This is a genomic window from Streptomyces cyaneus (assembly GCF_004028635.1).
Classification (GTDB): domain Bacteria; phylum Actinomycetota; class Actinomycetes; order Streptomycetales; family Streptomycetaceae; genus Streptomyces; species Streptomyces cyaneus.
In genome coordinates this window covers 113,997-225,914 of record NZ_RQJW01000010.1, presented here as the reverse complement: position 1 = coordinate 225,914, position 111,918 = coordinate 113,997, and the positions used below count along the sequence as shown (strand labels likewise).

Here is a 111,918-nt window from a genome sequence, read left to right as displayed (position 1 = left end):
GCGTCCGGGACAGTGCCGACGTAGGTGATACGGCCGGCGCCGTGCGTCATCCAGTTCGCAGTGCTGCTTCGGCCGCCGCAAGGGCCTGTTCGGCGTAACCGCGGCCGAACAGCACGGCGTGCACCAGGAGCGGGAACAGTTGGTGCACGCCGATGCGGTCGGGCCAGCCGTCGGCGAGCGGCGCGGTCTCCTGGTAGCCGTCCAGGATCCGGTCCAGGTGGGGACAGCCGAAGAGGTGGAGCATCGCCAGGTCCGTTTCGCGGTGCCCGCCGTGCGCGGCCGGGTCGATCAGCCAGGCGTGTCCGTCGGCGCCCCACAGGACGTTGCCGTTCCAGAGGTCGCCGTGCAGCCGGGCGGGCGGCTCGGTGGGGCCCGCCAGTTCGGGCAGCCGCTCGCAGACCTGCTCGATCACCGGCGCTTCGGAGCTGCGGACCGTTCCGTCGTCGACCGCGCTGCGCAGATACGGCAGCACCCGGTGCTCGGCGTACCAGCGGGGCCAGTCGGGGCCGGTGACGTTGCGCATCGGGGCGAGCCCGATGTACGCGTCCTGGGGGCCGCCGGGCGGTGGGGTGCCGAACGCGGGGGCGCCGGTGGCGTGCAGGGCGGCCAGGTCACGGCCGAGTCGCTCCGCCGCGCCGGCGCCGGGCCGGCCGGTGGCCACCCGGTCGGTGACCAGCCACTGCCCGTCGTGGCCGTGCACGGCGGGAATGCGGACCGTGCCGGCGTCGGCCAGCCAGCGCAGGCCCGCCGCCTCGGCCTGCGCGGCTCGGTCGCCGTCGCCGCGCTTGACCATCACCACCTGGCCGCCGTCGAGGGTGACTTCGGCGAGCGAGGCGGACAGCCGTCGCTCGCCGGTCACCGGAAGTCCGGTGAATCGCGCCGCCGTGACGCCGGGCCCCTCGAAGCTGCTGTGCACGGCCATCAGGGTACGGCGGTCCCTGGAAGTACTGAAGTCACCTGATCAACTACCGGCGGCGGCCTTCTTGATCGCCTCGCGGATCCGGGAGTAGGTGCCGCAACGGCAGACGTTCTCGATCCGGTCGATGTCGGCGTCCGTCGGCCGGGGTGTCTTCTTCAGGAGGGCGGCCGTGGCCATGATCTGGCCCGGCTGGCAGAAGCCGCACTGGGCGACGTCGCAGTCGAGCCAGGCCTGTTGGACGGGGTGGAGTTCGTCGCCGTCGGCCAGGCCTTCGATGGTGGTGACCTTGCGGCCGGCACAGTCGGCGACCGGGACGACGCACGGCTGGATCTCGTCGCCGTCGAGATGACTGGTGCAGGCGCGGCAGGCGCCGACGCCGCAGCCGTACTTGGGGCCGGTGACGTTCAGCAGGTCGCGCAGCACCCACAGCAGGGGCATGTCGGCGGGCGCCTCGACGGTGACGCGCTTCCCGTTGAGGGTGAAGGAGTAGGACGGCATCGGTACCTTCTCGAAAGGTGGCTCAGGAGTCGAAGTGGCTCAGGAGTCGAAGGTGGCTCAGAAGTCGAGGGGGAAGCGGCGCGGCTTGGTGCCGGTGGCGCGGGCGTAGGCGTTGGCCACGGCGCCGGCCGCGGCCGGGACGCCGAGTTCGCCGGCTCCGCCGGGGTCGCGCCGGGAGGGCATGATGTGCGCCTCGAAGTGCTGGGGGGCGTGCCGCTGGCGGGCGTAGTGGAAGTCGGCGAAGCTGCTCTCGCGGACGGCGCCCCGGTCGATGTGCAGGCCCGCCCGCAGGATGGTGGAGATCCCGTCGACGGCCGTGCCCATGAGCTGGGCCTCCAGGCCGCGTGGATTGACGGCCGTTCCTACGTCGGCCGCCATCACGACCTTGGTCACCCGGGGGTTCTTCGGATCGACGGCGTCGATCTCGACGAGGCAGGCCACGCAGGAGTCGTACTCCTCGTGGACGGCGACGCCCTGGGCGTGCCCGGGTGGCATGCTCCGGCCCCACTTCCCGGCGGCCGCGACCTTGTCCAGTACGGCCTTCACGGCCTTGCTCCGCAGTGTCGTACGGCGGAAGGCGACCGGGTCCTTGCCGAGGCTGCGGGCGACCTCGTCGACGACGATCTCCTCGGCGGTGCGCACGGTGCCGGAGTCCACCGAGCGCCAGGCGCCGAGGGGGATCGCGAGGTCGACCGAGCCCGAGTCGCCGGAGAGGCGGCCGAAGTTGTAGAGGCCGCTGTCGCTGGGGAGTGGGGCCGCCGCCGGGGCGCGCACGGCGGAGCGCACGCCGCCCTGGGCGGACAGACCCTGCTTGTCGAAGGACTCGCTGACCGACGCCGTCGCGTGGGCGAAGGCCACCACCCTGCCCTGGGCATGGCTGGCCCGGATCCGGTGGTGGGAGGCCGGGCGCATTCTGCCGTGCCGGATGTCGTCGGCCCGGCTCCACATCAGCTTCACCGGCAGGCGCGCCTTCTTGGAGATCTGGGCCGCCTCTATCGCGGCGTCGTAGTTCAGGCGGCGCCCGAACGAGCCGCCGCCGCGCAGGACATGGACGCGGACCTTCGACACCGGCAGGCCGGTCGCCGAGGCGATCTCCTCACGCGCCGACTGCGGCGTCTGGGAGGAGAACCAGATCTCGGCCCGCTGTGTGCGTACGTCCGCCACCGCTGTGAGCACCTCCATCGGCGCGTGGCTGACGAAGGCGAACTCGAACTCGGCCTCGGTCTGCGCGGATCCGCGCGGCGGGCTCTGCAGCTTGGGGACCGCGGCGCGCAGCCGGGAGCGGATCTGGGCGTCGGAGACGTTCGCCAGTGGGCCCGGCGCCCACTCGATCCGGAGGGCGTCCCTGGCCTGGAAGGCGTGGTGGAAGGTCTCCGCGATCACGGCGACACCGCCGTCGATCTGGACGACCGCGTGGACGCCGGGCATGGCGCGGGCGGCCCGGGAGTCCACCGAGACGACCTTCCCGCCGAGGGTCGGCGGGCGGGCCACGACCGTCGGCTTCGCTCCGGCCACCGTGAGGTCTCCGGTGTATTTCGCCTTGCCGGTGATGATGTCGCGGGCGTCGATGCGGGTCGTCGGCCGTCCGATCACCTGATGCTTGGACGCCGGTTTGGGTTGGGTCGACACGGCCGGCCGGGTGATCCGGGCCGCGCTCCTGGTGAGCGATCCGAAGGTGGCGGAGCGCCCGTCCGGGGCGAAGACCCTGGTGCCCCGGGTGCGCAGGGTCCGTGCGGGGACATGCCATTGCCGGGCGGCCGCGGTCACCAGCTTGGCGCGGGCGGTGGCGGCCAGTTGCCGGGCCGGGCCGTACAGCGAACTGACCGAGTTGGAGCCGCCGGTGAACTGGTTGCCCTCCTTGCGGGCGTCCGCGAGCGGGATGTCGACGTCGGCGAGCCGGGCGTCCAGCTCCTCGGCGATCATCATGGCGACGGCGGTGGTGACGCCCTGGCCGACCTCGACGCGCGGCAGCCGTACGACGACCCTGTTGGCCGTGGTGACCTCCAGGACCAGCATTTCCGCGTCGGTGCCGGTGACCAGCACGTCGGACGTGGAGCTACGGCTACCGTCCGCGGGTTCCTCGGCGCCCTCGGCGGTCGAGCCGTCGCAGCCGAGCGGTGCCGCGACGGTCAGGGTGGTCGCCGCGACCGAGTAGACGACGAACTGGCGGCGGGACAACTGACGGGCCAACAGACGCTCCTCTCCGCGAACCCGGGCTGGTTCGATCTGTATGAGGGGCCGGTGCGCTGCGGGGTTGCGCCGGTTGGTCACTGCATCGAATAACGCGTCGATCATCGCAGCGATCATCGCCTCGATTTATGGCGCGAGTTGCCGGAGGTCGGTGCCCCACTCCAGGTGCCGTATGAGCTCGTCGTCGCCCGGCCGGTTCGCGCTCGTGCCTCGGGGGCCGGGGCCCGAAGGGGTGTGGGTGCCGCGGGAGATGTTGCCGCTGACGGTGATGTTGTGTTCCACGCGGGGGCGGCGGAGTGTCTCGTAAAGGGTGAGCGCGGCGTCGATGTCGGGCGCGTCGCGCAGGGACTTGGCGAGGACGACCGCGTCCTCCAGTGCCATCGAGGCGCCCTGCCCGGTGGCCGGGGACGCGGCGTGGGCCGCGTCGCCGATGACCAGGGTCCGGGCGGAACGCCAGGGTGTCCCGGTGGGGAGTTCGGTGGCGTTGGTGACCATGAGGTGGTCGGGGGTGGCCGCGACGAGGTCCGCGGCCGGGGTGGAGTCCTTGCGGAGCAGCGGCAGCAGCAGGTCGCGCCACCGGGCGGGGGTGCCGTGCGCGATGTCGTCCGCGGCCAAGGGGGCGTCGGAGACACGCGCGAACCAGTACGTCTCCCCCTCGGGCGACACCGCGTACCCGAACGCGACGGTGCTGCCGCGCACCATGGTGATGGTCTCGCCCTCGCCTGCCCCGGGTGCGGCGCCGGTGTAGCCGTAGAAGACGTACTGGCCGGCATGACCCGGGCGTGCCTCGGGGGCGATCAGCCGGCGGACGGTGGAGTTCAGGCCGTCGGCCCCGATGAGGAGGTCGCCGGTCGCTGTGCTGCCGTCGGCGAAGTGGGCGGTGACGCCGTCCGGGCCGTCCTCGGCGGACGCGATGCGGGCGCCGTGTCGGAGGGCGATGCCCCGGCGCTCGACCTCCGCCTGCAGGGCGGCGTTGAGGTCGCCGCGTCGCAGACACCGGTACTGAAGATGCGGCGTACCGGCCTCCCCGAGCGGTACGTGGGCCACCTCGACGCCCGTGTCGTCGAGGACCCGCATCGAGGTCAGCGGGAAGCCGATCGCGGTGACCGCCGCTGACGCGTCGACCTGCGCCAAGGCGCGCATGCCGTTGCTCGCGAGCGTGAGGAACGCGCCGATGTCCTCGGCGGAGTCGGGGTGCGCCTCGTACACGGCGACGTCGAATCCGGCCTTGTGCAGGGCGAGAGCCGCTCCGGCACCGGCGATCCCGCCCCCTATGACGATCAACCGCGTCACATCGCCCCCCTGCTACGCGTGCGGCCCCCCGTGAGCAGCAGCCGTCCTTCGTGGAACGTCCCGGGTCCGGTGCTGGTTCCCGAGCGAGCCGCCGATCGTTGTACAACCCGGACCGACGAACTTCGCAACGGTGCAACCATTCCGCCAACCCGAATGTCTTGCCTAATATCAGACACACCACCCTTCCAGGGGATGAAATGGGACAACACAGAACCGCATGGGTGACGACAGTCGCACTCATGGCCGCCACTCTGGGTGTGGCGGCGGTCCCGGCCGGCGCCACGACGGCCACCACCACCCAGACCACGGCCTGCCCCACCGGCTGGGGCAGTCAGCCCGAGACCCGCTCCGCCGCCACGTCGGAGTCGGTGACGAACATCAGGACCGGCTGGCACGCCTGCTTCGACCGCATGGTCGTGGACGTCCCCGGCGCGGGCACCCGCGACCTCGGCTATTCCGTCAGGTACGTCAGCCGCCTCTACCAGGACGGCTCGGGCAACTACATTCCCGTCGGCGGCGGAGCCGTCCTCGAGGTGCGGGTGGCCGCCCCCGCCTACGACCCCGACACCGGGCAGCCCACGTATCCCGTGCGCGCCGGTCAGCGCCTGAAGGGCGTGGACCTCACGGGCTACCGCACCTTCCGGGACGCACGGTTCGCCGGCAGCTTCGAAGGAGACACACAGATCGGGCTCGGCGTCCGGGCACGGCTGCCGTTCCGGGTGTGGGTGGCGACCGACCGGGTCGTGATCGACGTCGCGCACAACTGGACGGGGGCGCGCTGAGGCCCGCAGGTGGCCCGGGCACGATGAGGCCCTCAGGTGGACCGGGACACGATGAGGCCCTCAGGGCTTCGAGAGGGCCAAGGCTGCGGGGCGATCAGGGCAGCTTCGGGGTGATCGAGGCATCCCGCCCCTGGTACCCCCGCAGCTTCCGGTAGAGGGTGGCCCGGGCGATCCCCAGCGCCGCCGCGGCGCGCGCCTTGTTGCCGCCGTGGCGGCGCAGTGCCTCCAGGATCGCGGCGCGCTCGGCGAGCTCCATCGGGCTGAGGTTGCGTCCCGCCGGTCCCTCCCGGACGGGATCCGGCAGTTCACTGCGGCGCACCGGCCCGCTGACCCGCCGCTGACTCGCCAACGCCCTTACGAGGTGGGCGAGTTCGGTGAGATTCCCGGGCCAGGGATGCTGCTCCAGAGCCCGCAGCGCGTCCAGGGTCCAGGTCAGCGGCGGGCTGCCGGGGGCCGGCCCGGGCGCGAGGGCGGGGAGCAACTCCCTGATGTCCTCGGGGCGTTCCCGCAGGGCGGGCAGGGTCACCGAGCGGGCCGCGAGGGTGTCGAGGAGACGCTGCAGGCAGGGGCCCGGCGTGGGACCGGGAGTGTAGGTGACGACCAGGTGGGCGTCGGGTCGTTCGTCGAGGAGGGAGTTGAGGGCGGCGACATCCGGCTGGGCCAGCCGTTCGGCGTGGCGCAGGAGCAGCGGGCGGTCGCCGGCCCTCCACCGGCCTTCAGTCGGGCTGACTCTCATCTCGCCACGCGCGCCGTTCTTGACGCCGAGGTCGGGTGGTGATGCGGCGGCGTCCACGACCGACGGAGCCGTTCCGTCGAGGAGTTCGAGGGCGAGCGCGGTCTTGCCCGTTCCCCGCTCGCCCACGAGGAGCAGGGGTCCCGCGGTACGGGCCAAGGCCGTCGCCTGCGCGACGGTGTGCCGCCACGGCACCGACCTGCCCACCAACGCACTCCCCGGACACGGCGGCGCCGGCGCCGGCTCCACGGGGCGTGGTGCGAGCACGGCGACCAGGCCGAGGTCGCGGCCCTCATGCCGTACCGGAGTGATCTCGACGGTGCACCCGGCGTCCTCGGGCAGCGGGATCTCGTACGACTCACCGGCCGCCCGGCCGCTTCCCGTCGCGCTTCCCCTCCCCCACGCCCGCACGCCCCGCTCCAACGCCTCCAGCACCTGCGGCGAGGCCAGGCGTGCCGCCGCCTCGCTGACCAGGCGGTTACGGCCGTCCAGCGCGACGACCGCCCGCTCGCGCCCCCGCGCGGCCCGCTCGTACGCGTCGAGCAGTGCCCGTTCCGCGGTACGCGCGCGTGCCCGCAGTTCCGCCTCCACCGCCGTGGCGGCCGCCTCGGCGAGGGCGGAGCCGGGGTGCGGGCGGCAGCCGGCGCACAGGCCGGAGGCGACCGTCACGGTGCCGAGCGCCTGTCCCGTATCCGGGGAGAGCAGCGGCACGCTGACCGCGGAGACGTCCTGCCACACGTCGAGGAAGTGTTCGGGACCGTGCACCTCGGCCCGGCGGCGTGTGCGCAGGGCGAGCGCGGCGCTGTTGTGGCCGACCTCCCGCTCGGACAGGTCGCGGCACGTGTCGTCGCCGGGCGCGCTGCCGGACGACCACAGCACCCTCAGCCGCTCGTCGGTGAGCACGAGGGCCGACCGTCCGGCGTCCAGGGCCTGGGCGATACGGGTGAGCGTGGGACGCGCCGCCTCCAGCAGGGGCGAGTCGACAGGGTCGGCCCTCAACTCCCGTACCGGACCGTCGAGATCAGGCCGTACGCCGAAGAAACGGGCGCGCCGCCAGGCGGCGACCACGTCGTCCGGTACGCCGTCCGGGAGCGGGCGTCCCGTCAGGAACCGCTGGCGGGCACGGCGGAGAGGGGCGAGGGCAGGAGCATGTTCCGCGGTGGTCATGGCGCTCCTCACCGTATCGGGAGCGTCCCGCGAGGAGCGACGGTGGGTTGTCCTGGCGGTGGCTGTCTCGTGCCGTCTCGTGCTGTCTCGTAATGAGACACCCACGAGCGGCCGCACCAATCCATGATCTTGAAAAGTCGGAGTCTGTTCTCATCTCCTGGAGCGTTCTGTCGTGCACACCGTTGTCGAGACCGACGTACTGATCGTGGGCAGCGGCCCGGCGGGCGGGGCGGCCGCGCTCGCCCTGAGCACCTACGGCGTGCGCAACATGGTCGTCACCCGGTACGCGAGCCTCGCCGACACGCCCCGCGCGCACATCACCAACCAGCGCACCATGGAGGTGCTGCGCGACCTGGACGTCGAGGACGAGGTGATCGCCAAGGCGACGCCCCAGCACCTCATGGGCAACACGACCTTCTGCACCAGCCTGGCCGGTGAGGAGCTCGGCCGGGTGCGTTCCTGGGGCAACGACCCGCTCGTGCAGGCCGCGCACGAGCTGGCCAGCCCGACCCGCATGTGCGACATGCCGCAGCACCTGATGGAGCCGGTGCTGGTGAACGCGGCGATCGCCCGCGGCACCGACTTCCGCTTCAGCACGGTCTACAGGTCCTTCGTCCAGGACGAGGCCGGCGTCACGGTCACCGTCGAGGACCGGCTGCGCGGCGACGAGTACACCATCCGTGCCAAGTACCTGATCGGTGCCGACGGCGGCCGGTCCAAGGTCGCCGAGGACGCCGGGCTGCCGATGGGCGGTCAGATGGGCGTCGCGGGCAGCATCAACATCGTCTTCGACGCGGATCTGAGCAAGTACACCGCGCACCGCCCCTCCACCCTCTACTGGGTGCTGGCGCCCGGCGCCACGGTCGGCGGCATCGGCGCGGGCCTGGTGCGCTGCGTGCGCCCCTGGAACGAGTGGCTGATCGTCTGGGGCTACGACGTGAGCGCCGGCGCCCCCGACCTCACCGAGGAGTACGCACTGTCCGTCGTACGGCAGCTGGTCGGCGACGACGAGATCCCGGTGACCATCAAGTCGTCCTCGGCGTGGACGGTCAACGAGATGCACGCCGAGACATACGCGAGCGGCCGTGTCTTCTGCGCCGGTGACGCCGTGCACCGCCACCCGCCGTCCAACGGGCTCGGCTCGAACACCTCCATCCAGGACTCCTACAACCTGGCCTGGAAGTTGAGGCTCGTCCTCGACGGCATCGCCTCGCCGAAGCTCCTCGACACCTACACCGTGGAGCGCGCGCCGGTCGGCAAGCAGATCGTGACCCGGGCCAACAAGTCCATCGCCGAGACCGCCCCGATCTTCGAGGCGCTCGACGGGCTCTCGCCGCAGACGCCCGAGCAGCTGTGGGCCAACATCGCCGCCCGCAAGGACGCCACCGAAGCGGCCGCCAAGCAGCGGGCGGCGCTGCGCGAGGCCATCGCCTTCAAGGTGTACGAGTTCAACGCGCACGGCGTCGACCTCAACCAGCGCTACGCCTCCGCCGCGGTCGTCCCCGACGGCACTCCCGACCCCGGCTCCACCCGCGACCCCGAGCTGCACCACCAGCCCACCTCCCGCCCCGGCGCCAAGCTCCCGCACGCCTGGATCACCTCCGGGCCCCGGACCCTGTCCACCCTCGACACCGTCGGCAAGGGCCGCTTCACGCTGCTCACCGGCATCGGCGGCGAGGCGTGGCTGCGGGCCGCCGCGGCCCAGCCCCTCGACATCGCCACGGTCGTCGTCGGACCTGGCCAGGAGTACGAGGACCCGTACGGCGACTGGGCGGAGCTGAGCGAGATCTCCGACGGGGGCGCCCTCCTCGTACGCCCCGACGGGTATGTGGCGTTCCGGCACGCCGACGCGGCCGAGGACGAGGACGCCGAACGGTTGCTCACGGGGGCGCTGCGGCGGATTCTCGGGCACGGTTGAGATGAGCGCCCAGGAAGGAGCCGGCATGGGCGGCGACGACACGACGGTCACGGACGAGGTGGTCGCCAGTCTGCGCGGCACGGACGATCCACGGCTGCGGGAGGTGCTGACCGGGCTGGTCCGGCATCTGCATGCCTTCGCGCGCGAGACGCGGCTGACGCAGGAGGAGTGGGAGCGGGCGATCGGCTTCCTGACGGCGACCGGACAGGCCTGCACCGACACCCGGCAGGAATTCATCCTGCTCTCGGACGTGCTCGGCCTGTCGATGCTCGTGGAGACCATCAACGAGCGACAGGGCCCCGGTGCGACCGAGTCGACCGTGCTGGGCCCGTTCCACATGACCGCCTCGCCGGTGCGCGAGCTCGGCGCGGACATCGACCTGGTGGGCGGCGGCGAGCCGTGCGTGGTGAGCGGGCGGGTGCTGTCCCGGGACGGTAACCCGCTGCCGGGCGCGGTCGTCGACGTGTGGCAGGCCGACGGGAACGGCTTCTACGACGTGCAGCAGCCTGACGTGCAGCCGCCGGGCAACGGGCGCGGCCTGTTCACCGCGGACGACGAGGGACGGTTCTGGTTCCGTACGTGTGTGCCGAGCCCGTATCCGATTCCGACGGACGGGCCGGTCGGCGGACTGTTGCGGGCCACCGGACGGCACCCCTACCGGCCCGCGCACATCCACTTCATCGCCTCGGCCGACGGGCACACCCCAGTGACCACGCACATCTTCGTGGCGGGCAGCGACTACCTGGATTCGGACGCGGTGTTCGCGGTCAAGCCTGGCCTCGTCACCGACTTCACCCCGGTCGACGACCCTTCGGCGGCACGGGAGTTCGGCGTGGCGAACCCCTTCCGGCACGCCCGCTTCGACCTCGTACTGGAGCGCGCGTGAAGGACGTCCTCGACTTCTCCTACGAGGCCCGGCCCGTGCGGGTCGTCTTCCGGCCCGGCGCGGCGGTGTCCGCGACGCCGGACGAGGCCGGGCGGCTCGGGCTGCGGCGGGTGCTCGTGGTGTGCGGGACGCGGGGCGCGGACACCGCGCGTGCGGTCGCGGACGCGCTCGGCCCGGTGTGTGTGGGGGTGCACGACCGGGCCCGGATGCACGTGCCCGTCGAGGTCGCCGACGTGGCCGTCCAGGCGGTGCGCGCGGCCGGGGCCGACGGGTGCGTGGCGGTCGGCGGCGGCTCGTCGATCGGCCTGGGCAAGGCGATCGCACTGCGCACCGGCCTGCCGCTGATCGCGGTGCCGTCCACCTACTCCGGCTCGGAGATGACTCCGGTCTGGGGCCTGACCGAGCACGGCGTCAAGCGCACCGGCCGCGACCCGAAGGTGCTGCCCCGCAGTGTCGTCTACGACCCCGAGCTCACCCTCTCGCTGCCCGTACCGCTCTCCGTGACCAGCGGCGTCAACGCCGTCGCGCACGCCGTCGAGGCCCTGTACGCCCCCGACACCTCGCCCCTGATCGCGCTGATGGCCGAGGAGGGCGTACGGGCGCTGGCGCGGGCGCTCCCGGAAGTGGCCGAGGAGCCGACGTCCCTGGAGGCCCGCGGGCGCGCCCTGTACGGGGCCTGGCTGTGCGGGTCCTGCCTGGGCGCCACCACCATGGGCCTGCACCACAAGCTCTGCCACGTCCTGGGCGGCACCTTCGGGCTGCCGCACGCCGAGACGCACACGGTGGTGCTGCCGTACGCCCTGGCCCACAACGCGCCCGCGGCCCCGGTCGCAGTCGCGGCGGTGGCCCGCGCCCTGGACGCGTCCGACGCGCCGACCGCCCTGTGGGAACTGGCCGGACGCCTCGGCGCACCCCGCTCACTCGCCGAACTGGGCCTCACCGAAGCCGACTTGGCGACCGCCGCCGCACAGACCGCGGGCCAGGCCTACGCCAATCCCCGCCCGGTCACGGCCGACGACGTACTCGCCCTGCTGCGGGCGGCGTACGAGGGCGCACCGCCGACCACGGCCGCCCACTGACATCCCCCCAACACACACACGCTCGAAGCCCCTCCACGCCGGAAGAAAGGTGATCGCCATGCCCCTCGGTCTGCTCAGGAGTCGAAGCTCCCGGGGGAGTCGACGCTCCCGAGGGGCGCCAGGTGTTCCGTTCCCCGTGCCTGCCGGTGCGGGCGTCGTGAGCCGCGAGGTCGTGGACCCGGTGGGGCTGCCGATGCGCGGCGCCGACGTGACCGTGACCGCGCTGGACTCGCACCAGGTCGTGGCGTCCGGTACGACGGACCCGTACGGCCTCTTCTTCGCCGCGCTGCCCCCGGGCCGCTACAGCCTGATGATCACGGCCGAGGGCCTGACACCGCACCGGGAGACCCTGGACGTCGCCGCCGGTCCGCCGCTGCCCGCCATACGCGTCCAGCTGACGTCGGCCCGGCAGCTGGAACTGCCGACGGCCGGCACCTGGCTCTTCGACCCGCCGCACACGGCGATCCGGTTCATCGCCAAGCACGTCGGCATGGCCCATGTCCACGGCCGCTTCGAGCGGTTCACGGGCGGCATCCGGGTGGCGCCCGACATGGCCGAGTCCCAGGTGTCGGTCCGCATCGACGCGGCCAGCATCACGACGGGCAACAACACCCGGGACAACCATCTGCGTTCGGCCGACTTCCTGAACGTCGAGCGATACCCGTACATCGACTTCGCCAGCACGCGGTTCGCCTATCGCAGCGGCGCCAAGTGGACCCTGCACGGCTCGCTCACCATGCACGGCGTGAGCCGCTCGGTGGAGCTGGACACCACCTATCTGGGGTCGGTCAACGGCGGCTACGGCGAGGAGCTGCGGTGTGCGGCACTGGCCAAGGCGGAGCTGCACCGGGAGGACTTCACCCTGAACTGGCGCAGCATGCTGGCCCGCGGGATCGCGGTCGTCGGACCCACGGTCCAGCTGGAACTGGACGTCCAGGCGATGTACCGCACGCACGACACGCCGACGCCGCCGGAGTAGACGACGCCCTCACGGCCGGCTGCGGGGCGCTGTCAGACACCTCACGCCCCGGTTACGAATTGCTCAACCTCTGGTTGCGGCGTGGTGATCGGGTGACTATGGGGTCATGACACCGGCCCAACGCGCCATGGAACGACTGGAAGTCTGGCCCGACCTCAGCTCGGGCCCGGCCAGTTGCGGCGCAGGACGGGCACTGCGCTCCGTCCACAGCGAGATCGTGCACTTCCACTCCGACCGGGACGTGGACCTGCATCTGACGGTGTCGGCCATCCGGCGGTTCCACGACGATCTCCAGGAGTCGACCGCGATCCGGATGGTCCCCGGCTCGGGCTGGGTGACCGTGCATCTCGACTGCGACACGGACGTGGATCTGCTGATGAGCCTGGTCAGCGCCGCGCTCAAGGCCCATCAGAACCGGCCCTCCCCCGCCGGGGGCCCGGCGGGGAACGAGTGCAACTTCCGTCGTGTCACGGTGCTGCCCCGCGGCTAGGGTCAGACAGACCCTAGGGCCCTGGCATCACCTTCCCGCCTGCTCGGAGTCGTCCTCGCCCGCCTCCAGCAGGCCCGCGGCGGCGCCGATGATCCGGGGGTCGGGGGTGCCGACGACCTCCTCGTCCTTGTCGGTGTAGTCGAAGCGGGCCAGCACACTGCGCATGGCCTCGACGCGGGCCCGCTTCTTGTCGTTGCTCTTCACCACCGTCCAGGGCGCGTGCTCGGTGTCCGTCTCACGGAACATGGCGACCTTGGCGGCGGTGTAGTCCTCCCAGCGGTCCAGCGACGCCAGGTCCATGGGGCTCAGCTTCCACTGCCGTACGGGGTCGACCTGGCGGATGGTGAACCGGGTGCGCTGCTCGCCCTGGGAGACCGAGAACCAGAACTTGATCAGGTCGACGCCGTCGTCCACCAGCATCCGCTCGAAGGCGGGCGCCTGCCGCATGAAGCGCCGGTACTCGTCGTCGGCGCAAAAGCCCATCACACGCTCCACACCGGCCCGGTTGTACCAGGACCGGTCGAACAGCACGATCTCGCCGGCGGTCGGCAGATGCTCGACGTAGCGCTGGAAGTACCACTGCCCGCGCTCACGTTCGGTCGGCTTCTCCAGCGCCACCACCCGGGCGCCGCGCGGGTTGAGGTGCTCCGTGAAGCGCTTGATGGTGCCGCCCTTGCCGGCCGCGTCCCGTCCTTCGAAGACGATGACGAGACGACGGCCGGTCTCCTTGATCCAGCGCTGCAGCTTCAGCAGTTCGATCTGCTGCAGCCGCTTGTGCCACTCGTACTCCGGGCGCTCCATGCGCTGCTGGTACGGGTAGTTCTCGCGCCAGGTGTCCACCGGGCTGCCGTCCGGCCGGATCAACACGGGGTCGTCCTGGTCGGTGTAGTCGACGCGCAGCCCTGACAGCAGTTCGGTGTCCATACACACCCATGGAAGCGAGCGCTTTCATACGCTCGGCGAACCCCAGGCAAAGATCACGTATAGGTGACGTCCGACGAGCTGTATCGGCAGTACGTGCCGTCCGGGCCGCTGCCGGTCTCGCTGGGCTCGGCGCCGGAGTCGTTGCCTTGGAAGCGGGCGCAGACGGTGATGTCCCGGCCGCCGTCGCCGACGATCCGCACACCGGAAAGGGTCGCCGTGTCGCCGTAGTTGGTGTTGATGCCGGCGAGGGCGTTGCCGGGGCCGGTCACCCGGACATCGCTGATGACGACGTGGCGTTCGTACTGGGTGTCGCAGTTGCCGCACGAGCGGTAGAGCTTGCCGAAGTCCGACACCTGGAAGTTCCTGATGGTGAGCGTCCCGGCGCCGTTGTGCTGGAAGACCTTGTCGTCGGCGTGCCGCGCGCCACCGCCGGTCACGAGGTACGTCGCCGACGCCGAGGTGCCCTTGAAGGTCGCCGCGTCCTCGCCCACGTCCTGCCACCAGACGTTCCGCAGGGTGCAGCTGCCCAGGCAGTGCACGCCGTCGGCGGCCGGGGCGCCCAGGATCACGTTCTGCAGGGTGGCTCCGTCGGCGAGTTCGAAGAGCGGGCCCTGGTCCTCGTCCTGGCCATCGCTGCCGAGGGCTCCGGAGCCGTGGAGGCGCTTGAGGCCGCCGTCGTAGCTGCCGGAGACCTCGATGGTGGCGGTCACCGGGCGGTCGGCGGTGGGAGTGGGCCAGGAGCCGAAGCCGGTGAAGGAAGGGGCGGGGCCGGTCGGCTTCTTGGAAGCGGTGGCGTTCTTGCGGGGAGAGGCGGACGCCTTGGCGGGGGACGGGGACGCCGACGACTTCGACGGTGATGGCGAGGCGGATCCGGCCGTGGCGGACGGTGGCGAAGAAGCTCCGCCCTCCCCCTGCAGGGTCGAACTCCCGGAATCCGCCTGGTCCGACCCCGATTCGGAGGTCGCCAGCAGGCCGCCGACGAGGACTGTGCCGGCGACCAGGGCGGTGGCCAGGGCGGCGATCAGTGCGTTGCGGCGGCGGTCGGGTCTCTTGCGGTGCCTGCGCGGGGTTGCAGCGGTGCTCATGCGACGACTCTCGTTCGGGCTCGGGGGGGGCAGCGGGAAGCCCCTGGCCGAAAGTCGCCGCCGAACGCTCAGAGGTTGCCGCTCGACTTTTCCGACGGGATCAGCGTGATTCCGCCTCGACGAGCCGAGCGAGGTTGACCAGCGCCATGCGGGTGCCCGTCTCGTTGTCCGCAGCGGGCACGACGTCGGGGATCCCCTCGTGCACGACCAGGACGTCCGTGCCGCCGTCGGTGTCGGTGAGGGTCGTGGTCATCGTCATCGTGCCGCGCAGGGCGGGGTCGTCGGTCTCGAACTCGACCTCCTCGACCACCTGCTGGTCCGGCACGAGCTTCACGAAGTGACCGTGGTAGGTGTCGGTGTGCGCGTCCGACTTCCCGGTGCCGGTCGGCACGTCATAGGTGAGCGACAGGCGGAACGCCCCGCCTTCCCGGCCCTCGAACTCGTGCACATGCGCGGTCATGCCGTCCGGTACCCGCCACTTGGCGATGGCGTCCGCGTCCAGCAGCGCCCGGTAGACGGCCGAGCGCGAGGCGTTCACATGCCAGGAGACCCGCGTCGAGTACATGGCCTCACCCTAGTGGCGGGGCTCCGCAACGGCAGCGGCACGACGACAAGGCCCGAGCACTCGTCGACGTCACTGCTCCCAGTGCGCCAAGGCGCGCATCGCGGCCGCGGTCTGCGTGAATCCGTCCTCGCCGAGCAGCGCCCGTGCCTGTGCGTTGAACCGGTCGACCTCCGGCTGTGCGGCGTCGAGCGCGGCGGCCCCCTCGCCGGTCAACTCCAGTACCACTGCGCGGTGTTCGCGTGGATGCGCCCGCTTGGCGACCAGACCGGCCGCGGTGAGCCGGCCGACCAGCCCGGTGACGGCGGACTCGCGCAGCCCGAGGGCGCGGGCCAGCTGCTGCTGGGTGACGCCCGGCTCGTCGCGGACCGCGAACAGTGCGCCGAGCTGGGCCGTGGTGATCCCGGCGGCGGCCAGCAGCCGCCGGTCGCAGGCGGTGCGCAGCTGGTGGGCCGCCCGCTGGAGCAGGAAGAACAGACGCTGATCGGGCTCGGACATGGACCGATGTTGACAGACGGGAAGGGGCGGCGCCATCCTCACTTCACTAGTGAAGTGAAAGGGGTGCGGCGTGAACGAGCCCCTCGAGCTGGACCTACGTGGTGAGTTGCTGAACCACAACGGCTCCGTCCACGGCGGCGTCCTCGGCTACGCGGCGGACGACGCGGTGGCCTTCGCCGCCGGTACCGCGCTCGGCCCGGCTCTGCTGACCGCCGGTTTCACCATCGGCTTCCTGCGCCCCGCCAGGGGCGAGACCCTGCGCGCCCACGCCCGGGTGATCCGGGCCGGCCGCACCCGTGTGGTGTGCCGCTGCGACCTGACGACGGTCGACAGCGACGGCACTCCCACCCTGTGCGCGGTGGCCCAGGGCACCGTCATGGCCGCCGAACCCGCGCGGGACAGCGAGCGCGACGCACCCTGACCCCTCCCCGACCGCAGAGAGGCGGCAGCCCGTGCCCGTCATCGACGCCTGGATGCAGCACCCGACGCTGCGCCACTCCCACCACGAGATGTTCGAGTCGCTGCGCCGGTGGACCGGCGTGGAGCGGCTCGACAAGCCGCTGCCCGTCGAGGTCACGGTGGCGGCGCTGGAGGCCGCGGACGTGGAGGTGGGCCTCGCGGCCGCCTGGTACGGGCCGCAGGGCCCGCTGATCGACAACGCCGAGGTGGCCGCCTTCGTCGAGCAGTCCGGAGGGCGGCTGCGCGCAGTGGCGGGCGCCGATCTCGCCCGGCCCATGACGGCGGTACGGGAACTGCGCCGGTCCGTCGAGGAGTTGGGATTCGTGGCGCTGCGCATCATCCCGTGGCTGTGGGGGCTGCCCCCGACCGACCGGCTGTACTACCCGCTGTACGCGGCCTGTGTGGACCTCGGCGTGCCGTTCTGCACCCAGGTCGGGCACACGGGCCCGCTGCGGCCGTCGGAGACCGGGCGGCCCATCCCGTACATCGACCAGGTCGCGCTGGACTTCCCCGAGCTCACGATCGTGTGCGGGCACATCGGCTACCCGTGGACGGCCGAGATGGTCGCGGTCGCCGACAAGCACGAGAACGTGTACATCGACACCAGTGCCTACACCGTCCGACGCTATCCGCCGGAACTGGTGGAGTATCTGCGCGGCCGGGGCCGTCACAAGGTCCTGTTCGGCTCCAACTACCCCATGATCACGCCGAGTCGGGCTCTGGAGCACCTGGACGACCTGAATCTGGACGAGGAGACGCGGGAGCTGTTCCTGTACGGCAACGCCCGCCGCGTCTTCTCGCTGTGACGGCTGCCCCGCAGCCCGGCTCAGCGCACGAGACAGGGCCGCTTCGCGTCGAAGGTCCAGCCGTCGATCAGGTACCGCATCCCGACCGCGTCGTCCCGGCCCGACAGCGCCTTCTCCTCGTACAGCTCCTGCGCCGCCAGGAGCCGGTCCCTGTCCAGCCGGACCCCCAGTCCGGGCGTGTCCGGCACGTCGACCTCGCCGCCGGTGATCCTCGGCGGCTCGACGGTGAGCCGTTCCCGGCCCTCCTGCCAGATCCAGTGCGTGTCCAGGGCGTTGTACTCCCCCGGTGCCGCCGCTCCGCAGTGCGCCATCATCGCCAGGGAGATGTCGAAGTGGTTGTTGGAGTGACATCCCCAGGTCAGCCCCATGGCATTGCACAGCTGGGCGACACGCACCGAGCCCTGCATGGTCCAGAAGTGGGGGTCGGCGAGCGGGATGGAAACCGACTGCAGGGCCAGGGCATGGGCCAGTTGGCGCCAGTCCGTGGCGATCATGTTGGTGGCCGTGGGCAGCCCGGTGGCCCGGCGGAACTCCGCGAGGATCTCGCGGCCCGAGTAGCCGCCCTCCGCTCCGCAGGGGTCCTCGGCGTAGGCGAGCGTGCCGACGAGGGGACGGCACAGCTCGACGGCCTCGCGCAGGGACCAGGCGCCGTTGGGGTCGAGGGTGATCCGTGCCTCGGGGAAGCGTTCCTTGAGCGCGGTGACGGCCTTGACCTCCTCAGCGCCCGGCAGGACACCGCCCTTGAGCTTGAAGTCACGGAAGCCGTAGTGGTCGTAGGTGGCCTCGGCCTGCCGGACGATCGCCTCGGGGGTCAGGGCCTCCTCGTGCCGGACGCGGTACCACTCGACGGTCGAGTCGGGGTCGCGGACGTAGTCCAGGTCGGTGCGGTCCGGGTCGCCGACGTAGAAGAGGTAGCCGAGCACCCGTACGGCGTCGCGCTGTTGGCCGTCGCCGAGCAGGGCGGCGACCGGGACTTCTAGGTGCTGGCCGAGCAGGTCGAGGAGGGCCGACTCGACGGCGGTCACGGCGTGCACCGTCGTACGCAGGTCGAAGGTCTGCGCGCCGCGACCGCCCGAGTCGCGGTCGGCGAAGGTCGCCTCGATCGTGCGCAGGACGCGCTTGTAGTCGCCGACGCGGGAGCCGACGACGAGCGGTTCGGCGTCGCGCAGGGTCTGGGTGATCTTCTCCCCGCCGGGCACCTCGCCCAGGCCGGTACGGCCCTGGGAGTCCTCCAGGACGACGACGTTGCGCGTGAAGTACGGGGCATGGGCCCCGGAGAGGTTGAGGAGCATGGAGTCGCGGCCGGCGACCGGATAGACGGAGAAGCGGGTGACGACGGGCTGACTCATGGCTGGGCGGGTGCCGTTCTCGTGAGGGGGTGGTGGGCGGTCGAGGCGTGGTGAGCGGTCAGATGTTGAGGGCGTCCAGGACCTGTTCCAGGACGAGTACACCGCCCAGGCCCAGGACCGCGAGAACCGTCGTGTAGGTCGTACGGGCCTTGATGGCGTCCAGGACGGACAGGTTGAAGTACTCCTTGAACATCCAGAAGCCCGGGTCGTTGACGTGGGAGAAGGCGATCGAGCCGCAGGACACGGCGAGGACCATCACCTCGGGGTGGACGCCGCTGCCCGCGAGCAGGGGCAGCGCCACGCCGGAGGCCGTGACGACGGCGACGGTCGCGGAGCCGAGAGCCACGCGGAGGATGGCGGCGATCAGCCAGGCGAGGAGGATCGGGGAGATGGACCAGCCGTCGGTCGCGTCCTTGATGTAGTCGGATATCCCGCCCTCGACCAGGACGTTCTTGAAGGCACCGCCCGCGCCGATGACGAGCAGGATCATCGCCATCGCCTGGGCGGCCTCCTTGCACGAGGCGCTGACTTCGGCCAGGCTGCGCCCGATCCGCGGGCCGAACGCCCAGATGGCCACGAGCAGGGTCAGCAGCAGGGCGATCGGCGCGGAGCCGATGAACGCGACGAAGTGCAGCAGGCCGCTGTCCCCGGAGGCGGCCAGGTCGGTCACGGCGGCCCCGGCGATGAGCACGACGGGCAGCAGGGCGACGGACAGCGACCAGCCCATGCCGGGCATCTCGTCGTCGTCGAAGACGCGCTCGCTCACCAGGCCCTTGGGGATGGCGGGGTTCATCGCCCGGACGAAGGGCAGGCGGGGCCACAGCAGGGCGATGAGCGCGCCGGCCGGGACGGCGATGAACAGGCCGTAGAACAGGGTGAGTCCGACGGAGGCGTGGAAGGTGGCGGCCACCGCGGTGGGGCCGGGGTGGGGCGGCAGAAAGCTGTGCATGGTGGACAGGGCGATCGACATGGGCAGCCCCACCCACAGCAGGTTCGACCGGGTGACCCGGACGAGGGTGAAGGCGATCGGCACGATGATCACGAAGGCCACCTCGTAGAACATCGTCACGCCGATGAGCATGGCCGTCAGCACCATGGCCACCTGCACCCAGCGCGGTCCGCACAGATCGAGGAGCCGGCCGGCTATCCGCTGGGCGGCGCCGGAGTCCCCCATCACCCTGCCGACCATGGCGCCGAGCCCGATGGTGAGCATCGTGTCGCCGATCTGGTCACCGATGCCCTCGGCGAGGACGTCGGGGATCTTCTCCAGCCCGATCCCCTGCACCAGGCCGACACCCACGGCCACCAGGAGCAGAGCGGCGAAGCCGTTCAGCCTGAGCTTGGTCATCAGCACGAGCAGGACCAGAACACTGATCCCGACCACCACGAGCGGCATAGTGCGGTTCTCCTTTGAACGTCGGCCGCTTACGTTCACCCCGACGAATGGGGTCCTCATATGAAGACGTCGTCTACATATGAGGACGGAGATTATGTTCGTGGATGGTCAAGGGTCAATGGGTCTGCAGCGGTGGTTTTTGCGGCGCGCCCACGAGCCGCCCTACGGTGCGCCGGTCTACGAAGCCCCGATCTACGAGGCCCGCCAGCCGGTCCAGCGCACAACGGTGATCACGATCGCGGGGCCTGCCGGGGGCTGTTGCCGGTACTGGGGGTACTTCTGGCGCAGCAGACCGACGGCTACGGCGTACTCGTCGCGCATCGTCTCGTCGGACGCGTCGGGCAGCAGGGTCCGGGCTTCGCCGTCGGCCCGGACCCACCACAGGCGGTCCCAGTCGTCGTCGTACACGTCCACGAGCAGGCTGACCGCCGGGTGGCCGGCGATGTTGCGCAGCCGCCCGAGCCGCTCGGAGCGCTTCGGCTTGCGGTCGACGGCGGTGACGATCCGGTCGCCGCGCCCGGCGAACACCACCGGCACCAGGTGCGGGCGTCCCACCGGGTCGACCGTCGCCAGCCGTGCCACCCGGGCAGCGGCGAACCGGCGGCGCGCCTCGTCCTCCTCCATGTCCGGCACTGTCCGCTCCTTCGGTCTCAGCGGTACGGGTGCCCCCAGGCGGGTACCCCTATCGACGTACCGCCCCTCGCGGGGAGACGGCTCCTGGGCCTGGCCGGCCGAGCGGATCAGAGGTGAGTGCACATGGTCGGCGACACCGACGACGACATCCAGACACGGCGGCGTGGCTCCAGCGGCCACCGGGCGGTGCCGCACACAGCCGACGTCCGCGTCGAGGCGTGGGGCGTGAGCCGGGAGCGCTGCCTGGTCGAGGCCGCGCTGGGCATGGTGGAGTGCTTCGCGGACGTCACGGCGGTACGGCCCACCTCGGTGGAGCGGGTGCGGCTGGAACAGGACAGCGACGAGGGTCTGCTGACGGCGCTCCTCGACGAGGTCGTCTTCCGCCTCGACGTGGACGGCCGCGTGCCCGTCGACCTGGAGGCCGACCCCACGGACGGCGACCTCGACGTGCGCCTCGCGCTCGTCGAACTGGCGGACGTGGAGGTCACCGGTGCCACCCCGAAGGGCGTCTCCTGGCACGGGCTGCACTTCGGGCCGGATCCCTACGGGTGGTCGTGCGCGGTGACTGTGGACGTGTGAGGCGTACGCGTCCAGGCGGCCCAACGGTCGTTACGGTCGTTCAACCGCCTGGCCTCTCCCTAAGCCCTTCCCCTCAACCCTTCCCCTCAGCCCTTCACCACCCCCAGCGGCACCAGCCGGGCCACCGTCCGGCACAGCCGTGCCCCCTCGCTCGCGGCCACCACCTCGCTCACGTCCTTGTACGCCTCGGGCGTCTCCTCCGCGAGGCCGCGCAGCGAGCGCGGGCGTACCGCTATGCCCGCCGACTCCAACCGGGCCCGCAGTTCACGGCCGCCCACCGTGCGGGCGGCCCGGTGCCGGCTGAGGACGCGGCCCGCGCCGTGACAGGTGGAGGAGAACGCGTCTCCGCCCGCCACGCCGACCAGGACGTAGGAGGCGGTGCCCATCGTCCCCGGGATCAGCACCGGCTGGCCGACCTCGCGCAGGTCGTCGGGCAGGTCCGGATGGCCGGGCGGGAAGGCGCGGGTCGCGCCCTTGCGGTGGACGCAGAGAGTGCGGCCCGCTCCGGCCACCTGGTGGGTCTCGATCTTGGCGAGGTTGTGGGAGACGTCGTACACCAGGGACAGCCGGATTCCCCCGGCGCGGTGGAAGACCTTGCGGGCCGCGTCGGACAGCAACTGGCGGTTGGCGCGGCCGTAGTTGGCGGCGGCGGCCATCGCGCCGAGGTACCGCTGCCCCTCCGGCGACTCGACCGGCGTGCAGGCCAGTTGCCGGTCGGGGACCTTGATGCCGTAGCGGGTCATCGCGCGGTCCATCAGCCGGACGTGATCGGTGCAGATCTGGTGGCCGAGGCCGCGGGAACCGCAGTGGATCATCACGCACACCTGGCCGACGGCGATCCCGAACGCGGCGGCGGCCCTCTCGTCGTACACCTCGTCGACGCGCTGCACCTCCAGGAAGTGATTGGCGGACCCGAGGCTCCCGACCTGCCCGAGTCCGCGCTCGCGCGCCCGGGCGCTCACCTGGTCCACGTCGGCGTCGGCGACCGCCCCGCCGTCCTCGCAGCGCGTCAGGTCGCGTCCCTCGCCGTGCCCCTCCCCCACCGCGTACCGGGAGCCGCCCCGCAGGATCCGCTCCAGTTGGCCGGGGCCGGTCAGGTGCCACACCCCGCCGGGACCGGCGCCGCGCGGGATGGCCCGGTCCAGGCCGTCCATCACCTCGGTCAGCCCGGACTCCAGCCCCTTCTGATCGGTGTCTGCGGCGAGCAACCGCACCCCGCAGGAGATGTCGAAGCCGACCCCGCCGGGCGAGACGACCCCGCCGTCGGCCACGTCGGTCGCCGCGACCCCGCCGATGGGGAAGCCGTAGCCCCAGTGGATGTCGGGCATGGCGTACGACGCGCCGACGATGCCCGGCAGCGTGGCCACGTTGACCACCTGCTCCAGTGACTTCTCGGCGTCGTTCAGCAGCTTCCGGGAGGCGAACACCACGCCCGGCACCCGCATCGGGCCGTGCCGGTCGATACGGAAGCGGTGGGGAGCTTCCTCGACCAGTTCCATGGCAGCCTCCCGCACTTCGGCCCGACGGTCTCCCGCGCCCGGCATCGCAGGTGCGGGGTACCCGCGTGGGGCGCTCCCTATCGCGGCGAGCGCCGAGGACATCCGGGGGTGCCTGCCGGGGCGGTGCGAGCTGGTGACCTGCGGGTCCACGGCTGCGGCTCCGGTCGGCGGCCTGGAGGCCCGGGAGGGCCCGGAGGCCCTGGAGGCCCAGGAGGCCCGACGAGACGCTCGCACGGGCGCCACCGACACCCTGGCAACGCCGGAGATCGAGACGCCCGAAGTCCCAGCGACCATGCCCACGCCCCCGGGCCATTGGCTGCGCCCGGGCGGCGCCCCGCCCAGCCCCTTCGCGCCCGAGGCACCCCGGACCCAGGCCGTCTCTCCGGGTCGGCGGCCCGGAGGCCCAGGAGGCCCGACGAGACGCTCGCACGGGCGCCACCGCCACCCCGGCAACGCCGGAGATCGAGACGCCCGAAGTCCCAGCGACCATGCCCACGCCGGCCCAGGCCACTGGCTGCGCCTGGGCAGCGCCCCGCCCAGCCCCTTCGCGCCCGAGGCACCCCCCCCCCCCCCGCAGGCCGACCCGGCCCTGCTGACCACCCGCGACACCATCCGCGACTCCATCCGCGACGAGACGAGACCTCCGGCCCGTACCACCGCCCCTCGCCCGGCAACGCCGAACAGCCCTGGCCGGTGACTTGATCCCGGCCCCCACCACGACCTCGTACCGTTGAGACATGAGCGGCGGCACGGTGACGCTGTTCGTCTGCGGCGACGTGATGCTCGGACGCGGCGTCGATCAGATCCTGGCCCGGCCCGGCGATCCGGTGCTGCGGGAGGGGTACGTCACGGACGCGCGGTCGTACGTGAGCATGGCGGAGGCGGTCAGCGGACCGATTCCGGCGCCGGTCGACCCGTCCTGGCCGTGGGGCGAGACGCTGCGGCTGCTGGAGGCGAGCGCCCCGGACGTGCGGATCGTCAACCTGGAGACGTCGGTGACGCGCAGTGCCGCGTTCGAGCCCGGCAAGGCGGTCCACTACCGCATGCATCCGGCCAACCTGCCCGCCCTCACGGTGGCCCGGCCCGATGTCTGCGTCCTGGCCAACAACCATGTTCAGGACTTCGGCCGCGCAGGCCTGGAGGAGACGCTCGACGTGCTGCACGAGGCGGGTCTACGGACGGCGGGCGCGGGGCGGGACGCCGAGGAGGCTTATGCGCCCGTGGCGCTCCCGCTCCCCCACGGCGGCCGCGTGCTCGTGTTCGCCCTCGGTGCCGGCAACAGCGGCATCCCCGCACAGTGGGCCGCGACGGCGGACCTGCCCGGCGTCGCCTACGCACCCGAGCTCTCGCCCGCCACGGCCGCAGCCGCGGTGCGGCACATACGGCAGGTGAAGCGGGCCGGCGACCTCGTCGTCGTGTCCGTGCACTGGGGCTCCAACTGGGGCTATCTCGTCCCCCGTGAACAGCGCCGCTTCGCGCACGCCCTGGTCGACGGGGGCGCCGACGTCGTCCACGGCCACTCCTCCCACCACCCCCGTCCCGTCGAGGTCTACCGGGACCGGCTGATCCTGCACGGCTGCGGCGACTTCATCGACGACTACGAGGGCATTCCCGGCTACGAGCAGTACCGCGACGACCTGCGCATCGCCCACCTCGTGACGGTGGCGGCGGACACGGGCGAACTCGCCGAGCTGCGCATGGTGCCCCTCATCTCCCGCCGCATGCGCCTGGAACCCGCCCCGCCCGAGGACCGCACCTGGCTGCACAGCACTCTCGACCGCATCAGCCACGGCGTCCGTCTCGCCCTTGGAACGGACGGCGCGCTCACCCTGACGAGGCCCGCGGCACCAGCTGCCCCATGAACCGCCACCCCCGGCTTGGCCTCCTCGGCATCGGGCGCGGGGCGGAAGAGCCTCACTCGCCGCGCAGCGCCTGCAGCACATCGGCGTCGGTCAGCTGGCCGAAGTCCTGGTACCACTCGCCCACCGCGCTGAACAGACTCGGCACGCGCAGGCAGACGAACTCGTCGACCTGGCGGCGCAGTTCCTCGGCCGCCTCCGGTGCGCAGACCGGTACGGCCAGCAGCAGACGCTGGGGCTGCTGGTTGCGGACCGCGCGCAGCGCGACGCGGGCGGTCGAACCGGTCGCGACCCCGTCGTCGACGACGATGGCGGTACGGCCGCGCAGCTCCGGAGCCGGCCGGCCCTCCCGATAGCGCTCCTCGCGCCGCCGCAGCTCCTTGCGCTCCCGCTCCACCACCGGCGCCAGATCGGCCTCGCTCAGCCCCAGCCGGTTCAGCGACGCCTCGTCGAAGAGCGGCGGATCGTCACCCGCGAGCGCGCCGACGCCGAACTCCTCGTGGAACGGCGCACCGATCTTGCGTACGACGAGCACGTCCAGCGGGGCATCCAGCGCCCGGGCGATCTCCCGGGCGACCGCGACTCCGCCGCGCGGCAGCGCGAGGACCACAGGCTGCGGAAGGATGCCCTTGTCCTGCCGGATGCGCAGCTGCTCCGCCAGCTCCTGCCCGGCCTCCTTGCGGTCACGGAACTGCATGGGCTTCCCCTTCCGTCCGTCGCCGCGTACCCCACCCTCCGGCACCGGACACACCACGGGCCTCGCCCGGCTCCGGCGCCGCACGGGTCTGGACCGCTCGGACGGGACTGGCCTAAGGTGCCGGATGGCAAGCGCTTTCTAGCCTGACCATGCCAATTTCTGTCGCCGGTGCACCCCTTGCCGGTGCAGCCAGTGCCACCGCAGCCATTGCCAACCGCAGCCATTGCCAGAGCAGACATGCGCGGAAAGGAAGCGTCTCGTGCCGCACCACGAATCGCCCCGCCCGTCCCAGCCGTGGTCCCATCCGTGGTCCCAGCCGTGGTCCCGCAAGGCGTTCCTGCGGGGACTGGCCGCTGCCGGAGCGGCCCCGCTGCTGACCGGCGTCCTCCCCACGGCCGCCCCCGCCGGGGCCGCGTCGCACCGGCCCGACTTCCCGCTGGTGCGGGACGGCGCCGCCGTCGAACTGTACGTAGACGCGGCGGACGACCCCGCGGTGATCCGCGCGGCCGGCGATCTCCAGGCAGACGTCGAACGGGTCAGCGGAGTCCGGCCCGAGCTGCGCCACACTCTCCCGGAGACGGCCACCAAAGGCCTGGTCCTGGTCGGCACCCTCGGCGCCAGCCCGGTCGTCGACCGGCTCGTGGCGCAGGGGCGCCTGGACGTGTCGCGGGTGAAGGGGCACTGGGAGGCGTCGGTGACCCAGGTGGTGGAGCGTCCGCTGCCCGGGGTGGAGCGGGCCCTGGTGATCGCGGGCAGCGACCGGCGCGGCACGGTCTACGGCATCTACGACACCTCGGAGCGCATCGGGGTCTCCCCGTGGTACTGGTGGGCCGACGTCCCCGTGGCCCGACGCGACACGGTGACGGTGGCCGCGGGGCCGCTCAAGCGGTACGAGCCGTCAGTGCGCTACCGGGGCATCTTCATCAACGACGAGCAGAACCTGACCACTTGGTCGCACCGCACCCAGGAGCCCGACAAGAACATCGGCCCCGAGACCTACAAGCGCATCTTCGAGCTGCTGCTCCGCCTCAAGGCCAACTACCTGTGGCCGGCGATGCATCCGTACTCCGACTTCTTCAACAAGCACCGCGAGAACCCCGAACTGGCCGACCGCTACGGCATCGTCGTCGGCTCCAGCCACCCCGAGGCACTGCTGCGCAACGGCGTCCACGAATGGGCGCCGTGGGCGGAGGAGCACCGCGGCGCCGACGGCAGCCTTCCGGTGTACGACTACACGGTGAACCCCGGCGTCATCTCCGACTACTGGAGAGCCAGGGCCAGACAGAACGCCTCGTACGAGAGCAGCTGGACGATCGGCATGCGCGGCCTGCACGACAGCGCGCTGGAGACCAAGTACGCCACGACCATTCCCGAGAAGGTCGCGGTGATGAACGACATCTTGGCCGACCAGCGCCGCATCCTGGCCGAGGAGGTCGGCGCGGCCGTCGAGCCGCAGATCTTCATCCCGTACAAGGAGGTCCTGGAGCTGTACAACGCGGGCGTCCAGGTCCCCGACGACGTCACACTGATCTGGCCGGACGACAACCACGGCAACATGCGCCAGCTGCCGAACGGCGCCGAGCGCAGCCGTGCGGGCGGCAACGGCATCTACTACCACCTGTCCTACTGGGGCCGCCCGAAGAGCTATCTGTGGCTGGACACCACCCAACTCGCCAAGGTCTGGCAGGAGTTGCGGCGGGTGTACGAGCACGGCGTCGACCGGATGTGGATCTTCAACGTCGGTGACGTGAAGTCGATCGAGACCGGTCTGTCCTTCTCCATGGACATGGCCTGGGACGTGGATCGGTGGGGTGCCGACGGCGTCGAGGACTTCCTCGCCGAGTGGGCCGGGCGGCAGTTCGGGCGGCGGTACGGCCGGGAGATCGCCGCCATCCGTACCGAGTACTACCGGCTCGCGGCGGAGCGGCGTCCGGAGTTCATCGACCGCGGGGTGTTCTCCGTGGTCCACCACGGCGACGAGGCGGGCCGGCGGACGGCCGCGTACGAGGAGTTGCTCACGCGGGTACGGGCGGTGGGGGCCGAGGTGCCCGAGCAGTACCGGGACGCCTTCTTCGAACTGGTCGAATACCCGGTGCACGGCGCGTACTTGATGAACCTGAAGTACTACTGGGCGGACCGCAACGCGCTCGCCGTCCGGCAGGGACGCGGGGCCGGGACCAACCGCTTCGCCGACCTGGCGGAGGCGGCCCATGCCGAGGAAGCGGCACTCACCAAGCGGTACAACACCGAGGTGGCGGGCGGGAAGTGGGACGGCATCGTCAACCCGTATCCCTCCCAGATCCCGAAGGCGCCCGGCCGTCCCGCCGTCACCCGGGTCGCCCGGCAGGAGACCTCCGGGCTCGGTGTGGCCCCCGAGGGCAACGAGATCGGGGCGGAGCGCCCGCTGTCCTTCTCCTCCTACACCCGGGACAGACGTTTCCTCGACGTCTTCAACACCGGCTTCCTGCCGCTGGGCTGGTCGGCCGAGGCGAGCCACCCCTGGGTGCTGCTCAGCACGGCGGGGGGCTCTCTGACCGAGCAGACCCGGGTGTGGGTGGAGCTCGACTGGGCGCGGATGCCGGAGGGGACGCACGACGCCACGGTCGCCGTCAGCGGGGCGGGACAGCGGGTCGAGGTGCCGTTGCGGGTGGTCAACGACGGTGAGCGGGCGCGTCTGCGGGCCCGGGGGTTCGTGGAGGCCCACGGGTATGTCTCGATCGACGCGGTGCACGCCGACCAGCGGGTGGCGCGTGGTGGGGCGCACTGGCGTGTGGTGCGCGGGCTGGGCCGCCGTACGGGCGCCTTGGAGGCGGTGCCGTCGACTGCGGCTGCGGTCACCGCCGACTTCGCCACCAGGGCGCCGGAGTTGAGGTACCGGGTGCGCTTCGGCGGCGCCGGCACCTTCCCGGTCACCGTCTTCCGGCTGCCGTCCCTCGACGAGCGCGGCCACCGCCGGCTGGCCGTCGCGCTCGACGACCGGCCGGCCACCGTCCTCGCGGGCCAGGCCGTCGCCACCGGCAACCGGGGCGACGCCTGGGCCCGCAACGTGGAGGACGGCGTCGAGAAGCTGACCGCCACGGTGACGGTGGACGAGCCCGGTGAGCACGTCCTGCGGATCTTCATGGTCGACCCGGGCATCGCCGTCGACCAGATCGTCATCGACACCGGCGGGCTGCCCGTCAGCTATCTGGCGCCGCCGGAGAGCTACCACCCGGTGTTCCGTCCCGACCCGGATCGGGCACCGGGCCGGTAGCCCGCCGCTAGCCGCTAACGCTTGCCGCTACTGGATGGCCCAGCCCACGCTGCCGACACCCGAGCTGTAGACGGCGCAGACGCCCGAGGACTCGCCGTACTGGCCCGGCGCCAGCGTCACCCACTGGCCGGAGACGTCCGGGGCCCAGCCGCAGACGACCTCGGCGCGGAAGGTGACGGTGTGGTCGGTGTTGTTCTGGCAGCCGGCGATGCCGTGGTCCGGGTTGTTGTTGTGCACCCAGCCGTCACAGTCGACGGTCCCCACGGCGTGGGCGGGGGCGGCCATGCCGCCGAGGGTGAGGGCCAGGGCCGAGACGGTGGTGGCCAGGCCGGCTGCGAAGATGCTCTTCCTGCGGTTCATGTGTGTCCCCGTGATGTCGTGGTTCCGTTCGGACTTGCCGCTGCCAGTCAAGGTCAGCGGCGCTTCGACGGGAACCTCGGACATCCGAGGGTGGGGTCGGGGTGGGGTCTGTGCGGTACGAGGGCGACGTCCGCGTTCACCCGTTCGCCGGATCCGGCGTGTCAGGAGTGTCAGGCACATCGGGCGTGTCAGGCGCATCGGGTGTTTCCGGGCTGTTCCAGTCGTACGGTCCGCCGCCCCGCCACTCGATCAGCTCGGGGTCGTCGACGGCCCGGTCCTCGCCGGGCAGGCCCTCGCGGTGCAGCAGGTCCAGCACGTCGAACAGGCTGTACGCGATGCCGGTCGGCTCACCGCGGATCGTCACCTGACGCCCGCCGTCCGACGCGGGCGGCTGCACCACCACTGGGGGACGCGTGCTCATGCCACCACCATGCGCTCTGCGCGGCCCATACGCAGCCCGGCGTACATCAGCGTTGGTAGAGGCCCACGAGTGTTCCGCTGGCCAGCTGCTGCCGGTCGAGCACCTGGTGTGCTTCTTGGGACGTGGCCGCCTCCGGGACGGAGACGGGGCCCGGGAGGGCGTAGAGGTGGAAGAAGTACCGGTGCGCGTCATCGCCCACCGGGGGCAGTGGACCGCCCCACCCCGATTCTCCGAAGCCGTTCCTGTGCGGGTGGCTGCCCGGAGTGGTCCCGCCCGCCGGCAGCCCGTCGGCGTGCGGATCGATGCCGGTGACCAACCAGTGGACGAAGGTTCCCGACGGGGCGTCCGGGTCCTCGCACAGCAGGGCCAGCTCCACCGCCTCGTCGGGCACTCCGGACCAGGTCAACGGCGGAGAGACGTTCTGCCCCTCCAGGGCATGACGACGCGGGATCATCGCGTGATCTTCGAACGCGGAGCTCGTGAGTTCGATGTCAGTCATGCGCGCCGCAGTACCCATCCGGGCGCAGGCCACACGCGGCGCCGGGCCCGGCGTGCGGGCACCCCGGGTCGGGGGCCCTGCCTCGTTTCGCCGTGCCCACGCCGGGAACTCGGCGGGCTGCGCCGACCTCGAGGGGAGGAGCGCCGTGGCATTCCGCGACCGTACCCACGCCGGACGGGAACTCGCTCTGCGGCTGGTCGAGTGGGCCGATTCCGGTGATCTGATCAACCTGCTCGTGCTGGCCCTGCCGAGCGGCGGCGTGCCCGTCGCGGCGGAGGTGGCCCGTGCGCTGCACGTTCCGCTGGACGTGCTGGTCGCACGTGAGATCAGCACCCCGATCCGTCCGGAGACGGCGATCGGAGCGATCGTCGCCGACGATCCGCCGCTGTACGACCGGCAGGGCCTGGCCATGATGCATCTGTCCGAGGACCGGCTCGGCGATGTCGTCGCGAGCGAGCGCAACGAGCTCCATCGCCTCGAGTACGTCTACCGCGGCCGCCGCCCGGCCCCGTCCGTGGGCGGTCGCACGGTCGTCCTCGTCGACGACGGCCTGACCACCGGCCTCACCGCCACGGCGGCGCTGCGCTTCCTGCGCCGCCACGGTCCGGCCCGACTGGTCCTGGCGGTCCCCGTCGCCAGCCCACGCACGACGGCCGCCGTCCGCGCCGAGTGCGACGACCTGGTGTGTCTGGTGCAGCCGACGTCCCTGCACGCGGTCGGTGAGTGGTACGAGGACTTCGGCCGGGTCCCCGACACGCAGGTCACGGACACGCTGCACACGTTCCACGCCACGGCGTGACGGGGCACTCGTCACGCCCGGTCGCTCGTCCCTCGGGGGCGATCAGCGCGAGGCCGAGGTCGGGGCGGTGCGCCCGGCCGCGTGACATGGTGGTGCCATGGCCATCGAGGTTCGTCCGGCTTCGGTCTTCGAGGACGTCCGTGCGGTGCTGGGCCCGAAGTCGCCCACAGCGAGCGTGTGTTGGTGCCTGAGCTACCGGATCCCGTCCAAGGTGAACAACGAGCTGCGCGGGCCCGCCCGCGGTGAGTACGTCGCCGAGCTGTGCCGTGCCGACCCCCCTCCTGGGGTGCTCGCCTACGACGGGGACGAGCCGGTCGGCTGGGCTGCCGTGGCCCCGCGCTCGGCGACGTCCTTCGCACGCAACCGCAAGATCCCGCACGTCGACGACCTGCCGGTCTGGTCGCTGTGGTGCGTCCGCGTACGGCCCGGCCATCGGAAGCAGGGGATCACCCACGCCCTCATCGCCGGCGCGGTCGACTTCGCCCGCGACCGGGGCGCCCCGGTGATCGAGGCGTACCCCCTCGACAACGGTGACGCCAAGGTCGACCTGACGATGGCGTACGCCGGGCTCCGGAAGAACTTCGAACGCGCCGGGTTCGTCCACGCGGCCGACACGACTTCGGTCCTGGCCGGTCATCCCCGCATCCTGATGCGGCTCGACCTGCGGGGCTGACGGATCCGGATCGGCCCATGCCGGGCTCAGTGACCTGGCTCAGTGACGGGCTCAATGACGGGGCTCAATGACGGGGCTCAATGACGGGGCTCAGTGCACGGAGAGCCCGCCGTCGACGAAGATCGCCTGCCCGGTGACGTACGCGGAGGCGCCGCTCGCGAGGAACACCGCCGCGCCGGCGAAGTCCTCGGCCAGGCCGTTGCGCCCGACCATCGTGCGTGCGGCGAGCGCCGCCACCTTCTCGGGGTCGGACGCCAGGCGTGCGTTGAGGGGCGTCATGACGAACCCCGGCACGAGCGTGTTGCAGGTGACGCCGTACGGCGACCATGCCTCGGCCTGGGAACGGGCCAGCGATTCCAGCGCCCCCTTGGAGACTCCGTAGGCGCCGCTCTGGACGAACGCCCGGTGCGCCTGCTGGGAGGTGATGTGGATGATCCGCCCGAAGCCCCGCTCGGCCATGCCCGGACCGAAGCGCTGCCCCAGCAGGTAGGGCGCCTCCAGGTTCACGGCCATCGTGGTGTCCCACACGTCCTCGCCCAGGTCACCCATCGGGGGCCGCAAGTTGATGCCGGCGGAGTTGACGAGGATGTCGGGCTCCCCGAACACCTCGACCGCCTTCTCGGCCGCCGCGCGCACACCGTCACGCGTGCTCAGGTCGGCGCTCACCCAGGCCGCTCGGCAGCCGTGGTCCGCCAGTTCGGCGACGGTCGCGGCCAGCTCCGCCTCCTTGCGGGCCACGACGACGACGCTCGCTCCGGCGCGCGCGAGGGCTTCGGCGATGGCCCGGCCGATGCCGGAGCTGCCGCCGGTCACCACGGCGACCCGGCCGTCCAGCGAGAAGAGTTCGGAGAGGTAGGGATGCGAGGTCATACCCGCACCCTAGGCCGCGCGCTCACCTCGACAGCGCTCGGGGCGTCACGTGTTCGGGGCCTCAAGTGCTGGGTACGTCAGCTGCGTTGCTGCGCGGATTCCCGGGGTTCGAGGCTCAAGTGGGCGCCCTGGCGCCGCAGCGCGCGCTGCACGAGGTGGTAGGGCACGTCGCGGGGACTGCGGCCGAGCCGCACCGACAGCGCGGCGCAGACCCCGGCCGCCTGGCCGGTCGCCATGGAGATGGGCATGACGCGGTAGGACGAGTGCGCCACGTGCGAGCCGGAGATACAGCGCCCGGCGACCAGCAGGCGGTCGGTGTCCTTGGGCAGTAGACAGCGCAGGGGGATGTCGTAGAAGCGTCCGCGCGGGACGCGTTTGAGGACGGTGCCGCTGCCCCGGGGATTGTGGATGTCGACGGGGTAGGCGCCGTGCGCGACGGCGTCGGGGAAGGCGCGGGCCGCGAGGATGTCATGGCCGGTCAGGTGGTAGTCGCCGAGGATGCGGCGGGTCTCCCGTACGCCGATCTGGACGCCGCTCTGCGCCACGTACGACTTCTTGAAGCCGGGCACGTGCCGGCGCAGGAAGCGGTCGATCTGCTCCATCTGGCGGCGCGCGACGTACTCGGCGCGGCTGAGGTCCCACACGTCGGTGCCGAGGGCACGGGTGACCCGGGTGCTGTTGACGCTGACCTCGCGGGGGTGCGGGGTGCCGAAGAACAGCATGTCCTCGCGGGGCAGGCGCAGTTCACCCGCCTCGGTGGCCTCCTGGACGAGGTCCCACAGCCCGTGCACACCCCGCCACTGGTCGGGATGCTCACCGACGTACTCGGAGAACTGCGGCTGCAGGAAGTCGACGACGCGGAACATCAGCGTCATCGGCTGCACCAGCCCGTCCTCCGGCCGCCCGATCTCGTACGGCGCCCCGCAGGCGGCGGCGATGTCGCCGTCCCCCGTGCCGTCGACGACGACACCGGCGTCGATCACCACCGGCCCCGACTTGGTCTCGAAGACGACCCGCCAGCCATCGTCGAGGGGCAGCGCGGTGGAGGCGAAGGAGTGGAACAGCATGTGCACGCCCGCCTCGTCGAGCAGGTCGAGGAGGACGAGTTTGTAGATCTCCGGGTCGAAGGGCACGGTGTAGCCGGTGTCGGGGGACGGCGGGACGCAGCCGCCGCGTGCGGTGAGCCGGTCCAGCAGGAGCCACAGGAAGCCGGCCACCACCGGTTCCCCCTCGCCGTGGTCGGTGGGCAGCAGTCTGCTGTTCTTCCCGCTCTCGTTGAACACGGCCTGCTTCTGCTCGTTGTGGAAGGACATCAGCGGCATGACGAGTGCCACGGTGGCGTTGCCGCCCAGGAAGCCGTAGCGCTCCACGAGCACCACGTCGGCGCCCGCGTCGGCCGCCGTATAGGCCGCGGCGGTGCCGGCCGGGCCACCGCCGACGACCAGGACGTCCGTGCGGCCGCCGTGGCGGGCCTCCCGCGGTGGCAGGGTGACGGTGCGGACCGGGCGAGAGGGTTCCAGGATCGGCATCGCTTCTCCCGTCGACTGGGTCGGTTGCGGACGGCTCGCTCCGTTACGGCCGACGGCCCGCGGCGCTTGTCGGCGTCACGCGCCGCGGTCCCTCAGGCCGGCCGTCCGCGTGCCCGGGGTCAGAATCAGGTCGGCGCCCTGCGCCCGTTCCGCGGCGCGCGTGCCGCCGTTGATGTCGACCGAGTCCAGGAGGGCTCCGCAGCGGGCACAGGTCTCCCGGGCCAAAGTCCGCAGCCCCTGGACCCGGGCTTTCATGTCCTCCTGCCGCCGCGGGAACTCGTCCCAGAGCCGGTCCACCTCGGCGAGCAGCAGTCCGGCCTGCTCCCGCGCCACACCGACGAGCGCGGGCGCCCCCGTACGGCGGGCGAAGTCGAAGACCTTGCCGGAGTACGGCAGCGGCAGCACGGGCAGCCCGGAGAGCGCTGCGAAGATCACGACGTGCAGGCGCATGCCGACGACCATGTCCAGGTGGCTCATGAAGCCGAGGACCTCGCCGGGACTGTAGGAGTTGTGCAGGATGCGGCCCAGGTCCGGAGCGCTCATCCGGGACAGCACACCGTGGGCGTGGCGGACGTCCTGCCGTTCCATCGGCACGAAGACCACGTGCGCGTCCAGGCGCCGGGCGAGGAAGTCCGCGACGTCGGCGAGCAGCGCGTGGTAGTCGTCCTCATCGAGTTTCTCCGCCGCCCGGCCGGGCTCGCGCACGGACATCCCGACCAGCCGGGCGTCGGTGGGCAGGCCCTCGTGCCGCATCATCTCCTCGGTGAAGGGCTCGGGTGTCAGCAGCAGCGCCGGGTCGGCGGTGACGGTGAGCTCGCGCTCGACGCCGACCTCCTCCAGGACGAGGCGGGACTCCTCGTCGCGTACCACGACGTCGTTCATCTCCGGCAGCACGGTGCGTACGGCCTCCCGGTCGTCCGCCTCGCGCAGCGGGCCCGCGCCGACCGCGTAGGCGAAGGTGGGTACACCGCGCTCGTGTGCCGCCTTCACCAGCCGCAGGTAGCGCCGGGCCTCACCGTCGTAGAGGATGCCGCCGCCGCCCAGCACCAGCAGATCCAGTCCGGCGAGGGCGTCGAGGACGGGCTTTTGCGGTACGCCCTCCCAGTCGACCACCTCGTCGGCAGCCCACTGATGGGTGCGCGTGTGGTCGGCGTTCCGGCTGAAGACGACGAGCCGGGCCTGCGGCCGATGGGCGCGCAGACAGCTCAGTACACACATCAGAATCGCTTCGTCGCCGATGTTGCACCCGCCGTACGAGCCGAGCAGACCGATCCGCAGGTCCGAGGAGTCGGCCGGGACAGGCGACGGGTGCTGGTTGATCGTCATCCGGAACTCCCGTTCGAAGGAGGCGGGCGGGACCCGTGCGGCGGTCCAGGACGGCTCGTCCGTCCGTGGGACCGCGAGCGTGGTCTTGGAGCGGTGGCAACACGCCGTCGTGGCGTCGGGCCCGAGTTGCCCGGGCCTTGCGGAGGAAACCTCACCTGGGACTTTCCGGTGGCCGCCGGTGCGGGACGGCGGCGGGGCACGGGCGAGGAGACGCGCTCGTATGCGCCCGTAGAGCCAGTATGGGCGCTCACGCACCGCCCGTCCTTCGGTGTCGCCGTCGGGGCGCAGGGGTACCCGTTCCTGCGCTCGACGGTGCCGGGCCCCCTCCCCGCCCCGAGGAGGGCCGACCGACCCGTCCCGTGCGAGGAGGGACGACACGATGAGCGTGAGCCACCACACCCCGTCGCAGGCCGAGGGCGAGCGCGACGACGCCGACACCCCACGGGCCGACCATCCGACTCCCGAGTACACGACGCCCTCCCAGGCGGAGGGCGAGCGTGACGACGTCACCGAAACGACCATGGACACCGACCGCCCCGGTGGTCGTGCCTGACGCGAGCAACGGCACGCGCAACGGCCACCGGCGTCGAGGTCTCCCGTGTGAGCCCGGCGCCCGCGGGCACTCGGAGCCGCGGCGGGCCGTCCGGGCCCCCGTTCGATGCTGGAGGTGGAGGACATGGGCCATGGTGGCGACGTCATCGACGAGCTGGTGACCGATCACCGCGAGGTCGAGGAGTTCTTCGGTCGGATCGAGGCGCTTCCGTCCGGTGACAAGGACCGCAAGCTGTACGCCGACCAGGCCACGATCGAGCTGGTCCGGCACTCGGTCGCCGAGGAGGCCTACCTGTACCCGGCCGTGCGGGAGCACCTGGCGAACGGGGACGCGCTGGCCGACAAGGAGACCGACGACCACTCCCGGGCCGAGCAGATGATGAAGGACCTGGAGGCGTGCGACGCCGATGATCCCGAGTTCGACCGGATCATCGGGATGCTGATGACGGAGATCCGCTCACACATCGCCGACGAGGAACAGAACCTCTTCCCCAAGCTGCGCGCGGCATGCCCCGAGAACACGCTGAACGACCTGGGCGACAAGGTGCGCCAGGCGAAGAAGCTGGCGCCGACCCGCCCGCACCCGTCCGCGCCGGACAAGCCGCCGGCCAACAAGCTGCTGGCCCCGGGGGTCGGCCTGATCGACCGGCTGCGCGACGCGCTGACGGGGCGCGGCAAGAAGGACTGACTCCGACTTCTCACGGCTCAGGCGATGAGTGCCGGGCCCGGGTCGAGGCGCTCGTGCAGGGCGGGGCGGTGCAGGGCGGCCACCGGGGCGAGGAGGTCGGGGTGGCGCAGGAGGGCCGCTGCCTCGCGGTCCCGGGTGTCGGGGGTCACCAGGCGGCGGAACTCGACCGGCACGTCGGTCGCGTGGCCGCCGTCGGCGAGCGCGGCGACCGCGAGGCGGGCCAGCTCGGCGTCGGAGAGCAGACAGGCCGCCCAGCTCGCGACGACCTCGTCCACCCAGGTGCGCCAGGCGAAGTCGTCCGCCTCGTCGTCGGCGGTCGTGTCCGCGCCGGTGATCCAGTCCAGGCCGGCCGAGCCGCCGGGGCCGGCCATCCCGACCAGCGCGGCGTCCGTCGGTGTCGGGTAGCGCAGCCACGCCGCGACGGTGACGGCCTGCCGGGCCTGAACCTCACCGAGGGCGGCGGCAAGCGCGCCACCGCACGCAGGGTAGGAACGCGTCAGCCATTGGGTGGTCGCCGCGATGAGCGGGGAGAGATCTGCGAGCACTGGCGGGCCGTCCGAGGTACGGGGGTACGGGGGTAGGGGATCAGGGGGAATCGAATCCATCGACATGGATCCACCACATGAATCATGGATCCACCACATGAACGGGGATCCATCAGACGGTAGCCCGTCCCCCCGGCCCGCGGACATGCCTGCGGCCGCGTGAGCGGCGTGGCCTCGCCCACACCGCAACACACCGCGACGGCCTGCGGTCAGCCCGTACGGCGGCCCGACGCCACGGCCGTCGTCCGCTCCGGCCCCGCAAGGTGGTAGACGTGGAACGCCCGGCCGATGACCGGCTGTGCGACGTTACGCACTTTCACGCCACCGCTGGTCATGCCGTGCTCCGTGCCCAGGTGCGCATGCCCGTGGACCGCGAGGTCGGCGCCTGCGGTGTCGATCGCCTCGGCCAGCAGATAGCTGCCGAGGAACGGGTAGATCTCGGGTGCTTCGCCGGCCAGCGTGTCCGGGACCGGGGAGAAATGGGTGAGGGCGATGCGTACGTCGCAGTCCTGCTCCCGCAGCTCCAGCAGGGAGTCCCGCAGGGTTTCGGCGCGCCGGCGCGAGTACCTGACGAACTCCTTCATGATCGGCTCACCGAACTCACCGGCGCAGCGGCCCACGAATCCGCCGCCGAACCCCTTCGTACCGGCCACGCCGATGCGCGCGTGACCGTTGCTCACCACCGTCGCCTGCCCCTCCAGGACGCGCACGCCCGCGTCCCGCAGCACGTCGGCGACCTCGTCGGGGCAGTCGGCGTGGTGATCGTGGTTGCCCAGGACCGCGACCACCGGGACCGCCAGGCCCTCGACCTCGCGTGCGACCACCCGGGCCTCCTCCGGGGTGCCGTGGCGGGTGAGGTCCCCGGCGAGCAGCAGGACGTCGGCGCTGTCGGGCAGGGTCTCGAACGAGGGACGGAGCCGGCCCTTGCTCTCGGGTCCCATGTGGATGTCCCCGACGGCCGCTATCCGGATCATTCGACCTCCTCGGCGTGGTCGGGCGCGGAGGCGTCCGCGACCACGATGTCGCAGTGGACGGGGGTTTCCGGCAGCTCGTCCCGGGCCATGCGCAGGACGTCGTCACGACACTGCACGGACGGCACGGTGCCGGTCAGCAGAACCGCCTCGCCGCGGATCTCGATCCGCACCCCCAGCTCGCCGAGGTCCCCGGCGGCCAGGTGGTCGGCGAGATGGGCCACGCGGTAGTCCAGGTTGTGCGCTCCGCCGGCGCCGGGAGCGGGCCGGGCGGCGTATTCGCTCATCGGGGCTCCTTTTGAGGGGCGATGACGTTCAGGCGTTCCAGGAGGAAGAAGAACGCGGCGGGCATCGGTCTGTCCCCACAGGAGCTTCGTACGTCCTGCCAGTCGACCTTCTCGCGCAGGGCGCGGGCCGCGGCGAGCACCGGCCCGAAGTCGCAGTGGTGCTCCGAGAACGGCTCGATCAGCGCCCGCATGAGATCCGTCGCCGCCAGGACGGGCATGTGCACCGAGTCGACCGGGAGCTCCTGGGCCCGGGCCAGCATGTCCGAGGTGACCGGGCGGTGCCCGAGCTCGAAGAGCAGGTCGACCTCCTCGCCGAAGCACGTGGTCTTCAGCAGCCAGTCCTCCGGCGGGGTACGGACCGTGAGGCCCGCTTCGGTCAGCGTTCCCGCCACCGCTTCGGCGTCGGAGCGGCGTACGCAGAAGTCGGCGTCGTGCCGCAGGTGACCGCTGCCGCCGTGGGCGTAGACGGCCACGCTTCCGGCCACGGCGAAGGTGTGCCCACCCCGTTTCAGGACCGAACCGACCTGCTTCGCGGCCTCGAGGATCGCCTGGCTGCGATCGCTGGGCGGTTCGTGGTTGTTGTACGCGTGCGGTTCCCGCGACGCCGGCTGGACCGGGTTCTCCCTGACCGTGCGCAGCCGTGGAGTCCCAGCTCGCCGAGCGGGCGTCGCGCTCTCCCGGTTCCGCGTCATGACGACTCCGTTCGCCGTCCGGCCGACCGGCGCGGGCCCCTGCAGGGCCCGGGGCGGGCTGGAAAGGCTCCGGGTACCCCGGCACGGTGGCTTCGATACGGCACACATTCGGGTACCGGACGGCACGCTTTCGTGAGCCGGCGTGCCGGGTCAGCGCAGACGCCGGCTCACGCCGCTGTGTAGCCCAGCTGGCGTCGCATGTACGGGGTCATGAGGGTCTTCGCCTTGGCCACGGTCGTGGTGCGGCTGCCGAGGACCGCCGTTTCGCCGCCCGGCACGGGCAGCATCGTCACCCCGTCGGCCGGGCCGAACGGCACGATGAGCGGGGTGCGGTGCACCGGCCGGTAGAAGCGGGGCTCCTTGCGGTGCTTGCCGCCGCTGTTGAGGTAGGCGCGGATGTTGTGGGCGGCCAGGTCCGCCTGGGCCAGCGCGGCCGGGGTGATCTTGACCTCGGTGGCGTCGTTCACGTCGCCGACCGCGAACACATCCAGCCACCCCTGGACGCGGAGCGCCCGGTCGACCTTCACGTGCCCCGTCTCGTTCAGCCAGTCCCCGTGTCCGGCCAGGCGCAGCCAGAGGGTGTTGGGCGTGGTGCCGGTCGCCCAGAAGGAGCGGTCGGCTTCGATGACGTTTCCGCGGGCGTCGCGGTAGGTGCCGAAGTCGTTGCCGGGGGACATGAAGGCGTCGAGCCACACGTTCACGTCATGGGACTCCAGCCAGCTGCGCGCCTTGCGCCCGGCGCGCGCGCTGCCCGTGGAGTGCAGCAGTTCCGGTCCGGAGTGGGCGAGCGTGACGCGGGCGTCCGGCCGGGCGAGGCGGATCTCGGCGCTGAGCTCGATCCCGGAGGGCCCGCCGCCGACGACGAGGATGTGCTCCGCCGCGGCGATGTGCTGCTGGTGCGTGGCGAAGGACTTCACCGCCTCCTCGGTGGTGGTGCCGGTGAAGCGGGCCGGTTCGGGGTAGTCGGCGCCGGTGGCGATCACCAGCACGTCGTACGGGAGCCGCTCCCCGGTGGCCAGCATGACCTGCCGTTCGGCGGTGTCGATACGGACCGCCTTGCCCACGGCCACGCGGCCGTTGCGCAGCAGCCGGTCGTACGGGATGAACGGGCTGTGCGACCACTCGGGACGCACGCCTGCGCGCAGGGAGGCGATGCGGTGGAAGAAGACCTCCTTGCGGTCCACCAGCGTGACCCGCGCCGTCGTGTCCAGTCGCTTGGCCAGACGGACGCCCGCATAGCCGCCGCCGATCACCACTACGTCGCCGTCGTGCACGCCGAATCTCCTGTGCTGGTGGGGGGAGAGAAGGAGTGAGTGGCGCGGCGGGTGGGCTGCCGTAGGCCACTCCCCTGTCGGCGAGCCTATCGTTTGAAACTTAAAGAGTTAATGGAGCTCGGTGTGCGTTCTGTGAAAGGTGCGTCGTGTGAGGCACCTGCGCGCAAACGACGACGTCCAGGCCGACCCGTGCGGGCCGGCCTGGACGTCATGCTCGGAACGGATCAGACGAGGTCGAACCGGTCCAGGTTGGAGACCTTGACCCATGCCGCGACGAAGTCGTTCACGAACTTCTCCTTCGCGTCGTCGCTCGCGTAGACCTCCGCGAGCGCGCGTAGCTCGGAGTTCGAGCCGAAGACGAGGTCGGCACGGGTGCCGGTCCACTTGACCTCGCCCGAGGCGTCACGGCCCTCGAAGACCGTCTGGTCCGCGGAGGTCGACTTCCACGTCGTGCCCAGGTCGAGCAGGTTGACGAAGAAGTCGTTGGTCAGCTTGCCCGGGGTGTCGGTGAAGACGCCGTGCGTCGAGCCGCCCTGGTTGGCGCCGAGGACGCGCAGGCCGCCGACGAGGACGGTCAGCTCGGGGGCGCTCAGGGTGAGCAGGTTGGCGCGGTCGAGCAGCAGGTACTCGGCCGGCAGGCGGTTGCCCTTGCCGAGGTAGTTGCGGAAGCCGTCCGAGGTCGGCTCCAGCGCGGCGAAGGACTCCGCGTCGGTGTGCTCCTCGGTCGCGTCCACACGGCCCGGCGTGAAGGGGACCTCCACGTCGACGCCGGCGTCCTTGGCGGCCTTCTCGACGCCGACGGCACCGCCGAGGACGATCAGGTCGGCCAGGGAGACCTTCTTCGCACCGGAGTTGAACTCGGCCTGGACGCCCTCGAGGACGCGCAGGACCTGGGCGAGCTCGTCCGGGTCGTTGACCTCCCAGCCGCGCTGCGGCTCCAGGCGGATACGGGCGCCGTTGGCACCGCCGCGCTTGTCGCTGCCGCGGAACGTCGAGGCCGACGCCCACGCGGTGGAGACCAGCTGCGAGACCGTGAGGCCCGACTCGAGGAGCTTGGCCTTCAGGGCCGCGACATCGGCGGCGTCGATGACCTCGCCCTCGGCCTGCGGCAGCGGGTCCTGCCACAGCAGGGTCTCCGCCGGGACCTCCGGGCCGAGGTACAGGGACTTCGGGCCCATGTCACGGTGGGTCAGCTTGTACCAGGCGCGGGCGAAGGCGTCCGCGAACTGGTCCGGGTTCTCGTGGAAGCGCTTCGAGATCTCACCGTAGATCGGGTCGAAGCGCAGCGAGAGGTCGGTGGTGAGCATCGTCGGACGGCGCTTCTTCGACGAGTCGTGCGCGTCCGGGATGATCTCCTCGGAGTCCTTGGCCACCCACTGGTTGGCGCCGGCGGGGCTCTGCGTGAGCTCCCACTCGTAGCCGAAGAGGATGTCGAAGAAGTCGTTGCTCCACTGGGTGGGCTTGGTGGTCCAGGTGACCTCGAGACCGGAGGTGATGGCGTCGCCGCCCTTGCCGGTGCCGTAGGTGGACTTCCAGCCCAGGCCCTGCTCCTCCATGGAGGCGGCCTCGGGGTCGTTGCCCACGTGGTCGGCCGGGCCGGCGCCGTGGGTCTTGCCGAAGGTGTGACCACCGGCGATGAGGGCGACGGTCTCCTCGTCGTTCATCGCCATGCGGCGGAACGTCTCACGGATGTCGCGGGCCGCGGCCAGCGGGTCCGGGTTGCCGTTGGGGCCCTCCGGGTTGACGTAGATCAGGCCCATCTGGACGGCGCCGAGCGGGTTCTCCAGCTCGCGGTCGCCGGTGTAGCGCTGGTCGTCGAGCCAGGTGGTCTCGGGACCCCAGTAGACGTCCTCGTCGGCCTCCCAGACGTCGGCGCGGCCGCCGCCGAAGCCGAAGGTCTCGAAGCCCATCTGCTCCAGCGCGACGTTGCCCGTGAGGATCATGAGGTCGGCCCAGGAGATGGACTGGCCGTACTTCTTCTTGACCGGCCACAGCAGACGACGGGCCTTGTCGAGGTTGCCGTTGTCCGGCCAGCTGTTCAGCGGCGCGAAGCGCTGCTGACCACGGCCGCCACCGCCGCGGCCGTCGCTGATGCGGTAGGTGCCGGCGCTGTGCCAGGCCATACGGATCATCAGCGGGCCGTAGTTGCCGAAGTCGGCGGGCCACCAGTCCTGCGAGGTGGTCAGCACCTCGGCGATGTCCTGTTTCACGGCCGCAAGGTCAAGGGCCTGGAACGCCTCGGCGTAGTCGAACTCCCCGCCGAGCGGGTTCGCGACGACAGGGTCCTTGGCGAGGATCTTCAGGTTGAGCCGCTCCGGCCACCACTGACGGTTGCCGCCGCCCTGCGTCGGGTGGGGGGCGCGATCGTGCGCGACGGGGCAGCCACCGGTGCCCTCCGTCTTCGCGTCAGTAACGATCGCATCGGGGTTCTCAGCCATGGGAAACCTTCCGAACTAGGTGGATCACAGTGCTCGGGGTGCACTGCTGGCGGTGGAACAGTCGGGGCACAGGCCCCAGTAGATGACCTCGGCCTCGTCGATGGCGAAGCCGTGGTCGTCGGACGCGGTCAGACAGGGCGCCTCGCCGACCTCGCAGTCGACGTCGGCGACGACACCGCACGACCGGCACACGATGTGGTGGTGGTTGTCGCCGATACGCCCCTCGAACCGGGCCGGGCTGCCGGCCGGCTCGATACGGCGTATGAGTCCCGCCGCGGTGAGTGCGTGGAGGCCCTCGTACACGGCCTGCAGGGAGACGTGGCCCACGCGATCACGCACCCCGGAGGCGATGGCCTCGACACCGAGGTGGTCACCGGCCCGGACGGCCTCCAGCAGCGCGACACGCGCGGCGGTCACCCGCAGGCCGGCACCGCGCAGCTCCTCGGCGGGGGTCGGGGTCTGGGATGCGGTCATGGGAGACAACCTACCGCGCTAAACACGAATGATTCAAGAAAACGAATGATGAAAGTTTGATGTGCCGCACCCGACCGGCTGTGGCAGCAGTGGTGCACATGGCACCACCGGGAGTCCCCCAAAGCGCGAAAAAACATCTCTTGCGGCATCGGTGCATGCCTTTCCGTCAAGGCCTTGAGCTGGTCGACATCCCACTCGTACTCGATGGAGGTACATCGCATGCTCGGCAGACATACCGCGGCCGGCCGCCGCGTCGCCCTCACCGCTCTGGGCGCTCTCGTCCTCGCCGGGGTCACCTCGGCCGCCGCGGCCGAGCCGCCGCCCGCGTCCAGCGCCGCACAGACGGTCGGTGCCGACCGGCCACCGGCGGCGGTGCTGCGTGCCCTGGAGCGTGACCTGAAGCTGAAGCCCGGTCAGGCGGCCGAGCGGCTGGTCAACGAGGCGGAGGCGGGCGTCCGTGCGGGTCGCCTCCGCAACGCCCTGGGCGAGCACTTCGCGGGCGCCTGGCTGCGGGGGGCGACCTCCGCCGAGCTCACCGTCGCGACCACGCACGCCGCCGACGTGTCCGCCATCAAGGCCCAGGGCGCGAAGGCCGCGGTCGTCAAGCGTCCGTTGAGCGAACTGCGGGCCGTCAAGAAGAAGCTGGACACGGCCGCCATCCGGGTCAAGACGCGCGACACACCCGTCTGGTACGTGGACGTACCGACGAACCGGGTCGTCGTCCAGGCGACCAAGCGGTCGGCCGCGGCCGCCTTCATCAAGGCCGCCGGCGTCCAGAGCAAGGACGTCGGCGTCCGCTTGTCGGCGCAACGGCCACGGCTGCTGGTGGACCTCATCGGCGGTGACGCCTACTACATCGAGGGCACCGCCCGCTGTTCTATCGGGTTCTCCGTCACCAAGGACCAGCAGCAGGGCTTCGCCTCGGCGGGCCACTGCGGAAGCAAGGGCGACACGACCGCGGGCTCCAACATGGCCGAACAGGGCACGTTCCAGGCCTCCACGTTCCCCGGCAAGGACATGTCCTGGGTCGGCGTCAACAGCGGCTGGGCCGCCACGGCCGACGTGGAGGGTGAGGACGGCCAACGGACACAGGTCACCGGCTCGGTCCAGGCGCTCGTCGGGGCGTCGATCTGCCGCTCCGGCTCCACCACCGGATGGCACTGCGGCACCATCGAGCAGCACGACACGAGCGTCAGCTACTCGCAGGGCACCGTGGACGGCGTGACCGAGACGACCGTGTGCGCCGAGCCGGGCGACTCCGGCGGCCCGTACATCTCGGGCTCTCAGGCACAGGGCGTGACCTCGGGTGGCTCGGGTGACTGCACGGACGGCGGGACCACCTTCTACCAGCCGATCAACCCGATCCTCAGCGACTTCGGCCTCGTCCTGAAGACCGCATCCGGCCAGGCCGGCACCCCCGCGCCGGAGGACAACGACGCAGCGGAGACCTGGGCCGCGGGCCGCGTCTACGAGGCCGGCACGACGGTGACCCACGCGGGCGTGCGCTACCAGTGCGTGCAGACCCACCAGGCGCAGGGCGCATGGGCGCCGAGCTCCACACCGGCCCTGTGGCAGCGGTTGTAGGAGTCGTACGTCGTAGGTTCGTAGGACTCTTCCGGTGCGGGGCTCGGCTCCGCACCGGCCGTTTTTGCGGGGACTACTCCTCCGCGAGGAGCGCGTACGCGGTGGCGATGAAGGAGTCGCGGGCGCGGAAGCGGCGGGTGCACAGGGCGACCAGGGCGGTGCCCGTGTCGGGCCGGAAGCCCAGGAAGGCCTGCTGGCCGAGGGTCGCCCCGCTGTGGAAGTACATCGGTCCGTCGTTCGTGGGGTGCCGGAACCACGCCATCGTGTGCACGTGCCGGTGTCCCGGGCCGCGTCGGAGCACGGGCGTGCGCACTGCCCGCAGGGCGTCGGCCGCCGGGGACCCGGCCGGGTCGAGGTGCGCTTCGAGGAACGTCAGCAGGTCGTGCGGGGTGGCGCGGACGGCGCCCGCCGCCTGGAAGCCGCCCGCGTCGAAGGCGAGGGTGGGGGTACGGCCGTCCTTGCCGTGCCCGACGGCGTCGGTCTTCGAATCCTGCGCCCGCTCCGCCTCATGCGCCCCCTCCGCCTCCTCCGCCCGCAGAGCGGTGCCGCTCAGGCCGAGCGGACGCAGCACGTGTGCGCCGAGCAGTTCCTCCCACGCCGTGCCGGTCGCCGCGGCGACGGCGTGGCCGAGCACGGCGACGCCGAAGTTGGAGTAGTGCCACCGGGTGCCGGGCCGGTGCCGGGGGCGGTGGCACAGGAAGGCCTCCGTCACGCGCTCGGACGGATAGCGACCGTAGGGGTTGGTACGCCAGGCGGGCAGCGCCCGCGGGTAGAAGTCGGCCGGCAGGGCGGGCAGCGCCGCGGTGTGCGTGATGAGGTGAGCCAGCGTCACCGGGTCCGCGTCCGTCCGCCGGCCCGGGTCCAGGCAGGCGGCGGCCGGCTCGCCCCCGGTCAGCAGGCCGCGCTGGATGAGCTGGGCAAGCAGCAGGCCGGTGAACGCCTTTGAGGCCGAACCGATCTCATAGCGCAGGTCCTGCCGCGGGACCGGTGGGGGCGGTGCGGTGCCACCGCAGTGCAGGATGCGGCGGCCGGACCGGGACACGGCGAAGACGACGTCGGGCGCGTCGACGGCGCCGACGGCGCTCTCCAACCGCTCCCGCCACGTGCCGTCGGTGCCGAGAAGCGCGCCCGCACGGGAGTGGTCCGTGTCGTCCTCGGCGCCCGGCCAGGGCGTGGCCGGGCCGGTCATGAGGTGGCGTGTGTCAGCTCGGTGAGGGCGCGGGAGGTGGCCAGCACCGAGGCGAAGGCGGCGACCAGCGTCGGGTGGTAGACCATGTCGAACACCTCGTCCGGTTCGCCCTCCGGCATCGTCCGCATGGCGGGCATGGCGCCGTCGGGCTGCTGCGCGGCGGCGAACCCCTCCCAGGCCCGCTCGTCCAGGGTGGGGCGCGGCAGGCAGGCGTCGACGACGAGGAGTTCGCCGAGCAGGTCCCAGCGCTCGAGGTCCAGCCAGTCGTCGATCCAGACCGGCAGCCACATGGCGAGGTAGTCGACGATGTCCGGCGGCAGGCCGTCGGGGTGCTCTCCCCAGTCGGTGAGGTGGAACACCGTGTGGGTGACGTCGTAGGCGATGTGCCCGCTGACCGTCCAGGGTTCGGGGGTGCGGGCCAGCCAGGTGGAGCCGACGATGTCCGCCTCGGGCATGCGGGGCGTGAGGCCGAAGCGGCGCTGGAACGCGGAGAGTCCGAGGCGCCGGGTCGGGTCCAGTTCCAGGGCCGCCCAGCTTTCCAGCCGGTGGTAGAGGACGGTGGCGCGCTCCACCTCGGGCTCGCTGTACCCGAGTTCCTTGTACGGGAGGTACACCTCGAACGGGATGGGCGACAGCGGTTCGATGCGCTGGCCGCGCACCAGCATGCGACCGCCGTCCAGCGTGTGCCGCCAGGTGTGGTCGAGGAGCTTGCGCGCCAGTTCGGCCTGTCTCGATCCGGCCACGCCCTCGCGGAACAACACCCGGCAGATCAGGGCCAGTTCGCCGACCGGTTTGAAGCGCTCCAGGAAGCCCACTTCCGGATCGACGTCGGGCTCCAGGCGGAAACCGTCGCGATGGGCCCACAGCCACTCCAGGGCGCGGACGCCGACGGTGTGCATCAGACGGGTGTCGGTCATCCGGGCACTCCTTGTCCCCTGTACCGGTTCTGCGTGCCACCCACGTACGCCGCTCGGTCTTCGGCACCGTCCTCGTGGCCTTCGCCGGTGAGGTACTTGACGGTCTGTGCCGCCGCGAAGGCCGCCATCAGGGTGGAGTGGTAGCACTGGAGGAAGTCCGGCTCCGGGTCCGCTCCGGCGTCGTCCCGGGAGTCTGTTGCGGCGTCGTCCCGGGAGTCTGCTCCCGCTTCTCCCCGAGAGGCCGGGTCCGGGGCCTGCTGCGGAAGCGCGCCGGAGTCGTGCTGTGCCCGTGCGATCCGGGTCCAGGCGTGCTGAAGGGTGGTGTGGTCGGGCGGGCACGGCAGGCTCGCCGCCACGACAAGCAACTCGCAGCCGAGGTCCCACATCCCGGCGTCCAGGCAGGTGTCGAGCCAGGGCGGCAACCAGTGGGCCAGGTAGGCGGCCAAGTCCGCGGGGACGCCCGCGGGGGTGCGGCCCCAGTCGGTGAGGTGGAAGACGACGTGGGTGAGCGCGTAACCCGAGGAGCGCTCGAACGTCCAGGGTTCCGGCAGCCCGCCCAGCCAGGTGCGCCGCAGCACCTCCGCGTCCAGCTCCGGGCGTCGGATGCCGCTGCGCCGCTCGGCTTTCAGGACGCCGAGCCGGCGGGTCGGGTCCTGCTCGGTGAGCCGCCAGCCCCGGGTGCGGGCCGTCGTGGCGGCGGCGGCCTCGTATCCGGGATGCCGCAGCCCGGCCGAGGCGAAGACGGAGTAGATCTCCAGGGGGTACGTCGCGAAGGGCTCCGACTGCTGGAGCCGCAGGAAGAGCTCGCCCCGGCCGGTCTGCTGCCAGGCGAACCGCAACAGGTCAGCGGCGCACGCGTGCAGCGGGTCCGACGGCGTGGTGTGCGAACGTACGCTCGCACATGTCTGGGCCAGTTCCCCGAGCGGCTTCCAGGTGGCGTCCACATGGCCGTCCGCGGTGAGCGCGTCCTCGCCCAACGCGAAGTCGCCCCGGTGCGCGGACAGCCAGGCGAACGCGGCGGCTCCCACCTCGCGGATCTCGCCGACGCGGATCTCGCCCGCTCGGATCTCCCTGGCACCCAGGGCGGTCATACGAGCGCTCCGGCCGCCCGCATGACCCGTGCCGCCTGGACCTGCAGGGCCACCCGGGGGTCGCTGCCGCCCATCAGTTCCACGAAGTCCAGCCCCGCCTCGAGGCCGAGCGTCTCCGGGACCCCGTCGAGCAGGGTCAGCCAGCGTCCCGCCCCGGCCGCCTGCTGCCAGTCCCTGCGGCGCACGGCCCGTACGAAGCCCCGGGCCACGTCGACCGGGCGGCGCTGGGCGGCGCGGGCCACCGCACAGTCCTCACCGAGCACCGCGAGCGGGGCCAGAACCGCGAGTTGGTGCGTCAGCACCTGCCACGTCGCCTCGTCGAGCCAGCCGGCGACGTCCGGTTCCGCGGTCGGGTTCCCGGCAGGTGCGCCGACCGGGGATGTGTCCACCGGGGATGTGTCGACCGGGGATGTGTCGAGCCGCATCAGGGTCCGACTCATCGCCCAGTGGCTCCACTTGACGGTGGGTGCCGCGTCGGCGCGCGGCGGGAAGGCCTCCACCGTCCTGCGGAACACGGCAAGTGCCTCCGGGGCGGGCGGAGTCGGAAAGAGTACGTGCGGCAGCAGCAGGTCTGCTCCCAACACGCGTACTGCCGCGAGGGCGAAGCTGCCCTCGAGGTCGTCCATCGCCCCCGTGCCGGACATGCGCACGTGGTCTCCACCCCGGAGGGCGGAGACCACGTCCGACGCAAGGTCCTGCACCGCACCCTGCAAGAGGGCCGAAGTGCCTGACTGCTCCATTCAGCCGCTCCCGTCGTCCGCTCAGCCCTTCTTGGGGCGAGGGGTCGGCGGGGACAGCAGCAGCTTGGTGTCTGCGGAGAGCAGTGCCAGCGCGGCGCACTCCCGGCTGTCGCGGTAGACACCGTCGGGCTCGGCGGGGTCAAGTGCCGCCTCTAGGTCGCTCCGGACGCCCGTGATGTCCTCGATCGCCTTGTCAATGGAAGGCATATCACCATCTCCTCTGGGGTCAGCCATAGCCTCCACAACCAAGGTCACCACATGGCCATAAAGCGCGCATCTTTTCCCAGAAGACACGTTGCGTCACTTCTCCGACGTCTCAGGTCTTTACTCGGGCCGGGCGGTCACCGGCAGCGCTGCTGGATCACCGGTGGCGCAAAGGCACCGGTAGGTCGTCACCGATCGGTGGATCCAGCCTCAAACCGTGAACACAAATTACACACATCCCCTCTACACGCTGGCACCCGATGGTCTAGATTGACCGTGCTTCAGCTGATCGGCCACGAGGCGACCAGTAATGATCTTTGGTTCCGGCACTACGGAAAGCCAGCAGCCGCGTCCCCGGCGCCCGACGCCGGGGTGATCAATTCTTGGAGCCCTGAGGGGCTTTGGGTGCGGGGAGCACCCGAGGTTTTTCGACGGGTTCCCGCGCACGAATTAGCGCTGAAACAGCCGGGATGTCGCTCGCGGGGGGCGGGGGCTTCCCGAGGGGAGGAGCAGCGCGGCGCGGGGGGCGGGGGGCCTCCCGAGGGGAGGAAGCGTGCGGGGGGGCGGGGGCCTCCCAGGGGGAGGGGCAGTGTTGGGCGAACACGTCGAACCACTGGGAACCGGGGGGGTTCTGTGCGGCGAGGGGGATTAGTCGGCCCATTTCCGTCGGAGCGCGGGCATCTGGCGAACGGGGCGATCAGCCGGCCCGCGGTCGACTGGGAGCAGCGGTACCGCCGTACCGTGATCATCAGCGACACGGTGACCACCGCTTTTGTGGTGGCGGCGATCGGCGACTTCTTCGGGGCCCGGGACGCGGCCAACTGGCATGAGAAGTGGGGAATTCTCGCATTCGGCACCGAGCTGCTGGTGCTGGGGGCGCTTGCGGTGGGCCGGGCGTGGGCTCCGGCTGTGCTCGGCCAGGGCGCCGAGGAATTCCGCCGGCTCGGACGCTCATTGTTCGCGGCGACCGTCGTACTCGCGCTCGGCGGGATAGCCCTGACTTCGCGCAACATCAAACTCTGGATCTTCGTCGCGATCCCCGCGATCGCGCTCGTCACCATGACCGCGCGGTATCTGCTGCGCCTCTGGCTGCACAAACAGCGCAAGGAAGGCCGGTGTCTGAGACCGGTGCTTGCTGCCGGGAGCCCGGCCACCGTGCGCGACCTGATCTCCCGAACCCGAAAGTTCCCGCACATCGGCTGGCGGGTGGAGGCGGTGTGCACGGCGGACGGTCGCGGGCTCGACGGTGACCAGCTGGACGGAGTGCCGGTCGTCGGTCAACTCACGGATGTCGCCAAGCACGTCCGCCACGACGGCTACCGCGTCGTCGCGGTCACACCGGATCCGCACTGGTCACCGGACCGGCTGCAGCGGCTGGCCTGGAACCTCGAAGGCAGCGATGCCGAGATGGTCGTGGCCCCGGTGCTGATGGAGGTGGCCGGCCCGCGGCTGCACGTCGACGCGGTGCTCGGGATACCGCTGCTGCGGGTCAGCATGCCGACCTTCACCGGGGGCCGCCGAGCGATCAAGGGGGTCGTCGACCGGGTGGGCGCGGCGGTCATGCTGGTGCTGTTCGCGCCGCTGATGGTGCTCGTCGGGCTGCTCGTGCTGATGGACAGCCGGGGTGGGGTGTTCTACCGCCAGCGCAGGGTCGGCAAGGACGGCCGCGAGTTCACCATTCTCAAGTTCCGCACCATGGTCACCGGGGCTCACGGGGCACGAGCGGAGCTGGCCGACCGCAACGAGGGTGCGGGGCTGCTGTTCAAGCTCCGCCGGGATCCGCGGGTGACCCGGGTGGGAGCGGTGCTGCGCCGATACTCGCTCGACGAACTCCCGCAGCTCTTCAACGTGCTCACCGGATCCATGTCGCTCGTCGGACCGCGGCCTCCGTTACCGGAGGAGTGCGCCGCGTACGACCCGGACATCCGGCGGCGGCTGCTCGTCAAGCCCGGGCTCACCGGCCTGTGGCAGATCAGCGGACGCAGCGATCTGCCGTGGGAGGAGGCGGTCCGCCTCGACCTGCGGTACGTGGAGGACTGGTCGCTCGCCCTGGACACAGTGATCTTGTGGAAGACGCTGCGTGCGGTGCTCCACGGACAAGGGGCGTACTGATGCGCGGGGGCCGGCGTCCGGCCGGAGCACGTACCGCAGGCCACAAGGGCCTGCTTTGGGGGACCGCAGGCCACAAGGGTCTGCCTGGGGGGAGAGACGGGTCATGAGAGTCAGTGTTTTCGGGCTCGGCTACGTGGGCTGCGTATCGGCCGCGTGCCTGGCCAGCATGGGGCACGAGGTCATCGGGGTGGACGTGAACCAGGTGAAGGTCGACCTGGTCAACGGCGGCTCGGCCCCGGTGGTCGAGGAGCGGATCGGCGAGCTCATAGCCGACGTCGTGCGAACCGGAGCATTACGAGCCACCGGCGACGTCCGCGAGGCGATCATGGACAGCGAGGTGTCGCTGGTCTGTGTGGGCACGCCTTCGGAGCCCAACGGCAGCCTGTGCACCACGTACTTGGAGCGGGTCACCGAAGAGATCGGCGCCGCGCTGGCCGAGCGGGGCGGGCGGCACACCGTCGTGTTCCGCAGCACCATGCTCCCGGGCACCTGCCTGAACCTGCTGGTGCCGATCCTTGAGAAGTACGTCGGCGGCACGGCCGGGGTGGACATCGGGGTCGCGGTCAACCCGGAGTTCCTGCGCGAGGGCACCAGCGTGCGGGACTTCTTCGACCCGCCCAAGACCGTCATCGGCGAACTCGACCAGGCAAGCGGCGACGCCGTGCTGGCGCTGTACGACGGCCTGCCCGGCGAGGTGTTCCGGGTGCCGGTCCCGACGGCCGAGGCGATCAAGTACGCGGACAACGCGTTCCACGGCCTCAAGATCGGCTTCGCCAACGAGCTGGGCGCGGTGTGCCAGGCCCTCGGGGTGGACTCGCACCAGGTGATGGACGTGTTCCTGGCCGACCGCAAGCTGAACATCAGCCCCGCCTATCTGCGGCCCGGCTTCGCCTTCGGTGGCTCCTGCCTGCCCAAGGACCTGCGCAGCCTGGTCTACGCGGCGCAGCGGGCCGACGTCTCGGTGCCCATCCTCTCTCACGTGCTGCCCTCCAACTCCGACCATCTGCAGCGCGCGGTGGACCTGGTCGAGCGCACCGGCAAACGCCGGGTGGGTCTGTTCGGGCTGTCCTTCAAACCCGGCACCGACGACCTCCGCGAGAGCCCGCTCGTCGAGCTGGCGGAGCGGCTCTTCGGCAAGGGCTACGACCTCAAGATCTACGACGCCAATGTGAGCCTCTCCCGGCTGCTCGGTGCGAACCGCGAGTACATCGAGAGCCGGCTGCCGCATCTCGCGCAGCTGCTCGCGGACTCCGTCGACGAGGTGCTCGAGCACGCCGAGGTGTGCCTGGTGGGGACCAGGGATCCGGCCGTGCTGTCGGCGCTGCCCCATGGGGACCGCCCGGTGATCGTCGACCTCATCCACCTTCCCGACGCCGATGCGCGCCGGGCCGAACCTGGGTACGTGGGCCTTGCTTGGTGACGCAATACGCGGCGACGGGACAGCCCGTCGCGCGCTGATCCTGGTGGAGAACCTGTCGGTGCCGTTCGACCGGCGGGTGTGGCAGGAGTGCACGACGCTGCGCGACGCGGGGTGGGAGGTGCACGTCATCTGCCCCCGGGGAGAGAAGCGGGACACGGAACCGGAGGCGGTGATCGACGGGGTGCGGATCCACCGCTACCCGTTGCGCGCGGCCACCGGCGGACCGGCCGGCTACCTGCGGGAGTACGGGTCGGCGTTGTGGCACACGGTCCGGCTGGCCCGCAAGGTCGGCCCGGTCGACGTGGTCCACGCCTGCAACCCGCCCGACCTGCTGTTCCTGCCTGCACTGTGGCTGAAGCGGCGCGGCGCGCGGTTCGTCTTCGACCAGCACGACCTGGTACCCGAGCTGTACCTCTCCCGGTTCGACCGCGGCAAGGACCTGCTCTACCGCGCCGTGTGCGCGCTGGAACGGCGGACCTACCGGGCCGCGGACATCGTGCTCGCCACGAACGAGAGCTACCGGGACGTCGCGGTACGCCGCGGTGGCCGGCAGCCGGAGGACGTGTTCGTGGTGCGCAGTGCGCCCCAGATCGACCGGTTCCAACCGGTGCCGCCGGAGCCGGAGTTGAAGCGCGGCAAGCCTCATCTGCTGTGCTACCTCGGCGTCATGGGCCCGCAGGACGGCGTCGACTACGCCTTGCGCGCCCTCGCGAAGCTGCGCGACGAGCTCGGACGGACCGACTGGCATGCGGTGTTCGTCGGCGCCGGCGACGCCTTCGACGCGATGGTGGAGCTGTCCCGGCGGCTCGGGCTCTCGGAGCAGGTGCAGTTCACCGGGCGCATTCCGGACGCCGACCTGGTGCGCTACCTGTCCACCGCGGACGTGTGCCTCTCCCCCGACCCGCGCAATCCGCTCAACGACGTGTCGACCATGAACAAGGTCCTGGAGTACATGGCGATGGGCCGGCCGATCGTCTCGTTCGACCTGAAGGAGGCGCGGGTCTCCGCCGGTGACGCCGCCGTGTACGCGCCCGCCAACGACGAGGCCGAATTCGCGAGGCTCATCGCGCTGCTGATGGACGATCCGGAGAAGCGGATCCGGATGGGCAAGATCGGCCAGGAGCGGATCAGCGGGCCGCTCTCCTGGCAGAACTCGCAAGCGTCGCTGCTTGCCGCCTACGCCGCCGCCTGCCGTGACCACGCTCCGGTGTCGGCGGCGACCCGTTCCGCACAGAAGAGGCGCGCAGTTGAGCGATGACGCAATACGCCTGGTCACCATCGGGCGGATCTTCCGACGGCGCTGGCGTCTTCTCGCCGTCCTCGCCGTGGTGGGCGCGCTCGTCGGCTACGGCACCTCGGTGGTGTTTCCGCCGCGGTACACGACGTCGGCATCCGTACTGCTGCCGGGGCAGTGGGAAGAGCGCGAGCTGCTGACTCAGGTGGACATCGCGACCAGTTCGACGGTGGTCGACCGCGCGGCAGCCAAGCTGGGCTGGACGGGCGTCAGCGGCGCCGAGCTGCGGGATCGAGTGACCGCCGAGGCCGCCGACGGGAACATCATCAAGATCTCGGGCACGGCCGACACCCCGGAGCGCGCGCAGCGGCTCTCCGACCAAGTGGCCCAGCAGTTCGTCAAGTTCGCCGCGCGGATCGCAGGCGGCGGCACCGACTCCGAAGCGGTCACGGGGCCCGAGGCGCTGCGGAAGAAGGTGGAGGAGACCAACCGCCGCATCACCGACCTGGCCAACGCGGCCGACCCGGGCCAGACCGTGGAGAGCGTGCAGGCCCGCACCATGCTCGAGAAGCTGCGCACCTCGCTGGAGGAGGCCATGACGAAGCTGGACGAGGCCGACCCGGCGACCGACAAGGCCGGCATGGTCGTCATGGGGCCGGCGGCCCGGCCGACCGGCGAGGCGCCGCCGACGAGGATGCAGCTCATCGTCGCCGGGGCGCTGCTGTTCTTCTTGCTCGCGGTCATCGGCCATCTCGCCGCCGCACGGATGAATCGCCGACTGCGCACCGAAGCGGAGATCGCCGCGGCCCTGGGCTCGGCGCTGCTGGGCACCGTCGACGTGCCCGAGGAGCAGCTCGGCGCGCACCGGCCGGAAGACCGTGGCCGACGGGCCTGGATCCGCCGACTCCTCGGCCTCGACACCCGGTGGGACCTACCGACGCCGCAGAGGTCCGGCGACGAGGCCGGCAGAAGGATCCGCTACCGGCGGGTTTGCGCTCGCCTCCGGGACCAACTGCCCGCCCCCCGGCGACTGTTGGCTGTCGTACCGGAGGGCGACGAGATCGCCCGCCGGGCCGCCGAGCAGCTCGTCGCCGAGGCCAAGAGCGATCCGCTGCTGCGGGTGGTGGAGATTTCGGTGGACCGGCCGACGGTGCCGGACCGCGACGCCGAGTCCGGTGCCCTGGTCGTCCTCAGCGCGGGCAGCTGGACCGCGGAGGAGCTCGCCGGCATCGCCGAGGCGTGTGCGGACGGCAGGCATGAGGTCGTCGGCATCGTCGTCGTCGGCAGGGTCCGTGCCCGTCCGACGGGGACTGCCGGCCGTCCTGCGGACGAGGCCACGTTGGCGCTCGCGGTTCGCGGCCACGCGACGGGGGGCTCAGCGTGACGACGAGCACGACTTCGGAGTCGTCGGCCGCCACTCCGCTCCTCGACCTGCAGGCGCTGGTGGTCGCGGTCCGCAGGCGCCGCCGCCTCTGGTGCGCCATGGCGCTGCTGGGACTGCTGGTCGGCGCGGCTGTGGCGGTCCTGATGCCGCCACCGCCGACCGCGGTGACCAAGGTGCTGGTCGCGCACAAGGAGGACCAGCCGAACGACACCGGAACGCTGATCCGCACCGATGTCGAGCTGCTGGGGACCACGCGGATCGCCGACAAGGCGCTGCAGTCCCTCAAGTCCCCTGAAAAACCTGAGGACTTCATGCGGGACTACCGGGGTACCGGACTGACCAACAACCTGCTGCAGATCACTGTGACAGGGGACAGCGACGCGGAGGCGGTGGCCCGGGCCAAGGCGCTGGCCGATGCGTTCGTCGCGGACCATGTGCGGCGGATGCGGGAAACCGCGACGGCCGAGTCCAAGGCCCTGCTCGACCAGCGTGACCGGATGCGGGACGAGCTCGCCCAGGTCAACGAGGAGATCGGAGACCGATCGCCGGACAGCGACCCGAAAGCGTCGGCCGCCATCGAGTCGCTCTTCGCCCGCCGGGCCGAACTCAACTCGCGGATCGCCGATTTCGACCAGCGCGCCGCAGACGCGCGCACCGGCACGCCCAAGGTCGTCGCCGGCACGCAGATCGTGGACGCCCCGCGCGCGGTGCGACACTCCCTGCCCAAGGCCGCTGTCACCAACGCCGCGATCGGGCTCGTCCTCGGGCTGGTCCTCGGACTCGCGCTGACCGCGGTCGGCACGGTGGTGAAGGACCGCCCCGTGCTGCGCCGGGACATCGCGGCGAACCTGGGCGCCTCGGTCATCGCGGAGCTGCCCCGCACGCACCGCTGGTCGGCCAGGCTGTGGCAGCGCCGACGGACTCGGGCGGCACGCGAACGTCTCACCACCACCCTTGCCCGCACCGTGCGCGGCTCCGCGGAACCGGTGTCGCTGCTGGAACTGGGCTGTGCGCGCAGCACGAGCGTGCTCGCACTGGACCTCGCCCGGGCACTGGCGGCGGACGAGCCCGTGGTCGTCGTCGACGGTCTGCCCGGCGCGCAGCTCTCGGGCCGTCGCCCGAAGCCGGGCGACCCGGCCGTGGTCAGCGGCGAGCGTGCCGCGGCCGGGGCGCCCGAGGAGCACCGGATCGGCGTCGGCTCGGTGGCGCCCGGCACGGCGTGGACCGACCTCCAGTACCTCGGCACCCAGACCGTGCTCGTCGTGCGAGCCGGGCACGGCAGCGCCGCATGGCTGCACACCGTGGCGCGGCAGCTCGCGGACCAGCGCATTGCGGTGATCGGTGTGGTGCTGATCGACCCCGATCCGCGGGACCGCACCGACGGCACATTGTGGGACGGGCTGCGCACCGCTCTGCGCGGCCGTGCCGAGCGGCTGCCCCGGCAGAACAGAACGAGCGAGCCGCGGACGGAGCGGCAGCCGATGTGGGCCGCACGCGTCCCCGGCAACGACCAGGAGGCGCGGTAGGACATGTGTGGCATCGCAGGTACTTACCGATGGCCGGACGGGAAGCTGGTGACCGACCGGCTCACCGACACCCTCGCCCACCGCGGCCCGGACGGAGCGGGCCGCTACAGCCACTCCGTCGGTGACGGCGAAGTGCACCTCGGGCACCGTCGGCTGGCCATCATCGACCTGTCCGAGACCGGTGCCCAGCCGATGGTCTCGGACGGCCTCGCCCTGACGTACAACGGCGAGCTGTACAACGCCCCCGAGCTGCGCGCGGAGTTGGCGGCCGCCGGAGTGCGATTCCGCGGTACCTCCGACACCGAGGTGCTCCTTGAGGCCTGGCGGCGCTGGGGCACGGACTGTCTGCCCCGGCTGCGCGGCATGTTCACGTTCGGCGTCTTCGACGAGCGCACCGGTGAACTGGTGCTCGCCCGCGACCAGTTGGGCATCAAGCCGCTGTTCCTGCTCCGGCGCGGCGAGGGTCTGGTGTTCGCCTCCGAACTCAAGGCGCTCGCCACCGCGACCGGCGGAAAGCTGGAGGTGGACCATGCGGCGCTGGTGGCCTCGCTGCTGTACTACTGGGTGCCGGACTCACGGTGCGCACTGCGTGAAGCGGAGAAGCTGCCGCCGGGGAGTTGGCTGCGGTGCCGGCCCGACGGCCGGGTGGAGCGCGGCCGGTTCTGGAACCTGAAGGACGTCGCCGCCGAGGGCCGGGAGCGGGCCCGGAGCGGCGAGCAGCCGGACCTGGCCGCCATCGTCGAGGAGTCCACCCGGCGCCACCTGCTCTCCGACGTCCCCGTGGCGACGTTCCTGTCCGGCGGTCTCGACTCCAGCTACCTGACCGCGCTGGCGGCCCGCCACCAACCGGGGATCTCCGCCTACACGATCGGGTTCCGCGCCGAGGACGCCAAGTTCGAGGCGATGCCCGACGACCTGCGCTACGCCCGGCAGGTGGCCCTGCGCTTCGGCGTCGACCTGCACGAGATCGAGATCGCTCCGAACGTGCTCGACCTGCTACCGCAGATGACGTACCACCTGGACGAGCCGATCGGTGACCCCGCGGCGATCAACACGTTCCTGATCTGTTCGGCCGCCCGGGAGGCCGGGGTCAAGGTGATGCTCTCGGGGATGGGCGCCGACGAGCTGTTCGCCGGGTACCGCAAGCACCTGGCCAACCTGATCGCGCTGCGCTACCAGCGCGTCCCGCGACCCCTGCGCCGCGGGGTGTCCGCGGCCGTGGACCGGCTGCCGGTCGCCACGTCCCGCCGGGGGTACCGGTCGGTGCGCTTCGCGAAGCGGTTCCTGTCCTTCGCCGATCTGCCGGAGGAGACCGCGTTCCGGCGCAGCTACACCATGTACGACCGAGGCGAGCTGCTCGCGCTGCTCGACCCGGACCTGGCCGGGACGGTCGACGACGTACTGACCGAGCATGCGGACACCTACCAGGACAACGACCTCGACGACTTCGTCAACCGCATGTGCCTGACCGACGCCCGGATGTTCCTGCCGGGCCTGAACCTCGCGTACACGGACCGCTCCAGCATGGCCGCGTCGACCGAGGTGCGGGTGCCGTACGTGGACGTCGAGGTGGTGAAGGCGGCGTTCGCCGTGCCCGGTGATCGCAAGATCGTCGGACGGCAGGGCAAGGCCGTCCTCAAGGAGGCGGCCACCTCGATCCTGCCCCGGGAGATCGTGTACCGGCCCAAGGGCCTGTTCAGCGCCCCGCTGCGGGCCTGGATGAGCCGGGATCTGGCACCGCTGGTGCGCGAGGTGATCAACGACGGCGAGCTCGTCCGTTCCGGGTTCCTGCGCCGCGACGCGCTGGCGCGCATGGTCGCCGAGGACGCCTCCGGGCAGCGGGACTTCTCCAAGCATCTGTGGCATGTGCTGACCCTCGAGTACTGGTATCGCGACGCGACCTCTGGGTCCGGCCAGAGCACTCGGTTAACGGCTTAGGAATCAGAGGAGTTCGGGTGAAGCAAGTTGTACAGAACTACAAGAGCGGCGAGCTGGCGGTGCTCGACGTGCCGGTACCGGGGTGCAAGCCGGGCGGTGTGCTGGTCCGCAGCGCCTTCTCGCTGATCTCCACGGGGACCGAGCTCATGAAGGTGTCCGAGGCCGGCATGTCGATGCTGGGCAAGGCCCGCTCACGGCCGGACCAGGTGGCCAAGGTCATGCAGAGCGTGGCCACCAACGGGGTGCCCGCCACCTACCGCAAGGTGATGGGCAAGCTGGACTCCTACACACCGCTGGGCTACTCGCTGTGCGGGGTGGTCGAGCAGGTCGGCGCCGGAATCGACGATGTGAAGGTCGGCGACCTCGTGGCCTGCGCCGGCAACGAGCACGCGCTGCACGCCGAGTTGAACTGGGTGCCGAAGAACCTCTACGTCCCGGTGCCGGACGGCCTCGCGCCGCGGCACGCGGCCTTCGGCACCGTCGGGTCGATCGCGATGCAGGGCGTCCGCCAGGGCGAGCCGCAGCTCGGCGAAGTGGCACTGGTCATCGGCCTCGGCCTGATCGGGCAGCTGGTGGTGCAGCTCCTTGCCGCCTCGGGAGTCCGCGTCGTCGGGGCCGATCCCGACCTGGTGCGCTGCGAGCTGGCCGAGCGTCTGGGCGCGGCGGCCTGCGGCGATCCCGCGTCAGCGGCCGTGGAGACCGCCGTCGCCGAACTCACCGGCGGTCACGGCGTGGACCAGGTGTACCTGGCCGCCGGCGGCGGCAGCAACCAGCCCGTCGAGCTGGCCGCCCGGCTCTGCCGGGACCGCGGCCGGGTCGTCGACATCGGCAAGTGCCGTCTGGACCTGCCGTGGAACGCGTACTACGAGAAGGAACTCGACGTCCGGTTCTCCCGGTCGTACGGCCCCGGGCGCTACGACCCGGAGTACGAACTGGAGGGGCGCGACTACCCGATCGGCTACGTCCGCTGGACCGAGCGCCGCAACCTGGCGTGCTTCCTCGACCTCGTCGCCCGCGGCAGCGTCGACGTGGAGCCCCTGGTCTCCCATATCGCCGACTTCGATGACGCGGTCGAGACGTACCAGCGCCTGAAGGACGGCGACTTGAAGGCCGTGGCCGTGCTGTTCCGTTACCCCGAGCACGCGGGGCAAGCGGAGGAAGCGGCGGCCCCGGCGGTGGCCGTGCCCGCGGTGAGCGTGAAGAGGGGTCCGGCCCGGGCCGCCAAGACGCCGGTGCGCCTTGCGTTCGTCGGCGCGGGAAACTACGCGACGTCGATGCTGCTACCGCATTTGACACAGCGCGACGGGGTCGAGTTGTCGACCGTCGTCACCACGACGGCTCTGTCCGCGGCCAACGCGCAGCGCAAGTTCGGCTTCGCCGAGGCGACCACCGATCTCGACGCCGTGCTCGGCGACAAGTCCATCGACGCGGTGTTCGTGGTCACCCGGCACAGCTCGCACGCCGAACTGACCCGAAAGGCGCTGCTGGCCGGCAAGACGGTGTTCGTGGAGAAGCCCCTGGCCCTCACCGAGGACGAGCTGGCCGGCGTGCTCGCGGCGGTGGAGGAGTCCGGCAACGACCGGCTGCAGGTCGGCTTCAACCGCCGGTTCGCTCCGCTGCTGCAGGAGGCCAAGCAGCGGTTCGGCGCCCGGACCGGCCCGGCGAACCTGCGCTACCTGGTCAACGCGGGCCGGCTGCAGCACGGCAGCTGGTACCTCCAACAGGGCACCGAGGGCTCGCGGTTCGCCGGCGAGGGCGGCCACTTCATCGACACGGCGAGCTGGCTGCTCGAGGCCGACCCGGTCTCGGTGTACGCGGTCGCCCCGTCCGGCAACGAGGACCTTCAGGTCGTACTGCGCTACCCGGACGGGTCCACCGCCACCATCAGCTATGTCACCACCGGCCCGGCCAGCCTCCCCAAGGAGACGCTGGACCTGGTCGCGGACGGCAAGGCACTGCGGCTCGACGACTTCGTCCGCGCCGCTGTTTACGACGATGGCCGCCGCAAGCGGTGGGTCAGTTCGCGGCTGCCCAAGGCCCGGGACAAGGGCCAGAACGCCGAACTGGCCGCGTTCGTCAAGGCCGTGCGGACCGGCGGACCGATGCCGGTGCCGCTTCAGTCGCTGGTCGCCACCACGGCGGCCACCCTCGCCGTGCAGGCCGGCCTGGCCGGCGGTGCGCCGGTGACGTTGGAGCAGGCACGATGACCATGAGCGCGGGCTGGTACCTGCGGCGGCTGTCCCGGATGGGACCGCAGGAGGTCGCGGGCCGGGTCAGCGACGCGGTGCGCAGGCGGCGGTGGCGGTCGGCGCGGCCCGACTGCCCGAGCGTGACCGGCGCCCGGTTCACCGCGGTACTGCCCGTCGGGACGATCGCCGCAGTGCCTCCGGACGCCGCGAAACGTCTCATCGCCGAGGCGGACCGGCTGATGGACGGGCACGCCGAGTACTTCGGGGTGGTCCGCGACGACCTCGTCGACCCGGACTGGTGGTGCGACCCGAAGACCGGGCGCCGGGCTTCGGGGGGCTACGCATTCGACGTGCCGTACCGCAGCGAGGACACGGTCGGCGACATCAAGCAGATCTGGGAGCCGTCCCGGCATCAGTACCTCACCCAGCTCGCCGCCGCCTACGCGATCACCGGGGACGAGCGGTACGCGCAGCGCGTGGCCGAGCATCTGCGGTCGTGGTGGGCGGCCAACCCGCCGCTGCGGGGCGTGCACTGGATCAGCGGCATCGAGCTGGGCATCCGGCTGCTGTCGTGGGTGTGGATCCGCCGGCTGCTCGACGGCTGGTCGGGCGCGGCCGGCCTGTTCGAGGACAACCCGGTGGCGCTGAACCAGATCTGGCACCACCAGCGCTGGCTGGCCGCCTTCCCCAGCCGGGGGTCTTCGGCGAACAACCACGTCATCGCCGAGGCCGCCGGGCAGTTCGCAGCGGCCTGCGCATTCGGCTGGTTCCCTTCCTCGCAGCGTTGGCGGGCCGACGCGCTGCGGTCGCTGGATCGGCATCTGCGCGGCAACACGTTCCTCTCCGGCCTCAACCGCGAGCTGGCCACCGAGTATCACGGACTCGTGCTGGAACTCGGCCTGGCCGCGGTGGCCGAGGCGGACGCCGCCGATGTGCCGGTCCCCGCGACCGTTCGGCTGGTGCTGCTGCGGATGACCGACGCGCTCGCGGCCGTCGTGGACAACCGGCTACGGCCGCCGCGCCAGGGGGACGCGGACGACGGGCACGGTCTGGTCCTGGACGGCGCGGGCACCGACCGCTGGGCCTCGCTGCTGGCCACCGGGGACGCCGTATTCGGCCGGCTCACCTGGTGGCCGACGGTGACCGGCACCGATGTGCGCACCCCGCTGCTGGCCGCGCTCATCCGGCCGTACTCGAAGGATGGAACCGCGCCGGCAGTGACCCGCCCGGCAAGCCGACCGGGCCACTTCGCCGACGCGGGCATGACCATCCTGCGCGGTCCGGGGAAGGCTGGGGAGACAGGGGAGATCTGGTGCCGCTGCGACGGTGGCCCGCACGGCTTCCTGTCCATCGCCGCGCACGCTCACGCCGACGCGCTGTCCGTGGAAGTCCGGCACGACGGGGTCGACGTGCTCGCCGACCCGGGGACGTACTGCTACCACGGGCAGCCCGAGTGGCGGCAGTACTTCCGGTCGACCCTCGGCCACAACACCCTGCAGCTGGACAGCGGTGACCAGTCCGTCTCCGGCGGCCCGTTCCTGTGGACCCGGCAGGCCAACAGCCGCGTCCTGGCCGTGGACACATCCGACGCCTCCGACGGGGGGACGGCCCGCTGGTGTGCCGAGCACGACGGTTACCAGGGCTCCGTGCACCGCCGCCGGGTGGAGCTGACGCCCGCGAGCCAGGAGCTGAGGGTGGTCGACGAGGTGCGTGGCCCGCGCCGGGCCGTGCAGCTGGCGTTCCACCTCGGTCCGGCGATCGCTGCGGACCTGGTCGGGAACCGGGCACAGCTCACCTGGACCCGGGACGGCGAGGACCGTTCCGCAGTGCTCGACCTGCCCGGGCAGCTGTCCTGGCAGGCGCATCGCGGCGAGACCGACCCGCCGCTGGGCTGGTACTCCGCCGGATTCGGGCGCAAGGAACCCGCCACCACGCTGGTCGGCACCGGCTTCGCCGACGGGGCGGAGGGCTTCACCACCGTGCTCAGGTTCCACGGCTAGAGAGGGAGGAGGACGCGTGGGGAACAAGTGGCGGAACTGGGCGTTGCCGGCGGCACCGCTGGCGCTGGCCCTGCTGTCGGCGACCGGCTGTACGAGCACGGCGGGCGCCCAGCCGGAGCGGACCGCTGCGCCACCCAGATCCGTGGCCGTGGCCCGCGTGTGCGCCAAGCCCTCCGCCGGGCCGGCGAAGGCGCCGGCGGGTGCGGTGACGGTCGACCCGGCGGTGGTCGGTGACCTGGCCGAGAAGACCAAGAGCAACCCCCCGAACACCACGTTCTGGCTTCGACCCGGCAAGCACAGGCTCGACCCGGACCGCTACGCCCAAGTCATCCCCAAGGAGGGGAACCGCTACCTCGGTGCGCCGGGCGCGGTGCTCGACGGCGGGAAGAAGAACCAGTACGCATTCGGCGGTACCGCCCGCGATGTCACCCTCGGCTACCTGACCGTGCAGCGGTTCGTCGCGCCGCACGACGAGGGCGTGGTCAACCATGACTCGGCCGACGGGTGGGTGATCGAGCACGCGACGATCCAGTACAACTCCGGCGCCGGGCTGATGGCCGGTGCCCGCCAGCAGGTCCGCGCCAACTGCCTGCGCGACAACGGCCAGTACGGCATGAACGCGTACAAGACCGGTGGCCGTATCAGCGGCCTGGTGGTCGAGGGCAACGAGATCGTGGGCAACAACACCGGCGACTGGGAGCGGCGGCGGGAGGGCTGCGGCTGCACGGGAGGCATCAAGTTCTGGGCCGTCAACGGCGCCGACGTACGGGGCAATTGGGTGCACGACAACCGCGGAACAGGGTTGTGGGCGGACACCAACAACAACGACTTCCGCATCGAGAACAACGTGCTGGAGGCCAACGACGGTGCCGCGCTGATCTACGAGACCAGCTACAACGCGGTCATCCGGAACAACACGATCCGACGGAACAACTGGGTCGAGGGCCGCCGGGAAGCCAAAGCGGGCGATACCTTCCCGTTCGCGACCGTCTATGTGTCCGAGTCCGGGGGCGAGCCACGGGTCCGGGCCCGCACCGACAAGATCGAGATCTACCGGAACGTGCTGGAGAACAACTGGTCCGGGATCACCCTGTGGGAGAACGCCGACCGGTTCTGCAACAGCCCGGCCAACACCTCGTCGGGCGACTGCACCTTGCTGGTGAAGGACACCGACCGCTGCGTGAAGCCGGCGATCGGCAAGCCACCGCTCTACGCCGACTGCCGGTGGAAGACCCAGCGGGTGGACATCCACGACAACCGCTTCGTGCTGGACAAGGCCGTCGTCAAGTGCACGGAGAAGTGCGACCGCATGGCGGTGCTCGCCAACTACGGCACTTATCCGGACTGGTCGCCCTACAAGGGCGAGAAGGTGGCTGAGGCGATCACTCACGAGCAGGACAACCGCTGGCACGACAACGTCTACGTCGGCCCCTGGAAGTTCGTCGCCCAGGACACGAGCCAGGTGCTCAACTCCGCGCGCTGGCAGGGCAAGTCCTACCGGCAGGACGCGGGCAGCACCTTCCGCGCACGGGCCGGTGGTTGAGATGAGCACACAGCCCGGCGCCGAGCGGCGCCCGGCCGGCACACCGAAGATCGTCGGGGTCGTCTGGGGGTTGCTGGTCCTCAACACGCTCGGCTCCGCCGGGGCGAAGACCATCGTCCCGCTGCCCCGCTCCCTCATCCAGATGGTCACCATGGGCGCCCTGGTCGCCGCGTTCACGCTGGCGCTCGCCGTCAATCTCCAGCTGCGTATTCGAGCCAGCGCCTATGTGCTCCTGCTCACCCTGCTGCTGGTGCTGAGCGTGATCTCCAGCGCGGACCTGGAGTCCGGGTTCGGAGCGCTGTTCCGGTGCGCCCGGCTGGCTCTCTTCGTCGGCACGCTGTGGCTGCTCAGCCGCTGGTGGGACGGCGGCCTGACGTTCGTCCGGCACCACATCCGGATGTACTTCGCGGTGCTCGGGTCGGTGGCCGCCGGCCTGCTGATCTCACCGGGCGCGGCCATGCCCGAGCTCTACGGCGGACGGCTGGTCGGTGCGTTGTGGCCGCTGACCCCGCCGCAGATCGGACAGTACGCCGCGGTGATCATCGGGCTCACCGTGCTGCTCGTACTGGGCCGCCGCACCGACCGGACCAGCGCGGCGGTGGTCATCGTGCCGTCACTCGTCCTGCTCGCGTTGACCCATACCCGGACGGCCACGCTCGGCCTGCTCATCGGGCTGGTGTTGGCGATCGGCTCGCTCATCCTGACCAGCGCCGCAGCCCGCCGGTTCTTCACCTGGGCGGTGCTGTGTGCCGTGGTGGCCGCGGTGGGGTTCGCCTCCGCGCTGCAGGCGTGGTTCCTGCGCGGGCAGAGCAAGGAGAACTTCTCCAACCTCACCGGTCGGGCCAAGGTCTGGGACGCCCTGCTGGCTGCGCCCCGGTCGACCTCGGAGAAGTTGTTCGGCGCGGGCCTGGGCGACAAGTCGTTCGGCGGGCTGCCGATCGACAACAGCTGGCTGGCCGTCTACAACGAGCAGGGTCTGATCGGCGTCACCGTCGTCGCGGCGTTCATCATCGTGCTGGGCGGCGTGGCGTTGCTGCGGCCACCGTCGCTGCAGCGGGCCTGCGCGATCTTCCTGATCAGCTACTGCGCGATCGCGTCGTACACCGAGGCCGGTCTTGGCGACGCCTCGCCGTATCTGCTGCATCTGGCCTTGGCCGCCTCGCTGTTGGCGGCACCTGCCGCGGCCACTCCCCTTGCGACGCGCGAAGTCTCGACGCCCGAGGTCCCTCCACGACGCATCCCGCGCTGGGCCCAGAAATCGGAGGTGACCTGAGCATGCACGTCCTCGTGGTGCACAACCGCTACGCCTCGGCGCAGCCGAGCGGGGAGAACAAGGTCGTCGACCAGGAGGTGGAGCTGCTGCGCGCGGCCGGCCACCGGGTCGAGATGTTCGAGCGGCGCAGCGACGACATCGCCTCCCGGTCCCTGCTGGGCAAGGTCGCGGTGCCGCTCCTTGTGCCGTGGAACCCGGCGGTCCGCACGGAGCTCGCTGCCAAGCTGCGCAGCGAACGGCCGGACGTGGTGCACGTCCACAACGTCTTCCCGCTCCTGTCGCCGGCGGTCCTCGCCGCCTGCGCCGACGCCGACGTGCCCGCCGTCGCCACGCTGCACAACTACACCCAGGTCTGCCCGCCCGGCACGCTGCAGCGGGACGGCCGGCCGTGCACCGAGTGCGTCGGATCGGCGGCGCCGCTGCCCGCCGTCCGGCACGGCTGCTACCGGAACTCGCGGCTTGCGACGGTGCCGCTCGCGGTCAGCCTGTCGGTCAACCGGCGGCGGTGGTGGTCCGGCGTGGAGCGGTTCTTCTGTATCTCGGCGGCGCAGCGCGACGTCCTGGTGCGGGCCGGCATGCCGGCCGAGCGGCTGGCGGTGAAGCACAACTTCGTGCCCGACCCGGACGACCGCCGGGTGGGCGACGGCGAGCATGTGCTCTACCTCGGCCGGCTCGCCGAGGCCAAGGGCGTACGGCTGCTCATGGCCGCGTGGGACGAGCTCGCGGCGAGCGGCGGTGTGGGCGTGCCGCTCGTGATCGCCGGCACGGGGCCGCTGGAGCCGGAGGTGACGGCCTGGACGGCGGGCCGGGACGACGTGCGGTACGTGGGCCTGTACGACACGGCGGAGTGCCAGAAAGCCATCGCACGGTCGGTCGCCGTGGTGGCTCCGTCCACGTGGCTGGAGGCGTTCGGCCTGGTGGTCGTGGAGGCGATGGCGGCGGGGGTCCCGGTCGTCGCCGCCGGTCACGGCGCCTTCGTCGAACTCGTCGAGGACGGCGTCACCGGGCTGCTGCACCGGCCGGGCGAGTCCGCCTCGCTCGCGTCCTGCCTACGCCGGATCGCCGCCGGGCCGGACCGCAACCGGGAGATGGGCCGGGCGGCCCGGCTCCGGTACGAACAGGGTTTCAGCCCGGCGGTCGGCCTCGACCGCCTGGTTGACGAGTACCGCACCGCGATCGCGGGGCGGTCAGCACTGGCTCGCGGCGGGGACACCCGCGCGAGCAGGGGGGATGGGGACAGTAGATGACACGATGCCGACTGTGCGGCTCGGAGGCGATGGCCAGCGTCGTCGACCTCGGGGCGACGCCACCATGTGAGAGCTTTCTCGCCGCGGACCAACTGGACCAGCCGGAGCCCGCGTACCCGCTGCACCTGCGGGTCTGCACCGACTGCTGGCTGGCGCAGATCCCGCCGCTGATCAAGCCGGAGGAGACGTTCACCGAGTACGCGTACTTCTCCTCCTACTCGACCTCCTGGGTGGAGCACGCGCGTGCGTTCGTCGCCGACGCCGTACAGCGGGTGGGACTCGACACCGAAGGCTCCGACGCTTTCGTGGTCGAGGTCGCGAGCAACGACGGGTACCTGCTGAGGCACGTGGTGGACCGGGGGATTCGCTGCCTGGGCATCGAGCCGTCGGTGAACGTCGGCGCGGCGGCGCGGGAGGCGGGTGTGCCCACGCTCACGGAGTTCCTGAGCCCGGAGACCGGCTCGGCCGTGCGCAAGGAGCACGGCCCGGCGAACCTGGTCGTGGCCAACAACGTGTACGCGCACATCCCCGACGTGATCGGGTTCACCCAGGGGCTGCGCGCCCTGGTCGCCGACGACGGCTGGGTCTCCATCGAGGTGCAGCACCTGCTGACCCTGATCGAGGAGAACCAGTACGACACGATCTACCACGAGCACTTCCAGTACTACACGGTCGCCTCCGCGATCCGAGCCCTGGCGAGCGGCGGACTCGCGCTCGTGGACGTCGAGTTGCTGCCCACGCACGGCGGCTCCATCCGGCTGTGGGCCCGCCCGGCCGAGGTCGCCGGCGAGCCGAGCCGACGGGTGGCCGACGTACTGGCCCGGGAGAAGGCCACCGGGCTGCAGGAGCTGTCCGGGTACACCGAGTTCTCCGCCCGGGTGGCCAAGGTGCGCCGGGACCTCCTCAAGTTCCTCATCGAGGCGGCCGAGCGCGGCGAGACGGTCGTCGGCTACGGCGCCCCGGGCAAGGGCAACACCCTGCTCAACCACTGCGGCATCCGCCCCGACCTGCTCCCGTACACGGTCGACCGCAACCCCTACAAGCACGGCAGGTTCACCCCGGGCACCCGCATCCCGATCCTGCCGCCCGAGCAGATTGCCGCCGACAAGCCGGACTACGTGCTCGTCCTCCCGTGGAACCTGCGGACCGAGCTGACCGAGCAGCTCTCCTTCGTGCACGACTGGGGCGGCCGGCTGGTCTTCCCCATCCCGGAACTGAGCATTGTCGAGGTCAAGCGATGAAGGTCGTACTGTTCTGCGGCGGTTACGGGATGCGGATGCGGAGCGGTGCCGCAGACGACGTGCCCAAGCCGATGGCGATGGTCGGGCCGCGACCGCTGATCTGGCACGTCATGCGCTACTACGCGCACTTCGGGCACAAGGAGTTCATCCTGTGCCTCGGGTACGGGGCTCACCACATCAAGGACTTCTTCCTCAACTACGAGGAGACGACGTCCAACGACTTCGTGCTGAGAGGCGGGCGGACCGAGCTGCTGTCCACCGACATAGCCGACTGGACGATCACGTTCGCGCAGACCGGCATCGAGTCACCGATCGGGGAGCGGCTGCGCCGGGTGCGGCACCACCTGGACGGCGACGAGATGTTCCTCGCCAACTACGCCGATGTGCTCACCGACGCTCCGCTGCCGGAGATGATCGACCGGTTCGCGCAGCGCGACGCCGGTGCGTCGATGATGGTGGTGCCGCCGCAGTCGTCGTTCCACTGCGTGGAGCTGGGCGAGGACGGCCTGGTGGGGGGCATCACCGCGGTGAGCGACATGCCGCTGTGGGAGAACGGCGGCTACTTCGTGCTCCGCCAGGAGGTCTTCGACCACATACCGGAGAACGGGGACCTGGTCGCCGACGGATGCGCCCAGTTGGCCAAGCGGGGCCGTCTGGTGGCGCACCAGCACCGCGGCTTCTGGAAGCCGACCGACACCGTGAAGGAGCGGGCCGCGCTCGACGAGGCCTACGCCCGGGGCGACCGCCCGTGGGCCGTGTGGGAGCGGGACAGCGCGGCGGTGAGCGCGTGATCCGGCTCGGGGCCGGGCGGCGCCTGGACCGGATCGTCGCGGTGGGCGCGCACTGCGACGACATCGCCATCGGCGCAGGCGGCACACTGCTGACGCTGTGTCACGCGCGGCCGGGTCTCCGTGTCGACGCGCTGGTGCTCTCCGGCGGCGGCAGCGAGCGGGAGCAGGAGGAGCAGGCCGCGCTCGCCGCCTTCTGCCCGGGCGCCGACCTGCGGCTGACCGTGCACAAGCTTCCCGACGGCCGGATGCCCGTGCACTGGGACGAGGCCAAGGCCGCGGTCGAGGAACTGCGCGCGCAGACCGACCCGGATCTGATCCTGGCCCCGCGCACCGACGACGCGCACCAGGACCACCGCGGTCTGGCGAAGCTGATACCCACCGCGTTCCGCGACCACATGGTCCTCGGCTACGAGATCGTCAAGTGGGACGGCGATCTCGGCCGTCCGGCGGCCTACCAGCCGCTGACGCCGGAGATCGCCGAACAGAAGGTACGGCTGCTGCAGGAGCACTACCCCTCGCAGCGGCACCGGCCGTGGTACGACCGGGAGGCCTTCCTCGGCCTGGCCCGGATCCGCGGCATCGAATGCCACGAGCGCTACGCCGAGGCGTTCGCCGTCACCAAACTCACGCTCAACCTGGGGGATTGAACCTTGCGCGTACTACTGACCGGACACCAGGGCTACCTGGGCACCGTGATGGCCCCGGTCCTCACGGCCGCCGGACACGAAGTCGTCGGCCTCGACTCCGGCCTGTTCGCCGACTGCGTCCTCGGCCCGACACCCGCGGACCCACAGGGGCACCGGGTGGACCTGCGCGACGTCACGGCCGACCACGTGGCCGGGGTGGACGCCGTGATCCACCTGGCCGCGCTCTCCAACGACCCGCTGGGGTCGCTGGCGCCGGAACTCACCTACGACATCAACCACCACGCGTCCGTACGGCTGGCCCGGCTGGCCCGCGACGCCGGAGTGGGGCGCTTCCTGTACGCGTCGACCTGCTCGGTCTACGGCGCCGCCGGCGGCGACGACCTGGTGACCGAGGACGCCCCGCTGCGCCCGGTGACGCCGTACGCGGAGTCCAAGGTGCGGGTGGAGGACGACCTGCACGCGCTGGCCGACGACGACTTCACCCCGGTGTTCATGCGCAACGCCACCGCCTTCGGCTACTCGCCCCGGCTGCGCGCCGACATCGTGCTGAACAACCTGGTGGGCCACGCGCTCCTGTCCGGCGAGGTCCTTGTGCTCTCCGACGGCACCCCTTGGCGCCCGCTGGTGCACGCCGCCGACATCGCACGGGCCTTCACGGCCGCGCTGACCGCGCCTCGGGAAGCGGTGCACGACCGGGCGTTCAACATCGGCAGCGAGGTCAACAACGTCACGGTCGCCGAGATCGCCGAGCAGGTCGCCGAGGCGGTGACCGACTCCAAGGTGGTGATCACCGGGGAGACCGGCGCCGATCCGCGGTCGTACCGGGTGGACTTCTCCCGGTTCCGGGCCGCGATACCCGGCTTCGACTGCGAGTGGACGGTGAAGCGGGGCGCACTCGAACTCGCCGACGCCTACGGGAAGTTCGGGCTGACCAAGGAGGACTTCGACCGACGTTTCACCCGACTCGCCGTGCTGCGCGCGGCGTCCGACGCCGGCACGGTCGACGACACCCTGCGGTGGCGCGGATGACCGCGGCCGGCGCACAGCCGACGACCTCGACCGGCGACGAGATGCATGCGCTGGTCGAGCGGCTGTACCCGCTGTGCCGCAGCATCACCGGCGACGGTGTGCGCGCCACCCTGGACATCGTCGGGGAGTACATCCCGCTGCAGGTGCACGAGGTGCCGACCGGGACGCAGGTGCTCGACTGGACGGTGCCGCAGGAGTGGAACGTCCGGGACGCGTACATCGCGGACAGCGCCGGGAACCGGGTCGTCGACTTCGCCGCGTCCAGCCTGCACGTGCTCGGCTACAGCGTGCCGGTGTCGGCGACCATGCCGCTGGCCGAGCTGCGGAAACACCTGCACACCCTGCCGGACCACCCGTCCTGGGTGCCGTACCGCACCAGCTACTACAAGCCGGAGTGGGGGTTCTGCCTGGCCCAGGAGACCCTGGACGCGATGCCGGACGGCGAGTACGAGGTGCGCGTCGACTCCACCCTCGCCGACGGCCATCTCACCTACGCCGAGCACGTGGTCCCCGGGCAGGTCCCCGACGAGGTGATCGTCTCCTGCCACGTCTGCCACCCGTCGCTGGCCAACGACAACCTGGCCGGCATCGCGGTGGCGACGTTCCTGGCCCGGGCGCTGGCACAGCAGACGCCGTACTACACCTACCGGTTCCTGTTCGCGCCCGGCACCATCGGGGCGATCACCTGGCTGGCCCGCAACGCGGAGCGGGTGGAGCGGGTCAAGCACGGCCTTGTGCTGGCCTGCGCCGGCGACCGGGGTCGACTGACGTACAAGCAGAGCAGGCGCGGTGACGCGGAGATCGACCGGGTGATGCAGCATGTGCTGGCCGCATCCGAACGCCCGCACCGCGTCGCCGAGTTCACTCCGTACGGCTACGACGAGCGGCAGTTCTGCTCGCCCGGGTTCAACCTGGGCGTGGGTTCGCTCACCCGGACCCCGTACGCGGGCTATCCCGAGTACCACACCTCGGCGGACAACCTGGACTTCGTCTCCCCGGAGGCGATGACGGACACCCTTGCCGTGTGCCGCGAGGCGTTCGCCGTGCTCGACCGCAACCGGCGGTATCTGAACCTCAGCCCTTACGGCGAACCGCAGTTGGGCCGGCGTGGGTTGTACGACGCGCTCGGCGGCCGCAGCGACACCAAGCAGGCCCAGATGGCCATGCTCTGGGTGCTCAACCTCTCCGACGGCGAGCACAGTCTGCTGGATGTCGCCGAGCGGTCGGGGCTGCCGTTCGACACCGTCGCCACCGCGGCCGGCGCCCTGCACGGCGCCGGGTTGATCAAGGCATGACGCCGATGACCACCGGGGAGCAGAAGACGGCGACACCGGCCGGGTCCGCCAAGCGGGCCCTCGCCGGCCGGCTGTCCTGGGGACTGGCCGACCAGGCGGCCTCCAGCATGTCCAACTTCGCGGTGGGCATCTACGTGGCCCGCTCGCTGGGCGTGACCGCGTTCGGCGTGTTCAGCCTGGCCTGGGTGACGTACGGCGTGGTGCTCAACGTCTCCCGCGGGCTGGCCACCGACCCGCTCATGGTGCGCTTCAGCGGCGTGTCGGACGCGTCCTGGCGCGCGGCGGTGGCCCGGTCGTCAGGGACCGCGCTCGGCGTCGGCGCCGCCCTCGGCGCGGCGTCTGTGGTGGTCGGCCTTGCTCTCGGCGGCCGCGTGGGGCCCGCGTTCGCCTGCCTCGGCGTCATGCTGCCGGGGCTGCTGCTGCAGGACGCCTGGCGGTTCGCCTTCTTCGCCGCAGGCGCCGGACGGAAGGCGTTCGTCAACGACGTCGTGTGGGGCGTCGCGCTCGTCCCGGCCATGGTGGTGGCGGCCCACATGGGCAGCGTGGCCGCATTCGTGCTCGCCTGGGGCGGTTCCGCCGCGGTGGCCTCGGTGTACGGCTGCTTCCAGTCCGGCATCCGGCCCCACATGAGCGGAGCGCGCGAGTGGCTGCGCGAGCACCGCGACCTCGGCTACCGGTACCTGGTCGAGAACGTCAGCAACAGCGGCGCGAGCCAGCTGCGGGCGTACGGGCTCGGCGCGATCGTCGGAGTCGGCGCCGTGGGTGTGGTCCGGGGCGCCGAACTCCTGCTCGGCCCGTTCCTCGCCCTGCTGATGGGCCTTTCGCTGGTCACCGTCGCGGAGGCGGCACGGGTGCTGCGGCGGGCCCCGCACCGGCTTGGCAGGTTCTGCCTTCTGCTGGGCGGCGGGCAGGCCGTCGCCGCGCTGCTCTGGGGCGGGGCGCTGCTGCTGGTGCCCGACCGGGGCGGTGAGTTCGTGCTCGGCGGCGTCTGGAGCTCGGCCTCGGAGCTCATCGTGCCGGTCACGCTCGGCGTCGCGGGCGCCGGCCTCGGCACCGGCGCGGCGGCCGGGCTGCGCGCGCTCGGCATGGCCCGGCGCAGCCTGCGCAGCCAGCTGATCGCCTCCGTCTGTTACGTCATCGGCGGGCTCGGCGGGGCGGCCGTGGCCGGCACGGTCGGCTCGGCCTGGGGCGTCGCCGCCGCGACCGTCAGCGGCTCGGCCGTGTGGTGGCTCCAACTGCGGTCCGCCCTGCGCGAGCACCACCAGAACTCCATCCCCGAATTGAGGACGCAATGACCGCCCAACCCCGGCTGAGCATCGGCCTGCCCGTGTACAACGGCGAGGAGTACCTCGCCGAGGCCCTCGACGCCCTGCTCGGCCAGACCTACGAGGACTTCGAGCTGGTCATCTCCGACAACGCCTCGACCGACGGGACGCAGGACATCTGCCGCAAGTACGCCGCGCAGGACTCGCGTATCCGGTACATCCGGCTGCGCCGGAACATCGGCGCCGCGCCGAACCACAACTATGTGTTCACCGAGTGCCGCGGCGAGCTGTTCAAGTGGGCCTCGCACGACGACCTTTACGCCCGCGACCTGCTGCGGCGCTGCGTTCAGGCGCTGGACGAGCGGCCGGACGTGATCCTCGCGCACTCCGGCCAGGCGGTCATCGACGGCGACGGCCAGGTGAAGGTCCCGTACGAGTACGGTCTCGCCACCGACTCGCCGCACGCACCGGAGCGGTTCCGCAGTCTGCTGTTCGAGCCCGGCGGCGACGACTTCTACGGGGTGATGCGGGCCGATGTGCTGCGCCGGGTGAAGCCGCACGACAGCTACCACCACGCGGACCGTACGTTCGTCGCCGAGATCACCCTGCACGGCCCGTTCCACCAGGTGCCGGAGCTGCTGTACTTCCGCCGCGACCACCCCACCCGCGCCGAGCGGGCGAACCCTTCCAAGCGCTCCCGGTGCGTCAACCTGGACCCACGCCGGGCAGGCCTGCTGCACCCGACGCCCCGGCTGCTCGCCGAGTACGTCTGGGGCTTCGCCTCGGCGATCCGGCGGGCGCCGTTGTCGCCGGCCGACCGGCGCGCGTGCTACCGCCATCTGGCCGCGTGGATGACCAGCCGGGTCCGGCCGGGCGCCGGCGAGCGGGTCGAGGACCGCGCCCCGGTCGACCCGGGCCGGCTCGCCGTCTCCGTCGACGCCCTCGTCGCCGGCCGCGAGGGGAGGCGTGCATGACGCCTGCGAACGAAACGCCGGTGCGTGTCGGGGTGTTCGGCCTGCTCGGCTCCGGCAACCTCGGCAACGACGGGTCGCTCGAGGCCGTACTCGGATATCTCCGCGCCGAGCACCCGGAGGCGGTCGTGGACGCCCTGTGCGGCGGACCCGAGGTCGTCGCGGCCCGGTACGGGATCCCCGCGGCACGGCTGCACTGGTACCGCGGGGAGTACCGGACCGCGTCGCGTGCGGGCGCGATCGCGGCGAAGGGTCTGGGCAAACTCGTCGACGCCTTCCGCACCGCTGCCTGGGTGCGCCGGCACGACGTGGTGATCGTGCCGGGCATGGGCGTCCTGGAGGCCACGCTGCCGCTGCGGCCGTGGGGCTTCCCGTACTCGCTGTTCCTGCTCTGCGCATCCGGCCGGCTGTCCGGCACCCGGGTCGCGCTGGTCGGCGTCGGCGCCGCCCCGATCGGCGACCGGCCGACCCGGGCCCTGGTGCGCTGGTCGGCGCGGCTGGCCGCGTACCGCTCGTACCGGGACTCCCAGTCCCGCGACGCGATGCGGGCGATGGGCGTCGACACCGCGCGCGACGAGGTCTACCCGGACCTCGCGTTCGCCCTGCCGACGCCGCCGGCGAGCGCGCCCTCGGGCCCCCCGGACCCGCCGGGCCCGGTCTGCGTCGGCGTCATGGATTTTCACGGCGGCAACGACGACCGCGCCCGGGCCGAGGAGATCCACCGGCGCTACCTCGACGGGACAACCCGTTTCGTCCGCACGCTCGTCGAGGACGGCAGGCCGGTCCGGCTGCTCACCGGCGACGAGTGCGATGCGCCGGTGGTCACCGCGATCCTCGACGCGGTGGACTCGCCGCTGGTCACCGCCGCCGAGGCAGTCTCGCTGGCCGACCTGATGAAGGAGACGGCGGCCGCCGACACCGTGGTGGCGACCCGGTACCACAACCTGGTCTGCGCGCTGAAGGTCGGCACGCCGACGCTCGCCCTCAGCTATGCGGCGAAGAGCGACGCGCTCATGGAACGGATGGGATTGGGCGCGTACTGCCATCCGGCTCGCGCAGTCGACGCCGACCGGCTGCTCGAGCAGTTCCGGGCGCTGGAGAAGCGCTCGGCCCAGCTGCGGCGGACCCTCGCCGAGCGGAACCTGGTCACCGCCGGTCAACTCGCGCACCAGTTCAACGCCTTGACCGCGGCCCTGTTCCCGGGGGCGGCGGCCGATCAACCTCAAGCCCACGTCCGGCAGGAGACTCCATGAAAGCGACCGAAGTCCCGGAGATCGCCGGCGCGTACCTGTTCGAGCCGACGCCGTACGCCGACGAGCGCGGCTTCTTCTGCCGCACCTTCGACGCCGACGTGGTCCGCTCGGTGGGCCTCGACCCGGACGCCTTCGTACAGGACAGCCTGTCCCGTTCGGTCCGGGGCGTGCTGCGCGGCATGCACCTGCGCTCCGGCGCCGGCGAGGCCAAACTGGTGAGGTGCTCGTACGGGCAGATCTTCGACGTAGTCGTGGACCTGCGCCCCGACTCGCCGACATACCGCAACCGGGCCTTCTTCGAGCTGTCCGGCGAGACACAGACGACCTTGTACATCCCGGCGGGGTGCGCGCACGGCTTCCAGGCGCTGACCGAAACCGCCGACACCTCGTACCGGATCGACCGTCCGCACGATCCGTCCGAGGACGTGACGATCGCCTTCGACGACCCGGAGCTCGCCATTCCCTGGCCGCTGCCGGTCACATCGATGTCCCAGCGGGACCGGGAGGCGCCGAGCCTCGCCGAGGTCCTGAAGCAAAGAGAGAGCTGAGGTCGGCGTGGACACCGAACGCACGGAAGAAGCCGAGGAGTTCGCCCTGCCCCGGTCGAGGCAGGCGAACGAGCGGCTGCACGCCCTGATCCCCGGGGGCGCGCACACCTACGCCAAGGGCGACGACCAGTACCCCGAGGACCTGGCCCCGGTCATCAGCCACGGCCGCGGCGCCCACGTGTGGGACATGGACGGCAACCGCTACATCGAGTACGGCTCCGGCCTGCGGTCGGTCAGCCTCGGCCACGCCCATCCCCGCGTGGTCGAGGCGGTGCGGCGGGAGCTCGACCGCGGCAGCAACTTCGTCCGGCCGTCCATCGTGGAGGTCGAGGCCGCGGAACGCTTCCTGGCCACGGTGCCGACCGCCGAGATGGTGAAGTTCGCGAAGAACGGCTCCGACGCCACCACCGCCGCGGTGCGCCTCGCCCGCGCCGCCACCGGGCGCACGCGGGTGGCCCTCTGCGCCGACCACCCGTTCTTCTCCACCGACGACTGGTTCATCGGCACCACGCCGATGTCCGCCGGCATTCCGGCGGCGACCACCGACCTCACCGTGTCCTTCCCCTACGGGGACCTGGCCGCCACGGAGGAGCTGCTCACCCGCTACCAGGACGAGGTCGCCTGTCTGATCCTCGAACCCGCCACCCACACCGAGCCGCCGCCCGGATACCTGAAGGGCCTGCGCGAACTGGCCGACCGGCACGGCTGCGTACTGATCTTCGACGAGATGATCACCGGCTTCCGCTGGTCCGAGGCGGGCGCCCAGGGCCTGTACGGCGTCGTCCCCGACCTCTCCACTTTCGGCAAGGCGCTGGGCAACGGGTTCGCCGTCTCCGCGCTGGCCGGGCGCCGCGAGCTGATGGAGCGAGGCGGGCTGCGTCACTCCGGCGACCGGGTCTTCCTGCTGTCCACCACGCACGGTGCGGAAACACACTCCCTGGCAGCCGCGATGGCCGTGCAGACCACCTACGTCGAGGAGGGCATCACCGCGCGGCTGCACGCCCTCGGCGAGCGGCTGGCCGCCGGTGTCCGCGACGCCGCGGCCGGCATGGGCGTCGGCGACCACATCGTCGTCCGGGGCCGGGCCAGCAACCTGGTCTTCGCCACCCTCGACGAGAGCGGGCAGCCGTCGCAGCAGTACCGCACCCTGTTCCTGCGCCGGCTCCTCGCGGGCGGGGTGCTGGCCCCGTCGTTCGTGGTGAGCAGCGCGCTCAGCGAAGCCGACATCGATCACACCGTCGACGTGGTGGCCCAGGCGTGTGCGGTGTACCGGAAGGCACTGGACGCCGGGGACCCGACCCCCTGGCTGGCCGGACGGCCGGTGAAGCCAGTGTTCCGCCGCTTGGCGTGACATGACGTGACGTGACGTGACGTGACGTCAGCGACGGTCGCGCTGACCGGCGTCGGCCATCCGATCGGCCAGCTGGTCAGCCGTCCGGTCGACCAGCCACGCGGTCACCGGTACGACCGCCAGCGCGGTGCACCAGCCGCCGAGGGCGTCGGTCGGGTAGTGCGCGCCCAGGGCGACCTGCGCCCAGCCCATGGCGGCGCCGGCAACCAGCGCCGCGACGAACACGAGTGACGTGCCGGCCGTCCTGCCGAGGCCGAGCCGGCCAGTCGCGAGCAGTGCCACCGCGAGGGCGAGCGCGGTGAGGAAGGCGGTGTGTCCGCTCGGGTAGGACAGGTTGCCGTCGCCGTGGATGGTGCGTCCCACCAGGGACTTGAGCAGCGTTGCCGTCACCACGGCCATGCCGACGCCGGCAACGATGAGCACCGCCGCGCGAGGACGCCGAAGCAGCAGGCAGCCCGTCACGGTGGCCATAACGAGCATCGCCGCTCCCACGGGCTCCCCCAGGAAGTCCGTGGCCAGAGCGACGTAGCGCCACGGCGGCCGCACACTGTCCGCCGTCGGCTCGACGATCCACCTGTCCACCCTGCCGGGCTCACTGTGGCCGGCGTACAAAACCCCGAGCACGACGACCACCAGCGTGGCGAGGGCGGCGATCAGTCCGAGCCACGGGCGCAGCGAAGGGGGCAGCACCGCGGGCGCCGCCGACCGGCCGCATCCATGAATCAACGGCCTGCTTTCGGTGACCTTCTCGTCTGCCATGATGCGAGGCTCCTCCCCCTCCCGTCGGGGCCGACGCCACGTCATCCGCCCCTACCGCGATGCCGCGCCCCGCAGCCATCAGCCTGTGCGGCCCCGAACTCGCCAGCGTTTCCATTGCCCTGGTCAAGGGCATCGGAGTCAGTCTCTGCTTGCCACCCTAGCCCGCCTCCGTGCTTGAACCGCACGACATCACCGGTCGCCGGTCGCCCCCCTCCGAATATCCGAACCTGCGGAAACATCGCGTTCACGTCAACTGGAATCAGCGGTAACAACCGCTTTCTAGCGTGATCGGCCGTGGGATCAGAGTCGTATACAGGACCGCCGGAACGACTCCTGACGGCCCGCCGGCTCCCCCGTCCTGTCGATGACGCCACGCGGGGCTCCCCACTGCATCACAGGACCCGCACCCGCACCCAGCCCCCCACCGGGAGACGTGGTATGAGTACCACCGAGTCACGACAGACGACGCAAGGAACGCCCAAGACCGCCGCCGACCAGGCGGTCAAGGAGACGCTGGAGGACTACACCCTCCGCTTCGCGCCCCGCAGTTACCGCCGCTGGACCCCGATGGTCGTCGCCACCACGGCACTTGGCGGCATCGCCTACATGGCCGACTTCTCCATCGGCGCCGGCATCGGCCTGGCCCACGGCACCGGCAACGCGCTCGTGGCCATCGCCGTCGCCGCGGTCGTCATCTTCGTGACCGGATTCCCGCTGGCGTACTACGGCGCCCGCTACAACATCGACCTCGACCTGATCACCCGCGGCTCCGGCTTCGGCTACTACGGCTCTGTCCTCACCGGCGTCATCTTCGCCAGTTTCACCTTCATCTTCTTCGCCCTCGAAGGCTCGATCATGGCCCAGGGCCTCAAGCTCGGCCTCGGACTGCCGCTGTGGCTGGGCTACTTGGTCTCCACGCTCATGGTCATCCCCCTGGTGATCTACGGCATGACGGCGCTCAGCAAGCTCCAGGTCTGGACGACCCCGATCTGGCTGCTGCTGATGGTCGGCCCGCTGGTCTATCTGATCGCCACCGACCCCGGTACCGTCGACCGCTTCCTCGCCTACGCGGGCACCGACGGCGACGGCGGCGTCAACACCGCCTCCGTGCTCCTCGGCGCGGGCGTGTGCCTGTCGCTCATCGCGCAGATCGGCGAGCAGATCGACTACTTGCGCTTCATGCCGCCCAAGACCGAGGCGAACAAGCGCGCTTGGTGGACCGCCGTGGTCATGGCCGGACCCGGCTGGGTGGTGCTCGGTGCGCTGAAGCAGGCCATCGGCGTCTTCCTCGCCGTGTACATCCTGGCCGAGGTGGGACCCTCGGTCGCGCCGGAGCCGATCCAGCAGTTCAAGGGCGCCTTCGACGCGATGATGCCGTCCTGGCTGGTGATCCCGCTGGCCGTGGCCCTCGTCGTGATCAGCCAGATCAAGATCAACGTGACGAACGCCTACTCCGGCTCGCTGGCCTGGACCAACTCCTTCACCCGGATCACCAAGCACTACCCCGGCCGCATGGTCTTCGTCCTGGTCAACCTCGGCTTCGCGCTGGCCCTGATGGAAGCCGACATGTTCAGCTTCCTCAACGACATCCTGGGCTTCTACTCGAACTGCGCGATCGCCTGGGTCGTCACCGTGGCCACCGACATCGGCATCAACAAGTACCTGCTCAAACTCTCCCCGCACGCTCCCGAGTTCCGCCGCGGCATGCTCTACGCCGTCAACCCGGTGGGGGTCGTGGCCTTCGTCGCCGCCTCCGGCCTCTCCATCGCCATGTACTTCCACGCGCTCGGCGACACCCTCCAGCCCTACTCCCCCGTCGCCGCGGCCGTCATCGCCTTCGTCCTCACCCCGCTGATGGCGATCGTCACCAAGGGCAGGTACTACCTGCGCCGCACCGACGACGGCATCGACGAGCCGATGCTGGACGCCGACGGCAACCCCAGCGCCGTCACCTACGACTGCCACGTCTGCCACCAGCCCTACGAGCGCCCCGACGTGACCGCCTGCGCGACCCACGACGCGGTGGTCTGCTCACTGTGCCTGAGCACGGACAAGGTCGGCGACCACGTCCTGCCGGCCACCGCGTAGGTCAGCCCCGAGGACGGGCTCCGCCGTCAGCCACGGAGGCCCCCGCCACGGTGGAGGCTCCCCTCCCCCACGACACGGATGCCCGTCTCCTCCCCCTGGCTGACGGGGAGCGGGCCCGCGACGCGGATGCCGACCGGGGTGTCGTGGCCCTCGACGGTCACGGTGACCATGGCGTCGTGGCCGTAGTAGCAGATGTCGGTCACCGTGCCCCTGACGGTGCCCTCGGAGTCCGTGTCGGTCAGGCGGAGTTGTTCCGGGCGGAGCAGGACCGTGCCTGCGCTCGGTCCGCCTGGCGGGGTGGCGAGGGGCACGGGGCCCAGGGCGGTCCGGGCCGTGCCGTAGCTGTCGACGGTGGCGGGGAGCAGTACGGCGTCGCCTACGAACTCGGCGATCCAGGGGTCGGCGGGGCGGCGGTAGAGGTCCTGCGGGCTCGCGCACTGTGCGACTTGGCCGTCCCGTACGACGGCGACCAGGTCAGCGGTGGACAGGGCCTCCTGCTGGTCGTGCGTGACGAGGACAGCCGTGGCGCCGGTCGCACACAGCGCGGCCCGTACGTCCGACCGCACTCCCGTCCGCAGTGCGCTGTCGAGGGCGTTGAACGGCTCGTCCAGGAGCACGAGTTGAGGCTTCGGGGCGAGTGCGCGGGCGAGGGCGACGCGCTGTTGCTGGCCGCCGGACAGTTCGTGGGGCATGCGGTCGCCGTACCCGGCGAGGCCGACCAGTTCCAGCATCTCCTCGGTGCGCCGTCGCCGTTCGGCCCGGTCGGTGCCGGTCAGCCCGAAGGCGACATTGCGGGCGACGGTGAGGTGAGGGAAGAGGGCGCCTTCCTGGGGCACGATGCCGATGCGGCGGCGCTCCGGCGGCAGGTGGACACCGGGCCCGCTCAGGAGCCGGTCGCCGAGGCGGACGGTGCCCGCGTCGGCGCGCAGGAATCCGGCGACGATCCGCAGCAGCGTGGTCTTGCCGCAGCCGGAGGGGCCGAGGACGGCGGTCAGCGCGCCCGCCGGGACGGTGAGCCCCAGCTCCCGCAGGACCGGCTCGCCGGCTCCGTAGGACTTGGTGAGCCCTTCGATGTGCAGTTCGTTCGTGTCGTTCATGTCCGGTGCCTGCCCAGGAGGTAGGAGGGGACTGCGGCCAGCAGGATCAGTGCGGCGGCGTAGGGAGCGGCGGCCGCGAAGGATCCGGCGCCGGTCTCGGTCCACAGCCGGGTGGCAAGGGTGTCCATGCCGGTGGGGCGCAGCAGGAGGGTCGCGGGGAGTTCCTTCATGCAGACCACGAAGGTGAGCGCGGCCCCGGCGGCCACGCCGGGTGCGGCCAGTGGCACGGTGACCTCGCGCAGCACCTGCCACGGTCGGCGGCCGAGCGAACGGGCCACGTCCTCCAGGACGGGCGGTGCCTGGAGCACGGCCGCGCGGGTGGCGGCCACCGCGACCGGCAGGAAGAGGACCGCGTACGCGCCGACCAGCAGCGGGAGTTGCTGGTACAGCGGGTAGGCGTAGCGCACGGCGAAGAAGACCAGCGCGAGGGCGACCGTGATGCCGGGCAGCGCGTGGCCGGCGTACGCCGCCTGCTCCAGCAGTCGCGCACCGCGGCCCCGGTGCCGGGCGGCGATCACCCCGACCGGCAGTGCCAGGGCGGTGGTGAGGGCCGCGCCCGCCGCCGCGACCCCGAAGGTGGCCCAGGCGGTCTCCGCGAGCCCGCCCAGGTCCCAGGTGGCCGAGGTGCCGACGGCCAGCCAGTAGCCGAGGGTGCCCAGCGGGAAGGCCACGGCGACGGCAGACACCGCCGCGCACCACAGCAGGGCGAGCGGACGCCACCGGCCGAGGACGGTCGGAACTGCCGGGCGGGCGGTGCCCGTTCCGGTCCTGGCGTGGCCGGCCCGGCCACGGGTGCGGGCTTCGGCGGCGACGAGCGCGATCGTCATGACCACCAGGACGACGCTGAGCGCGGCGGCCGGGGTGCGGTCGAAGGAGGCCCGGTAGGAGGTGTGGATGGCCCGGGTGAAGGTGTCGTAGCGCATCAGCGAGACCGCACCGAAGTCGGAGAGCACGTACAGCGCGACGAGCAGTGCCCCGCCCGCGGCCGCCGGTCGCAGCTGGGGAAGCGTGACGCGGACGAAGGTCCGCAGCGGGCCGTGGCCGAGGGAGCGCGCCGCCTCCTCCTGTGCCGGGTCGATGCCCCGCAGCGCGGCGGCGACCGGCAGGTGCACGTACGGGAAGCTGACCAGAGTCAGGGCGAGGGCGGCCCCGCCGAACCCGGCGAGGTCCGGCTCGGCCGACAGCCAGGCGAACGCGGCCACATAACTCGGCACCGCCAGCGGCAGCGTGGCCAGCACCGACCAGGCGCGGGCTCCGGGCAGTGCGGTGCGCACGGTCAGCCAGGCCAGTGAGACACCCAGCACCAGACACGCCCCCACGACCACCGCCGTCAATCCGAGGCTGTGGCCCAGGAGTTGGAGGGTACGTTCGTCGGCGACGACGTCCCAGGCGAAGGCCGGGCCGCGTTCCAGGGCGCGGACGGCGAGGTAGCCGAGGGGCAGCAGGGCGAACAGGGCGGCGACGCAGGCGGGGACGAGCAGGATGAGCGGGGGTCTGCTGCCGGGGCCGGCGCCGGACCCGCGGGTCATGCGGACGCGCCGGCGCCCGGCCGGAGCGGGTGCTCCGGCCGGGTGGGCCGCGGATGGAGTTGTGGTCACGTCGGGCTCACGGTTTCCGTCGGGCTCGAGGCCACTCAGACCAGCCCGACATCTTGGAGCATGGCCAGCGTCTCCTGGAGGGACTCCAGCTTGCCGAGGTCGATGTCGGGCGACTCGAGCGAGTCGAACGGCGGCAGGCCCTCGACCTTGCTGGTGACGCCTGCGGCCAGCGGATACTCCTTCGTCGTGTCCGCGAAGTAGGTCTGCGCCTCCTTCGACAGCAGGTAGTCCACGGCCTTCTGGGCGGTCGCGCTCTGCCCGCTCTCCGCGAGGATGCCGACGCCCGCGACGTTGATGAGTGCGCCTGGGTCCTTGCCGGGCAGGAACTTGAGCTTGGCGTTGACCTTGTCCTCGCCCTTCTCGGCGACCCGCTCGTACCAGTAGTAGTGGTTGACGAGGCCGAGCTCGACCTCGCCGGCCTCGACGCCGTCGAGGGTGGCGAGGTTGTGGGCGTAGGTCTTGCCGTTGGCCTTCAGGTCCTTGAGCCACTCACGGGTGGCGTCGTCGCCCTCCAGGACGCGCATGCCGGTGACGAATGCCTGGAAGGACGCGTTGGTGGGCGCGAAGCCGACCTTGCCCTTCCACTCGGGCTTCACCACGTCGTGGACGCTGTCGGGAACCTTGCCCTCGGCGACCTTGTCGGGGTTGTAGGCGATGACGCGGACCCGCCCCGACAGGCCCACCCAGTCGCCCTCGCTGCCGCGGTACGCCTCGTCCACCGCGTCGAGGCTGGACTGCGGCAGCTTCTGGAGCATGCCCTCCCTGGACAGGGCGCCGAGCGCACCCGCGTCCTGCGAGAAGAACAGCCCGGCCTTGGTGCGCTCGCCCTCCTCCAGGATCTGGGCGGCCAGTTCGGCGCTGTCGCCGTAGCGCACCTCGACCTCGGCGCCGACGGCCTTCTCCAGCTTGTCCAGGATCGGCTTGACCAGCTTCTCGTTACGGCCGGAGTAGATGACGAGGGCGGAGTCGCCGCCCTCGGTCGAGCCGCCCTTGTCGTTGTCGGCGCCGCAGGCGGCGAGGACGGGGAGGAGCACGCCGGCCGCGAGGAGCGCGGTGATCCGGCGAGCCGAGGGGCGTCGCATGTGGTGTGCCTTCCTGCCTGGCTCGCCGATACGGCGCGGGTCGCGTCGTCGGTCAGCGAGCGGCGAAGCGATGCTTTCCAGCCAACTGTGAACATGCTATGAATAAGGTAAAGCTTGCCTAACCGTCAAGGGACCTGTGCTATTTGCGGACGCTGCCGCAGAAAGGTCGCGCGCCCGTGCCAGACCTGTCCAGACCTCTCTCGGCCCCGTTCACAGCGCCGATACCGCGCTTCGCCCCCATCGCGTTCCCGCAACCGCCGTTGCGGCGGCACGGGGTGCCGTTCGCCCATCGCCTCGCGTCGTACGGCGACCGCACCGCGTTGATCACGCCATCGGGCGAGGTCAGCTACCGCTCACTGGCCGAACGGGTCGCCGCCACCGCCGAACGCCTGGGCCCCGCACGCCGGCTGGTCCTGCTGGCCGGGGCCAATCGCGTCGATGCCCTGGTCGTCCACCTCGCGGCCCTCGCCTGCGGCCACCCCGTCCTGCTCGTCCCCGGCGACAGTGCCGACGCCATCGATGCCCTGACCGCCGCATACGACCCGGACGTGGTCGCGCGGCCGGACGGCCACGGCACCTGGGCGCTCGACGAACGGCGGCGCGCAAGCGCCCACACCCTCCACCCGGACCTCGCGCTGCTGCTGAGCACCTCCGGCTCGACCGGCTCCCCCAAACTGGTCCGCCTCTCGCACGACAATCTCCAGGCCAACGCCGAGTCCATCGCCACCTACCTGGGCATCTCGGACACCGACCGGGCCGCCACCACCCTGCCCATGCACTACTGCTACGGCCTGTCCGTCATCCACAGCCACCTGCTGCGCGGCGCCGGACTGATCCTCACCGAACGGTCGGTGTCCGACGCCGCCTTCTGGGCGGAGTTCCGCGCCGCCCGCGGCACCTCGCTCGCCGGGGTGCCGTACACCTTCGACCTGCTCGACCGGGTCGGCTTCGAGCACATGCGGCTGCCCCACCTGCGCTACGTCACCCAGGCCGGAGGCCGCCTGGCACCCGAACGGGTCGAGCGGTACGCCGAGTTGGGCCGCCGCTCCGGCTGGGAGCTGTTCGTGATGTACGGGCAGACCGAGGCGACGGCCCGGATGGCGTATCTGCCACCGGAGCTCGCGGCCGAGCGCCCGCAGGCGGTAGGAGTGCCGATCCCCGGCGGCTCCTTCCGACTCCAACCGGTGCAGGGCAGCGACGAGCCGGACACGGGCGAGCTGGTCTACTCGGGCCCCAACGTCATGCTCGGGTACGCCGAGAGCCCGTCGGATCTCTCCCTCGGCCGCACCGTGGAGGAGCTGCACACCGGCGACATCGCCCGGCGCGCCGCCGACGGGCTGTACGAGATCGTGGGGCGCCGCAGCCGCTTCACCAAAATCCTCGGTCTGCGGATCGACCCCCAGCGCGTCGAGGCGATCCTGGAGGAGCACGGCATACGTGCCTTCTGTACGGGTGATGACGGCGCGTTGGCGGTGCTGGCGGTCGGCGCGGAGGCTTCCGAGGCGGCGAGGATCCGACGTCTGGTGGCGGACGGCTGCGGTCTGCCGCCGCACGCGATACGCGTGCGGATGGTGTCCGAGCTGCCGCGGCTCGCCTCGGGCAAGCCCGACCTCCGGGAAGTACGACGGCTGGCGCGCGAGCCGGAGACCCCGCCACCCGGCCCCGGCGGCAACGACCTCTGTGCCCTCTACGCCGAGATCCTCGACCGGACCGACGTCACCGAGGACAGCAGCTTCGTGAGCCTGGGCGGCGACTCACTGTCGTACGTCGAGATGTCGCTGCGGCTGGAGCAGGCACTCGGCGTGCTGCCCGCCGAGTGGCACACCACACCGATCCGGGAGCTGCGCGGCGACGGCTCAGCGCGGAGCATCACCGGGACAACGCACGCGCGGCGGGGGCTGCGGCGCACCCTGGAGACCGGAATCGCCCTGCGGGCGGTCGGCATCGTCCTCATCGTGAGCTCACACATCCCTGTCTTCCTCGTCCAGGGCGGCGCCCACGTGCTACTGGGCGTCGCCGGGTTCAACTTCGCCCGCTTCCAACTCTCCGCCGGCGAACGCCGGGAGCGCCTGCGACGGATGGGGCGGAGCATCGCGCGCATCGCAGTGCCGAGCATGGTGTGGCTCGCCTTCGCTCTGCTGCTGACCCGCGAATACGACCTGGCCAACGTCGTGCTCGCCAACAGCCTCTTCGAGCAGGACAACTCCGACCCGGAATGGCGGTACTGGTTCGTCGAGGCGCTTGTGTACTTCCTGACAGGGCTGGCCGTCCTGCTCGCCGTCCCGCTGCTGCACCGCGCGGAGCGACGCAGCCCGTTCGGCTTCGCCCTGGCACTGGTCGCCGTGGGCCTGGTGGGGCGGTACGACCCCTGGGGGCTCGCTCACTCCCGCTATCACCTGAGCCCCACCGTGGTCTTCTTCCTGTTCGCGGTGGGCTGGGCGGCAGCGCGGGCGCGCACGGCGGTGCAGCGCCTGCTGTTGACCGCCGTGGTGCTGGTCGCCGTGCAGGGTCTGTTCCCCGGAGGGCAGCCACTGCGGACATCGATCGTCGTGGGCGGCCTCGTGCTGCTGCTGTGGTTCCCGGCCCTGCCCAGCATCGACCCGGTCAACCGGCTGGCGGGCATCCTCGCGGGCAGCTCGCTGTACATCTACCTGACGCACTTCCACGTCTACCCCTACCTACGGGACCACTCCACGCTGCTGGCTCTGCTGGTCTCCCTGGTGTTGGGCGTGGCGTACGGCGCAGTGGCCACGCGCCTGACAAGCCGGCTCTTCGCCCGACGCGGTGGGGCAGTGGTCGCCTGATCTCCCAATCGGTCCGGCAACAGCGACTCAGATCGTTCGGCACAGGCGGGCGGCGTCCAGCATCGCGGCGTGGACATTCCTGCTTGCCACCGCATCTCCGATCCGGAACAGCTGGAACGAACTTGAAGCCGTCCATGCCGAGTTCGACCTCCAGGCCCGCCGGGGTCCTGGCGACTCCGCCAGGGAGTGGAGGAAGGCCTTCTTCACTTGAACACGACACCTATCCCCAACCCCGTCGGATCGCAACTCAGCGAAGAACTTCTTGCATTCAGACCTCCGCACCTCCTTACAGGGCGGGCCCCCAAACGTGGCATGACATATGCGCGCAGCCGGTACCCGTGCCCCTCGGGCACGGCCTTCTTCAACCGCCGATCGCTGGCTGCGTTGATAGGCCTGTGCGACTGAAGCGCCTGGTCAGTTAATCGGTTGCAGGCCACCGAGACGGGGTGTCTGATCCCGGCTATGACGATTGTGCTGAGGACGCCGACGGCCGACGGAGTGCGAGAGGCCATTGCGGCGCTGCGGGAGTGGCAGCACGACGAAACACCGATGCAGCTGCATCCCGGGGACATCGGCTGGAACTACCGGTTCGGAACGGCCGAGACGGCCGCGGCGGTACGGACCTGGAGCCGGAACGGACGGATCCTCGCCGTCGGGATGCTGGATACGCCGACGCTCGTGCGGATGACGGTCGCTTCCGACGCTTTCCATGACGAGGACTTGGCGCGGCGACTCGTCGAGGACTTCTCGCTGCCCGAGCGCGGCGTGCTGCCGGAAGGAGCGGTGTCCATCGAGGCGCCGCAGGGCCTGCTGCTCCACGACCTGTTGACCAAGGAGGGCTGGGGCGTCGACGAGTCGTGGACACCGCTCTTCCGCGACCTCGCCGAAGCGGTGGAGGACCCCGGCGTGCGGATCAAGGAGATCGGCCTGGAGCAGGCACAGGACTTCGCCGACGTCCTGCGGTCCGCGTTCAACACCACGAAGCCCACGCGCGAGTACCGGCACAAGATGTCCGCGGCACCGTTCTACGCCGACGCCCGCTGCCTGGGTGCTTACGACGACCACGGCAACCCCGCGGCGGTGGTGACGGTTTGGTCGGCAGGCCCGGGGAAACCAGGACTGGTCGAGCCGATGGGCGTCCACACGGACCACCGCGGCCGCGGCTATGGCCGGGCGATCACCGTCGCCGGGGCGGCCGCACTGCGCGAGATGGGCTCGTCAAGCGTGCGCGTGTGCACGCCTAGCTCCAACGTCGGCGGCGTCGCCACGTACAAGGCGGCCGGGTTCGCGGCGAGGCCGGAGATCGCCGACCGGATCCGGAAGGTCTGACATCGGGTCCACGGACCTTCTCACCATGCCGCAGCACCTCGTACGGCGGCCATCCGCGCCAGAGCCTCGTGCGGCAGCCGCACGAGGCTCTGCTCTCGGCTAGGCCTCAGGGACGAGAGCCAGCTCTTCGAGTGCGGCTGGGCCTGGCACTGCGATCATTACGCACCCCCGGGGCCCCTCCCAGTACGCTCTCGCGCCGTAGAGAGGGCGGCCCGTCGGCGGCGACGCCAACTTCACGGCCCGGCTTGGCCAACTATCACTGAACAAAGCGGCCAACTGCGATTGGGGGGGACGCTTGTGACCTTCCGCGTTGTGACACCGTTCGCGACAGGTGGCTGATGTTCACGCTGGTTGACGAAGGCCCATGAGGGACGGCGGCGTCCCGCCGTCGCGCGAACCTGCCACCACTCTCCGCCCCGACCTTGTTCCACCTATCGAATTTCGATAGATTCCCATCGTCATTCGATGGAAGGATGGGCAGTGGGAAAGCTGACCGTGCGTGCGCTGCGCGCCGTGCTCGTGGTGGTGCTCGCCGGCACCGTGTTCGTACAGGCAGGGATGGTGTGGGCGTTGGTCGGTGGGAGCGACCCGGAGGACGGGTCGCTCCCACTGACCCCGCTGCGCGTGATCACGATCCTGGGCATGGTGTCGGTCCAGGTCGCCCTGGTCTGTGTATGGCGGCTGGTGACGATGGTGCGACGCGGAACCGTGTTCTCCCACGCCGCATTCCGGTACGTGGACGGCGTGATCGGCGCGATCGTGGCGGCTGCCCTCGTGTGGTTCGCGGTCACGGCCATCAATGCGCCGGGCCAGCGGGACGACCCGGGCGTCACCGTCATCATGGGCGGGGTCGGCATGGCCATCCTGGGAGTCGCGCTCATCGTGCTCGTGCTGCGGATGCTGCTCGCCCAGGCTGTCGCGCGCGACGTCGAAGCGACGCAGATGCAGGCCGAGTTGGACGAGGTCATCTGATGCCGATCGCCGTCGACATCGACGTGATGTTGGCCAAACGGAAGATGTCCGTGGGCGAGCTCGCGGACCGCGTAGGCATCACGCCCGCCAACCTGGCGGTACTCAAGAACGGCCGCGCCAAGGCGGTGCGCTTCGCGACGCTCGCCGCGCTCTGCGAGGTGCTCCAGTGCCAGCCGGGCGACCTGTTGCGCTGGGAGGCCGAGGACGCAACGGGCGAATGACGTACTCTTCCCATCCAAGATCATGGATCTCTCGACGCCCCGGGATCCAAGTTGAAGACCATGCCTGCCGACGCGTCATCGCCGATCCCGCCTGCCTTTTGACCGACTGCTGGGTCAGACCAGCAACATCGGTCCCGCCAGCGCCATGTCGACCGGTGCGCGGCATGGAGCCGGCGCAGTTCACGGTCAGTGCGTAACCGGCTCAGTCGACGGGTAGTCGGCGGCCTTGGGAGAGGGGCCGTACCGATTGGCACCTGGAGCGCTGTCCACCGTCATGCCCACGAGGTAGACGATCGGGCCGACAACCGGGATCAGGGCGATGAGCATCCTCCAGCCGGACTTGCCGGTGTCGTGCAACCGGCGGACGGAGACGGACAGCATGGGCACGATGAACGGCACCAGGAGGACGCTCAGTCGCGGGACCTCGATGGCCCAGCTGATCCCGACAAGCACGATGGCGGCGATCACGTACACCACCGAGAACCACCAGTACTCCGCGCGTCGAGCGCGACCGGAGAACGTGGCGTACTTGGAGGTGAGGCACGTGCGTGCCGCGTCGGCGAAGGACATGGTGGTCATGGCGATCCCTTTCATGGAAGCGCTGTGAGGGCACGGTGGATCGGCGGCGAGGGCGCGGCCGTGCCGACGGTGCCGGCGCCACGTCTGCGACCTGGCCGTAAGGCCAGGGCAAGATTCGGATAGGTCTATCCATTTTTCGGGCCGAACTGCGCCTTCCGATCCACCGCACCCACCGTACCACAAAATGGATAGGGCAATCCGGTTCCTCGGGCTGTGATGCGGTTCCTGGCACCCAGCACCCCGACAGGTCTGCCGCAGGGACGGTCAGCCGCGTGAGAATGGCTGCGCGGCGGAACCGGTGTCGTGCGAGGCGCCCCATGAGGTGAGCAGACGCAGGCTGTCTTCGGAGGGTGAGCCGGGTTCGGCGGTGTAGATGGTGAGGGTGAGGCCGGGCTCGGCGGCCAGGGCCAGGGACTCCTAGGCGAGGGTGAGGTCGCCGACGACCGGGGGGTGGAAGCGTTTGGTGCGCCCCAGCGGGTGCGGAAGGCGTCGCATCGGGTGGACAGCTCACCGACGAGGTCATGCAGGTCCTTGTCGTGGGGGTTGCGGCCGGCTTCTGTGCGCAGCACGTCCGCGGTCATGTGTCGGACGGGAGTGGCATCCCTCCTCCGCCACGGACGAGCGCCGCGACGTCCTCACGTTCACGATCCGGCAGACCGGCGACTACACCCGCAAGATCGGCACCCTGGTCCCGGCCACACCCGTGCGCTTGGAAGGCCCGTTCGGCCAACTCGACTCCATAGTGAGCAAGCGCACCGATGACACACCCCTCGTACTCGTGGGGATGGGCGCGGGCATCGCACCTCTCCTGAGCCTGGCAGCGGAATACCTCACGGACCGCCGCATCCACCTGCTGTGGTCGGTACGTCGAGCCGACGACGCCTACTACAGCGCCCTGCTCGACGAGTACGAACGCCGCAGCGGGGGCCACCTCACGGTCACGACTCGGGTCGGCCGATTCCACCGGGATCAGCTGTCGACCCTTCTGCCGGAGGAAGAGGTCACGCGCGGGGAGTTCATCGTGGTGGGACCCAACCCGGCGGTGCTGGCCACCCAACGGATGCTGCGCCGGATCGGGGTATCACGAGGACGCATCCATCACGAACGACTCACGATGTAGCCCCACCGGAGGCGAATCGCCCGGCCGGCCTTCCCCGGAAGTGCGTGTTTCTCACCCAGCGGACCACGATGTCGGCCGGCGGGGGGAATCGGGATCTGGGGCCCGACCGTCGCCGAGCGGGACCGGCGTCCTAGCCTGCGGCCGCTTCGGCGAACTGGTTGGTGTCGAAGAGTTCGTTGATGTGTCCGCCGAGTTCGGACCAGTGCCGTCCGGAGAGTTCGGCGGCGGCGCGGGCGTCGCCGCCGGCGCAGACGTCGATGAGCTCGTCGTGGTGTTCGATGGTGTTGCGGCCGCCGAGCAGGGTGGAGAACTTGCGGTAGAGGATGCGGTGGATCTGCGGGTGGAGCTGCTCGACGATCCGGCTGAGTACGGGGTTGTCGGCGGCCGCGATGGGGACGGCGTGGAAGCGGTCGTCGGCGGCGAGTGCGGCGGTGGTGTCGTTGGCGGCGACGGCCCGTTCGAAGTCCCGGTTGGCCTCGCGCATGCGCTCCAGATCCTGCTCGGTCATGACCGGAACCGCTGTCTCGATGGCCAGTTGGTCGAGGGAGCGCAGCACCGCGAGGGTCTTCTCGACGTCGCGGCGGTTGAGGGTGGTGATGCGGGTGTAGACGCCGGGCTTGGCCTCGACCAGGCCGATGTCGGCGAGCCGGGCGAGCGCCTCGCGCACCGGGGTGCGGCTGAGTCCGAGGCGCTCGGCGAGCTCACCGTCCTTGACCTTCTCACCGGGGACGAGTTCCCCGCGCACGATGGAGTCGCGCAGACGGTGGAACACCTCGTCACTGAGGAGCCGGCGAGAGACAGGGTGGTCAAGCGACATATTGCGTACAGTACATCGCCCTTCCCGTCCTATACGACTGTGGCCGTGGCCCGGCGGACCAATGCCCGGGCCAGGACCAGCGCCGGGTCGACGAGGGGTACGTCCACGGCGTCGGCGCGCAGACCGAGAGGGATTTCGGTGCAACCCGCGATCACTGCCTGCGCACCCTGCTCCGTCAGGCGTTGAGCCGCGCGGATCAGGAGCTCGGTCGTCCCGTCGCCGTATGTACCCGCCTTCACCGTGCGAATGGCGGCCATGACCTGGTGCTCCTGACTGTCGGCGTCGGGCAGGACGAGCCGGATGCCGAAGCGGTCCAGCCACTCCTGGTACAGGCCCGCGCGCACGGTGCCGGTGGTGGCGAGCAGTCCGGCTGTGTGGATGCGGGGGCTCAGGGTGGTGAGGTGCCCGGCGACCTCACCGATCATGTGGACGATGGGCAGGCCGACATGGTCGGCGATGCGCGGGACGAAGGCGTGCGCGGTGTTGCAGGGGATGGCGATGACGGTGGCGCCGGCCTCGCGCAGGACGCGACTGCCGTCCAGGAGCCAGGGCGTGGGGTCGGGGCCGTCGCCCAGCAGGGCCTCGGTGCGGTCGGGGATGGTCGGGTCGGACCAGATGACCGTACGGAGGTGGTCCTGGTCGCTGGAGCCGGGGGTGGTCGCGACCAGCTTGGCGTAGAAGTCGGCGGTGGCGGCCGGGCCCATGCCTCCCAGGATGCCGATGATCTCCGTACTGGTGGTGGTGCTCACTGTGCGGGTTCCTTCTGGGGGGCCACGGCCTCGGGTTCGGCCGACGTGTGGGGGGTTGCGTGCGTGCCGCGTTTGACTTCGCGCCGGTTCTCGGAGCTGTCGACGACCGCGGCTGCGAGAGAGTTGCCGATGACGTTCACGCCGGTGCGGGCCATGTCGACGATGAAGTCCACGCCGAGGAGCAGGGCGATGCCCTCGGCGGGCAGACCGATGGAGTTACCTGCCGCGATGAGCACGACGATCGAGGCGGAGGCGACGCCGGCCATGCCCTTGGAGAGGATCACCAGTACGCCGACCATCAGGAGGAGGGCGGGCAGGGACGTGTCGGCGCCGTAGGCGTTGGCGAGGAAGACCAGGGCGGCGGCCTGGTAGAGGACGGAGCCGTCGGTGTTGAAGGAGTAGCCGAGCGGGACGACGAAGGAGGTCGTCGAGCGACTGAGTCCGAAGGCTTCCAACTTGCCCATCAGCGGGGCCAGGACGGACTCCGAGCTGCGGGTGACGAAGGCGATCCCGGCCAACCCGGCGATGGACTTGAGCAGTTCGACGTACCGGATGCGGTAGATCGCGGCGATCAGCGGGAACAGCAGGCCGACGACGATGGCCAACCCGGCGTAGACGACCGCGATGAAGCCCAGCAGGCTGCGCAGGTTGCCGAAGCCGTAGTGGGCGACGTCGTACGAGATGAAGCCGAGCACGCCCAGCGGCGCGATGCGGATGACGTAGCCGACGACCTTGAACATGACCGAGGCGACGGAGTCCAGGACGTTCGCGAAGGGCTCGGACTTCTCGCCGATCGCGGCCATGGCGACGCCCACGAGGAGGGCGAAGGTGATGGCCCCGAGCAGGTTGCCCTCGCCGAACGCGGCGAAGATGTTCTTCGGTACGGCGTGCAGGACCAGCTCGTGGAAGTCGATGCCCTGGCTCATGCCGTCCAGGTCCTTGGCGTCGGCCCCGTGGACAGGGGCGCCCTTGCCGATGTTCGTGAGCTTGGCCAGGCCCACCGCGATCAGCAGGATGACCGTGGTGACGATCTCGAAGTAGACGATGGCCTTGCCGGCGATCCGGCCGACCTTCTTGACCGACTCCATGCGGGCGATGCCCAGCACGATGAGCGGGAAGACCAGGGGCAGGACGACGACCTGCACCAGGTTCAGGAAGACATCGCCGAGGATCTTCATCTGCTCGCCCGCGGACGGGGCGAGGGATCCGATGAGGGCGCCGAGGCCTACGGCGATGATCGACTGGATTCCGATCGGCATCCGCAGACAGCGCCGCCAGAACCCCGGGGGCCGGGTCGGTGGCGTGTCTGTGGTGTCCGTGCTGGTGGGGCGGGGGTGAGCGGTGTCCATGAGAGCTCCTGCTATATGCAATATATTGCGTTCTGCATGTTGGTCGGTAACACTGAGGCCGGCGGCGGTGGCCTGTCAAGGGGCCCCGCGTCGGCACCCCGGCTTAGGTCCGGCGGCAGTGACGAGGAGCAGCAGATGGCGCAGGCGACACGGATCGAGCACGACCTGGTCGGGGACAAGGAGGTCCCCGCCGACGCCTACTACGGCGTGCACACCGTGCGGGCGGTGGAGAACTTCGCGATTACCGGGTCGACGATCGCCCAGTTCCCGGACCTGATCACGGCGCTGGCGGCGGTCAAGCAGGCGGCCGCGCAGGCCAACCGCGACCTCGGCCTGCTGCCGACGGACATCGCCGAGGCGGTCATCCGCGCCTGCGAGGAGATCCGCGCCGGGCAGTTGCGTCAGCAGTTCGTCGTCGACCCCGTCCAGGGTGGCGCCGGCACCTCGACGAACATGAACGCCAACGAGGTCATCGCGAACCGGGCCCTGGAGAACCTCGGCCACCCCCGCGGCTTCTACGACGTGGTCCACCCGCTCGACCACGTCAACCTCGGCCAGAGCACCAACGACGTCTACCCCACCGCCGTACGCCTGGCCCTGGTCACCTCACTGCGCCGGCTCGGCGCCTCCATGGGCGCGCTGGCCACGGCGTTCACGGAGAAGGCGGCGGAGTTCGGCGACGTGCTGAAGATGGGGCGCACCCAGCTCCAGGACGCCGTCCCCATGACGCTCGGTCAGGAGTTCACCACCTACGCCGTCATGATCGAGGAGGACCGCCAGCGCCTCACCGAGGCCGCCGCCCTGCTGCTCGAGTCCAACCTCGGCGGCACCGCCATCGGCACCGGGATCAACGGCCACCCCCGCTACGCCGAACTCGCCTGCGCGTATCTCGCCGGCATCAGCGGCGAACCCGTCCGCCCCGCGGGCGACTTCATCGAGGCCACCCAGGACTGCGGCGCCTTCGTCCAGCTCTCCGGCGTCCTCAAGCGCGTCGCCGTGAAACTCTCCAAGACCTGCAACGACCTGCGCCTGACCTCCTCCGGCCCCACCGCCGGACTCGGCGAGATCAACCTGCCGCCGGTGCAGGCGGGTTCGTCGATCATGCCCGGCAAGGTCAACCCGGTGATCCCCGAAGTCGTCAACCAGGTCGCCTTCGAGGTAATCGGCAACGACCTCACCGTCACCATGGCCGCCGAAGCCGGACAGCTCCAGCTCAACGCCTTCGAACCCGTCATCGCCTACAGCCTGCTGCGCTCCCTGACCCACCTGCGCGCCGCCTGCGACACCCTCGCCACCCGCTGCGTGCCCGGCATCACCGCCAACCGCGAACACCTCCACGACAGCGTCCACCGCTCCATCGGGCTGGTCACGGCACTCGCCCCGCACATCGGCTACGCCGCGTCCACCGCCCTCGCCCGCCAGGCCCTGGCCACCGGCCGCCCCGTCAAGGACCTCGCCGCCGAGGCCGGTCTGCTCACCACCGACCAACTCGACACGATCCTGCGGCCGGAGAACCTCACCGGCCACTCCGCGCGGCCCTCGGCGGCAGCCACTCCGTGAACGGCGGCACACTGCCGATCCCAGCCCCGTTCCAGCACGCCGGCCCAACCAGCAATCGGATTACCCTATCCACTTTCGTGCTACCGTGGCGACATCGAACCGGAAAGCCCTATCCGATCAGAAATCGGATGGACCTATCCACATATTCGGCTTCCGCTGCCACGTCTTCCAAGGAAGGAATTGCCGTGACCAGCATCGCCATCGTCGGAGCCGGCCCCCAGCTGGGCCTGGGCATCGCCCGCACCTTCGGCTCCCAGGGCTTCGACGTCGCCCTGATCTCCCGCAACCGCGAGAAGCTCGACGGTCTTGTCGGCACGCTCGCCGCCGAGGGCCTCACCGCCGCCGCGTTCCCCGCGGACGTACTCGACCGCGCCGGGCTCACCCAGGCGCTCAAGGACGCGTCCGCCCGGTTCGGCGGCATCGACGTCCTGGAGTACTCCCCGGTGGGGACGTTCGGCGTCACGACGCTGACCGCTCCGGCCACCACCGAGCCCTCGCATGTGGAGTTCGAGATGAACTTCCAGCTGTACGGGGCCATCGCCGCCACCCAGGCGGTCCTCCCCGCCATGCGTGAGGCCGGCGCGGGCACCCTGCTCTACACCACCGGCGCCGGCTCCATCTGGCCCGACCCGCGGGTCGCCAACGTCAACGCCGCCGCCGCGGCCCTGCGCAACTGGGTCAAGAACCTCCACAAGGAACTCGCCGACGCCGGCACCGGCATCCAGGCCGCCCACGTCGGCATCGACGTGGCGATCGGCGACTCCGTCTCCGTCGTCCCCGGCCAACCGGTGGCCACGCCCAAGCAGATCTCCCCCCTCTACTGGGATCTGCACACCACCAAGCGCGACGAGGCCGAACTCGTCTTCAAGCTCTGACACGAGATCGGTCTTCGCTACCCGCCCCTCGTCGAACCTTGATCGCGCCGCGGTGTTCCGGTCCGCGGCGCGGTCGAGGAGAGGGGCTCCGCTCCGATGAACGTTGCCGACCGCGACGTTCGCGGCTTCCGGCGTCGTAAGGCCACCGAGTTCGGTGAGGGGCTCGTGCCCTGACACCTCGGCCTGCTGATGCCCCCTCATCGGCTTGATCCCCCCACTTTTTCGAGGAGCAGACCCTCATGACCACGACCACCGACCCGTCGTACGTCGACCCGGCACTGATCAACCCGCGGGCGGTACGTCTCGTCAACGCGTTCAAGGACTTTCTGGCCCGCATGCGCGACGAGGAAGGACTGACCTTCCACGACTTCAGCGTGGTCGCCGATCTGCTGCAGAGGGCACAGCAGAACACCGGCGCCCCTCTGTCGATGGTCTTCGGCCCGCTGTATAGCGAGGTCTTCCTGGACGACGGGGACGGCTACACCCCCGCCGCGGGCGTGGACGCCTTCACGGTCATCTACGGCACCCCGCACATCGGCAACCCCGGCACCCTGCCGATGCGGCCGGACGAACCCGGCACCCCGCTGTTCGTCTCCGGTCGTGTCCTGGACGGCCACGGCAAGCCGATTGAGGGCGCCAAGCTGGAGATCTTCCACGCCGCCGACAACGGCAACTACGCCGGGCTGTACGACGACGGGGTGCCCAAGTACAACCTGCGCGGGCACCAGTTCACCGACGCCGAAGGCCGCTACGCGTTCACCACCATCACCCCGTCGTCCTACGCCGACCCCCACCTCACGGCGGTCGAAGGTGTCGCCGAGGCCTGCGCGGCCCTCGGCCGCAGCCTCTACCGCCCGGCCCACATCCACTACGAGGTCCACCACCCCGACCTGGTCACGCCCTGGGCCGGCGAGATCTACTTCAAGGGCGACCCCGTGATCCCCGTCGACTTCGTCGGCGGGACGAAGGCCCCTCTTTCTTTGCAGGCCGACACCGTCCTGCACGAGGACCCGGAGGACATAGCCGCGGCCGGCCTCCAGGGCCCCTACCGGACGACGGAGTTCGACTTCATCCTCAAGACTCGCACCAGCCCCGACACCATCGCCCCGAAGGGGACGCCGGCATGACGCCCGAGGACGCGGCCGCCTGGTCGCTGTCCCGGCTCAACACCGCCCTCTACCACCACTACGACCGCCGCGAACACGACGCGGTGCTCGAATTCTTCGCCCCCGACGCCCTCTACGAGCTGCGCGGACGCAAGATGCGCGGCCATGCCGAGATCCTGGACGGGCTCAACGCCCGTCCACGCCCCGAGCAGACCACCCGCCACATCGTGGCCGCCACGCACTTCCACGCCATCGGCGACACCACCGCCCAGGGAACCATCACCTTGCTCGGGTACGGCGGACCCACACCCACCGGACCAGAACCCGCCCCCTACACGGCGCGAAACGGTGGGCACATCTTCGAACTGACCGACAACTACCGGCTCGACAAGGGGCGCTGGAAGATCACCCAGCGCATCGCCCGTCAAATCCTCGTCCCGATCTCCGACTGATGGTCCGCACGGGGGCGCGCCGCCCACTGGCAGGCGCGCCCCCACACCTCGCCCACCACGGTCCGATCGGGACTCAGAAGGGACAGCACAAGCATGGAAAAGCTCGACGGCAAGACCGCTCTCGTCACCGGCTCCAGCCGCGGAATCGGCCGGGCCATAGCCCTCGGCCTGGCCCGCGAAGGAGCACTGGTCGCCGTGCACTACGCACGAAACGAGCAAGCCGCTCTGGAGACCGTCCAACTCATCGAGAAGGACGGCGGCCGAGCCTTCACGGTCGGCGCGGAACTCGGTGTGCCCGGCGACATCGACCAGTTGTTCCACGGCGTGGAAGTCGGCCTGGAGGAACGCACCGGGCGAACCACTCTGGACATCCTGGTGAACAACGCCGGTGAGACCTCGGCCGGCGGAACCGCGCCGGAGCAGGTCTCCAACGAGGAGTACGACAGGCTGTTCGCAGTCAACGCCAAGGCACCCTTCTTCATCGCCCAGCGTGCCCTCGGGCTCATCCCCGAGGGAGGACGCATCATCAACATCTCCTCCGGTCTGACCCGTGTCGCCAACCCCTCTCAGATGGTCTACGCAATGACCAAGGGCGCGATCGAACAGCTCTCGCGGCACCTCGCGCGGCACCTCGCCCCCAAAGGGATCACGGTCAACAGTGTGGTCCCCGGCACCACTGACAACGGGCACGACGTTTTCAAGATCCCCGAGGTCCGGGAGCAGATGGCCCAGCTTTCCGCGTTCAACCGCCTCGGCGAGCCAGAAGATGTCGCCGACGTGGTGGTGTTCCTCGCCACCGACGAAGCGCGCTGGATCACCGGCACGTCCCTCGACGCCACCGGCGGCTCCCTACTCGGCTGACGGGCCTGCGCACGGTTGGGGTGAGACGTCGACCTTGTGATCGTCGATCACGGTCGCGCAGTGCTCCCGCCGGTCGTCGGAGCAGGGCATCGACCACCGAACCGACCGGGAGCCCCTCGGCAAAGCAATCGTGCGCAATCATCAACGAACGAAGGATCACGGGCCCATCAGCCGAGGCGATCCATTAACTCGCCGCCGAAATTGGCCTGTTGCGGCATAAAAGTCACCAGGGCAGGCTCATGTCGCGGCGGCAGAAGCAGGCCGCAGGCGCCGGCGCGAAGCACCAACCGGCCCTCGTCGACCGGCTCCTGAGAGGGCCACCACCACGTCGGTGGCGATGGCGGCGACGGCCGCGGACCGGTCCGTCGATTCCAGGACGGTTCAGGCCCGCGGCGGATCGATCAGGTTCCGCCACGCCTTGTCTCCGACAGCGGAGTGGAGGTGGTCGCGCGTTGCCTGGACCACCAGGTGCCCGACGGGGCTGATCACCGGGCTCATGGACGGGGTGTCCCGCCGGAGCAGCACGAGGTCGGCGACCTCCACGTCTCCTACGACGTGCTGGAGATGCCCGGAGAACACGGCCTGTCCATCACGACCTACAGCGCGGAAGAAGGGAGCCCCACCGCGGAGAAGTTCAAGCTCCTGGCGAGCTGGGCCGCCCAGCCAGACCCGACGAGACCAACGGTCCAATGAGCCTATTTCACGCTGAAGTTGCTCCCTGGTGCTCGTGCCGATCGCGGTACTCATCGGTGCTCGCGAGGTAGAGGGCGAAGCCCCAGGTACTGGCGGATCAGCGAACCTGGTCGCTCTTCGGCCCGATGCCTTTGATCCTGGTCGGAGTTCCGTCCGGGGCGAACGAGTGGTGGAAAGTGAAGGCGTGCGGCGCGGAGCCGTGGTCGTGGAGGTGCTCCAGCCTGGAAACCCCGTCCTGCCAGGTGGGGATCACGCCCTCGGAGACCCACCAGCACACGTAATTCGCGTGCCCTGTCCTCTCGAACCAGTCGTAACGCCTGTTCAGCGCCTCACGGTGCAGACCGGTGTAGACGGCGTCGAAGGCGGGGCGCAGGTCGGTCCAGAGTGAGAGGGTCGCGGCCAGGGCGGTGGTTTCCACGGTACGGCCCTTGCCGTACCAGGTCGGTACGGCGAACTCTCCCCATGCACCCCAGTCCGCCTCGAAGAGCACGCCCCGGTGACCGTCTGCCGCTTCAGCACGCGCGAGGTATCCGGGGTGCTGGCCGATCTTCCGGTAGACGGCCTCACCCCTGTCGTAGAACTCGCGCATGAGAGGCGCGGGATCGGCGAGAGGTGACTTCAGGACGCCGAATGTGTACAGCGCAAGATGGGGCATGCGTCTCTCCCTGGTTGGGGGTGTCTGGTGTGGACCCGGTTCGGTGGCTTGGGCATGGGGGCGAGGATCCGTGGGGCGTGACCAACTCACCCGTCGCGGGTGGCTCAGCCTGAAGGAACTCCTGTACGGCCGTGGGCGATCGCCGAAGACCAGGTGAAGGTAGCTGCCTCTGCGGGCCCTGTCGAAGTTGCGTTTTCCCTGTCCAAGTGGCCTCGTGCACCGGTCAGGCTGCGGGGCACCAGTGATCCACTTCGGCCGATCGGTTCGCCCGCCGTGCCCGTCCGCTACCCCCTGTCCGATAGCCCCGAGTGCCGCCGAACGCGTGCGGTTGAAGAAGATGGCCTACGGCCACAGGACCGAGCACCGGCTGCGGGTGCGGGTGCGGGTGCGGGTGCGTGCACAGGTGGTGCTGCACGCCGCGCGTGGACGCTCCAACGCATTCATCGCCCGGCAGACGGGGCTGCATTTGGACACCGTGCCCCGCCGACGTGACCGGTTCGCCCAGGCGGGCCTGCCCGGGCTCAAAGACCGTCAACGCTGTGGCCGTCCCGCCTCGTTCACACCGCTGCAGACCGCCGAGGTCAAGGCGTTGGTCTGCCGACTGCCTGCCGAGAGTGAAGTACCGCTCTCACGCTGGTCGCGCCCGGAACTGGCCCGCGAGGCCGCCCGGCCGCCCGGCGGGGCAGTCCGGATCGAGGACGGAAACGTGTACGTACCGGTGACAGGCAAGGACTGATGGGCGATCAGGACGACTCCACTCCCTTCCCCGAGCGTGCCGATGCCGCCCACAACCGCGCCCGACTGCGAAGGAAGCCGGTGTGGGAAAGGCCACCCTTTTCCGCCGGTTCGGCGACCGGGGCGGCCTACTTGTGACTCTCTTCGCCGAGGCCGAGGCCGACTTCCAGGTGGCGTGCACGTCTGGTCCGCCTCCCCACGGCCCCGGGGCGCCGGCGAGAGAACGGCTCACGGCGTTCGGCTGTGCACTGATGGAGCGCGTCGCGAGTGACACGGACCTGGGCTCCGCGTTGGCACGCCAACTTCCCCGCGAACGCCGGTACATCTCCGAAACCGCGGGGCCTACCACCACCATGTGTCAACGCTCCTGCGCGTGAATATGGACGTTGTGGACCATCTGCGCCACGACCTAGGCGTCCCCGTCGCCCGCCTCCGAGCCACCTGGGCAGACATGGTGCGACGGATGGTCCCACCCGACGCCGATCCGGCGCCTCACCCAGCACCTCGCCCTTGACCTGCGCCACCAGCAACCAGGCCCCTCGCTTGGGCGCCCTTCCCCCACGAACTGCCGTCGCGCCGAGGCGCGGCACGGTTATCGGGTCCTGGGGTCAGCCGCTCTTACCCGGCGCCGGTGCGGTGGAGCCTGCCTGGCCGGCACGCAGCATGGCCTTGTAGAGGGCCTCGTGCCCGGCCGGGTCGGGCAGCACGCCGCGGGCCGGGGCCTCGAGGGACTGGATCAGCAGAGCGACGACACGGCGCCAGGCGTCAGGCGCGGCGTCGCCGGTGGCGTTCACGACACCGGCGTTGGCCATGTGCAGCAGTACCAGGTCCGAGGCGTCGAAGTCCTCACGCAAGCGGCCGGTGGCCTTGGCGCGGCCGATGAGCTGCACCATGCCCTCGTACGCCTGGTTGCGGCGTTCTTCCAAGGTCTTGGCTGTGGGGAAGACCATGGTCAACACGTCGGCGAAACCGCTGTCGACGGCCTGCATCGCGCAGGCGGTCTCGATGTATCCGACGAAACCGTTCCAGGGGTCGGGGTCGTCCAGGGCGGTGGCGACCGCGTCGGCGTAGGCGCCCATGCGGTCGGCGAAGACGGCGTCGACCAGTTCTGCCTTCGTCGGGAAGCGGCGGAACATGGTGGCGATCCCCACGCCCGCCTCGCGGGACACGGAGGCCATGGAGGCACTCAGGCCGTCTCGCGCGAACACGGTCCGCGCAGCAGCGATGATCCGCTCACGGTTGCGCTCGGCGTCACTACGCAGAGGCTGGGCGGCAGGCTCGTTCGGGTGCTGGGCGCCAGGGGTCATACGCCCGAGTCTAGCAATCGGATTGGCCTATCCACTTTTAGTGCTACGCTGGCCCCGGTGAACCGGAGAGCGCTATCCGAATCTAGAAACGGATAGGCGACTCCAGTCTCTGTGGCCGTGGGGGAAAGCCGCCGAAGCAGCTCGGTACGGGCACCACCGACAAGGCCCCTCTCAACCCTCACGCAACGTTGCTCCACCACGTCCCCCGAAAGGACTTGCTGTGACCAGCATCGCTATCGCCGGAGCCGGCCCCCAGCTGGGCCTGGCCATCGCCCGCACCTTCGGCTCCCAGGGCTTCGACGTCGCCCTGATCTCCCGCAACCGCGACAAGGTCGACGACCTCGTCGGCAAGCTCGGCGCCGAGGGCATCACCGCCGCCGCGTTCCCCGCGGACGTACTCGACCGCGACGCGCTCACCCAGGCACTCAAGGACGCCGCCACACGCTTCGGCGGGATCGACGTCCTCGAGTACTCCCCGGTCGGCGCGGTCGGCACCGTCGTGATGACCGCCCCCGGCCGAGAGCGAACCCGCGCACATGCAGCGCGAGATCGAGTTCCATCTGTACGGGGCCATCGCCGCCACCCAGGCGGTCCTGCCTGCGATGCGCGAGGCCGGCGCGGGCACCCTGCTCTACACGACCGGCGCCGGCTCCATCAATCCCGAGCCGCCGATCGCCAACATCAACGCCGCTGCGGCGGCGCTGCGCAACTGGGCGGTCAACCGGCACAAGGAGCTGGACGGCACCGGTATCCAGGCTGCCCACGTCGCCATCGACGTGGCGATCGGCACTGCCTTCCTGCCCCAGTTCCCGGTGGCCCAGCCCGAGGAGATCGCGCCCGTCTACTGGGATCTCCACACCACCAAGCGCGACCAGGCCGAATTCGTCTTCAAGCTCTGACACCGCACCAGCTCCCTCGTCGAACCCCGATCGCGCCGTGCCGTGCCAGCACCGCGGCAGAACTTGAAGAGGGTTTCCGCTCCGAATGAACGTGTTCCTGTGGATCGTCCAGGGCGTCCTGGCCGCGGCCTTCGCGGCCTCTGGTGTCGTCAAGCTCGCCAAGCCCGGTGAGCAGCACCTTCCCCCAGGGTTGGTGCGCCTGATCGGTATAGCCGAGTCCGTCGCTGCCGTCGGTCTGGTCCTGCCGCCCGCCCTGGACGTCGCCACCATCCTCACCCCGTTGGCCGCCACTGGCCTCGCGGTGCTCATGGCCCTGGCCATGGGCTTCCACGCCCGCCGCAAGGAGGCTGCGGGCGTCGCGGTGACAGCGGTGCTGCTCCTCCTCGCGGCCGTCGTGATGTGGGGCCGGTTCGGACCCCACGCCTTCTGATCCAGCTCCTCCTTTGCCACGGCGACCCACCGCACTACAACAGCACGGGTCGCCTCCTCCCAGCCCCAACCGGCCGTCCGAGCCCAGGAGATGACCGTGGAACTCGGCATCCTGTCCCTGTCCGACCTGCAAACCGACCCGGCCACGGGAACCCTGCACGACCCCGGGCGCCGCACCCGCGAGATCGTCTCCTACGCCATCGCCGCCGACCAGGCAGGCCTGGACGTCTTCGGCCTCGGCGAACACCACAGCCCAGACTTCGCAGTCGTCAACCCCGCCGTGCCGTTGGCCGCCATCGCACAGGCCACCAGCCGCATCCGCCTGGCCAGTGCCGTCTCCGTGCTCTCCACCGCCGACCCGGTGCGCCTCCACCAGGACTTCGCCTCCCTCGACCTGCTCAGCGACGGCCGTGCCGAGATCATCGCCGGGCGCAGCGCCTTCACCGAGGCGTTCCGCCTGTTCGGGATCGAACTGGCCGACTACGACGACGTGTTCACGGAGAAGCTGCGCCTGCTGCTCGCCATCCGCGAGAACCCTGAACACGTCACCTGGTCGGGGCGCTTCCGCCCGGCCCTGGAAGGCCTGCCCGTCCCACCCCGCCCCCAACAGTCCCAACTGCCGCTGTGGCTCGGTGTGGGCGGCACCACCGCCAGTGTGGAACGCGCCGGGTACCTCGGCCTGCCCATGACGCTCGGTCTCATCGGCGGGGACATCCGCCGCGCGGCGACGTCCGTAGAGCACTACCGCGCCATCGGCACCGGCGCGGGCCATCGGGCCGAGCAGCTCCGACTCGCCGTCTCCACCCACTTCTACATCGGCAAGACCTGCCCAGGGTGCACGCGACGATCTCTTCCCCTACTACCGCGAATACCTGCGCCCCAAGCCGCCCACCGGACGCGGCTGGCACGTCTCACGCAACGACTTCGACGCCGTATCCGGCAAGTTCGGGGCGCTGGTGGCCGGCAGCCCCCAGGAGGTCCATTCGAACTCCTCGCCACCGAAGTCGCCCCCGCCATCCGCAAGGAACTCGGTCTGCCAGCGGAACCGAGCACACCGTGAAGACCAAGAACCGTCGGATTCACCCACGTTCCTAATCCAGCCGCACGCCCGCCATCTGATGTCCGCCAACAGCGACGCCCCACCCAACTCTCCAGGAGAGGACCGCTCATGACCGCGACCAACGACCCGTCCCACATCGATCCGCTGTCCCTCGACCCCCGCGCCGCACATCTCGCCGAGGCATTCAGGGGCGCTCTGGTCCGCATGCGCGACGGAGAGAAACTGACCACCGGGGACCTCGACGTTGCCGCCGACCTGCTGCAGATGGTGCAGGCGGCCAACGGCATCTCCCTGGCTGCAACAGTCATGCCGATGTTCAAGGAGGTCTTCCAAGATCGCCGGGACGACTCCATACCGTCCGAAGAGTCAACAGTCCCACCCTCGACCAGCCCGGCCCCCTCCGCGTCTGCAACCCCGGCGGCTTGCAATTGTGTTCGGAAAAGCCCGGAGCCCCGCTGGTGGTGAAGGTGTAGCAGCCGCCAGCAGAGGGCCTCGAACCGTGTCTCTCGCGGAGCAAGGCTCTCCGTACCTGCCCAGCGCCCCCGGCGGCTCCGCAAGACGGACTTGAGAGCCGTGGCTCCGCCTCTTCCGGTTGGCTGTCACCCATGTCGAGGGGGCTGATGGACGGGAAGCGGATCAAGACACTGGGCGCGAGTCGCCACTCGCTTCCGGTGAGCCACTTTTCAGGACTGAGGGTCCAGTCCGAGTAGCACATGCGGCGTGCGCGGTAGTTCACCGGCGATTCGATCTGAGCGATGTGTCTGCCGACCCGTACCAAGGAAGCGTGCGGCCTCCTCAAATTGAAGGCCGCTGGCGATCTGCACCAGTTGGACGGCGACGAAGCGTCGGTAGGTGATGCTGCGTCCCCTCGCCTTTGATGAGGTGTCATGGACTGCGAGACGAAACCAGTCGTCCGGCAGCCCACTGAGGGATGTGCTCTGGCAGGTAGCCGCGGTCGCGTGCGCGGAGGGCCGGCCATCGCCGTCACAACAGGGAGGTCGCGTCAGTCGAGCGGGACGCCTGTGTGGCTCTCCAGGGCTTGGATGAGGCGAGCCTGGAACTCTTCGTCCTGCGCGGCAGGATGTGGTGTCTGCGTCCGCTGGTGATACCAGTAGCCGCCGGTGCTCGGGGTCACGTCGTCGTGGGTGGCGAGCCACACCTGTGTCTGGTGCCCGGCGGTCAGGTCGTCCGGTGCACCGGCACCGCCCATCCGTGTGGGCACCCACCCCGGGTCGACCGCATGACTTGAGGTCCCTTTCCAGCGGGACGCGAGGGCGAACGCGAGAGTGGTGATCCACAGTTTGCTGTCGTCGTAGGAGGCGGTGCCGTCGGCCATACGCCGCAGGTCAGTGGAGCCGGTGCGGTGCATGGAGCTGCTGAGGTAGATGAGCCTGGCCGGCTTGTCCATCAGGGCTGTCAGCATGTACGGCGCGACCACGTTGACGGTAATCGCTTCCGGGGAGTGCATGGTGCCGGCGTTGTGGATGACCGCGTCGTAGCGGCCGAACTCTGCGGCCTGCCGGGCAACACTGCGGATCTCGTCGATCTCGCCGAGGTCCCCGGTGACGACGCCTTTCCACCGGGCTGTTTCGTCGCCGTCGGCGAGTCGGGCCGGGTTGCGGACGTGGATGACCACGTCGTGCCCGTCGTCTGCCAACGCGTTCGCCGTGTTGCGCCCGAGGCCGCTCGACGCTCCGGTCACCAGAATGAGTGCCATGTCAGTCATCTCCCGTCTGTCTGCGTGGTGATGGGTCCGGTGAACTCCCCGAGAGCGTACGGGCCGATCACGCCGGGACCGGGCGCGTCGCCCAGGTGACCGGGCGCAGGCTCTCTTCGGATGGTGAGCCGGGGTCGTCCGTGTAAACGGCACCGAGCCCATGAGCAGTCGGTTCGTGAATCGGTCCGGTGCGCTGGGAAAGTGGCAGACCACTCGCCCGGGCGGAGTTGGCGATGATCTCCGCAGCGATGGAGATCGCCGTCTCCTCGGGGGTACGCGCGCCGAGGTCGAGGCCGATCGGGGAGCGCAGCCGGGCCAACTGGTCTTGCGTGACGCCGGCCTCGTGCAGGAGGCGGAGGCGTTCGGCGTGGGTGCGGCGGGAGCCCATCGCGCCGACGTAACCGACCGGCAGGTCGAGCGCCAGCTGCAGCAGGGGGATGTCGAACTTGGCGTCGTGGGTCAGGACGCACACGGCGGTGCGGCTGTCCACCTCGGCACGTTCGAGGTAGCGGTGCGGCCAGTCGACCACGATCTCGTCGGCGGGCGGGAAGCGTGCCGTGGTGGCGAAGACGGGGCGGGCGTCGCACACGGTGACCCGGTAGCCCAGGAATTGGCCGGCCTGGCTGAGGGCGGCGGCGAAGTCGACCGCGCCGAAGATCAGCATGCGGGGTCGGGTGGCGGCCACGTGGACGAGGACGGAGAGCCGGTCGGGGCAGGTGTCCGCGTCCCCGCCGAGCGAGGCAAGCGCGGTGCGTCCAGCCCGTAGCTGCGCTGTGGCCCGATCTGCCACGGTCCGGCCTGTCGGTCCCTCGTCCAGCGTCCCGCCGGCGACACGGCCGTCGCCGAGCACACTCAAGGTGGCGCCGAGCAGTGCGTCGGGGCCGTCGACGACGTGTGCCACGGCAGCGGGCCGACCATGAGCGACCTCGGCGAAGGCCGTGGCGAGGTGGGGCTGCGTTGCGGGGTCGACGCGCTGGACGAGGACGTCGAGTTCGCCGCCGCAGGTCAGGCCGACGGCGAAGGCGTCATCGTCGGAATAGCCGAACCAGGCGCGCTGGGGAGGGCCCTGGTCATGCAGCACCTGCAGGCACAGTTCGTACACCGCGCCCTCGACGCAGCCGCCGGAGATGCTGCCGACGGCGTTGCCCGCTCGTCCACCGCGACGACCTCCTCGCCCGCATCACCACCCGGGATCAGGCCGGCGTCGACGAACTCCTCATCCAGCCGGTGATCGACCCGCCCACCGAGATGGCCCTGCTCGCGAAACTCCTCACCTGAGCTGACCCGCCTGCCGCACGTCCTTGACCTGCACACCTACAAGATCATCAGGACTTCAAGTGTGCTCTCGCCCACCACGCAAGCTCCTTGAGCGCGGGTTCCAGTGCCGCGCCCGTCTCCGTCAGTCGGTAGGAGACCCGCAGCGGCGGACCACCGTGCACCTCGCGCAATACGAGTTCCGCGGCGCCGAGCTCGGCGAGGCGGTCGGACAGCATGCGCTCGCTGATCCCGGGAATCGCCCGGCACAGATCGCCGAAGTACGCCGGTCCTCCGATCAGCACGGAGACGATCGGGCCGGTCCAGCGCTTTCCGAGCAGTGCGAAGGCGCGCGTGATGCCATCGTCGACCTGCTTACGAGTCCCCGCCTCGCGACCGGGGGCATCGCACGGGTCCGGTTTCGTCGGCCGTCTCATAGTCGATGTCCTGGTCGCGGAGCGGGTCGACGGCGTATGCCGCGCAGGGGTTGGACGATGCCGGGTCGTTGCACAGCCGATCGGCATTCGATGTCATGACGCTCTGCTCCTCGTGAGTAGGGCAGGCCAGGGCAGTCGGTGTGGCGTCAGCCCTTGAAGATGCGCTCGGCCTTGTCGCGGTCGGTTGTGTGCAACTCCCAGTAGAGAGGGGAGATTTGATCGGCTGTAGCCTTCGGCTGTCCGTAGAACGTAGAGGCGCCGATCGTCACGTCGAGGGCGACGTGGGCCGCCTGGATACCGGCCCCGGCCAGTTCCTTGTGCAGATTGATCACCCAGTTGCGCAGTGCCGCCGCGGCGCTGCTGACGTTGGCGGCGTTCGGGACGTGGACGACTGAACCGGGGCCCGTGGTGTAGAGCAGGGTGCCCGCGCCGGCCTCACGCATCGCGGGCAGCACCGCCTTGGTGGCGGCGATGGCACCGTACAGCTGGAACTCCATCTCCTGCTGCACATGGGACGGGTCGGTCTCGGCCGGGGTGGTCAGGCTGACGGAACCGAATGCCCCGGCCGGCGAGTACTCCAGGACGTCGATCCCACCGAAATGCGTGGCGGCGTTCTTGAGCGCCTGAGCGAGCGCGTCGCGATCGAGTACGTCCGCGGGGAACGCGGCGGCGGTGATGCCCTCGGCGCCGAGCCGGCCGACGAGATCGTAGAGCTTGGTGCGGTTACGGGAGATCAGGGCGACGTCGAAGCCGTGGGTGCCGAAGGTGCGGGCGATGGCCAGGCCCAGCTGGGGGCCCGCTCCAACGATGGCGATGCCGGCCATGGAAAGTCCTTTCGCAAAACCTCATAGGGAACGGTGTGCGGCGAGGTCAGAGCGGCACTGCCGACGGCGCCGGCACCGGCACCGGAGGCCTCCACGCATTCCATGCAATGGCCCCACCCGGATATGGCTTTCCGTTTAAGGAATTCGGATAGGCCGCTCCGGTTCCCTCGTGGCCACAGTACCCACTGAAAACGGATAGGGCAATCCGGCTGCGGGACGCAGCCATGCGCTCATGACGCACTGGACGCAATGCGGCCGACGGCACGGGCAGTCGGACACCCTCCGTAGACCGCTCCCCCGTGACTGATCATTCGGCAAGTCGTGGATCGTGTGGGGCGTGGCTCAGCAGTTCGATTCCTTGGTCGGTGACGAGGACCTGTTCTTCGAGCTTGATCCCTTCATCCTCGTCCTCGACCCCGACGGCGTTCACCCAGCTCATCGAAGGCCGCCCCTGGTCGTAGCTCGCTCATGATCTCGTTGAGGAACTGACGTGCATCGTCGTAGAGCCGCCGCTGTTGCACGGTGGGCTTTGCGTCCCCCGCGATGTAAGCGCGCGAGAGGTCCGCGAGGTAGCCGGCGGGGCCGACAAGGTCCCCGTGTCGAACGAGACGACGTCTCCGGGCTCGATGCGTCGATCCGTTGCTTCCTGGAACCACGGATTGGTTCGGGGACCCGACGCCAGCAACCGGCACTCTGCATCTACCGGGGCGCGACAGTGCGGGCATCGAACGGCCGCCGCCCTGTTGCGGCGGCGGCGACCACAGCATCTGGCCCGCCGAACAGTCGCGTAGTGGCAGCCGTTCAGGAAGACCGGTCCGAACCACCCGTCACGGTCTCCCTGTGCGGCTTACTCCAGCCAGGAGTCGACCAGCGTCTTGTTCTGGTATCGGTCCAGTTCATCCGTGAAGCACGGCAACCGCGCAGGTCAGCAGCCCACCACGCGCCAGACGCAGCGCGACAGGACAATGCAGGTCGCGCCCGTACCTCGTTCGCGTTGAAACGCCGACGCCTGGAAGGCCAAGCGGCCGCGTCGGGAACAGCCGGTCCGGTCGGCACGGTTGCATCGATCGAGGGACCGGCGCCGCACGGGCGGGGGACACGGAGGCCAGAGGGTCGTCCGCCCCACCAGGATCCGGGCCCCAGGATCGCGGTACGCCCGCCGCGCTACTTGGACCAAGACGTATTTCTGCTGGAGGACTGTTTCATGACTGACCGGCCCTTGACGCTCATGGCAGTACACGCCCACCCCGACGACGAGGCCACCGGAACCGGAGGGGTCCTCGCGCGGTACGCGGCGGAAGGCATCCGCACGGTTCTCGTGACGTGTACCGACGGCGGCTGCGGTGACGGACCGGGGGGTGTCAAGCCGGGCGATCCCGGGCACGATCCGGCGGCGGTCGCCTTGATGCGCCGTCAAGAACTCGAGGCGAGCTGTGGCGTCCTGAAAGTCAGCGATCTGGAGATGCTCGACTATGCCGACTCCGGGATGATGGGCTGGCCGAGCAACGACGCCCCCGGATCCTTCTGGCAGACCCCCGTGGAGGAAGGCGCGGCCCGACTCGCGGAACTCATGCGGCACTACCGACCTGATGTGGTCGTCACCTACGACGAGAACGGCTTCTACGGCCACCCCGATCACATCCAGGCCCACCGCATCACGATGGCGGCGCTGGAGATGACCACGCTGACACCGAAGGTGTACTGGACCACGATGCCCCGCTCGGGGATGCAGCGGTTCGGGGAGATCATGCGCGAGTTTCATCCGGACATGCCGGAGCCGGATCCTGCCGAGGCCGCCGCGCTGGCCGAGATCGGCCTCCCCGACGACGAGATCACCACGTGGGTGGACACCACCGCGTTCAGCGGGCAGAAGTTCGACGCACTGGCCGCGCACGCCAGTCAGGGCGAGAACATCTTCTTCCTCAAGATGGGCAAGGAGAGGTTCGGCGAGTTGATGGGCATCGAGACCTTCGTACGTGTCCAGGACGCCACCGGCGCGGCCGTACCCGAGAACGATCTCTTCGCCGGACTGCGCTGATCCACTCATCCGGAGCGGAGCTCGGGAAAGCTCATCGACCGCACGGCGCGATCGAGCGCATCACACACCCGGAAAAGCGAGGGGCCAAATAGCTCTGCTCATGGACAACTATCGCTGATGTGGGCCTGGCGAGCCCTGGAGGAGCTCAACCGCGAAGGCCGCACGCGGGCGGTCGGGGTCAGCAACTTCTACCCCGACCGGCTCGCCGGCCTTGTCGCCCACAACGAGATCGTCCCCGCGGTCAACCAGATCGAGACGCACGTGTTCTTCCAGCGCACCGACGACAAGAAGCCGATGCGGGAGTACGGCGTCCAGCACGAGTGCTGGGGACCGCTCGCCGAGGGCGGCCAGGGCTTCTTCGAAAACCCCGTGCTCGTCGAGATCGGCCGCGCACATGGCAAGTCCGTCGCCCAGGTCGCGCTCCGCTGGCTGAGATCCAGCGCGGCATCGTCGTCGTCCCCCTGTCGGTGCCCCGAACACATCGCGGAGAACCTCGATGTGCTCGAATTCCAGCTCACCGCCGACGAGATGGCACGCATCGCCACCCTCGACACGGGCCGTAGCCACATCTTCGACCACCACGACCCCGAAGCCGTCAAGTGGCTCGGCGGAATGCGATTCAACACCTGTTGCACCACGCGCGTCCCTGCCCACGGCGCCGACAGCCGTAGGCAGGGGCCGGTCGGTGACGACCCGTTGGCTACTCCCCCGGGCGCGGCCCAGCCGGCCGGGGGTCGGGGCGGCCTTGACCTCGCTCAAAGAGAGGGCGAAGGTCTGCTTCCAGCGCTCGACCGCCCCCTACGCAACGGCATCACACGTCGGCAGGCTCCGCGTACACCGCGCCCATCTTCATGAGCCGCTCCCGCGCCCCCGTGCAGCGTTCATCGATTCTGCCGGTCGGTGGCGGAGGGGCTGCTGGTCGGTGAGGCGTGATCGGTGGCGGCCCAGGCGGCGAGGAGGCGCAGGCCGTCGTGGTCGGGGGTGCCGGGGGCGGCGCTGTAGGCGGTGAGGGTCAGGCCGGGCTGGGCGGGCAGTTCCATGGCGTCGAAGTCGAGGGTGAGGATCCCGACCTCGGGATGGTGGAAGGACCGCGGGTGACGAGTTCGCCGATGAGTCCGGTAAGAAGTCACGGCCGCGTGGGTGCCGGCGCCTGGGGTTGGAAGCCGTCTCCTGACGGGCGACACGTCCGGCGTCACGCGCCGGGCCCACCACAGTCGCCGCTGCGGTGGGCCCGGCGGGTGCGGTGTCCCGGACGGTCAACGTGAGTAGCCCTGGGACAGTAGGGCGGTCAAGTGGTACCGGCCGGACGGCAGCCGGAACGAGGTCACCCCGTCCGTGTGTCCGAGGAAACGCACCCCGTCCACCCGTGCCAACGGAGTACGCCCCTCACGTACCGCGTCCGCGGAGGCAGCCGCAAGGCGCAGGGTCGCCTCGCTGTTGGCCGGCACCACAGCGTCGTACACGAGCCTTCGACCTCCGTCGTGGGTCTCCCATTCGCTTCTGATCTCGCCGTACGGCGACTCGTACGTGCCCGACACC

104 protein-coding genes and 4 pseudogenes (1 of these 108 cut by a window edge) are annotated in these 111,918 nt (G+C 70.8%); 57 read left to right on the top strand and 51 right to left on the bottom strand.

What is annotated here, in order from left to right; translation table 11 throughout:
• Positions 1-46 precede the first annotated feature (46 nt).
• The 4 genes from EHO50_RS33270 to EHO50_RS33255 form a co-directional block, all read right to left on the bottom strand.
• The gene (locus EHO50_RS33270; RefSeq protein WP_246101642.1) at positions 47-916 is read right to left on the bottom strand and encodes a fructosamine kinase family protein; all 870 of its coding nucleotides are present in this window, start codon (positions 914-916) and stop codon (positions 47-49) included.
• 45 nt (positions 917-961) lie between these two features.
• Positions 962-1,417 (bottom strand): (2Fe-2S)-binding protein, encoded by a 456-nt coding sequence (locus tag EHO50_RS33265; RefSeq protein WP_128434957.1) that lies wholly within the window; start codon positions 1,415-1,417, stop codon positions 962-964.
• A gap of 57 nt (positions 1,418-1,474) precedes the next feature.
• Positions 1,475-3,607, bottom strand: coding sequence for a xanthine dehydrogenase family protein molybdopterin-binding subunit (locus tag EHO50_RS33260; RefSeq protein WP_246101641.1), 2,133 nt, complete (start codon positions 3,605-3,607; stop codon positions 1,475-1,477).
• Positions 3,608-3,733: 126 nt separating this feature from the next.
• Complete coding sequence (locus tag EHO50_RS33255; RefSeq protein WP_128434956.1) at positions 3,734-4,900, bottom strand: FAD-dependent oxidoreductase; 1,167 nt, start codon at positions 4,898-4,900, stop codon at positions 3,734-3,736.
• Positions 4,901-5,097: 197 nt separating this feature from the next.
• Between EHO50_RS33255 and EHO50_RS33250 the strand changes: the two genes are divergently transcribed.
• Positions 5,098-5,682: an AMIN-like domain-containing (lipo)protein gene (locus tag EHO50_RS33250; protein ID WP_181449737.1), complete on the top strand. Its 585-nt coding sequence runs from the start codon at positions 5,098-5,100 to the stop codon at positions 5,680-5,682.
• Between the two features lie 94 nt (positions 5,683-5,776).
• Here the strand turns inward: EHO50_RS33250 and EHO50_RS33245 are convergent, their stop codons facing one another.
• Positions 5,777-7,582, bottom strand: coding sequence for a helix-turn-helix domain-containing protein (locus EHO50_RS33245; RefSeq protein WP_128434954.1), 1,806 nt, complete (start codon positions 7,580-7,582; stop codon positions 5,777-5,779).
• A 172-nt stretch (positions 7,583-7,754) separates the two neighbouring features.
• On the opposite strand from EHO50_RS33245, the gene EHO50_RS33240 reads away from it, so the two are divergent.
• The 5 genes from EHO50_RS33240 to EHO50_RS33220 all read left to right on the top strand — a co-directional run bounded on the left by EHO50_RS33240 (position 7,755) and on the right by EHO50_RS33220 (position 12,934).
• On the top strand, positions 7,755-9,500 hold the full coding sequence (locus EHO50_RS33240; RefSeq protein WP_128434953.1) for an FAD-dependent oxidoreductase: 1,746 nt from the start codon (positions 7,755-7,757) through the stop codon (positions 9,498-9,500).
• Between the two features lie 25 nt (positions 9,501-9,525).
• Positions 9,526-10,386 carry an intradiol ring-cleavage dioxygenase gene (locus tag EHO50_RS33235; protein WP_128434952.1) on the top strand — a complete coding sequence of 287 codons (861 nt, stop codon included), beginning with the start codon at positions 9,526-9,528 and terminating at the stop codon, positions 10,384-10,386.
• Positions 10,383-11,465 (top strand): maleylacetate reductase, encoded by a 1,083-nt coding sequence (locus EHO50_RS33230; RefSeq protein ID WP_128434951.1) that lies wholly within the window; start codon positions 10,383-10,385, stop codon positions 11,463-11,465. Before EHO50_RS33235 ends, EHO50_RS33230 begins: the two co-directional genes overlap by 4 nt.
• A gap of 58 nt (positions 11,466-11,523) precedes the next feature.
• On the top strand, positions 11,524-12,444 hold the full coding sequence (locus EHO50_RS33225; RefSeq protein WP_128434950.1) for a YceI family protein: 921 nt from the start codon (positions 11,524-11,526) through the stop codon (positions 12,442-12,444).
• A gap of 106 nt (positions 12,445-12,550) precedes the next feature.
• Positions 12,551-12,934, top strand: a complete 384-nt coding sequence (locus EHO50_RS33220) for a luciferase domain-containing protein (protein ID WP_128434949.1) — start codon at positions 12,551-12,553, stop codon at positions 12,932-12,934.
• 27 nt (positions 12,935-12,961) lie between these two features.
• Here the strand turns inward: EHO50_RS33220 and ppk2 are convergent, their stop codons facing one another.
• From ppk2 to EHO50_RS33200, 4 genes are all read right to left on the bottom strand, one after another.
• Positions 12,962-13,858, bottom strand: coding sequence for a polyphosphate kinase 2 (gene ppk2 / locus EHO50_RS33215; RefSeq protein WP_128434948.1), 897 nt, complete (start codon positions 13,856-13,858; stop codon positions 12,962-12,964).
• 53 nt (positions 13,859-13,911) lie between these two features.
• A complete protein-coding gene (locus EHO50_RS33210) occupies positions 13,912-14,943 on the bottom strand; it encodes a pectate lyase (protein ID WP_128434947.1) in 1,032 nt (343 codons plus the stop codon).
• 100 nt (positions 14,944-15,043) lie between these two features.
• Positions 15,044-15,508, bottom strand: a complete 465-nt coding sequence (locus EHO50_RS33205) for an SRPBCC domain-containing protein (protein WP_128434946.1) — start codon at positions 15,506-15,508, stop codon at positions 15,044-15,046.
• Between the two features lie 69 nt (positions 15,509-15,577).
• The gene (locus EHO50_RS33200; protein WP_128434945.1) at positions 15,578-16,003 is read right to left on the bottom strand and encodes a MarR family winged helix-turn-helix transcriptional regulator; all 426 of its coding nucleotides are present in this window, start codon (positions 16,001-16,003) and stop codon (positions 15,578-15,580) included.
• A 70-nt stretch (positions 16,004-16,073) separates the two neighbouring features.
• Between EHO50_RS33200 and EHO50_RS33195 the strand changes: the two genes are divergently transcribed.
• Positions 16,074-16,424: a PaaI family thioesterase gene (locus EHO50_RS33195; RefSeq protein ID WP_128434944.1), complete on the top strand. Its 351-nt coding sequence runs from the start codon at positions 16,074-16,076 to the stop codon at positions 16,422-16,424.
• A 31-nt stretch (positions 16,425-16,455) separates the two neighbouring features.
• Positions 16,456-17,268, top strand: coding sequence for an amidohydrolase family protein (locus tag EHO50_RS33190; RefSeq protein WP_128434943.1), 813 nt, complete (start codon positions 16,456-16,458; stop codon positions 17,266-17,268).
• A gap of 20 nt (positions 17,269-17,288) precedes the next feature.
• On the opposite strand, the gene EHO50_RS33185 is transcribed toward EHO50_RS33190, so the two are convergent.
• The 3 genes from EHO50_RS33185 to EHO50_RS33175 form a co-directional block, all read right to left on the bottom strand.
• Entirely contained in the window at positions 17,289-18,617 is a 1,329-nt protein-coding gene (locus EHO50_RS33185; RefSeq protein ID WP_128434942.1) for an enolase C-terminal domain-like protein, read from the bottom strand.
• A gap of 58 nt (positions 18,618-18,675) precedes the next feature.
• Positions 18,676-20,073: a gluconate:H+ symporter gene (locus tag EHO50_RS33180; RefSeq protein WP_342787019.1), complete on the bottom strand. Its 1,398-nt coding sequence runs from the start codon at positions 20,071-20,073 to the stop codon at positions 18,676-18,678.
• A 132-nt stretch (positions 20,074-20,205) separates the two neighbouring features.
• Positions 20,206-20,646 (bottom strand): TIGR03668 family PPOX class F420-dependent oxidoreductase, encoded by a 441-nt coding sequence (locus EHO50_RS33175; RefSeq protein WP_246101639.1) that lies wholly within the window; start codon positions 20,644-20,646, stop codon positions 20,206-20,208.
• Between the two features lie 123 nt (positions 20,647-20,769).
• Here EHO50_RS33175 and EHO50_RS33170 point away from each other — a divergent pair, with 123 nt between their 5' ends.
• Positions 20,770-21,225, top strand: coding sequence for an archease (locus EHO50_RS33170; protein ID WP_128434940.1), 456 nt, complete (start codon positions 20,770-20,772; stop codon positions 21,223-21,225).
• A gap of 86 nt (positions 21,226-21,311) precedes the next feature.
• Here the strand turns inward: EHO50_RS33170 and EHO50_RS33165 are convergent, their stop codons facing one another.
• Positions 21,312-22,724: an RtcB family protein gene (locus EHO50_RS33165; RefSeq protein WP_128434939.1), complete on the bottom strand. Its 1,413-nt coding sequence runs from the start codon at positions 22,722-22,724 to the stop codon at positions 21,312-21,314.
• Between the two features lie 737 nt (positions 22,725-23,461).
• Here EHO50_RS33165 and EHO50_RS33160 point away from each other — a divergent pair.
• The gene (locus EHO50_RS33160; RefSeq protein WP_128434938.1) at positions 23,462-24,586 is read left to right on the top strand and encodes a CapA family protein; all 1,125 of its coding nucleotides are present in this window, start codon (positions 23,462-23,464) and stop codon (positions 24,584-24,586) included.
• A 52-nt stretch (positions 24,587-24,638) separates the two neighbouring features.
• On the opposite strand, the gene EHO50_RS33155 is transcribed toward EHO50_RS33160, so the two are convergent.
• Complete coding sequence (locus EHO50_RS33155) at positions 24,639-25,280, bottom strand: phosphoribosyltransferase (RefSeq protein WP_128434937.1); 642 nt, start codon at positions 25,278-25,280, stop codon at positions 24,639-24,641.
• Between the two features lie 346 nt (positions 25,281-25,626).
• Here EHO50_RS33155 and EHO50_RS33150 point away from each other — a divergent pair, with 346 nt between their 5' ends.
• The gene (locus tag EHO50_RS33150; protein WP_128435067.1) at positions 25,627-28,533 is read left to right on the top strand and encodes a glycosyl hydrolase 115 family protein; all 2,907 of its coding nucleotides are present in this window, start codon (positions 25,627-25,629) and stop codon (positions 28,531-28,533) included.
• A 27-nt stretch (positions 28,534-28,560) separates the two neighbouring features.
• On the opposite strand, the gene EHO50_RS33145 is transcribed toward EHO50_RS33150, so the two are convergent.
• The 3 genes from EHO50_RS33145 to EHO50_RS33135 form a co-directional block, all read right to left on the bottom strand.
• On the bottom strand, positions 28,561-28,893 hold the full coding sequence (locus tag EHO50_RS33145) for a hypothetical protein (protein WP_128434936.1): 333 nt from the start codon (positions 28,891-28,893) through the stop codon (positions 28,561-28,563).
• A 136-nt stretch (positions 28,894-29,029) separates the two neighbouring features.
• On the bottom strand, positions 29,030-29,314 hold the full coding sequence (locus EHO50_RS33140) for a hypothetical protein (RefSeq protein ID WP_128434935.1): 285 nt from the start codon (positions 29,312-29,314) through the stop codon (positions 29,030-29,032).
• Positions 29,315-29,360: 46 nt separating this feature from the next.
• A complete protein-coding gene (locus EHO50_RS33135) occupies positions 29,361-29,813 on the bottom strand; it encodes a YbhB/YbcL family Raf kinase inhibitor-like protein (protein WP_128434934.1) in 453 nt (150 codons plus the stop codon).
• Positions 29,814-29,958: 145 nt separating this feature from the next.
• Between EHO50_RS33135 and EHO50_RS33130 the strand changes: the two genes are divergently transcribed.
• Complete coding sequence (locus tag EHO50_RS33130) at positions 29,959-30,612, top strand: phosphoribosyltransferase (RefSeq protein ID WP_128434933.1); 654 nt, start codon at positions 29,959-29,961, stop codon at positions 30,610-30,612.
• Positions 30,613-30,709: 97 nt separating this feature from the next.
• Positions 30,710-31,285: a GNAT family N-acetyltransferase gene (locus EHO50_RS33125; protein ID WP_128434932.1), complete on the top strand. Its 576-nt coding sequence runs from the start codon at positions 30,710-30,712 to the stop codon at positions 31,283-31,285.
• Positions 31,286-31,375: 90 nt separating this feature from the next.
• On the opposite strand, the gene EHO50_RS33120 is transcribed toward EHO50_RS33125, so the two are convergent.
• From EHO50_RS33120 to EHO50_RS33110, 3 genes are all read right to left on the bottom strand, one after another.
• The gene (locus tag EHO50_RS33120) at positions 31,376-32,155 is read right to left on the bottom strand and encodes an SDR family NAD(P)-dependent oxidoreductase (RefSeq protein WP_128434931.1); all 780 of its coding nucleotides are present in this window, start codon (positions 32,153-32,155) and stop codon (positions 31,376-31,378) included.
• A 77-nt stretch (positions 32,156-32,232) separates the two neighbouring features.
• On the bottom strand, positions 32,233-33,684 hold the full coding sequence (locus EHO50_RS33115; protein ID WP_128434930.1) for an FAD-dependent oxidoreductase: 1,452 nt from the start codon (positions 33,682-33,684) through the stop codon (positions 32,233-32,235).
• A 75-nt stretch (positions 33,685-33,759) separates the two neighbouring features.
• Positions 33,760-35,010 carry a polysaccharide pyruvyl transferase family protein gene (locus EHO50_RS33110; RefSeq protein WP_128434929.1) on the bottom strand — a complete coding sequence of 417 codons (1,251 nt, stop codon included), beginning with the start codon at positions 35,008-35,010 and terminating at the stop codon, positions 33,760-33,762.
• A gap of 379 nt (positions 35,011-35,389) precedes the next feature.
• On the opposite strand from EHO50_RS33110, the gene EHO50_RS44240 reads away from it, so the two are divergent.
• Together EHO50_RS44240 and EHO50_RS33105 are read left to right on the top strand one after the other, a co-directional pair.
• Complete coding sequence (locus EHO50_RS44240; protein WP_164905005.1) at positions 35,390-35,563, top strand: hypothetical protein; 174 nt, start codon at positions 35,390-35,392, stop codon at positions 35,561-35,563.
• 123 nt (positions 35,564-35,686) lie between these two features.
• On the top strand, positions 35,687-36,250 hold the full coding sequence (locus EHO50_RS33105; RefSeq protein WP_128434928.1) for a hemerythrin domain-containing protein: 564 nt from the start codon (positions 35,687-35,689) through the stop codon (positions 36,248-36,250).
• Between the two features lie 17 nt (positions 36,251-36,267).
• Here the strand turns inward: EHO50_RS33105 and EHO50_RS33100 are convergent, their stop codons facing one another.
• The 7 genes from EHO50_RS33100 to EHO50_RS33070 all read right to left on the bottom strand — a co-directional run bounded on the left by EHO50_RS33100 (position 36,268) and on the right by EHO50_RS33070 (position 42,931).
• The gene (locus tag EHO50_RS33100) at positions 36,268-36,795 is read right to left on the bottom strand and encodes a hypothetical protein (protein WP_128434927.1); all 528 of its coding nucleotides are present in this window, start codon (positions 36,793-36,795) and stop codon (positions 36,268-36,270) included.
• A 209-nt stretch (positions 36,796-37,004) separates the two neighbouring features.
• Complete coding sequence (locus EHO50_RS33095; RefSeq protein WP_128434926.1) at positions 37,005-37,769, bottom strand: metallophosphoesterase family protein; 765 nt, start codon at positions 37,767-37,769, stop codon at positions 37,005-37,007.
• The gene (locus EHO50_RS33090; RefSeq protein WP_128434925.1) at positions 37,766-38,053 is read right to left on the bottom strand and encodes a hypothetical protein; all 288 of its coding nucleotides are present in this window, start codon (positions 38,051-38,053) and stop codon (positions 37,766-37,768) included. Before EHO50_RS33090 ends, EHO50_RS33095 begins: the two co-directional genes overlap by 4 nt.
• The gene (locus EHO50_RS33085; protein WP_128434924.1) at positions 38,050-38,745 is read right to left on the bottom strand and encodes a hypothetical protein; all 696 of its coding nucleotides are present in this window, start codon (positions 38,743-38,745) and stop codon (positions 38,050-38,052) included. Before EHO50_RS33085 ends, EHO50_RS33090 begins: the two co-directional genes overlap by 4 nt.
• 167 nt (positions 38,746-38,912) lie before the next feature.
• Entirely contained in the window at positions 38,913-40,019 is a 1,107-nt protein-coding gene (locus tag EHO50_RS33080; protein WP_128434923.1) for an NAD(P)/FAD-dependent oxidoreductase, read from the bottom strand.
• Between the two features lie 224 nt (positions 40,020-40,243).
• A complete protein-coding gene (gene katG / locus EHO50_RS33075; protein ID WP_128434922.1) occupies positions 40,244-42,457 on the bottom strand; it encodes a catalase/peroxidase HPI in 2,214 nt (737 codons plus the stop codon).
• Between the two features lie 24 nt (positions 42,458-42,481).
• Positions 42,482-42,931, bottom strand: a complete 450-nt coding sequence (locus EHO50_RS33070; protein ID WP_128434921.1) for a Fur family transcriptional regulator — start codon at positions 42,929-42,931, stop codon at positions 42,482-42,484.
• 219 nt (positions 42,932-43,150) lie between these two features.
• On the opposite strand from EHO50_RS33070, the gene EHO50_RS33065 reads away from it, so the two are divergent.
• Positions 43,151-44,515: an alpha-lytic protease prodomain-containing protein gene (locus EHO50_RS33065; RefSeq protein WP_128434920.1), complete on the top strand. Its 1,365-nt coding sequence runs from the start codon at positions 43,151-43,153 to the stop codon at positions 44,513-44,515.
• A 73-nt stretch (positions 44,516-44,588) separates the two neighbouring features.
• Here EHO50_RS33065 and EHO50_RS33060 read toward each other — a convergent pair whose 3' ends face one another.
• From EHO50_RS33060 to EHO50_RS33040, 5 genes are read right to left on the bottom strand one after another with little or no spacing between them, the layout of a single operon-like run.
• A complete protein-coding gene (locus EHO50_RS33060) occupies positions 44,589-45,704 on the bottom strand; it encodes a serine hydrolase domain-containing protein (protein ID WP_128434919.1) in 1,116 nt (371 codons plus the stop codon).
• A complete protein-coding gene (locus EHO50_RS33055) occupies positions 45,701-46,621 on the bottom strand; it encodes a DUF6895 family protein (protein ID WP_128434918.1) in 921 nt (306 codons plus the stop codon). The genes EHO50_RS33060 and EHO50_RS33055 overlap by 4 nt, the downstream gene beginning before the upstream one ends.
• Positions 46,618-47,712, bottom strand: a complete 1,095-nt coding sequence (locus EHO50_RS33050; RefSeq protein ID WP_128434917.1) for a DUF6895 family protein — start codon at positions 47,710-47,712, stop codon at positions 46,618-46,620. Before EHO50_RS33050 ends, EHO50_RS33055 begins: the two co-directional genes overlap by 4 nt.
• Positions 47,709-48,452: a hypothetical protein gene (locus tag EHO50_RS33045; RefSeq protein ID WP_128434916.1), complete on the bottom strand. Its 744-nt coding sequence runs from the start codon at positions 48,450-48,452 to the stop codon at positions 47,709-47,711. Before EHO50_RS33045 ends, EHO50_RS33050 begins: the two co-directional genes overlap by 4 nt.
• Positions 48,453-48,473: 21 nt before the next feature.
• Positions 48,474-48,659, bottom strand: coding sequence for a hypothetical protein (locus EHO50_RS33040; RefSeq protein WP_031482330.1), 186 nt, complete (start codon positions 48,657-48,659; stop codon positions 48,474-48,476).
• Between the two features lie 630 nt (positions 48,660-49,289).
• On the opposite strand from EHO50_RS33040, the gene EHO50_RS33035 reads away from it, so the two are divergent.
• From EHO50_RS33035 to EHO50_RS32935, 21 genes are all read left to right on the top strand, one after another.
• Entirely contained in the window at positions 49,290-50,768 is a 1,479-nt protein-coding gene (locus tag EHO50_RS33035) for a sugar transferase (protein WP_128434915.1), read from the top strand.
• A gap of 103 nt (positions 50,769-50,871) precedes the next feature.
• Complete coding sequence (locus tag EHO50_RS33030) at positions 50,872-52,188, top strand: nucleotide sugar dehydrogenase (protein WP_128434914.1); 1,317 nt, start codon at positions 50,872-50,874, stop codon at positions 52,186-52,188.
• On the top strand, positions 52,145-53,446 hold the full coding sequence (locus EHO50_RS33025; RefSeq protein ID WP_425472297.1) for a glycosyltransferase family 4 protein: 1,302 nt from the start codon (positions 52,145-52,147) through the stop codon (positions 53,444-53,446). The genes EHO50_RS33030 and EHO50_RS33025 overlap by 44 nt, the downstream gene beginning before the upstream one ends.
• Entirely contained in the window at positions 53,436-54,806 is a 1,371-nt protein-coding gene (locus tag EHO50_RS33020) for a Wzz/FepE/Etk N-terminal domain-containing protein (protein ID WP_128434912.1), read from the top strand. Before EHO50_RS33025 ends, EHO50_RS33020 begins: the two co-directional genes overlap by 11 nt.
• Positions 54,803-56,332: a Wzz/FepE/Etk N-terminal domain-containing protein gene (locus EHO50_RS33015; protein WP_128434911.1), complete on the top strand. Its 1,530-nt coding sequence runs from the start codon at positions 54,803-54,805 to the stop codon at positions 56,330-56,332. Before EHO50_RS33020 ends, EHO50_RS33015 begins: the two co-directional genes overlap by 4 nt.
• Before the next feature lie 3 nt (positions 56,333-56,335).
• On the top strand, positions 56,336-58,270 hold the full coding sequence (gene asnB / locus EHO50_RS33010; RefSeq protein ID WP_128434910.1) for an asparagine synthase (glutamine-hydrolyzing): 1,935 nt from the start codon (positions 56,336-56,338) through the stop codon (positions 58,268-58,270).
• Positions 58,271-58,287: 17 nt separating this feature from the next.
• Positions 58,288-60,477: a bi-domain-containing oxidoreductase gene (locus EHO50_RS33005; protein WP_128434909.1), complete on the top strand. Its 2,190-nt coding sequence runs from the start codon at positions 58,288-58,290 to the stop codon at positions 60,475-60,477.
• Positions 60,474-62,459, top strand: a complete 1,986-nt coding sequence (locus EHO50_RS33000) for a heparinase II/III family protein (protein WP_128434908.1) — start codon at positions 60,474-60,476, stop codon at positions 62,457-62,459. The genes EHO50_RS33005 and EHO50_RS33000 overlap by 4 nt, the downstream gene beginning before the upstream one ends.
• 16 nt (positions 62,460-62,475) lie before the next feature.
• Positions 62,476-64,002, top strand: coding sequence for a right-handed parallel beta-helix repeat-containing protein (locus tag EHO50_RS32995; protein ID WP_128434907.1), 1,527 nt, complete (start codon positions 62,476-62,478; stop codon positions 64,000-64,002).
• 1 nt (position 64,003) lies between these two features.
• The gene (locus tag EHO50_RS32990; RefSeq protein ID WP_128434906.1) at positions 64,004-65,275 is read left to right on the top strand and encodes an O-antigen ligase domain-containing protein; all 1,272 of its coding nucleotides are present in this window, start codon (positions 64,004-64,006) and stop codon (positions 65,273-65,275) included.
• A 2-nt stretch (positions 65,276-65,277) separates the two neighbouring features.
• Positions 65,278-66,522 carry a glycosyltransferase gene (locus EHO50_RS32985; RefSeq protein WP_128434905.1) on the top strand — a complete coding sequence of 415 codons (1,245 nt, stop codon included), beginning with the start codon at positions 65,278-65,280 and terminating at the stop codon, positions 66,520-66,522.
• Complete coding sequence (locus EHO50_RS32980; RefSeq protein ID WP_128434904.1) at positions 66,519-67,763, top strand: class I SAM-dependent methyltransferase; 1,245 nt, start codon at positions 66,519-66,521, stop codon at positions 67,761-67,763. Before EHO50_RS32985 ends, EHO50_RS32980 begins: the two co-directional genes overlap by 4 nt.
• Positions 67,760-68,554 carry a glycosyltransferase family protein gene (locus EHO50_RS32975; protein ID WP_128434903.1) on the top strand — a complete coding sequence of 265 codons (795 nt, stop codon included), beginning with the start codon at positions 67,760-67,762 and terminating at the stop codon, positions 68,552-68,554. Before EHO50_RS32980 ends, EHO50_RS32975 begins: the two co-directional genes overlap by 4 nt.
• Positions 68,551-69,201 (top strand): PIG-L deacetylase family protein, encoded by a 651-nt coding sequence (locus tag EHO50_RS32970; protein WP_128435066.1) that lies wholly within the window; start codon positions 68,551-68,553, stop codon positions 69,199-69,201. Before EHO50_RS32975 ends, EHO50_RS32970 begins: the two co-directional genes overlap by 4 nt.
• A 3-nt stretch (positions 69,202-69,204) precedes the next feature.
• Entirely contained in the window at positions 69,205-70,230 is a 1,026-nt protein-coding gene (locus tag EHO50_RS32965; protein ID WP_128434902.1) for an NAD-dependent epimerase/dehydratase family protein, read from the top strand.
• Positions 70,227-71,525: a DUF4910 domain-containing protein gene (locus tag EHO50_RS32960; protein ID WP_128434901.1), complete on the top strand. Its 1,299-nt coding sequence runs from the start codon at positions 70,227-70,229 to the stop codon at positions 71,523-71,525. The genes EHO50_RS32965 and EHO50_RS32960 overlap by 4 nt, the downstream gene beginning before the upstream one ends.
• Complete coding sequence (locus tag EHO50_RS32955) at positions 71,522-72,820, top strand: MATE family efflux transporter (RefSeq protein WP_425472296.1); 1,299 nt, start codon at positions 71,522-71,524, stop codon at positions 72,818-72,820. Before EHO50_RS32960 ends, EHO50_RS32955 begins: the two co-directional genes overlap by 4 nt.
• On the top strand, positions 72,817-73,764 hold the full coding sequence (locus EHO50_RS32950; RefSeq protein ID WP_128434900.1) for a glycosyltransferase family 2 protein: 948 nt from the start codon (positions 72,817-72,819) through the stop codon (positions 73,762-73,764). The genes EHO50_RS32955 and EHO50_RS32950 overlap by 4 nt, the downstream gene beginning before the upstream one ends.
• On the top strand, positions 73,761-75,014 hold the full coding sequence (locus EHO50_RS32945) for a polysaccharide pyruvyl transferase family protein (RefSeq protein WP_128434899.1): 1,254 nt from the start codon (positions 73,761-73,763) through the stop codon (positions 75,012-75,014). Before EHO50_RS32950 ends, EHO50_RS32945 begins: the two co-directional genes overlap by 4 nt.
• Positions 75,011-75,562 carry a dTDP-4-dehydrorhamnose 3,5-epimerase gene (rfbC, locus tag EHO50_RS32940; protein WP_128434898.1) on the top strand — a complete coding sequence of 184 codons (552 nt, stop codon included), beginning with the start codon at positions 75,011-75,013 and terminating at the stop codon, positions 75,560-75,562. The genes EHO50_RS32945 and rfbC overlap by 4 nt, the downstream gene beginning before the upstream one ends.
• Positions 75,563-75,569: 7 nt before the next feature.
• Positions 75,570-76,913 (top strand): glutamate-1-semialdehyde 2,1-aminomutase, encoded by a 1,344-nt coding sequence (locus tag EHO50_RS32935; RefSeq protein WP_128434897.1) that lies wholly within the window; start codon positions 75,570-75,572, stop codon positions 76,911-76,913.
• 27 nt (positions 76,914-76,940) lie between these two features.
• On the opposite strand, the gene EHO50_RS32930 is transcribed toward EHO50_RS32935, so the two are convergent.
• Positions 76,941-77,672 carry a phosphatase PAP2 family protein gene (locus EHO50_RS32930; RefSeq protein WP_128434896.1) on the bottom strand — a complete coding sequence of 244 codons (732 nt, stop codon included), beginning with the start codon at positions 77,670-77,672 and terminating at the stop codon, positions 76,941-76,943.
• A 438-nt stretch (positions 77,673-78,110) separates the two neighbouring features.
• Here EHO50_RS32930 and EHO50_RS32925 point away from each other — a divergent pair, with 438 nt between their 5' ends.
• Positions 78,111-79,760 carry a purine-cytosine permease family protein gene (locus EHO50_RS32925; protein WP_128434895.1) on the top strand — a complete coding sequence of 550 codons (1,650 nt, stop codon included), beginning with the start codon at positions 78,111-78,113 and terminating at the stop codon, positions 79,758-79,760.
• 26 nt (positions 79,761-79,786) lie between these two features.
• Here the strand turns inward: EHO50_RS32925 and EHO50_RS32920 are convergent, their stop codons facing one another.
• The 3 genes from EHO50_RS32920 to EHO50_RS32910 form a co-directional block, all read right to left on the bottom strand.
• A complete protein-coding gene (locus EHO50_RS32920; RefSeq protein WP_128434894.1) occupies positions 79,787-80,857 on the bottom strand; it encodes an ABC transporter ATP-binding protein in 1,071 nt (356 codons plus the stop codon).
• Complete coding sequence (locus EHO50_RS32915) at positions 80,854-82,386, bottom strand: ABC transporter permease (RefSeq protein ID WP_128434893.1); 1,533 nt, start codon at positions 82,384-82,386, stop codon at positions 80,854-80,856. The genes EHO50_RS32920 and EHO50_RS32915 overlap by 4 nt, the downstream gene beginning before the upstream one ends.
• Positions 82,387-82,490: 104 nt before the next feature.
• Entirely contained in the window at positions 82,491-83,537 is a 1,047-nt protein-coding gene (locus EHO50_RS32910; protein ID WP_128434892.1) for an iron ABC transporter substrate-binding protein, read from the bottom strand.
• Positions 83,538-83,713: 176 nt separating this feature from the next.
• Here EHO50_RS32910 and EHO50_RS32905 point away from each other — a divergent pair, with 176 nt between their 5' ends.
• From EHO50_RS32905 to EHO50_RS32885, 4 genes are all read left to right on the top strand, one after another.
• Complete coding sequence (locus EHO50_RS32905) at positions 83,714-86,341, top strand: AMP-binding protein (protein WP_246101636.1); 2,628 nt, start codon at positions 83,714-83,716, stop codon at positions 86,339-86,341.
• Between the two features lie 462 nt (positions 86,342-86,803).
• Complete coding sequence (locus tag EHO50_RS32895) at positions 86,804-87,670, top strand: GNAT family N-acetyltransferase (protein ID WP_128434890.1); 867 nt, start codon at positions 86,804-86,806, stop codon at positions 87,668-87,670.
• 480 nt (positions 87,671-88,150) lie between these two features.
• Positions 88,151-88,642, top strand: a complete 492-nt coding sequence (locus tag EHO50_RS32890; RefSeq protein WP_128434889.1) for a DUF2975 domain-containing protein — start codon at positions 88,151-88,153, stop codon at positions 88,640-88,642.
• Positions 88,642-88,863: a helix-turn-helix domain-containing protein gene (locus EHO50_RS32885; RefSeq protein WP_128434888.1), complete on the top strand. Its 222-nt coding sequence runs from the start codon at positions 88,642-88,644 to the stop codon at positions 88,861-88,863. The genes EHO50_RS32890 and EHO50_RS32885 overlap by 1 nt, the downstream gene beginning before the upstream one ends.
• A 186-nt stretch (positions 88,864-89,049) precedes the next feature.
• Here the strand turns inward: EHO50_RS32885 and EHO50_RS32880 are convergent, their stop codons facing one another.
• Positions 89,050-89,442 (bottom strand): DUF805 domain-containing protein, encoded by a 393-nt coding sequence (locus EHO50_RS32880; protein WP_246101634.1) that lies wholly within the window; start codon positions 89,440-89,442, stop codon positions 89,050-89,052.
• A gap of 264 nt (positions 89,443-89,706) precedes the next feature.
• Positions 89,707-90,011: pseudogene (locus EHO50_RS44235) on the bottom strand (MmyB family transcriptional regulator); the annotation flags it as partial.
• Positions 90,012-90,151: 140 nt separating this feature from the next.
• Between EHO50_RS44235 and EHO50_RS44230 the strand changes: the two are divergent.
• On the top strand, positions 90,152-90,562 hold the full coding sequence (locus EHO50_RS44230; protein ID WP_164905013.1) for a ferredoxin reductase domain-containing protein: 411 nt from the start codon (positions 90,152-90,154) through the stop codon (positions 90,560-90,562).
• A gap of 130 nt (positions 90,563-90,692) precedes the next feature.
• Here EHO50_RS44230 and EHO50_RS32870 read toward each other — a convergent pair whose 3' ends face one another.
• Genes EHO50_RS32870 through EHO50_RS32860 form a run of 3 tightly spaced genes read right to left on the bottom strand, consistent with a single transcriptional unit; the run spans position 90,693 to position 93,477 of the window.
• Complete coding sequence (locus EHO50_RS32870) at positions 90,693-91,379, bottom strand: GntR family transcriptional regulator (RefSeq protein WP_128434886.1); 687 nt, start codon at positions 91,377-91,379, stop codon at positions 90,693-90,695.
• A gap of 29 nt (positions 91,380-91,408) precedes the next feature.
• Complete coding sequence (gene cuyB / locus EHO50_RS32865) at positions 91,409-92,128, bottom strand: cysteate racemase (RefSeq protein ID WP_128434885.1); 720 nt, start codon at positions 92,126-92,128, stop codon at positions 91,409-91,411.
• Positions 92,125-93,477: a dicarboxylate/amino acid:cation symporter gene (locus EHO50_RS32860; RefSeq protein WP_246101632.1), complete on the bottom strand. Its 1,353-nt coding sequence runs from the start codon at positions 93,475-93,477 to the stop codon at positions 92,125-92,127. The genes cuyB and EHO50_RS32860 overlap by 4 nt, the downstream gene beginning before the upstream one ends.
• Before the next feature lie 135 nt (positions 93,478-93,612).
• Here EHO50_RS32860 and EHO50_RS32855 point away from each other — a divergent pair, with 135 nt between their 5' ends.
• The 6 genes from EHO50_RS32855 (at position 93,613) to EHO50_RS46150 (ending at position 99,024) form a co-directional block, all read left to right on the top strand.
• Positions 93,613-95,037 (top strand): aspartate ammonia-lyase, encoded by a 1,425-nt coding sequence (locus EHO50_RS32855; RefSeq protein WP_128434884.1) that lies wholly within the window; start codon positions 93,613-93,615, stop codon positions 95,035-95,037.
• A gap of 185 nt (positions 95,038-95,222) precedes the next feature.
• Entirely contained in the window at positions 95,223-95,912 is a 690-nt protein-coding gene (locus EHO50_RS32850; RefSeq protein ID WP_128434883.1) for an SDR family NAD(P)-dependent oxidoreductase, read from the top strand.
• 239 nt (positions 95,913-96,151) lie between these two features.
• Entirely contained in the window at positions 96,152-97,039 is an 888-nt protein-coding gene (locus EHO50_RS32845) for a dioxygenase family protein (protein WP_128434882.1), read from the top strand.
• Positions 97,036-97,470: a nuclear transport factor 2 family protein gene (locus EHO50_RS32840; RefSeq protein ID WP_128434881.1), complete on the top strand. Its 435-nt coding sequence runs from the start codon at positions 97,036-97,038 to the stop codon at positions 97,468-97,470. Before EHO50_RS32845 ends, EHO50_RS32840 begins: the two co-directional genes overlap by 4 nt.
• 93 nt (positions 97,471-97,563) lie before the next feature.
• Entirely contained in the window at positions 97,564-98,331 is a 768-nt protein-coding gene (locus EHO50_RS32835; RefSeq protein WP_128434880.1) for an SDR family NAD(P)-dependent oxidoreductase, read from the top strand.
• Positions 98,332-98,766: 435 nt separating this feature from the next.
• A complete protein-coding gene (locus tag EHO50_RS46150; RefSeq protein ID WP_425472295.1) occupies positions 98,767-99,024 on the top strand; it encodes an MmyB family transcriptional regulator in 258 nt (85 codons plus the stop codon).
• A 97-nt stretch (positions 99,025-99,121) separates the two neighbouring features.
• Here EHO50_RS46150 and EHO50_RS32825 read toward each other — a convergent pair whose 3' ends face one another.
• Entirely contained in the window at positions 99,122-99,679 is a 558-nt protein-coding gene (locus tag EHO50_RS32825; protein ID WP_128434879.1) for a DUF3291 domain-containing protein, read from the bottom strand.
• Positions 99,680-100,001: 322 nt separating this feature from the next.
• Here EHO50_RS32825 and EHO50_RS32820 point away from each other — a divergent pair, with 322 nt between their 5' ends.
• On the top strand, positions 100,002-100,415 hold the full coding sequence (locus EHO50_RS32820; RefSeq protein ID WP_246101630.1) for a helix-turn-helix domain-containing protein: 414 nt from the start codon (positions 100,002-100,004) through the stop codon (positions 100,413-100,415).
• A gap of 607 nt (positions 100,416-101,022) precedes the next feature.
• Here the strand turns inward: EHO50_RS32820 and EHO50_RS32815 are convergent.
• On the bottom strand, positions 101,023-101,721 hold the full coding sequence (locus EHO50_RS32815; protein WP_128434878.1) for a TetR/AcrR family transcriptional regulator: 699 nt from the start codon (positions 101,719-101,721) through the stop codon (positions 101,023-101,025).
• Between the two features lie 220 nt (positions 101,722-101,941).
• On the opposite strand from EHO50_RS32815, the pseudogene EHO50_RS45360 reads away from it, so the two are divergent.
• The 5 genes and pseudogenes from EHO50_RS45360 to EHO50_RS32795 all read left to right on the top strand — a co-directional run.
• Positions 101,942-102,127 (top strand): annotated as a pseudogene (locus EHO50_RS45360) (SDR family NAD(P)-dependent oxidoreductase); the annotation flags it as partial.
• A gap of 130 nt (positions 102,128-102,257) precedes the next feature.
• Positions 102,258-102,620, top strand: a complete 363-nt coding sequence (locus EHO50_RS45355; protein ID WP_246101676.1) for a Rossmann-fold NAD(P)-binding domain-containing protein — start codon at positions 102,258-102,260, stop codon at positions 102,618-102,620.
• 85 nt (positions 102,621-102,705) lie between these two features.
• The gene (locus tag EHO50_RS32805) at positions 102,706-103,050 is read left to right on the top strand and encodes a DoxX family protein (protein WP_128434877.1); all 345 of its coding nucleotides are present in this window, start codon (positions 102,706-102,708) and stop codon (positions 103,048-103,050) included.
• Positions 103,051-103,146: 96 nt separating this feature from the next.
• Positions 103,147-104,109, top strand: a complete 963-nt coding sequence (locus EHO50_RS32800; protein WP_164905012.1) for an LLM class flavin-dependent oxidoreductase — start codon at positions 103,147-103,149, stop codon at positions 104,107-104,109.
• Between the two features lie 108 nt (positions 104,110-104,217).
• Positions 104,218-104,574: a hypothetical protein gene (locus EHO50_RS32795; RefSeq protein ID WP_128434875.1), complete on the top strand. Its 357-nt coding sequence runs from the start codon at positions 104,218-104,220 to the stop codon at positions 104,572-104,574.
• Positions 104,575-105,112: 538 nt separating this feature from the next.
• Here EHO50_RS32795 and EHO50_RS32790 read toward each other — a convergent pair.
• From EHO50_RS32790 to EHO50_RS46145, 6 genes and pseudogenes are all read right to left on the bottom strand, one after another.
• On the bottom strand, positions 105,113-105,826 hold the full coding sequence (locus tag EHO50_RS32790; protein ID WP_342787018.1) for an SDR family NAD(P)-dependent oxidoreductase: 714 nt from the start codon (positions 105,824-105,826) through the stop codon (positions 105,113-105,115).
• Between the two features lie 67 nt (positions 105,827-105,893).
• A pseudogene (locus EHO50_RS32785) lies at positions 105,894-106,973 on the bottom strand (XdhC family protein); the annotation flags it as partial.
• A gap of 178 nt (positions 106,974-107,151) precedes the next feature.
• The gene (locus EHO50_RS32775) at positions 107,152-107,517 is read right to left on the bottom strand and encodes a winged helix-turn-helix transcriptional regulator (RefSeq protein WP_128434872.1); all 366 of its coding nucleotides are present in this window, start codon (positions 107,515-107,517) and stop codon (positions 107,152-107,154) included.
• A gap of 146 nt (positions 107,518-107,663) precedes the next feature.
• On the bottom strand, positions 107,664-108,341 hold the full coding sequence (locus EHO50_RS32770; protein ID WP_128434871.1) for an SDR family NAD(P)-dependent oxidoreductase: 678 nt from the start codon (positions 108,339-108,341) through the stop codon (positions 107,664-107,666).
• Positions 108,342-108,648: 307 nt separating this feature from the next.
• Positions 108,649-108,780, bottom strand: a complete 132-nt coding sequence (locus tag EHO50_RS45695) for a hypothetical protein (protein WP_281288282.1) — start codon at positions 108,778-108,780, stop codon at positions 108,649-108,651.
• Positions 108,740-109,066, bottom strand: coding sequence for a M24 family metallopeptidase (locus tag EHO50_RS46145; protein ID WP_425472311.1), 327 nt, complete (start codon positions 109,064-109,066; stop codon positions 108,740-108,742). Before EHO50_RS46145 ends, EHO50_RS45695 begins: the two co-directional genes overlap by 41 nt.
• 479 nt (positions 109,067-109,545) lie before the next feature.
• Between EHO50_RS46145 and EHO50_RS32760 the strand changes: the two genes are divergently transcribed.
• Together EHO50_RS32760 and EHO50_RS45900 are read left to right on the top strand one after the other, a co-directional pair.
• Positions 109,546-110,379: a PIG-L family deacetylase gene (locus EHO50_RS32760; RefSeq protein WP_128434869.1), complete on the top strand. Its 834-nt coding sequence runs from the start codon at positions 109,546-109,548 to the stop codon at positions 110,377-110,379.
• A 117-nt stretch (positions 110,380-110,496) separates the two neighbouring features.
• Positions 110,497-111,234 carry an aldo/keto reductase gene (locus tag EHO50_RS45900; protein WP_342787017.1) on the top strand — a complete coding sequence of 246 codons (738 nt, stop codon included), beginning with the start codon at positions 110,497-110,499 and terminating at the stop codon, positions 111,232-111,234.
• Positions 111,235-111,260: 26 nt separating this feature from the next.
• On the opposite strand, the pseudogene EHO50_RS32750 reads toward EHO50_RS45900, so the two are convergent.
• Positions 111,261-111,470: pseudogene (locus EHO50_RS32750) on the bottom strand (MmyB family transcriptional regulator); the annotation flags it as partial.
• Between the two features lie 165 nt (positions 111,471-111,635).
• On the bottom strand, positions 111,636-111,918 hold the final stretch of the coding sequence (locus EHO50_RS32745; RefSeq protein ID WP_425472294.1) for an alpha-L-rhamnosidase. 2,774 nt of this gene lie beyond the right edge of the window; 283 of the gene's 3,057 nt are visible here — the last part of the coding sequence; its start codon lies off the right edge, out of view — the gene reads right to left on this strand; the stop codon is at positions 111,636-111,638.

What these genes read in the sequence shown, in the direction of transcription:
- EHO50_RS33265 (WP_128434957.1), bottom strand. Translation starts at nt 1,417, where the DNA reads ATGCCGTCCTACTCCTTCACCCTCAACGGGAAGCGCGTCACCGTCGAG.
- EHO50_RS33250 (WP_181449737.1), top strand. Translation starts at nt 5,098, where the DNA reads ATGGGACAACACAGAACCGCATGGGTGACGACAGTCGCACTCATGGCC.
- EHO50_RS33245 (WP_128434954.1), bottom strand. Translation starts at nt 7,582, where the DNA reads ATGACCACCGCGGAACATGCTCCTGCCCTCGCCCCTCTCCGCCGTGCC.
- EHO50_RS33235 (WP_128434952.1), top strand. Translation starts at nt 9,526, where the DNA reads ATGGGCGGCGACGACACGACGGTCACGGACGAGGTGGTCGCCAGTCTG.
- EHO50_RS33225 (WP_128434950.1), top strand. Translation starts at nt 11,524, where the DNA reads ATGCCCCTCGGTCTGCTCAGGAGTCGAAGCTCCCGGGGGAGTCGACGC.
- EHO50_RS33220 (WP_128434949.1), top strand. Translation starts at nt 12,551, where the DNA reads ATGACACCGGCCCAACGCGCCATGGAACGACTGGAAGTCTGGCCCGAC.
- ppk2 (WP_128434948.1), bottom strand. Translation starts at nt 13,858, where the DNA reads ATGGACACCGAACTGCTGTCAGGGCTGCGCGTCGACTACACCGACCAG.
- EHO50_RS33210 (WP_128434947.1), bottom strand. Translation starts at nt 14,943, where the DNA reads ATGAGCACCGCTGCAACCCCGCGCAGGCACCGCAAGAGACCCGACCGC.
- EHO50_RS33205 (WP_128434946.1), bottom strand. Translation starts at nt 15,508, where the DNA reads ATGTACTCGACGCGGGTCTCCTGGCATGTGAACGCCTCGCGCTCGGCC.
- EHO50_RS33200 (WP_128434945.1), bottom strand. Translation starts at nt 16,003, where the DNA reads ATGTCCGAGCCCGATCAGCGTCTGTTCTTCCTGCTCCAGCGGGCGGCC.
- EHO50_RS33185 (WP_128434942.1), bottom strand. Translation starts at nt 18,617, where the DNA reads ATGAGTCAGCCCGTCGTCACCCGCTTCTCCGTCTATCCGGTCGCCGGC.
- EHO50_RS33180 (WP_342787019.1), bottom strand. Translation starts at nt 20,073, where the DNA reads ATGAGGACCCCATTCGTCGGGGTGAACGTAAGCGGCCGACGTTCAAAG.
- EHO50_RS33170 (WP_128434940.1), top strand. Translation starts at nt 20,770, where the DNA reads ATGGTCGGCGACACCGACGACGACATCCAGACACGGCGGCGTGGCTCC.
- EHO50_RS33165 (WP_128434939.1), bottom strand. Translation starts at nt 22,724, where the DNA reads ATGGAACTGGTCGAGGAAGCTCCCCACCGCTTCCGTATCGACCGGCAC.
- EHO50_RS33160 (WP_128434938.1), top strand. Translation starts at nt 23,462, where the DNA reads ATGAGCGGCGGCACGGTGACGCTGTTCGTCTGCGGCGACGTGATGCTC.
- EHO50_RS33155 (WP_128434937.1), bottom strand. Translation starts at nt 25,280, where the DNA reads ATGCAGTTCCGTGACCGCAAGGAGGCCGGGCAGGAGCTGGCGGAGCAG.
- EHO50_RS33145 (WP_128434936.1), bottom strand. Translation starts at nt 28,893, where the DNA reads ATGAACCGCAGGAAGAGCATCTTCGCAGCCGGCCTGGCCACCACCGTC.
- EHO50_RS33140 (WP_128434935.1), bottom strand. Translation starts at nt 29,314, where the DNA reads ATGAGCACGCGTCCCCCAGTGGTGGTGCAGCCGCCCGCGTCGGACGGC.
- EHO50_RS33135 (WP_128434934.1), bottom strand. Translation starts at nt 29,813, where the DNA reads ATGACTGACATCGAACTCACGAGCTCCGCGTTCGAAGATCACGCGATG.
- EHO50_RS33125 (WP_128434932.1), top strand. Translation starts at nt 30,710, where the DNA reads ATGGCCATCGAGGTTCGTCCGGCTTCGGTCTTCGAGGACGTCCGTGCG.
- EHO50_RS33120 (WP_128434931.1), bottom strand. Translation starts at nt 32,155, where the DNA reads ATGACCTCGCATCCCTACCTCTCCGAACTCTTCTCGCTGGACGGCCGG.
- EHO50_RS33115 (WP_128434930.1), bottom strand. Translation starts at nt 33,684, where the DNA reads ATGCCGATCCTGGAACCCTCTCGCCCGGTCCGCACCGTCACCCTGCCA.
- EHO50_RS33110 (WP_128434929.1), bottom strand. Translation starts at nt 35,010, where the DNA reads ATGACGATCAACCAGCACCCGTCGCCTGTCCCGGCCGACTCCTCGGAC.
- EHO50_RS44240 (WP_164905005.1), top strand. Translation starts at nt 35,390, where the DNA reads ATGAGCGTGAGCCACCACACCCCGTCGCAGGCCGAGGGCGAGCGCGAC.
- EHO50_RS33105 (WP_128434928.1), top strand. Translation starts at nt 35,687, where the DNA reads ATGGGCCATGGTGGCGACGTCATCGACGAGCTGGTGACCGATCACCGC.
- EHO50_RS33095 (WP_128434926.1), bottom strand. Translation starts at nt 37,769, where the DNA reads ATGATCCGGATAGCGGCCGTCGGGGACATCCACATGGGACCCGAGAGC.
- EHO50_RS33090 (WP_128434925.1), bottom strand. Translation starts at nt 38,053, where the DNA reads ATGAGCGAATACGCCGCCCGGCCCGCTCCCGGCGCCGGCGGAGCGCAC.
- EHO50_RS33085 (WP_128434924.1), bottom strand. Translation starts at nt 38,745, where the DNA reads ATGACGCGGAACCGGGAGAGCGCGACGCCCGCTCGGCGAGCTGGGACT.
- katG (WP_128434922.1), bottom strand. Translation starts at nt 42,457, where the DNA reads ATGGCTGAGAACCCCGATGCGATCGTTACTGACGCGAAGACGGAGGGC.
- EHO50_RS33070 (WP_128434921.1), bottom strand. Translation starts at nt 42,931, where the DNA reads ATGACCGCATCCCAGACCCCGACCCCCGCCGAGGAGCTGCGCGGTGCC.
- EHO50_RS33065 (WP_128434920.1), top strand. Translation starts at nt 43,151, where the DNA reads ATGCTCGGCAGACATACCGCGGCCGGCCGCCGCGTCGCCCTCACCGCT.
- EHO50_RS33060 (WP_128434919.1), bottom strand. Translation starts at nt 45,704, where the DNA reads ATGACCGGCCCGGCCACGCCCTGGCCGGGCGCCGAGGACGACACGGAC.
- EHO50_RS33055 (WP_128434918.1), bottom strand. Translation starts at nt 46,621, where the DNA reads ATGACCGACACCCGTCTGATGCACACCGTCGGCGTCCGCGCCCTGGAG.
- EHO50_RS33050 (WP_128434917.1), bottom strand. Translation starts at nt 47,712, where the DNA reads ATGACCGCCCTGGGTGCCAGGGAGATCCGAGCGGGCGAGATCCGCGTC.
- EHO50_RS33045 (WP_128434916.1), bottom strand. Translation starts at nt 48,452, where the DNA reads ATGGAGCAGTCAGGCACTTCGGCCCTCTTGCAGGGTGCGGTGCAGGAC.
- EHO50_RS33040 (WP_031482330.1), bottom strand. Translation starts at nt 48,659, where the DNA reads ATGCCTTCCATTGACAAGGCGATCGAGGACATCACGGGCGTCCGGAGC.
- EHO50_RS33030 (WP_128434914.1), top strand. Translation starts at nt 50,872, where the DNA reads ATGAGAGTCAGTGTTTTCGGGCTCGGCTACGTGGGCTGCGTATCGGCC.
- EHO50_RS33025 (WP_425472297.1), top strand. Translation starts at nt 52,145, where the DNA reads ATGCGCGCCGGGCCGAACCTGGGTACGTGGGCCTTGCTTGGTGACGCA.
- asnB (WP_128434910.1), top strand. Translation starts at nt 56,336, where the DNA reads ATGTGTGGCATCGCAGGTACTTACCGATGGCCGGACGGGAAGCTGGTG.
- EHO50_RS33000 (WP_128434908.1), top strand. Translation starts at nt 60,474, where the DNA reads ATGACCATGAGCGCGGGCTGGTACCTGCGGCGGCTGTCCCGGATGGGA.
- EHO50_RS32990 (WP_128434906.1), top strand. Translation starts at nt 64,004, where the DNA reads ATGAGCACACAGCCCGGCGCCGAGCGGCGCCCGGCCGGCACACCGAAG.
- EHO50_RS32985 (WP_128434905.1), top strand. Translation starts at nt 65,278, where the DNA reads ATGCACGTCCTCGTGGTGCACAACCGCTACGCCTCGGCGCAGCCGAGC.
- EHO50_RS32980 (WP_128434904.1), top strand. Translation starts at nt 66,519, where the DNA reads ATGACACGATGCCGACTGTGCGGCTCGGAGGCGATGGCCAGCGTCGTC.
- EHO50_RS32975 (WP_128434903.1), top strand. Translation starts at nt 67,760, where the DNA reads ATGAAGGTCGTACTGTTCTGCGGCGGTTACGGGATGCGGATGCGGAGC.
- EHO50_RS32960 (WP_128434901.1), top strand. Translation starts at nt 70,227, where the DNA reads ATGACCGCGGCCGGCGCACAGCCGACGACCTCGACCGGCGACGAGATG.
- EHO50_RS32955 (WP_425472296.1), top strand. Translation starts at nt 71,522, where the DNA reads ATGACGCCGATGACCACCGGGGAGCAGAAGACGGCGACACCGGCCGGG.
- EHO50_RS32950 (WP_128434900.1), top strand. Translation starts at nt 72,817, where the DNA reads ATGACCGCCCAACCCCGGCTGAGCATCGGCCTGCCCGTGTACAACGGC.
- EHO50_RS32945 (WP_128434899.1), top strand. Translation starts at nt 73,761, where the DNA reads ATGACGCCTGCGAACGAAACGCCGGTGCGTGTCGGGGTGTTCGGCCTG.
- rfbC (WP_128434898.1), top strand. Translation starts at nt 75,011, where the DNA reads ATGAAAGCGACCGAAGTCCCGGAGATCGCCGGCGCGTACCTGTTCGAG.
- EHO50_RS32930 (WP_128434896.1), bottom strand. Translation starts at nt 77,672, where the DNA reads ATGGCAGACGAGAAGGTCACCGAAAGCAGGCCGTTGATTCATGGATGC.
- EHO50_RS32925 (WP_128434895.1), top strand. Translation starts at nt 78,111, where the DNA reads ATGAGTACCACCGAGTCACGACAGACGACGCAAGGAACGCCCAAGACC.
- EHO50_RS32920 (WP_128434894.1), bottom strand. Translation starts at nt 80,857, where the DNA reads ATGAACGACACGAACGAACTGCACATCGAAGGGCTCACCAAGTCCTAC.
- EHO50_RS32915 (WP_128434893.1), bottom strand. Translation starts at nt 82,386, where the DNA reads ATGACCCGCGGGTCCGGCGCCGGCCCCGGCAGCAGACCCCCGCTCATC.
- EHO50_RS32910 (WP_128434892.1), bottom strand. Translation starts at nt 83,537, where the DNA reads ATGCGACGCCCCTCGGCTCGCCGGATCACCGCGCTCCTCGCGGCCGGC.
- EHO50_RS32895 (WP_128434890.1), top strand. Translation starts at nt 86,804, where the DNA reads ATGACGATTGTGCTGAGGACGCCGACGGCCGACGGAGTGCGAGAGGCC.
- EHO50_RS32885 (WP_128434888.1), top strand. Translation starts at nt 88,642, where the DNA reads ATGCCGATCGCCGTCGACATCGACGTGATGTTGGCCAAACGGAAGATG.
- EHO50_RS32880 (WP_246101634.1), bottom strand. Translation starts at nt 89,442, where the DNA reads ATGACCACCATGTCCTTCGCCGACGCGGCACGCACGTGCCTCACCTCC.
- EHO50_RS32870 (WP_128434886.1), bottom strand. Translation starts at nt 91,379, where the DNA reads ATGTCGCTTGACCACCCTGTCTCTCGCCGGCTCCTCAGTGACGAGGTG.
- EHO50_RS32860 (WP_246101632.1), bottom strand. Translation starts at nt 93,477, where the DNA reads ATGGACACCGCTCACCCCCGCCCCACCAGCACGGACACCACAGACACG.
- EHO50_RS32855 (WP_128434884.1), top strand. Translation starts at nt 93,613, where the DNA reads ATGGCGCAGGCGACACGGATCGAGCACGACCTGGTCGGGGACAAGGAG.
- EHO50_RS32845 (WP_128434882.1), top strand. Translation starts at nt 96,152, where the DNA reads ATGACCACGACCACCGACCCGTCGTACGTCGACCCGGCACTGATCAAC.
- EHO50_RS32840 (WP_128434881.1), top strand. Translation starts at nt 97,036, where the DNA reads ATGACGCCCGAGGACGCGGCCGCCTGGTCGCTGTCCCGGCTCAACACC.
- EHO50_RS32835 (WP_128434880.1), top strand. Translation starts at nt 97,564, where the DNA reads ATGGAAAAGCTCGACGGCAAGACCGCTCTCGTCACCGGCTCCAGCCGC.
- EHO50_RS32825 (WP_128434879.1), bottom strand. Translation starts at nt 99,679, where the DNA reads ATGCCCCATCTTGCGCTGTACACATTCGGCGTCCTGAAGTCACCTCTC.
- EHO50_RS32815 (WP_128434878.1), bottom strand. Translation starts at nt 101,721, where the DNA reads ATGACCCCTGGCGCCCAGCACCCGAACGAGCCTGCCGCCCAGCCTCTG.
- EHO50_RS45355 (WP_246101676.1), top strand. Translation starts at nt 102,258, where the DNA reads ATGCAGCGCGAGATCGAGTTCCATCTGTACGGGGCCATCGCCGCCACC.
- EHO50_RS32805 (WP_128434877.1), top strand. Translation starts at nt 102,706, where the DNA reads ATGAACGTGTTCCTGTGGATCGTCCAGGGCGTCCTGGCCGCGGCCTTC.
- EHO50_RS32795 (WP_128434875.1), top strand. Translation starts at nt 104,218, where the DNA reads ATGACCGCGACCAACGACCCGTCCCACATCGATCCGCTGTCCCTCGAC.
- EHO50_RS32790 (WP_342787018.1), bottom strand. Translation starts at nt 105,826, where the DNA reads ATGGCACTCATTCTGGTGACCGGAGCGTCGAGCGGCCTCGGGCGCAAC.
- EHO50_RS32775 (WP_128434872.1), bottom strand. Translation starts at nt 107,517, where the DNA reads ATGAGACGGCCGACGAAACCGGACCCGTGCGATGCCCCCGGTCGCGAG.
- EHO50_RS32770 (WP_128434871.1), bottom strand. Translation starts at nt 108,341, where the DNA reads ATGGCCGGCATCGCCATCGTTGGAGCGGGCCCCCAGCTGGGCCTGGCC.
- EHO50_RS45695 (WP_281288282.1), bottom strand. Translation starts at nt 108,780, where the DNA reads ATGAGCTGGGTGAACGCCGTCGGGGTCGAGGACGAGGATGAAGGGATC.
- EHO50_RS46145 (WP_425472311.1), bottom strand. Translation starts at nt 109,066, where the DNA reads ATGCCCGCACTGTCGCGCCCCGGTAGATGCAGAGTGCCGGTTGCTGGC.
- EHO50_RS32760 (WP_128434869.1), top strand. Translation starts at nt 109,546, where the DNA reads ATGACTGACCGGCCCTTGACGCTCATGGCAGTACACGCCCACCCCGAC.
- EHO50_RS45900 (WP_342787017.1), top strand. Translation starts at nt 110,497, where the DNA reads ATGTGGGCCTGGCGAGCCCTGGAGGAGCTCAACCGCGAAGGCCGCACG.